The organism is Thiorhodococcus drewsii AZ1 (assembly GCF_000224065.1).
In the GTDB taxonomy this organism is placed as follows: domain Bacteria; phylum Pseudomonadota; class Gammaproteobacteria; order Chromatiales; family Chromatiaceae; genus Imhoffiella; species Imhoffiella drewsii.
On sequence record NZ_AFWT01000012.1, the window covers coordinates 57,672 to 141,049 of the forward strand.

The following is an 83,378-nucleotide window of genomic DNA, read 5'->3' on the forward strand; positions in this document are numbered from 1 at the left end:
CGATACGCATGCCGTCCGCACGCGGCTCGGCCTCGATCCCCAGCCGCGCCAAACCATCGGCCATCACCTGAATCCGATCGCTTTCCTTGACGCGAAGCTCCTCGGCACCCGTCAGCAGCGTCTCGCCCTCGGCACAGGCAGCCGCGATGAAGAGCGCGGGAAATTCGTCGATCGCCAAGGGAACCTGATCCTCGGGAATGCGAATGCCCTTGAGCGACGCCGAGCGCACCCGAATGTCGGCCACCGGCTCGCCGCCCTCGATACGCCGATCGATCAGCTCGATATCGGCACCCATCAGTCGCAGGATATTGATCACGCCGACACGTGTCGGATTGATGCCCACGGATTCGAGGGTCAGATCCGAATCCGGCGCGATACTGGCCCCAACGAGGAAAAAGGCCGCCGAGGAGATGTCCGCCGGAACCCGCAAGCGACAGCCCTGCAGACGCCCTCCGCCCGTAAGACAGACACGGGAGCCCTGAGTGCGCACGGAGTAACCGAAGGCGGTCAGCATGCGCTCGGTGTGGTCGCGGGTCGGGGCCGGCTCGGTGACGCAGGTCTCGCCGTCGGCATAGAGCCCGGCGAGTAACAGACAGGATTTGACCTGGGCACTGGCGACCGGCATGGCGTACTGCATACCGCTCAGGCTGGAGACGGGCTCGATCCCGAGTGGAGCGGTTCCGGTTTCAGTGGTCTGGATACGCGCGCCCATGGCGGCCAGCGGCTCTGTGACCCGGCGCATCGGCCGCTTGGTCAGCGAGGCGTCGCCGATCAGGGTGGTCGCGAAGGACTGCCCGGCCAACAGACCGGAGAGCAGGCGCATCGAGGTACCCGAATTGCCCAGATCCAGCGGACCGTCCGGCGCGGTCAGCCCCCGCAAACCCACGCCGCGCACCCGGACCTCGCCCTCGCGTGGTCCGTCGATCTCGACCCCCATGCGCCGAAAGGCCGCGAGGGTCGCCAAGGCATCGGCCCCTTCGAGGAAACCGGTGATGTGCGTCTCGCCCTCGGCGATCGCGGACAGCATGATGGAACGATGCGAAATGGACTTGTCGCCAGGCACGCGCAGACGTCCCTGTAACGAGCCGCCCGGCGTCACCAGAAATCGAAGATCGGATACTTGAGCCAAGTGCACTCCCACGCGCGGAGTTCGAATTCAGAAAGGTTGGGCATTCTAGTCTTGCCCATCCGAAGGGTAAACCGCCATGCTTCGCAAACGGTTTGCAGCAGCGCCCTGTCGTGGTGCCCAAAGGCGTCCGCTCAAGATCGGCACGCCTCGCGGCCATCGAACGCGCCTGCCAACTGACGGTCACCCGACCCAGTCTAGATTTGACCGTATCATCGACACGCGTTGGGTATAGAATAGCGCCCCCTCTCGCCGCCTCCACGCCACGAGATCGTCCCTGACGTCTCAGCGCGGCATCCTTGCTGGATGCCCAGGCCAGTGCCCATCGAGGCCAAATGTGGAACCAGCATGCGGCGAACGGACGAACGCCCAACCTCACGCTAGACCCGCCCCAGAGACGAGTCCCCGGAAATACATGAATATCACCGAAAAACAGAAACGCTGGCTCAAGAAGCAGGTCCATCATCTCAAGCCAGTGGTCACCGTCGGCCAGCACGGCATCAGCGAGTCGGTCCTGGCCGAGATCGAGATCGCCCTCGCCCACCACGAACTGCTCAAGATCAAGATCAACGCTGGGGATCGCGAGGATCGCGACGCGGCGATCGAGGTCATCCGGGAGCGGACCCAGGCCGATCTCATCTCCCGCATCGGCAATGTGGCAGCCTTCTACCGCCACAACCCAGAGAAACGCGATCCCATCGAGATACCGAAACTCTGATCTCAGCCGTCCAGGCCCAGTTCGCGCAGCAACCGCATCCCCAAGCGTCGGTCGTGACAACGCACGATCGCCGCTCGATCCGAGGTATGCACATCCAGTTGCAACCGCCCGCCCGCCTCGCGAACACGCGCGATCTGCTCGGCGGACGGCGGCTCCGTGCCGAACAATGAGATCACCAATCCGCCTGAAACAGGAGGCGGCGGCGCGAACGACTCGCCATCGACGAGCGCGACCCAGGCAGGAATGAACTCCGATCCATAGAGGTCGAAAAATCCGTTGGAGCCGCGCAGATGCATCTCGATGGGACGCCCGCCGATCATCTCCAGATTGCATAGCCCGGTGTAACCGGGCAGGCAGCGCCGGATCATATCCACCAGCGCCGATTCCTCATCTCCGAGTTCGACCCCAACATCCCAATAGACTGGGCGTTCGCGATCCTTGAGACGCGATGCGCGGGTATGGGCGAACCAGATCGGTTCGCCATCACGCACCAGACAATCGCTGCTCAGGTGCTCGCCGATCAGATGCTCGCACCAGAAACTGCCCGGCTCCATCGGCACCCGGTCGGCGGGAACGGAGCGGGCATTCAGCGCCATCCCGGCCAGGTTGACGACAGGCTTCACGAACAGACGCGCGTCGGGCGCGACGCCGCAATCGATCGGATCCACGCCGCAAGGCGCCGCGCGCAACCCGGCGGCCAGCGCAAGACTCAGCTTGTCGTAGACCTGACGATGCTCCGGATTCAGCCGCCAGGCCGCCGCATCGTTCACGGCCACAATGACGCGCGGCTGGGGCTCGAACAGCGCCTCTCGTCCCGACTGCACTCCGACAAATGGCATTGAGGGCCTCCTCTCAGCTCGAATCCGAAACCGACGCCACCTCGCACAGGCTTGACTTGAAGGGCGGAAAGCCGCTGATCGGATCCAGATAGCGATCGTCGATCAACTCGTTGACGTTGGCGTGATTCCACCCATGGGCGCAATGGACCACGCCCGGCTTGACCCGATCCGTGACTCGCGCGACGAAACGGACCGCACCACGCGGCGAACGCACGCTCACCCAGGCGCCATCCTGAATCCCGCGCGTACCGGCGTCCTCGGGATGGATCTCGATCAAAGGATTGGGGATGCCGGGGCGCATCCGTTCCAGATACTGGTGCTGCGAATGGGTCGCGAATTTGGTCCGCGCCCCACTGGTCAGAACCAGCGGATAGTCGCACGCGACCTCCGGGGTGGAGACGGGGCTCTCGGCTGGCTCGCGATAGACGGGCAGACCCGCGTGACCGGCGGCGCGCAGCTCCTCCGAGTCGAACTCCACCTTGCCGCTCGCGGTCGGAAAGCCGCGCAAACGATAGAGCCGCTCGGCATCCAGATACCCCTCCTCAACCAGCTCCTCAATGGCTTCCGAGTAGACGGTCACGCCGTTCGGATTGGAATAGACCTCCTCGCGAATCTCTTCCGGGATGCCCTCGGCGGCCTCGGCCCATGCTGCCTCCAGATCGCCTTGCCAGAAGCGTTCCCCCATCCCGAGCCGCACGCCCAAATCCAGGAAGATCTCGCCGTCGGGACGCGCCTCGCCTTTGGGCGGAACGACCGCACGCCGATAGCGCAGCTCGCCCTGATAGGCGCAGCCCGGATAGGCGATGAGCGCCGGGCGCTCCAGATTGGTCGCCGCCGGCAGGACGATATCCGCCTGGAGCGTCGCCGGGTTGTGGAAGAAATCGGTCGCGACGAAGAAGTCGAGCGCGCCCAGTGCCCGCTCCATACGTTTGGAGTTGGGCCACATGGCGGTATTGATGCCCATCGCAACCAGGGCGCGCACCTGCTGCGGTCGGCCTTCCAGAATGCAGTCGGGAAGCAGCATGCTCTGGCCGGCCGGCCAATAGTGTGTCCAGACCGGATAGACCTCGTCGCCGATGCGCGGCGGCAAATGATTGCGGCAATAGTCGAACAGCTCGATCGGCTTGGGCATGACCTTGTCGTTGAAGAATCGGTTGCCTCCTTCGCGATCCAGGTTGCCGGTCACCGCCGACAGCAGGATGAGCGCACGGTGGTTCTGAAAGCCGTTGCTGTGCTGCACGGTCGAGGTCGGCGACAGATTGAGCTGCGCCGGACGTGTGGTTGCGAACAGCTCAGCCGCCGCCCGGAGATCCGCCTCCTCGATCCCGCAGATCTCGGCCACGCACGCCGGATCGAACGCGCGCACATAGTCGCGAAAGGCATCCACGCCATTCGCCCATTCGTCCAGGAACGCCTGATCCTGCCAGCCGTTGGCGAAGATCAGATGATGGAATCCGAGCGCCAGCGCGCCGTCGGTGCCCGGTCGGATCTGCAGATGGATATCCGCCCGCTCGGCCAGCGGCGTACGGCGCGGGTCGACCACGATCAGCCGTCGACTCGGTCCATCCAGCCCCTGAGCAGCGGTTCGAATATTGGCGAGCGGATGGCTGTCGAAGGGTGGAATGGAGCCGCGCGGATTGGTCGACCAGACCAGATGGCAGCGCGTCTTGGAGGAAACTACGGTCGAGGTGGTCTTGACCTTGTAGCCGAAGGTGACCTTCTCCGCGACCATGGTGGCGGAAAAACAGCAACCGCTCTCGGTCAGATAATTCGGCGACCCGAAGGCATGCGCCAGACGCTGAAGCTGGGGACGCGCCTCCTTGGTGTAACCGGCGAAGAAGGCGACCGTCGGCGCACCATGCTCCGCCTTGATCGCCTGCAGTCGCGCGGCGATGGTATCGAGCGCCTCGTCCCATGAAATCCGCTCGAACGCACCGCTCCCCTTCGGTCCAACCCGCTTCAACGGATACAGCAACCGTTGCGGGTGCTCGCGGCGATCGATCTGAGCGTAACAGCGCGGACAATCCGGCCCCTTGATTCCGACCGGCTCTCCGGCACCGTCGAGCTCGACCTCGATCGGACAGTTGGCATCGCACTCATAACAGGTACTGGGTTTCGACGGCATTCCACCCCCTTTGAAATTACTCGACAGTCGCAGCGCAGAAATGCTCCGAAATCTCAAATGGAGCAAGACAGATCCGATATCAACGTAACCCCCGAGCCAGATCGATCATTCCGCGCATGACCGCGATTGAGCCACCATAGCGCGCGAACCCCACGAAAAGCAGCTCGAAAGACAGACGTCACACAGATTCGATCAATTCGTTACACACCGAAAACGCGGAATAGTTCGCAACCTGCGTGGGCCAATACTGCGATCATCTCAGGTGGAATGCCCGAACGGGGATTAAGAAGATAAAAAACTCAAGAGGATGAGTGGATGACGAAGAAAGAAATACTGACGCAGCTACGCGCGGCCAAGACGGCACATATCCAGTGGCGCTCCTATGCACAGGCGCTGATCTCGGGGCTACCGGTCGACCAGGATCATGTCCCCGTTGTACACACCACCTGCAAGTTCGGGAAATGGTATTACGGGCCAGGCCAGGTACTCAGCAGCCTGAGCGCCTACGAGGCGATCGATGTCCCGCATGAGACGTTGCATCAGCTCTACATGAAGATCTTCAATACCCTCTTCAGCGAAGACGACCGCTCGATGCTCCAGCGGCTCTTCGGCTCCAAGGGCCAACTGGACAAGAAGCGCCGACAGGAAGCCGACATCATGATGCAGAACCTGCTCGCCGTGTCGCGCACCCTGCTGGAAGCGATCGCGCTCTTAGAACAGGAGGTCATGCAGTTGTCGGACGAAGAGCTCGCGGAACTCTACTGAGCCTCACCCATTGTTCTCACGCACCCAGGTGCGTGAGAATGGCCCCGAAACGTCCCGCCCTCATCGATCAGGGCGCGCATCAAACGGGGGACGAGGCGCATGCTGAAACCAGATCTGTTCAAGCCAGACTATCGGGGTGGCGGCATCGTCAACCTCATGAGCAGCATCCTCCAGTCGCGCGGCGGGCATTCCGACTACGCACCACTGGACCTGCTTCCAGTCGAGGAACTGACCCAGCCGACCAATCTCGTCCTGCTGGTCATCGATGGACTCGGCGCCGATTGGTTGGCTCGACGCTCACCGAGCGGAATCCTCAACCAGGGGCTGCGCGGTGCCATCACCTCGGTGTTTCCGCCGACCACGGCCGCCGCCATCACGACCTTCCTCACTGGAGAGGCCCCGCTTCAGCACGGCCTGACCGGCTGGTTCACCTATCTGCGCGAACTGGGCAGCGTCATGACCGTTCTGCCTGGGACGCCCCGATATGGCGGCGTTTCCTATCGTCAGGCCGGAATCGATCCGATCCAACTGTTCGGCCACACCTCGGTCTTCGACCGCATCCAGGCGCGCGGTATCTGCGTCTCGCCCAATTTCATCGCCCGCTCCGACTTCAATCTTTCGCATGCAGGATCGGCCGAGATCCTCCCCTACCAGGATCTCCGGGACATGTTCCACCAGGCAGCACGGGCCCTCCGGTCCAAATCCCGCTGGGGCAAGCGCACGCAACCGGACTCGACCTATTGCTACCTGTATTGGCCGAAGCTGGATAGCCTCGGTCACGAGCGCGGGATGGAGAGCACAGAGACGGCGGATCACCTCGGCCAGATCGAGCAGGCGGTCGAGACATTCCTAAATGCCATCAAGGGGACGGACACCCTGGTGATGGTGACGGCAGATCACGGTCAGATCGACACCACACCAGCCGATATCCTGGACCTAGCCGATCATCTCGAGCTGGAGGATCACTTGCTGCTACCGCTCTGCGGTGAGCCCAGAGCCGCCTTCTGCTATCTGCGCGAGGGTCACGGCGCAGGCTTCACGGCCTATTGCCAGGAGCAGCTGGGAGATCGGGTCGACCTCGTGCCCAGTCGAGCGCTGGTGGAGAGTGAGCTGTTCGGGTTGGGACGCGAGCACCCGAGATTCGCGGACCGGATCGGCGACTATTGTCTACTGCCACGCGGCCAGGGCGTGATCCATCAACGCCTACCGAGCGAGCGGCCACACACGCAGATCGGCGTCCACGGCGGGCTTTCCAGGGCGGAGCTCATGGTTCCACTCTGCGTCTTCCGCACCTGATACCGGTCCACGCACTCATATCCTCACATGAGACCAAGCTGCAATCGCGCCTCGTCGCTCATGTTGTTCTGATTCCAGGGCGGATCCCAGACGAGCTCCACCTGAACCTCGCCCACGCCCTCGACCCGGGCGACGGCATCCCTGACCATCAAGGGCATCATGCCAGCCACCGGACAGGCTGGGGCGGTCAGGGTCATGTCGACCTTGACGTCGCCGTCGCCAGCGATATCGATGCGGTAGATCAACCCGAGATCGTAGATATTGATCGGGATCTCGGGGTCGTGGACCATCCGCAACGCCGCGATGATGGGCTCCCGCAGCGCCTCGGCATCCACCTGCGCGACAGCGACATCCCGATCCACATCCAGGTGCTCTGTCTCGTCAGGCTCCTCATCATTATGCCGCCCGAAACCGGCGAAACGGGCCAATCTGTTCATGTTCAACCTCTCGACAACGCTAATGGCGTAAACCTAGCGCAAGATTCAACGGATCCGCGCAACCGGATATTCTCGATGCGCATGGATCAATCCATCGGGGCAGATTCGAGCCGCTGGCCAACCTGCTCCGACACATGGTCGCGCAAGGCATCCGAACTCAACCGCTGGACGACCTCGTCGGCGAAACCAAGACACAGCATGCGTCTCGCCAAGGATGCGCCGATACCGCGCGAACGCAGATAGAAGAGCATCTCGGGCTCGATCTGCCCAACCGTCGTCCCGTGGCTGCACTTGACGTCGTCGGCGCTGATTTCGAGCTGCGGCTTGGTATCCACTTCGGACTGCTCGGAGAGCAATAGGTTGCGATTGGACATGGCCGCATCCGTCTTCTGCGCCTGTGGCGCGACGAAGACACGTCCATCGAAAACCGCCCGACCGCGACCGTAAAGAATCCCCTTGAAGGTCTCGCGGCTGCTGCAGTTGGGCAAGGAGTGCAGGACATCCAGGTGATAGTCCATCAGCTGGCGATCGCCCGCGAGATAGAGCCCCTGGAGGTCGCATTCGGCATGCTCGCCCTGAAAACGGCAATTCAGATCGGTCCGCGACCAACTGGCGCCCAGCCCGATGTTGACCCCCTGATAGTGGCTGTTGGCGGACTGGGTCAGATAGAGCCCGGTGATATGAAAGGCATTCGGACTCTCCATCTGGATGCGGTCGTGCTTGAGCAGCGCATCGCGTCCCAACGCCAGTTCGAGGACCGAATTGGTGCAGTAGATCGAATCGCCGAGGCTGACATAACGCTCGACCAGCGTCGCCTGAGCCCCATCCTCCAACACCACCAGATGACGCGGCTGCGCCACGCGAGGCTCGTCGAGTCCAACCGACAGATGGATCAGCTCGATCGGACGTTCCAAGACCACGCCACGCGCGACGAAGAGGACAAGCCCGTCATCCATCCCCGCCGTATTGAGGGCCGCGAACAATGGCTGAGAATCGGGCGGCGCCACGGCATTCAAATGTGTGCGCAGGAGATCGGGCTCATTGGCGATCAGGTCGCGCAGTCCAGCAACGCGCACCCCGGACGGCAGATCTTCGTGCGCCGACAGCTCGGGCAGATAGCGACCGTTGACCAACAGGATGCGATAGGCATCCAACCCCGGAATCAAGACCTCCTCCAGGTCGTCCGACTGCAAGGCGGTCATGTTCTCGCCGGCTCGGGCGAAGTCCTGTTCCATCAGCCCCTTGAGACTGGTATAGCGCCAGGATTCGGTCTTGGAGTTGGGAACGTCGAGCCCAGCCAGCCGCTCGCGAGCGAGCGAGCACTGGGCCTCAAGCCAATCCGGACGCCCCTCAACCGGAGGATCGCTCGGCTCGGCCAACCAACCCGCGAAGCCAGTGAACGCCTCGTCGCTCATGCCGCTTGCCCCTCCGAGTCGATCCAGCCATAGCCCTTTTCTTCGAGTTCGAGCGCCAGCTCCTTGCCACCGGAGCGGATGATCCGCCCCTTGGCCAGGACGTGGACATAATCGGGCTGGATGTAGTCGAGCAGACGCTGATAGTGCGTGACGACGATCATGGACCGCTCGGGGCTGCGCAATGCATTGACGCCATCGGCGACCACGCGCAACGCGTCGATGTCGAGACCCGAATCGGTCTCGTCGAGGATGGCCAGCCTGGGCTCCAACAGGGCCATCTGGAAGATCTCGTTGCGCTTCTTCTCGCCACCCGAGAAACCGGCGTTGACCGCACGTTTCAGCAAGGCGTCGTCCAGATCCAGGATCTTGAGCTTTTCCTTGATCAGACGCAGGAAGGACACCGCGTCCAGCTCGGGCTCGCCGCGCGCCTTGCGGAGGCTGTTGAGCGCCGCCTTGAGGAAATAGGTGTTGTTGACGCCAGGCAGTTCGACCGGATACTGGAAGGCGAGAAAGAGACCGATCTGCGCGCGTTCCTCCGGCGCCAGCGCCAGAAGATCCTGGCCCAGGAAGGTCGCCGAACCGGCGGTCACCTCGTAGCCCTCGCGACCGGACAGCACGTGAGACAGGGTGCTCTTGCCGGCACCGTTAGGCCCCATGATGGCATGCACCTCGCCAGGGGCGATCTCCAGGTCCAGCCCCTTCAGGATTTCTTTATCACCCACGTTGGCCTTGAGGCCTTTGACAGACAGCATCGTCCACTCCAAATGTTCGTTTAACCGACCGCGCCTTCGAGACTGATGCTCAAAAGCTTCTGGGCCTCGACCGCAAACTCCATCGGCAGTTCGTTGAAGACCTCCTTACAGAAGCCATTCACGATCATGGAGACGGCGTCTTCCTCGGTGAGGCCGCGTGAGCGGCAATAGAAAAGCTGATCCTCGCTGATCTTGGAGGTGGTCGCCTCGTGCTCCATCTTGGCCGAGGGATGCTTGACCTCGATGTAGGGCACCGTGTTGGCGCTGCAGCGGTCCCCGATCAGCAGCGAATCGCATTGTGTATGGTTGCGCGCGTTCTCGGCGCGCTGGCTGATGCGCACCAGACCCCGGTAGGTCTGCTGACCTTCGCCGGCCGAGATCCCCTTGGACACGATGGTCGAACTGGTGTTCTTGCCGATGTGGATCATCTTGGTCCCGGTGTCGGCCTGCTGGCGCCCCTTGGTCACGGCGACCGAATAGAACTCGCCGACCGAATCGTCGCCGCGCAGCAGACAGCTCGGATACTTCCAGGTGATGGCCGAGCCGGTCTCGACCTGGGTCCAGGAGATCTTGGAGCGTGCGCCACGGCAGTCGCCACGCTTGGTGACGAAGTTGTAGATGCCGCCCTTACCCTGCGCATCGCCGGGATACCAGTTCTGAACCGTGGAATATTTGATCTCGGCATCGTCCATCGCGATCAGTTCGACCACCGCAGCATGGAGCTGGTTCTCGTCGCGCTGCGGTGCGGTGCACCCTTCGAGATAACTGACGTAGCTGCCGGCCTCGGCCACGATCAGGGTGCGTTCGAACTGACCGGTATTGCGGGCGTTGATACGAAAATAGGTGCTCAGCTCCATGGGGCAACGCACACCCTTGGGGATATAGACGAAGGTCCCGTCGCTGAAGACGGCGGCGTTGAGACAGGCGTAATAGTTGTCCGTATGGGGCACCACCGAGCCCAGATAGGGCTTTACCAGATCCGGGTATTCGTGGACCGCCTCGGAGATGGAGCAAAAGATGACACCCGCCTCGGACAGGGTCTTGCGGAAGGTGGTCGCGATCGACACGCTGTCGAACACGGCGTCGACGGCAATGCCGGCGAGCGCCTTCTGCTCCTCGATCGGAATGCCGAGCTTCTCGTAGGTTTCGAGCAGGAGCGGATCGACCTCGTCGAGGCTCTGAGGCCCGTCCTCGGGACGCTTCGGCGCCGAGAAATAGGAGATCGACTGAAAATCGATCTTCGGATAATTCACCATCGCCCACTCGGGCTCACGCATGGTAAGCCAGTGACGATACGCCTTCAGACGCCACTCGGTCATGAACTCGGGCTCGCCTTTGCGTAACGAAATGGCGCGCACGACATCCTCGTTCAAACCGGGCGGCAAGGTATCTGACTCGATCTCGGTCGAGAACCCGTGTTCGTATTCCGACTTGACGATGTCATCGACGGCTCGGGCTGAGGTCATCGCTCCTGGCTCCATATCTTGACTGTATTGCTAGGTTTTTAATATACGCCCATGAGGATTCGATTCAACTCCCCGCGCTCGTACCTTTCCCCTCGAAAAGCGGGTCTAGCCCACATGGGGATTTCGCCCCGAACGGAAAAGATCGATTGCCGACGCATTGAGATCACCGCCCGATTATATTCCGACTTCGAACGACTGCTCAAAAAGTGACGCGCCCATCGCGCCGGAATCAAGCTCGAAAGGCCCGAACGGATCGACGGACCGGACCCCATCTCGGCGCCACGACCAGGAGGAGATCTCCGGTCGAAATCGCAACCTGGCCCATCCCCGAGCCTCGGCCAGACCTGTGGTAGAGTGCCGGCTATTTCTCTAGGAGATTCCCCAATGCCATCGTCGACCCATCCGAACCGCACCCAACCAATGTACGCCAAAGTGCTCGGGTTCTCCGCAGCATTGGCCCTGATCGCGATCACCGGCTGTCAGAGCCAACCCTCCACGCCCACCGTCAAGGACGCCGCTTCCGACTGCATCGAGCGTTGCGAACTGGCGCAAAACCAATGTGAGGCGCGTCAAAACCTACGCGAGCAGGAATGCGAAACGCACGTCCTGAGCCCAGCAGTGACGTCCGATGCTTGCCAAGGCACCTCATACGGCCGCTGCCTAGAACCCGTAACCTGCCTGGGAGCGGACATGGGCATCTGCGAAACCCAATACAACGAGTGCGCTCGAACCTGCGAGTTCGCACCCAAGCCGGAGAGCCAGGAATCCGTCGAGCCTGCGACCACCGACACGACCGCGAAAGCGGATGACGAGACCAGCAAGGAGTGAGCCCCTCGGCCAACTCACTGGCCTGGATCTATCTTGCGATCGCTGGTGCCTGCGAATGGGGTTGGCCCGTCGGCCTGAAATATGGACTCTCGCCGACCGGCCTCAGATGGAGCTGGATACTCTTCGCCATTCTCTGCATGACGGCGAGTGGGGCCTTCCTACTGCTCGCCCAAAAAACCATTCCCATGGGAACCGCCTATGCCGTCTGGACCGGCATCGGCGCCGTGGGGGCCTTTAGTCTCGGCATCCTGCTTTTTGCAGAACCAGCGACGCTCGCCCGCTTTTTCTTCGTCGGACTCATCATCGCCGGCATCGCCGGACTCAAGCTCACATCCTCGCACTGACCGAATTCGCTTCATTTTGGCAAGCGCTGGCGATTTTACGTCTAGATTTACCTGCTAAAGCGCGCGCTTCTCGCGCGGCTATACCGGTCATCGAGGAACGACCCGATGCGGCAACCCCCGGCAGGCGATTCCACAAAGACGCGCCCGATCTCGTCTCGACGCAGAGCCGTCTGCCAGGCGATGGCGGGATTGGCGCTCGAACCGATCCAAGCCATTGGCGCCCCCTTCATTCACACCAAAGGGCGGGTCAAGCTGCGTGTGCTCGGAACGCACGTCACGCTACGCGAGGCGATCAGACGTCAGGCGGAACAGGATCTCGGCATCGACCTGGTCTTCATGCCTGGGGGCAATGCCGAAATTCTGTATCAGGCATCGTCCGATCCGGACTGTTTCGATGTCTACGAGCAATGGTCGAACAGTATCAAGATCCTCTGGCGAGCCCAGAGCATCCAGGCGATCGAGACGCGACGCATCGCCCTCTGGGATGCGGCCAGCGATCTCGCCAAGACCGGCAGACTGACGCCCAATGCCCCGATTGGGCGCGGCGACGCACCCTGCAAGCTGATCAACGTCCAACCGAACGGAACACTCGGCCTGGATCCAACAGGGCGCATCAGCTTTCTTCCCTATGTGCATAACGTCGATGCCTTCGGCTACGACACGCGCATCGTACCAACCGGCATTCCCTACGAAACCGAAAGTTGGAGCTGGATGCTGAATCCTCGGTGGCGCGGGCGCGTCGCCCTTGTCAACGATCCGACGATCGGTCTGTTCGATATGGCGCTTGCCGCACAGGCAAGCGGTCTCATCGAGTTCGAAGACATCGGCGAACTCACCAAGGGCGAAATCGATCGGCTGTTCGAGATCCTGATTGCCTTGAAGCTCGCGGGCCATTTCAGCGGCTTCTGGAGCGAGGTCCCCGAGTCGATCGAGATGATGCGCAGCGGACGCGCCGCCATCGCCAGCATGTTCTCCCCCGCCATCACGGACCTCAAGGAATCCGGGATTCCAGCCGTCTATGCCGCACCCCGCGAGGGCTATAGGGCCTGGCACGGCGTCATGTGCCTATCATCGCGCTGCCAGGGACGCGCACTCGACGCCGCCTACGATTACATGAACTGGTGGCTATCCGGCTGGCCCGGGGCCTTCGTCGCGCGCATGGGCTATTACATCTCGGTTCCCGAGCCGGCCCGCGCGCAACTCACCCAAAACGAATGGGACTACTGGTACGACGGCAAGCCGGCGGCAACCGATCTTCCTGGCCCGAACGGAGAGATCGCCGTGCGCGCCGGCAGCCTGCGCAACGGCGGCTCCTATTGGCAGCGCTTCAGCAACGTCGCGGTTTGGAACACGGTGATGAACACCTACGAATACAGCCTGCCGCGCTGGTATGAGCTGCTGCTCGCATGACGGACGAAACTCGCCACCCTTTCGCTGGCCCGCTCGCCAATCTGTCCATCGGACCCCGGATAGGGCTCGGCTTCGGTTTGGTCGTAATCGCATTGATCGCCGTCACGCTCATCGACCACATGCGATTAGAGCACTCGAACGAACAATTCCGACGCTCCGAATGGCTGACCTCCCAAACCGACAAGATTCTCGATATCGAGCTGCGCATGACGGATCTACAACGACGGGTCCTCGCCTTCACCTACTCGGGCTATTCGGGGATCGTGATCCGGGTACGGAGCCTGGTGATCGAACTGCGCCAACGGATGGAAGAGGTCAACAACACCCTAGACAATCCAAAGCAGCGTCAGCTCCTGACGCGCATGCTTGAGCTCTTCGAACTCTATGCGCACAATTTCGAGCGTGCGGTCGAGGAGCGCAAACGGCATGATCGCTGGACCGACGAAGGACTCACTCCGCTGAACGCGCGGGCCGTCACCCTGATCCAAAGACTCCGAGAGACACCGACACGCGGAGATCCGGCGATCGGCACCGTGCTATCGGTCGGGCTGGAGGAACTGCTGCTCGCCCACCAGGATGCACTCGCCTTCCAGAAAAGCCCCGACTCGTTGTTGATGCAATCGGCGCTCGCCCACCTGAACGCCTTCGAGGCCCACCTGAAGCAGATTGCGCAGATCCTCCGGGATTCGGGGCAAACCCAATCGATCGAGGAACTGAGCAGTCTCGGGGAGCAATATCGCACCGCCTTCTTCGGCATGGTGCGATCGACGCGCGCCTACCTCTTCCTCATCTATGTCGTCATGGCCGGAGAGGCCGCCGAGCTCGACCGACTGGCCGACACCCTAAAGGACCTGACGCTGGCCCAAAAGTCGGAGCTGCGTCGCAAGACGGACCAGGATATCCGCACGGCCCGCAACATCACCCTCGGTCTCTCCGGATTGACCATTCTGCTGACCGCCGTGCTCTCCTGGCGTATTGCCCGAGGAATCACGCGGCCACTGATCCTCATGAGCGATACCCTCACCCGACTCTCCGAGGGGCAGATGGATGCCGAGATTCCCTATGGCGATCGTACCGATGAGATCGGCGCCATGGCCAAGGCCGCCAACATCTTTCGCGAGGAGGTCGGCAAGAAACAGCGCGCCGAGGCCGCCAACCGCGCGAAAAGCCTCTTCCTCGCCCATATGTCCCACGAGCTGCGAACGCCCCTGAACGCCATCCTGGGCTTCTCGGAACTCATCGCCCACATGCCGAGTACCCCGAACGAGCAACTCGATTATCTGCGCACCATCAATCGCAGCGGCAGCCATCTACTCGACATGATCAACGACATACTGGATATGTCCAAGATCGAAGCGGGACAGTTCGAAACCCAGGTCACCCGAGTCGACCTCTGGCAATTGCTGGACGACGTGACCTCCATGTTCGCCCTGAAGGCCGATCAGAAAGGACTCGACTTTCGGCTCGAGCGCGCAGCCGAAGTCCCAAGGGTGATTCAAACCGATGCCGCAAAGCTGCGACAGATCCTGATCAATCTTCTGGGAAACGCAATCAAGTTCACCGATCACGGCCAAGTTCGGGCAACAATCGCTGTCGAGCACTCGGAATCGGGTCCTCCGACGCTGCTCTGCGAGATCGAGGACAGCGGCAGCGGCATCCCTCCCGATCGGCTCGCGTCCATTTTCGAACCCTTCGTGCAGATCGATACCAGCGAGCGAGAGGGAACCGGACTCGGACTCGCCATCAGCAACCGATTCGCCACCCTGCTTGGCGGGAGCATCAAGGTCGAAAGCGCCGTCGGTAAAGGCTCCCGCTTCTCTTTACAGCTACCGCTCGACATCGCCAAGCAGGCCCCCCTCTCGACCCAGGCCGAATTTCTTCCCATGGCGCAGCCCGAACCGAATCAGCCCGCGTACCGCATCCTCAATGTCGAGGACAACGCCAACAACCGATTGCTTTTGGAGACACTGCTGAAGACCACGGGTCTCGATCTGCGAACGGCCACCAATGGCGCCGAGGGTGTCGAGGCATTCAGGCAATGGCATCCCGATCTGGTGCTGATGGATATCCGCATGCCGGTCATGGATGGGCTGGAGGCAACCCGCCGCATCCGCGCACTGCCTGGAGGAAAAACATGCAGGATCGTTGCGATCACCGCGAGTTCCCTAAGCGCCGAGCGAGAACAGATCCTGTCCGCCGACTTCGACGGCTTTATGAGCAAGCCCTACCGCAACCGCGACGTCCAATCGCTACTTGAACAGCACCTGGACTTGAAGTTCAAGAAGCAGGACAACAACTCGGAAAAATGCAACGCACAATCAGGATCGCCCCTAACCCTGCCGAAGGACCTACACTCACTGTTGACTGAGCCACTGATTCTCGGTGATGCGAAACGTATCGAGGCTGCTCTCGGCAACATCGAACCGAACTACCCGGCCGTTGCCGCCATGCTCCGAGAATGGGCCGCCGACTACCAATATCAAAGGATTCTGAGCTGGCTCGACGATGACAACGATTCTGGAAGAACCCACAACGGCGGCCACCATCCTGATCGTGGATGACGCACCGGAAAACCTCAACCTGCTCGGCCGCATCCTCGAAGGTGCCGATTATCGGGTTCGCCGCCAGCCGACCGGTCGAATGGGCCTTACCTCCGCCGTCACCTCCCCACCCGATCTCATCCTGCTCGACATCCGGCTGCCAGACATTGACGGCTTCGAAATCTGCGATCGACTCAAGCAGAATCCTGACACCAAGGATATCCCGATCATTTTCATCAGCGCACTGAATGACGCAGGAGACAAGGTCCGAGCCTTCTCGTCCGGTGCGGTGGACTATGTCACCAAACCCTTTCAGGCCGCTGAGGTCCTGGCGCGGGTCGCTATCCACCTGCGCCACAACGCCTTTCGACAGCAGCTCGAAATGAAAAACCGCGAGCTCGAACGGCTCGCCACCACCGATCCCCTCACCGGAATCCTGAATCGCCGCAGCTTCACCAGCTACGCGGAGCACTACCGTGCACGCGCCGACCGCTACCATCAGTCCGGCTTCGGCGTGATCCTGCTGGACATTGATAAATTCAAACGGATCAACGATGCATTCGGCCACGACATCGGCGACCGCGTTCTGGTCGAGGTGACCGAGCGCATCCGGCACGGGCTTCGCGAGGTCGACCTCTTCGCCCGCTGGGGCGGGGAAGAATTCATCATTCTATCGCCCGAGACGCCCCAAGAAGGCGCCATCCATTTGGCCGACCGTTTGCGTCGATCGATCGCGGGGGAGGAGATCGCACCAGCCGGCCAGGTCACCGCAAGTTTCGGGGTGGCCATCAGTCACGGAGGAGAGGATTTGGATGGTCTGATCCGCCGCGCGGACTTTGCCTTACTCGACGCCAAGGAGGCCGGACGCAATCAGGTTCAGAGCAGGGAATAGCGCAAGATGCCCAGTACATTAGGCGATCGGCTGGATCGCCACCCGAATGCTGAAAGCTTCGTAGACCGAGCGTCTGCTTCACGCAAGACGCGACCGAGGCAGGCACCAACCACCAAGACCGATCATGCCGGGTCTTCGGTATCCTTCGATTTGCGCTGAGGCAAGACGGTTCTGGCCGGCTCAGCATCGAGCGTCTTGAATACGCGATCTTCCGCAGCAAGCCGTTTGGAGTTGATGACCTTTTCCTGACGCGTCCGCACCGCATAGCCGAGCGCGGCGCCACCCGCCGCCGTTAGGGTCACCAGGCCAAGCGTCATGAATTGGGCCATCATCATGGCTACCCCAACACCAACGGCACCGCCCACCACGACCCCGGTCTTGAGACTCATGCCCACCGAGCTGCGCTTGCGCGCCTTCGAGGCCGCCCGCTCACTGGTCAGGCTCGCCTTCGCCCGCTGCTGCTCGGCCTTGACCCGGATCTTTTCGCGCTCCTTGGAGAAGCGCTCGCTCGCGCGTGATACGGCTCGGTTACGATCGGCGTAGACGATGGTATTGAACCAAAGCGCCACCACGAATCCGATCGCCGCCGCGATCAGGGTGAACAATGGCCACGTCGTCTTCCAGTCCGTATTGAGGGCGGTATAGACGAGGAGCACAGTCAGGCCCTGCAACAAAAAGATCCCGCTGAGAAAACGAATCAGACTGCCGATACCAAATGGAATGATGTTCATGACTAGGTTGGACCGCCTCCTCAGGCCTTGTGTCGCTCGATCGAATGGAAGAGGGTGCAGGCAACGCGTCCGGCCCGAAGCGGATCCGGCGCACCAGCGAAATGACCCAGCATGATAATCCAACGCTCCCCTGGCGTCGGCTTGTCGTCATCCTTGGCGTCCGTCTTGATCGGCAGACGCAACAGACGCTCCCGAATCAAGGCCAGACTCTTGGCGCTACCACTGAACTCAATCGGAATGGGACGATCATAGGCATCCACGACGGCGTAGAGATACTCGGGCCCGACTCCCGAGAGATCGGCGACCAACCTCGGGGCACGGGGAGACGAGGGAAGCAAACCGGGCTCCAGCGTGGCGACCAGGAAGGGCCCGCTCTCCGTATCGAGACGCGCGGCCAAGGTCTTCTGGCCATCGCGGCGCAATTCACGGCGCAGTTGGCCACGCATAAAATCGGACAGCTCGGGGGAAATCAGATCGACCAGATCTGGACCGTCGCTCCTTGGATCGACGGGAACCAGGAAGGCATGGGACTCGGCACTCGGGACGTCGAGTTCTTCCGGAGTCGTCGCCACATAGGTCTCGATCACCCGAAAGAGTTCGCGATAACGGGCGGCGTCCACGCCAGTCAACTGCGAAAACCCCTTACCGACAAGTACGAAGGTATAGATGCCGTACCCCGGCACAGCCTCTTCGAACAGCCGATTGAGCGCGACAGAGGCGTCCAATCTCCGCCCTTCACCGGTCGAGGGAAAATAGAACATCCCGTAGGCCGGTAGCCCACCCCCATCCAGACCCGCTTCCGCCTCGACCAGATTCACCTGACGCTCGCGACCGGCGGCCAATGCGCGCTCGACCTGGCGCCTGGCCGGCATCCCCAAGACGGAAACGGCGCGCTGAGCAATCGCATCCCGACTGTCCGCTCCGCCTTGAGCGGCCATCTCCTCCAGGATCTCGGCGTCCTTTCCACAGTCCCCGAGCAAAAGTGCCTCGGTCGCCGCAGCTGGATCAACCCCGGAGAAGTAGAGATCGGCCACGAGCGAACGCAAGAAATTCCGCTCCCCACCCCGTTTGACGCAAACCTCAACGACCTCCTTGCGCAAGGCGACGGGATCCAGGCTGTAAACGAATGAGTCGGGAAGCGACATTCCCGCGACCGAACGACCGACCTTCAAGCGCGCCTCGGAACCATCCGGCGTTTGGCGCCAATTGGGTTCGGGCGGCGCCTGCACCGAACCGTCGGCACGATCACCCCGGTCTGCATTCGCAGCCGTTTGTAGGCTGCTACAGCCGAACAGCCATGGCAACAGACAGATGAGAGACAACCACAGCCGCCCCGAGCGGGCGACGGCCGAGCATGATCGAAATGCAGCGTGAGGCACGAAACGCACAGTCATCGGCAGAGGACACATCAAGATCAACACATGTCGGTGACAAAGCTTCATGATAGCGGATTGCGGACGGGGAAGACGTCTGAAAGCTCGCCCACTCGGCGCGATCGAGCCATCCATTAACAACGTGTCATGATACATGCCGGAGTCGGCTCAGCTAGAATCGCCCCATGACCACACCCAATCCGACCCCTTACGCCGACCTCACACCAGACCGCGTCCTCGACGCAGTCGAGAGCCTCGGCCTCATAACCGACGGACGCCAGTTGGCCCTGAACAGTTACGAAAACCGGGTCTATCAGGTCGGCATCGAGGACGGCGGCCCGCTCATCGCCAAATTCTACCGCCCGGACCGCTGGACCGACGCTGCCATTCTCGAAGAGCATTCATTCACCGCAACCCTGGCCGAGCACGAGATCCCCGCCGTTGCGCCATCCGTCATCGACGGCCGAACGCTGCACCACTTCGAAGGGCACCGCTTCTCGCTGACCGAGCGTCGAGGCGGCCGCCACCCTGAGCTGGAAGATTCCAAGGTCCTGGAATGGATCGGGCGCCTCATCGGCCGCATCCATGCCGTTGGAGCCGTCAGTCCATTCGCCCATCGACCGACCCTCGACATCGCGCGCTTCGGCACCGAGCCGCGCGATTTCCTGCTCGACCACGACTGGATTCCGGCCGACCTGCTACCAGCTTACAGCAGCGTGGTCGATCAGGCATTGGAAGGTGTCGCCCACTGCTATGAGCGTGCCGGATCGCCCGCGCTCATCCGTCTACATGGAGACTGTCACCTCGGAAATCTGCTCTGGACCGATGCCGGCCCCCATTTCGTCGACTTCGACGACGCCCGCATGGGGCCAGCCGTTCAGGATCTCTGGATGCTCCTCTCCGGAGATCGCCAGGAGATGAGCCGCCAACTCGCCGACGTCCTGGCCGGATACGAGGACTTCTGCGAGTTCGACCACCGTGAGCTGCACCTGATCGAGGCACTGCGAACGCTGCGACTCATCCACCACTCAGCCTGGCTGGCCCGCCGCTGGCAAGATCCGGCGTTCCCCGCCGCCTTCACCTGGTTCGGCACCCAGCACTACTGGCAGGACCAGGTTCTACAGCTCCGGGAACAGATCGCGGCCATGCAGGAAGGACCACTCTGGTCCGCCTGATCTACAGGAGAGACGCCGATGCCAACCAACTGCCCCTGCGACTCGGGACGCCCTTACGCCGCGTGCTGCCGACCCTATATCGCTGGCGAAGCGCAGGCACCCACCGCCGAGGCCCTGATGCGCTCACGCTACAGCGCCTTTACGCGTAACGCGATCGACTATCTGCGTCATAGTTGGCATCCGGACACCTGCCCAAGCGATTTGACGCCGGATCCATCCGCGACATGGATCGGACTCAAGATCCTCGCGACCGAGGCCGACGGCCCGGACGACGAGACGGCCACGGTCGAGTTCGTCGCCCGCTACAAGATCGGCGGTCGCGCCTACCGCCTGCATGAGCGCAGCCGTTTCGTCCGATATCAGGGACGCTGGGTCTATCTCGACGGCACATTCAATCCGCCATCCCACTAATCGCCAAGCACACACCAGACCGGACGGACCGCACCAGGAGACCGCTCAGGGTTTCCACCGACCCCACCCGCACCACATCGACGCCGAAACAGCCCGGTGACGGGATGCGACGAAAGCGGTTAAAGTTATGGGCTTGGTCGAGTTCGCTTTATCCGGTCGCCACGCGAGAGGTAACGAGAATGCGAGATGACTACGGACGTCCTTTGCACGAGGAAATTACGGTGACGGGTTCCGCCCTTCTGGACAAGGTCAAGGAGCTAGTTCAACAGGGAAACGTTCGCCGCCTCATCATCCACCGCCCGAGCGGTAAGGTGCTGGTCGACATCCCGCTGACCGCAGGCGTGGGGATCGCGGGGGTGCTGACCCTCTTGACGCCCATGCTCGCCGCGATCGGCGCCATGGCCGCCCTGTTCGCCCAGTTCAGGGTACAGATCGAGCGCGACTCAGGAACTGTTTACGAGCACCGCGACGACACCAAGCGCCGCTAGGGTCGTTGACACAGCCCTCCCCCATCAACCACCGATTTCGCAACGAGAATCCAAGATGCAGCAAATCAAGAAAACCGCCGAATACACCCTGTTTCAAAAGAAGTCCGGCCGTTACGCGGTCAAGGACAAGAACAAGCAATGGATCAGCGGTGAGGCGAAGCAGCAGATCCTGGTCGACGAGAAGCTGATCACCCTGCCCGAACCCAAGGCCGCGCCAGAGCCGGAAACCGAGGCGAGCGAGGCCGAATAAACCGCCTCGATTCCCGTTTTACCCCGATTGGATGGGGCGTGCTCCGATCCGACCCGCGCACAATGCAAGCGTCGGTCGCGCCGCCTCCATCATCCCCTCTCCTATCAGACCGGCTTTTCTCCCACACGCGCGGTCGATAGCCGGTGCTTCACCCGCTTGATCCAGAAGGTCTCTGGCAAGAGCCACAAATAGACGAGCGCCAGGATCAGGAACTGATACCAGAGGCTGCCAAGCCAAAGTGGCGTCGTCCCCGACTCCAGCCAACTCTCGGCCATACGCTGTAGATTGAAGAAGCAGAAGTACGCCAGGAAGGCCATCATGAGCCGTCCCGAGGTGCGCTGGCGCGGCGAGATATCCACCAGAGGAATGGCCATGACGACCAGCGTGAAGATGGCCAGCGGTGCGGCGATGCGATGCTCCAACTCAACCCGATCCCCCAGCTCGGACGAGCCGATCAACTCCCGAGTGGGCGTGGTCGAACGCTTCGAAATCGGCCGACGCCGCGTATCCGTGCCCGGAACCCGAACGAGATAGTCATCGAAATCGGCGACGAGGAACGCACCCGAACCGAGATTTCCGTCGAAGCGATGACCATGGGTCAAGGAGACCAGATGGTCTCCAGTCGCATCGTCGATGCGATGCTGACCTCCATCGCTGACGACCAACCGCGAGCGATCGCCCCGGCGATCCAGAATGAAAACGTCGCTGAGAGATTTACGCCGGTCGATTTCGCCGATGTAGAGCACGACCTGCCCCTCTTCCTCGACATAGAAGCGTCCGGCTTGCAGCCCGGCAATCTGAGCCGCCTGCTCCTTCTGCTGAAGCCGTATCTGATGGATACCGTTGGAGGCCCAGGGATGCAAAACCAGCGAAAACCACGCGGTCAGCACGGCGACCGGAAGCGCAAGAATCAAGAGCGTCCGGTAGAGGCGTGGCGGACCGGAACCACCGGCATTCATCGCAATCAACTCGCTATCGCGCGACAGCCGATTGAGCGCAATCAGAACGGCGAGAAAAAAGGCGGGAGGCAAAAGGCTGGGAATATCGCGGACAAGTTCAAAACGTAGATAGCTGAAGACCGCATCCACGCCCAACCCTCCGACATTCACCTGCTCCAGGATGCGCAGGAACAACATGCTGGCGACGATGAGCACCAGCACCGAGATGATGGAAAGAAAGACCTTCGTCACCTCGCGAAGGACATATCGATCAAGGATTCCGAGCATGTTCCGCACCACCTGCCGTCAATAGCCAATTGTGTCACGTGTAAGAGGCGACTGACCATTGCCATGGGTAAGGTGCGAACAGCGGCCGACCACCGTCATGCCATCGCCATCAAACGCTCATCCCAAGATCATCGAGCAGGCACATACTTAGGATTCGAACCTACAAGCAAAGGTCCGAACAGCATGGAAAAATTCGCCGATGTGCTCGATATGGCCCAAGCCCACACGGAGCGCGAGATCGAACTGAGAGTCAACGCCATCCAACGTCACGCCAACAGCGGATTCGGCCGAGAATCCTGCATCCTGTGCGGAGAACCGATCCCCGAAAGCCGCCGCCGGCACGTCCCCAACGCCCAACGCTGCGCGTCCTGCCAAGAGGCACTCGAACGCGATCAGACACCAATCAGACGATCCGCCGCCTGACGCGCCGCGCTCCGATCGATCGAACGAGTCAGCGAAGCCAGACTTCGCTGCCTCCCCGAATCTATGCGGCCTCCAGCGCCTTGGACGCCACCTCGTAAACATCCTTCGAGAGTTCCTCGGTGTCCAGGATGCGATGCAGTTCGGCACACATGAGCGACTGACGCACCCGATCGAACCGCCGCCAGCGGATCATGGATTTAAGCAGACGCGACGCGATCTGCGGATTGAGCGGATCCAGCTCCAGGACGCGATCGGCCAAAAAGCGGTAGCCGCCGCCGTCCGGGGCATGGAATCGCACCTGATTGGCGTTGCAGAAGACACCGACCAGACTGCGTACCCGATTGGGATTGCGCAACGAAAAGTCCGGGTGCTCCATGAGATGCAGGACCTGGTTCAGCGCATCCTCGCGCGAACAACTGGCCTGAACGGCAAACCACTTGTCGATGACCAGAGACTCCCTGGACCAGCGCCGATAGAAGCTCTCCAGTGCCGCATTGCCCTCCGCACCGCCGTGATTGGCCAGCAGACGCAACGCCGCCATGACATCGGTCATGTTGTCGCCATTGGCGAACTGATCCTGGCACAGACCCAAGATCTCGGCATCCGGGGCTTGCATCAGATAGTGCAGCGCCAGGTTGCGGATCGCGCGCCGCCCCACCGCTTGCGGTGTGAAGACATAAGGGGATCCATCGCCGGTGTTGGCACGATAAACGCCGAGCAGATCCGCCCTGAGACACTCGCCGATACGTCGCTCCAACACCGCATGCGCACGGTGAATACCGTCGACATCGACCACATCCATCTGGTCGGCCAGATAGCCCTCGCTCGGCAGGGTCAACACCTCGGCGAGCAGTGCCTGATCGCCAGCGCTATCCAGCAAGGCGCTCCGGAAAGCGTCGCAGAAGCTATCCGGAACGACATGATCGGGATCCCGGACCAGCGTCAGCAGCAGCCGCTGCATTAGGGTCTGGGCCGCATCCCAGCGGTTGAAGCCATCGCTGTCGTGCGCCATCAGGAACAGCAAATCTTCATCGCACTGGTCGAAGCGCAGCTTCACCGGGGCGGGAAAGGCGCGCAGCAGCGAGGGAACCGGCTTGGCCGAGAGACCGACGAACCGGAAGTGCTCCTCCTCCTCACGCAGTTCGAGCACGCGCGTTCCGGCGCGCGGGGCCTCGGATTCGCCCTCCAGACGCAGCGGCAGGTCCTCGCCGTCGACCCCCAGCAGACCGATGGCAAGCGGCACATGCAAGGGTGACTTCTCGGGCTGACCCGGCGTCGGTGGCGTGAACTGACGCACGCTCAGGCTGTAGACGCCCGTCTCTGCGTCGAATGTACCCTCGGCCGTAAGCTCAGGCGTTCCCGCCTGCTCATACCAGCGTCGGAACTGGGTCAGATCGCGACCGCTCGCGTCCTCCATACAGCGCACGAAATCCTCCGTCGTGACGGCCTGACCGTCGTGTCGTTCGAAATAGAGATCAGTCGCCCGACGGAAGGTCTCGGGGCCAAGCAGATTGGCCTGCATCCGCACCACCTCAGCACCCTTCTGGTAGACGGTCGCGGTGTAGAAGTTGTTGATCTCGATATAGGAATCGGGGCGCACCGGATGCGCCATGGGGCCAGCGTCCTCGGAGAACTGGTGTGCCCGCAGCAGACGCACGTCGCTGATGCGCTTGACGCCGCGCGAACCGACATCGGCCGAGAACTCCTGATCGCGATAGACGGTGAAGCCTTCCTTGAGACTGAGCTGGAACCAGTCGCGACAGGTGATACGGTTGCCGGTCCAGTTGTGGAAATACTCGTGGGCGATGACGCTCTCGATGCCATCGAAATCCACATCGGTCGCCGTATCCGAGCGAGCCAGCACGAACTTGTCGTTGAAGACGTTGAGCCCCTTGTTCTCCATCGCCCCCATATTGAAGTGACTGACGGCGACGATCATGAAGATGTCCAGATCGTACTCGCGCCCGAAGCGCTCCTCGTCCCAGCGCATCGCCTTTTTGAGCGAGCGCATGGCGTGGTCGCACTTATCGACATTCTGGGGTTCGACGAAGATCTTGAGCATCACCTCGCGCCCCGAGGCCGTGGTGAACCGATCCTCGATCACACGCAGGTCGCCCGCGATCAGGGCGAACAGATAGCTCGGCTTGGGAAAGGGATCCTCCCAGCGCACCAGATGCCGACCGCCGTCGAGATCCCGCGACTCCATCGGATTGCCGTTGGAGAGCAGCACCGGGAAACGCGCCTTGTCGGCCACCAGCGTGGTCGTAAAGCGCGCCATCACATCGGGACGATCGAGGAAATAGGTGATGCGCCGAAATCCCTCGGCCTCGCACTGGGTGCAGAGCATGTCGCCGGACTGATAGAGCCCCTCGAGCGCCGTGTTGAGACTCGGATGGATACGCACCCGGGTCAGCAGACTGAAGCGGTCCGGAATCCGATGCAGGGTGAGCGAATCCTGATCCACCTCGAACTCCGAGCCGGTCAGCGAATGGCCGTCGATTTCAATCGACTCCAGATCCAGCTGTTCACCGTGCAAGACCAGGGAGCCGTCACCGCGCGTGGCGGCCGGATTACGGCGTAACTGCAAAATGGACTCGACCAAGGTCCGGTCGGGGTCCAGCTCGAAATGCAGATCGACCCGATCGATCAGAAACTCAGGTGGCTGATAGTCCTTGAGACGGACGGCATGCGGCGTATCTCGGTACATGGGAATCCTGCATTCGCAATCGAGTGAGAATTGGGCACCCGGCCCCGATCAGACGTTGGTCTTTCGGTCACGAGCCCCACTTTTCAAGGCAGCTTGACGTCACGACTCCGGCCGGCGAAGCTCGCGCACCGGATCAACGGTAATAGGATCGAAAAGACAGCATGCCTCAGGTGACCATCTATACGACCCAAATCTGCCCCTACTGTACGCGCGCCCGCAGCCTACTGAAACGCAGGGGTGTCGAGTTCGATGAGATCGCGGTCGATCAGGACCCGGCCCAGATGGCCATTATGGTCGAGCGCAGCAATCGGCACACCGTACCCCAGATCTTCATCGGCGACCATCACGTCGGCGGTTACGACGACTTGGCGCTGCTGGATGCATGCGACGAGTTGGACGAGCTTTTGGATCGATGAAGGACGCGGACAGCACCCAAGAATTACGGCTCGACAAATGGCTGTGGGCGGCGCGTTTCTTCAAGACGCGCCAACTCGCGATCGAGGCGATCAACGGCGGCAAGGTCCATCTCGACGGGCAGCGCGTCAAGCCGAGTCGCTCGGTGCGCCCTGGTAGCCAGGTCGAGATTCATAAGGTCGGCCTCTCCTGGACGGTCGAGGTCCTGGCGATCGACAAACAGCGCCGCTCGGCGAGCGAAGCGGCCAAACTCTATGTCGAGGACGAAAAAAGCCGCTTGAAGCGCGAGGAACTGGTCCGCGAACGTCGCGACCTTGCCCTCGGGCAACAGGATTCGGGCGGGCGCCCCTCGAAGCGCGACCGGCGCATGATCCGGCGCTTCACCGGCCGGGGAGAGTCCGACGCCTGAGACCTCGGATAATGCCGATGGGAGGATCGAAGCACGTCCGATCCCAGCCATAGCCCTATCTGATCACGCCAGACCGAGCCCTGATACAGCGAGGATCCGATGGACGACGACGCCTTTCGCGACACCTATCGAGCCCTCGATCAGCGCGTCTGCGCCTTCGAGAAGAGCCTCCTGACACGCCAGGCATCCTGCTCGCTGGCCGAGCGCTTCTGTATCGCGGAGCGCGAAGGCGTTCACTGCAGTTCAGAGACGGCCCAAGACAGCTGTCGCGACCTCTTGGAACGACTGCACCAGGAGGCGCGCTTTCTGACCCGCTCGACCGCACCGGCCGGATCGCGACCGCACCGACTGGTGCTTCGGGTCCAGGTCGGAGGGCTGCGCGGCATCGCGTCGGTTCTGAACGAGGACGTCTCCGAAGACCCCGCACCGAAACCGCCGTTCATCGAGGACGTGAAGGCGACGCTCGATGCCGCGCGCGCTCGATTCGGCGGACTGGATCGCCTCCCCTTCTCCATCATCATGCGTCAGATCGCCGCCTACCGCGACCGGGTGCGCCCAAGATGCTCGTCCTCGCCAGGAGACAGCACCGAATGACGACCGACACAGAAACACGCACGGCCCTGGTCACGGGGGCCAACTCGGGTCTGGGCAAGGCCATCGCACACGCACTGGCCAGCCGAGGTCTGCGCGTGGGGATGGTCGCGCGCGACCGGATCCGAGGCGAGGCGGCACTCGACGAGATCCGGACCCAGACCGGAAACGCCGACCTGCACCTCTTTCTCGCCGACCTGAGCGATCAGGCCCAGATCCGCGACCTGGCCGCCCAGGTGCTGGACCGCTTCGACCACCTCCATGTGCTGGTGAACAACGCCGGCACGGCCTTTCCTGAGCGGCGACTGAGCCCGGACGGCATCGAATGCGCCCTGGCGGTCAATCATCTGGCGCCCTTCCTGCTCACCCAGTTGCTGCTGGAGCGGCTGAAGGACAGCGCACCGGCACGCATCCTCAATGTCGGTACCCGCATCAATACCGCCATGGACTTCTCGGACCTCAACTGGGAACGGCGCCCCTATCGGCTCATGCGCGCCTACGGACAATCCAAACTCGGGAACCTGCATTACACCTTCGAATTGTCGCGTCGACTGAGCGGAACCAGGGTTGCGGTCAACTGCGTCTTCCCGGGCGTGTTCCGTTCCAACCTCGGCGGAACGGACGGCGCTCAGGGCCTCTTCTGGAAACTTGTCGACAGACTCATCGGCTGGGCGCTGCCCTCGCCGGAGGCGGCGGCGCGCCCGCTGATCGAATTGGCGCTCTCGCCCGAATGGGAGGACGTCAGCGGCGACTATCTCGCCAAGGGCCGACGTCTTCGACCGCCCGCTCAAACACTCGATCCGAACGCGAATCGGCAGCTCTGGACACTGAGCGAGCAGCTCACCGGGCTCGCGTCACCATCATCGTGATAGATTCGGCACCGTATCGCACCCGGACAGATGACAGAGGCACATCCCGTCATCTTGCTTACAATAGGCCCCCTACGAGCGAACTGGCTCGGAACTGACTTGATGAGCCATGAGGGCTCGACCCAATAGCACCTAGGAGAGGCGATGAACGCCATTTATCTACTACTGGTCGGCCTAGGCACCATGGCGCTGGGCTATTTCGTCTACTCGAAGTTCGTCGCCGAGAAGCTCTATCGGCTGGATCCGAACTTCGTGACCCCCGCGCACGAGCTGCGCGATGGCATCGATTACATCCCCACCAACAAATTCGTGCTCTGGGGACATCATTTCACCTCCGTTGCCGGAGCGGCGCCGATCGTCGGGCCGGCGATCGCGGTCTTCTGGGGCTGGCTACCGGCCTTCCTCTGGGTCACCATCGGCACCGTCTTCATGGCGGGCGTGCACGATTTCGGCGCACTATGGGCCAGCGTGCGGCACCGTGGCCAGTCGATGGGCGCGCTCACCGGCAAGGTCATTGGTCATCGTGCCAAGTCACTCTTCATGATCGTCATCTTCCTGCTGCTGCTGATGGTCAACAGCGCCTTCGCGGTGGTCATCGCCAAACTGCTGGTTCATGATCCCGCCGCCACGATCCCTGCCTGGGGGGCGATCGTGGTCGCGCTGATCATCGGACAGGCGATCTACCGCTACCGCATGGGCCTGCTGTGGCCGTCCATTATCGGCGTCGCGGTGCTCTACACCCTCATTTTCGTCGGCCAGGCCTACCCGGTCAGCCTGCCGGATCAGGTCATGGGTCTGACGCCGAACGCCCAGTGGATCCTCATCCTCTTCGCCTACGCCGCCATCGCCTCCATGCTGCCCGTCTGGGTGCTGCTACAGCCGCGCGACTACATCAACGGCCTGCAACTCTTCATCGGTCTCGGATTGCTCTACGCCGCGACGATCATCGCAGCCCCAGACGTGGTCGCGCCCATGATCAACCAGAACCTGCCCGAAGGCACCCCGCCCCTGGTGCCGCTGCTCTTCGTCACCATCGCCTGCGGGGCCATCAGCGGCTTCCACGGACTGGTCGCCTCAGGCACCAGCTCCAAGCAGCTCGACAAGGAGACGGACGCGCGCTTCGTCGGTTATTTCGGAGCCGTCGGCGAGGGCATGCTGGCCCTGGCGGCCATCATTTGCACGGTCGCCGGTTTCGCCACGATCTCCGAATGGGAGGGCGTCTACTCCAGCTTCGGCCAAGGCAGCCTGGCCGCATTCGTCAACGGCGGCGGGCGCATCCTGGCCGATGGCCTGGGCATCTCGCCGGAGCTCGGCGGAACCATTCTCTCGGTGATGGCCATCCTGTTCGCTGGCACCACCATGGACACTGGCATGCGCCTGCAGCGCTACGTGATCCAGGAGGTCGGAGAGATGACCTCGTTCAAACCGCTACAGAACGGCTACGTCGCCACCGGCGTGGCGCTGGTGACCTGTCTGGCCCTCGCCTTCGGCGCGGGCGGCGACGGGTCCGGCGGCATGATCATCTGGCCCCTGTTCGGAACCACCAACCAGCTGCTCGCCGGTCTGACACTGGCCATCCTGTCCGTAATCCTGGCGCGTCTCGGCCGCCCCATCGTCTTCACCGCGATCCCTCTGGCCTTACTGCTGGCCGTAACGGTCTACGCCTTGCTGATCCAGCTCGGCAGCTTCTGGTCCGACGGCAATTGGCTGCTGATCGGCATGGATCTGATCATCCTGGTCGCCGCCCTTTGGGTCTCCGTGGAGGCCGGACTCGCGCTCACCAAGCGCAGCGCGGACCAGCCGACATGAGCCCAACCGATCCGAACGAGGAAACACTCAAGGGCTGGCGGCGCTTCGAGGAACTCCTGCGGGAGTTCTACGTAGCGCCCTACCGGCGCACCTTCGGCCGCGCCCGGCGCGATCAGGACGACCTCTTCATGCTCATGGTCTTCGCCGAGAGTCTGGGGGTACCCAACCCGGTCGGCTGGTACACCCTGGAACTGATGCCGCTGCTCTACGAGCAGTTTCACGACTGGCACCGTCGCATGGGGCTCGAGCATTCACCGCTCGATGACATCCGATGCTGCTGAGACTCGCCGCAGAGCGCCGTCTGCTCTTCTTCGGCGGCAAGGGTGGGGTCGGCAAGACGACGACCGCCTCGGCGGTCGCCCTAGCCGAGGCCGAGCGGGGCCGTCGCGTGCTGCTGGTCTCGACCGATCCGGCCCACAACCTGGGTCACCTCTGGCAACGGCGCATAGGACCCGATGCGGTCGAGATCGCGCCCAATCTGGAGGCCATGGAGCTGGATCCGCAAGGCATTGCGGACGCCCACCTGGACCAGGTGGGCCGTTCGTTGCGGCGACTGATGCCGGCCAATCTCTCGGGCGAGGTCGACCGTCAGCTCGCGCTCGCGCGTCAGGCACCGGGGCTGCACGAAGCGGCCCTGCTCGAACGCATCGCCGATCTGGTCCATCACCACTTCCATCACGGCGATGGCGAGGGACTGCTGATCTTCGACACGGCGCCCTCCGGCCACACGGCACGGCTGCTGGCCCTGCCGGAGCTGATGTCGACCTGGACCGAGGGTCTGCTGCGCTCGCGTCAAAGCGCCAACAAGCTCGGAGACGCCTTTCGGCGTATGAACCCGGACGAGGTGGCGCGCCGCACCATCGGCAGTCCGGACCGCGACGACCAGATCCTCTCGGTGCTGGAACGACGGCGTCTGCGTTTCGCATCGCTGCGCGATCATCTGAAGGAGCAGGCGAACACCGCCTTCGTGCTCGTGCTGATGGCCGAGCGTCTACCGGTACTGGAGTCGATCGAGCTGCGCGGACAGCTGGCAGACCAGGGCATCCCGGTCGGCGCGCTGGTCGTCAATCGCCGCTCACCCCAGGACGCGGGCGAATTGCTGGAACAGCGCCGAGGTCAGGAGGCGGCCTGTCTCAAGGATCTCGCCGCTGCCCTGCCCGACCTGCCGATCGTCGAGACCCCGCTGCTCGCGACCGAACCGGTCGGGGCCGAGGCGCTGCACCAACTCGCCAGGCATTGGGGCAATGGCTCGGCTTCAGCATGAGGCCGGTCGTCGGCACCGGCCTCATGCTGGAACGCGGCTAAAATCCGGGAAGACAGGCATCCGAACAGACTATTGCTTCAACAGGCTCAAACGCCCTTGGATCGGATCCAGAACCGGTGCCAGCTTGCGCCGCATGAGACTGCCGAGCGTGGTGGAGTCGCTCAGGATGGGCCGCAGGAGACCATAGCCGACCCCGGAGAGCAGACGCATGGCGGCGATCTCTGGCGCCAGCTCTGGCAGTACGGCCAGTATATTGGCAACCAAGGGGTCGGGATCGTTCGGATCGACACAGGCGTCGGCATCGGCGATCAGCGCGGCGATGTCCATATCCGGATCGCCCTCGGGCCTCACCGCTGCAAGAAAGTCGCGCAGACAGGCGAAGGCGGCGAGTATCACCTCTTGGGTCGGCGGTTTGGCCAACACCGAGGCGGCGGTCGAAACGAGGAATTGACCAGGGGGCGCGTAGAGCCGTTGGATCAGAGCGGCAACCGGGTCCGATTCGGCCAGCCGAAGCAGGACATCCGGACAGATTTTGGCAGGGTTAGAGGCACAGGGTTCATCGGGCAAGGCGCGCATGAAGCCGACGAGATAGGCCGGTTTGCGCGCCGATCGACGCCAGAGATCGAGAATGCGTTCGCCATCGAGCAGGCCGGGCTGGAGCACCAGCCGCACCGATTCCATGATGTCCTCGTGATCGGTCTCGAACGGCAGATGCTCGACCAGATAGTCGGCGAGCAGCGGTCCCATGCGTCCCCCGACGACCAGCGGATTGGTCAGCATGCGCCGCGCGTTGGCCGCATCCTCCATCGCCCACCAAGCACGCCGCGCCAGCTCGTCATCGAGACCGGGCGCGCAGACGGCGGCGACGACCGCCTCGGGCTCGCCGAGCATCAGCAATTGCCCCAGACTGCCGTCACGCATCTGTCCCATGCGGGTCCAGCGGCTCAGATAGACGGGATAGCCGCCGGGCGAACCCAGCACATGACCCGAGATGGTCTCTCTGACCCAGCGTAGATACTGCTCGGGACGGGTCGTCGGGTTGAGCTGCAGACTCAGTTCGCCGTGCTCGGTCAGTCCCAGAACCTGCAACTTGGACGCATCGATACGGATCGCGAGCGGCTTGCTCGCAAGCAGCACGTTGAGTCTGAGACTGTCCTCGTGGCTGAGTTCCATCCGGACGTCCAGAGCGACTCGGTCCCGGAACCCCTAGGATTCTTTCGGCGGCGTGAAGTTGGCGTCGTTGGGATTGAGAAAGATGAAATGAAACTGGCCGGGTTCGATCTCGACGTAGTCCATGGTCGCCTGATCGAGCAGAGGCACCTGCTCCGGGGTCATGATGACCTCGATCCCCTCGCAGGTCATACGAATGTCGTCCTCGGTCAGTTCGTCGAAGCCCATCCGATAGTCGATGCTTCCGTCCGCCTGCTGGGCGGCGGCCAGGCGTAGAGGCATACCTTCGGTGCCGCCTTGTTTGGCGGCCTTGAGGACCTGTTCGGCGGCGGCGGCTGTGAGTTTGAACATCGCTAACCCTATCCTATTGGCTATCCGCTTGGAATCGATGGACAGTTTACCATCGGGCTCGAAATCGGGTGGCACCATGACCGACCATCCGATAGCTCGAACGATCAACCACCCAGGCAATCCCTCACGTGTGCCAGGAATCGGTCGGTCCAGCGCGTCGATCCCACCCCGCGCAGATGGCTGTAGCAGGCCAGCAGGTTGCCTTGCACGATGCCATCGTGCACCCCGTCGATCCCCACGCCGCGCAGCACCCGGTAGGCATAGCGCCAGGATGGATCCGGTTGGATCAGGGCCGAGTGATGGAATTCATGGGCGGCGATCTCGACTGATCCAGCATGCGCGCGCGGCCAAGGAAAGGCGTCGGTCTCGCTCAAGCGCATATAGCCGCGCCCCTGTGGACCGGAGCGCATCTCGATCTCGGCCTTGAGCGCGCCGACCATGGACCGTCGCTCGCCTTTCCAGTGCAACCCCTCGCACAGATACATGAGACCACCGCACTCGGCATAGACCGGGCCGCCGTCAGCGATAAATGCGGCGATGTGCTGGCGCATGGAACGGTTCTCTTCGAGCGACTGCATGTGACACTCGGGAAAGCCTCCACCGATGAAGAGCGCGTCCACCTCGGGCAGCTCGGCATCGCGAATCGGGCTGAAGGGGACCAACTCGGCGCCAGACTCGGCAAAGGCACGCAGATCGTCCGGATAATAGAAGCCGAACGCCTCATCGCGTGCGATTCCGATCCGCAGCGTCGGACCCGCCTCATGGCGCACCTGAATTGCGTGACTGGAAACGCGCGGATGGGCGCCCTCCTCGGCGACTCCGATCAGCCGATCGACATCGAGCTGATCGGCCACCCGGCTGCGGATCTTCTCGACCCAACGCTCGGCGTCGCCCGCCTCGTTGCTCGGAATGAGCCCGAGATGACGCTCGGCGATAGCGATCTCATCGTCGCGGCGGAGCAGACCGAGCACGGGCAGATCCGTGTAGCGCTCGACCACCCGAACCAGGTTCTCGCCATGACGCATGCCGCCGACCTTGTTCAGGATGACGCCAGCGATGCGAAGCTCGGGATCGAACGCCTGATAGCCCAATAGCAGTGGCGCGATTCCACGCGCCATGCCGTGACAGTTGACGACCAGGACGACAGGTGACTGGAGCTGCTTGGCCAGCTCGGCATTACTGAAAGAGCCATCCAGATGGGTGCTGTCGAAGAGTCCGACATTCCCCTCGATCACACCCAGATCAGCCGTCTCCAGCTCGCGCGCGAAGACCTCGGCGATCTCGCGCGAGGTCATGGTGTGATAGTCGAGGTTGTAGCATTGATGATCGGCGGCCTGGGTCAGCCACAGCGGATCGATATAATCCGGCCCCTTCTTGAACGGCTGAACGACCAGGCCGCGATGGCGGAATTCGCGGCAGAGCCCGATCGAGAGGGTGGTCTTTCCCGATGATTTTTGGGGTGCCGCGATATAGAGATGCGCCATGTGTCGGAAACCGAAAACGCCTGACCGGCACTCAGGCCGGCTTGGCGAAGGCGGCCTCGCCCAGGGTTTCCTCGTCGACCGGAACCACGTCGTCGGCCAGCGATTCCGGAAGGAACTGGAGGACACGCACACCGACCGCCGTGATCAGCAGCCCAACGGCTACGCCGCCGAGCCCGAGCAAGAGTTCGGGAATGGACGGCCAATAGGATGCGGCGCGCCCACCGACCCCGTCGCCGAACCCCGACTCCAGGATCGTCTGACCAGGGAACAGCGGCATGGGATAGGCCTGGCTGCCAATGATGACGACATACATGGTCGAGAGCCCGCCGACGATCACCAGCGCAGCGGCCGCCGCGACCCAATTGCAGTTCTTGCCCTTCTCCGGGTGATAGAGGATCCAAAGCGGCAGCAGACCGCCGATCAGGATACTGCCGACCCAGAAGGCGAAGGTGTAGATCCCACCGTGCAGCAACAACCAAGACTCAAAGTCGTCGTGTTTGGCCGCATAGAGATTGGTCAGGTGGTAGATCAGCATGAAATAGAGCGCGCCGGCGACGAAGAGGGCCAGCAGATTCTTGAGCCGACGCAGGATCTTGGGACCGATCACGCGCCCCTCCTCGGCGAAGGCGAACATGAGCACGAGCAGAAAAACCGCGAGTCCGTAGGCGAAGGAGAGGATGACGAACATGGGGCCAAGAATGGCCGCGCTATAGGCCTCTCGCGCCACCAGAAACCCGAAGATCGATCCGGTACCTGTGGTCAGCGCCAGACGCCAAAAGAGCGCCAGGATACCCACCGGCCGGTTGAAGGGGCCGCCCTGACGGTCCGCCATGGTCCAGAGATAGGCGATAACGATCGCCATGAATCCCGTGTAGAGAAAGATGTTCCAGGCGAAGATGGAGCTGAAGTTGTAGCTGGTGATGGCGACGATGAGTCGCTCAGGACGCCCCAGGTCGGTGACCAGAATCAGGAGTCCGCCCATCAGGAGCGCGACCGCGAGCAGCCCGGATAGCCGTCCCAGCGGTTTGTAGATCGGCTTACGGAAGACCGTCCCGATCGAGGCGATGTTGAGCGCCCCGGAAGCAGCGATGACGAGGAAGACCGCGAAGACGTGCGGCAGCCCCCAGACCACCGCGTTGTTCATGCCGGTGACCCAATGTCCCTGATGCTCCATATAGCCGAAGGACAGCGTGCCGATCCCGATCACGGAGGCGAGGATGCCGAGGATGCCCCAGAAACGCGCCGGAGGAATCCGCCATTCGCGATAAACGATTCGTTTCATCATCTCTCGTCGTCCTTACTAGACGCCCGCATAGCGCACGCCGGTATTCAGCTCAAGATCCTCGCGGATCTGACGGGTCGGAAGCGCCTTCAGCAACTGGCTGATCGGGCTTTCGGGATCCTTCAGATCGCCGAAGACGATTGCGTTGTGCCCCTCGGCCGCGCAGGCATCGGCGCAGGCGGTGGACTCCTCGCCATAGTCGCGGCGGTCGACACAGAGGTTGCAGCTCTCGACGCAGCCCTTCCCGCGCGGCACGCTGGTCAGCTGACCCTCGAGTGCTTCATGGATGAAGCTGCGCGCCTTGTAGGGACACGCCATCATGCAGTAACGGCAGCCGATGCAGAGATGGCGATCGACCATCACGATGCCGTCGGCGCGCTTGAAGGAGGCACCGGTCGGACAAACGTCGACACACGGCGGATCCTCGCAATGCTGACACATCATGGGCAGATTGGTGATGCGTCCGGTCTGATTGTCTTGCAGCTTGACCTTGCGGATCCACACCGCCTTCTGCTGATCCCACTTGGACTCGGACAGAGGCTTGGGCTTGGTCTGCAGATCCAGACCGTTTTCCCGATCGCACGCATCGATGCAGGCCGAGCAGCCCTCGGCGCACTTGGCCGTATCGATCGCCAACCCCCAGCGCACATCGCTACTCACCGACGTGGCACGGGGCGCCGCCTCGACCGCATGCAGGATGACGCCCGGAGCCACCATGGAGGCGCCGACGCCGGCCGCTGCGCCGATGAAGGTGCGCCGCTCGCGATCGACCGGTTCGAGATTCGTGCGGTTCTCGTCTTTCATCTCAGCGTTCTCCCCCGCCCGGATGGGCGTGAGCCAAGTGCCCCGGCTGCCCGACACCTGCAGCCGCATGGGCCGCCCGCGCCTCGGGACTCGATTCGGGTCGGTTGGGAACCGAGGCATGGCAGTCGAAGCAGTTCAGGTCCACGGCCGCGTAGGCGTGACAGGCGCCGCAGAACTGATCCGGGCGGTTGATTGGCTGCGGCTCATGCTCGGCGTTGTAACTGATATGGCAGTCCACGCAGCCGGCCAGGCTGTATTTGCTCCCGCGAATACCTTCGTGGACAGTCAAGGTGCGCTGATGCTTGATAAACTCGAAATGCATGCGTCGCATGCGTTCCGTCGGCTCGACGCAGGCATCCAACTCGGCGGCGCGGGAACCCTCGACCACGTAGCGTTTCACCTCGTCAGCCAGGACGACCTGGGCGACCAGCGCCCACATCAGTCCCAGGAAGAGGCTTGCCTTCAGGGCGGCTTTAGCCATCGATCCCTCCATCCGGACTATTCGCCCAGACCCATCTTGATGTAGCCCGTCGGGCAAACGTCAGCGCAGATATGGCAACCGATGCACTTGGCATAGTCGGTGGCCACATAGCGACCGGTGGTGCGGCTATCCTTCTCGACCCGGAAGACGGCGTCCTGCGGGCAGTAGATGACGCAATTGTCGCACTCGAAACACATGCCGCAGCTCATGCAGCGCTTGGCCTCGTCGATCGCCTCCGGCTCGGTCAGACCGATGACGCGCTCGTGGAAATGACCAAGCACGTCATTCTCGCTCGGCACCTCCTCCTTGCGCAGATTGCGCGAGACGAAATTGAAGTGCCCCAGGAAGAGTTCGTCGTGCGGAATGACCTCGGCACCAGAGCGATCCTCATAGTTGTGGATCGCATAGTTGGCGTCGGAGGTTCCGCGCAGATCGCCGCCCGCGGCCGCATCGAAGTGTTCCGGAGCCAGGTTGGCCTCGGTCATCTTGTCGAGCAGGTTGAAGTGATGCACGTCCACCTTGGGACGACGTCTGTGCTCCTCCTGCATCACATAGTCGTGAATCGAGTCGGCGGCGATCCAGGCCTGGCCGATGGCCGTGGTCAGCAGATGCGGACGGATGATGTCGCCAGCGACGAAGTGTCCGGCCTTGCCAGGAACCTGATAAAACTTATCCGAGTCCATGAGGCCGCGACCGTTGTCGAGTTGCTCCAGACCGGAGAGATCGCCGCCCTGGCCGATGGCCGAGACGATGAGATCGGCCTCCAGAACGCGTTCGGTGCCCTCGACCGGGGTCGGCCGACCATCGACCATGGTGCAGTCGGCAACCTTGAGCCCAATGGCGCGGCCCTCGTCGTTCTTGATCAATTCGACTGGCATGACCCCGTCGAGGATGGTCACGCCCTCGCGGGTCGCGTCATCGACCTCGTGCTCGGCGGCGGTCATCTTGTCGCGGGTGAAGAGCGAGGTCAGCGTCACCTGAGCGCCCTCGGCGGCGGCGGCCGTCGCGGCGTCATGGGCCACGTAGCCGTCGTGGATGACGGTCTCGGGCAAATCGCTCTTGTTGGTCTTGGTGATGTGCCCGAGACGTCGTGCAACCGAGACCACGTCGATCGAGGTGTCGCCGCCACCGACGCAGACCACCTTTTCGGCGGTGAACCTCATGCGGCCCTCGTTGAAGGCCTTGAGGAAGGCGACGCCGGTGACACAGTTCGGGGTGCCCTGCCATCCGGACACCGGCAGACCGCGGCCGCTCTGACAGCCGATGGACCAGAGGATGGCGTCATAGTCCTTTTCGAGTTGCTCGACGCTGACGTCGGTACCGATACGGGTCTTGAGCTTCACCTCGATGTTGCCGAGGTCGAGGATGCGCTGAATCTCGGCGTCGAGCTTGTCGCGCGGCACACGATAGCCGGGGATACCGAAACGGAACATCCCGCCGAGCCCCTCGTTGGCCTCGAAGATGGTACAGGCGTGACCCTTGCGACGCAGCTGATAGGCCGCAGCCAGACCGGCCGGACCACCACCGACGATGGCGATACGCTTACCGGTATCGGCCGGCGCAGGATCGAAGCTGTAGCCGTTGGTGATCGCGGTGTCGCCGATGAACTGCTCGACCGCATTGATACCGACGAAGTCCTCCAGTTCGTTGCGGTTGCAGCCGTCCTGACAGGGCGCCGGACAGACACGTCCCATCAATGAAGGAAAGGGATTGGCTTCGGTGGAACGTCGGAAGGCATATTCCTTCCAATCCATTCCAACCGGGGGTTTCTCCTGCTGACGGACGATGGCGAGCCAGCCACGGATGTCCTCGCCCGAGGGACAACTGCCCTGACAGGGCGGCGTCTTATGGACATAGGTCGGACACTTGTGGGAGCGGTCTTGATTGAAGATCTTGTCGGTCAGATCGTCCCAAACATCATTGCCGTCCTCGAAACGACGCCAGGTCGGCTTGGTCTGCATCTCATCGTTGGAAGTCGCCATCTTGATCACTCTCCGTACCAGTTGAACCCTGACGCGGGATCAGGGGGTTCATATCAGTCCGCGAGGCCGGTTGCAGTCCGACCACGGCTCGCCCGATGGCCCCGGTCAGGCCGCCTCGTCGTTCTCTTGTTTGTTATCGTTGTCGAGATCGTCGCCATCCAGGTCGTCGTCCTCGTCCTCCTCTGCGTCATCGGGTCCTGGCGTGAGCACGATCGCGTTCGACACCAGTTGGTGCAGGCTCAGGATCTGGTCCATTTCCATGCCGTAATAAGGCAGAACCTTGCTGAACTGGGTCTTGCAGATGGCGCAGATAGCGGCCATGTGCGTGACGCCCTTTTCCTGTATGACGTTGTTCAATGCATCCAGCCTGGGCTTGGCGCCCTTGACGCGAACCTCCATGAGGTCGTCGGTCAGGAGCCCGCCGCCACCACCGCAGCAGAAGGTGCGGTCGCGGATGGTGTCCTCGTCCATGTCGTAGAAATGGTTGCAGGTGGCCCGGATGATGGCGCGCGGGATCTCGAACTGGCCTCCGGGCATGTCGCCCATGCGCGAGGCGCGGGCCACGTTGCAGCTGTCGTGATAGGTGAGAACCTTGTCGTCGTTCTCGCTCTTGTCGAAGGTCAGCTTGCCCTGCTGGATCAGCTCGTGGGTGAACTCGCAGATGTGCTGCGGCACCGGATAGCGCGGATCCAGGAAGTCCCAGGGTCCGGCCAATGTGTTCAGGAAGCTGTAGGCGACGCGCCAGGCGTGACCGCACTCGCCGAAGACGATGCGCTTGACCTTGAGCTGGATGGCGGCCTCGCGGATGCGCTGCGCGACCCGGCGCATGTTCTCGTAGGAGCCGATGAACATGCCGAAGTTGGCCGCCTCGGAGGCGTGGGTGCTCAAGGTCCAGGATACGCCGGCCTCGTGGAAGACCTTGCCGTAGCCGATCAGGCCGTCGACGTGCGGCTCGGCGAAGAAGTCGGCCGAAGGCGTGATCAACAGGATCTCGGCGCCCTCCTCGTCGAGCGGATAGCGCACCTTGACCCCGGTATCGTCGTAGACGTCCTCCTCCAGACCCTCCAGAGTATCCGCCAACGCTGGCCCGGGAAGCCCGAGGTTGTTGCCGATCTTATAGACCTTGCCGATGATCTCGTTGCAGTACTTCTGGCCGACACCAATGCTGTCCATGATCTCGCGCGCGGCCATGGAGATCTCGGCCGTGTCGATGCCGTAGGGACAGAAGACGGAACATCGCCGACACTGCGAACACTGGTGGAAATAGCAGTACCAGTCGTCGAGAACCTCCTTGGTAAAGTCCTCGGCACCGACCAGCTTGGGAAAGAGCTTGCCGGACAGGGTGAAGTAGCGCCGATAGACCTTGCGCATCAGATCCTGACGGCCAACCGGCATGTTCTTAGGGTCGTTGGTCCCCAGGAAATAGTGACACTTGTCCGTACAGGACCCGCATTTGACGCAGGCGTCCATATAGACGCGTAGCGAGCGATATTTCCCCAGCAGCTCACCCATCTTATCGATGGCCTTGACCTGCCAGTCGTCGACCAACTCTCCGGGAAAACCAAGCTGCTCCTGGAACTCTTGCTTCGACTTGAACGTGGCACTGTGCGCCATGGCACCCGGCTGAATGGCGGGGACCTCGGTGTACTGGGTCAGCTCTGGAACTTCAAACGTTGCCTTGGCCATGGATCAACCTCATGAATGCGGTAGACGGCGACTCGGAACTCGATCGAGTCCGATCGCGACGCGTCTATTGCTGTTCCAGCTTTTTTGCCCAGGGCGCGATATGCCGTTGCTCACGCGGATTGTCGACCTGATTGCGGGTCGGACTAAAGAAGAGTCCGGGCGCATGCAAGAGCTTGCTGTAGGGAAAGATAATCATGAGCGACGCCACCAGCAGGAGATGAAGCAGCAACAGCGGATCCGCCGGCAGCGGCTTGATATCGAAACTGTAGAGACCCTGGAAGAAGGTCTTGATCTCGACCACATCGACATGGAAGACGAACTTCATCAGCAACCCGGTGCATCCGATGAGGATGAGAAGCCCCAGGATGAGATGGTCCGAAAGCGACGTGATGTATTTGACGCGGTCGACGAAGAAACGCCGTACCCATAGACCAGCCAGGCCCACGATCATGGCGAATCCGCCATAGATCCCATAGGGCTGTACGAGCTGGATGAGGAAGGGCACCGGCTCCATGAAATAACGCAGATGACGCAACGTAACCAGGAACAGGCCGAAGTGGAACATCCAGCCGAAGATCCAGGTCCATTTGTTGCCGCGAAACAGGCTCTCGAAGAGGACGACCTCTCGCATCATCCTGAAGACGACGCCGCTGCGTGTCGTCGGAGCCGGGGTCGTCGGGATCTTCAACGGCGCCGGTGTACGCGAGTACTGGACGATCTTGAAGGCCAAACCGGAGACAATGACGAAGGCCGCGAAGTAAAACAGGAAGGCGTAGAAGTTCGTCAGAAACGCCATGTTTCCGCTACCTCAGTGGATCTGTGTCGTGAACCGGCGAACCACACCGCTCGCAAGCGGATGGGATTCGCCGGAGGATCGGCTACTTAGACGCAGCCAGTCGGCTTGGGAAGGCCGGCGAATCGGCAGGCCTGCTTAGCCGGACCGTAGGGGAAGAGGCTGTACAGATACTTGCTGTTGCCCTTCTCCTTGCCGAGCTTCTTGCCGACGGCCTTGGTCAGGACGCGCACGGCCGGAGCGATCTGGTATTCCTCGTAGTATTCACGGAGGAAGTTGATGATGTCCCAGTGCTCGGGGGTCAGCTCCAGGTTGTCCTGCTTGGACATAACGGTGGCGACTTCAGGGACCCAGTCGTTGAGGTCGGCAAGATAGCCTTCTTCATCAACGGCTAACTGCTTACCTTCGACGTCGATCGTGTCTGCCATATCGATGCTCCTAATCGGTGCGATAAAAAATTACAACCAGGCCTGGACCTTGTCGTGCTCCGCGGCGAGATCCACGAAGCCCGCGTAGTCTACGACGCTGATCCCTTCGATCACGCGCTCTTCGGAAAATCCCCGCGCCTTGAGGTCGGGGCCGAGCACGTAGATCCTGAGTTTGCCGAGTGCGTCCGCGATATCGGATTGGACGTTCGTCCCCGCTAGCGCAGCATAGATGCCATCCTCGAACAGCAGGACAGCCGCATCATCGGTGGCAAACTTCAGGCAGGATTCTAGCGAATTCCGTTCGAACGGTGATTTATTAACGGTGTGCAGGATACTCATTCGGATCACTCCCCGAAGACTGAAGACCTTAGAAGCTGAAGACCACGTCTGAATCGTTCATCAGCTCGCTGACGCGCTCCGAATCCACGACCTCGACGATATTGTCGATCTCTTCCTCGGTCTCGAAATCCTCGAAGGCGATCTCGACCAGATCATCCTGGGTCAGACCGCGGGCCTCCAGCGAGGCGCGATCGACGAAGATGCGCTTGACCTCGTAGTCGCCCAGGGTGCGAAAGGTCGGGGAGAAGTTTTTCATCCCGATGCCCTTGGGATCCTGTCCCTTGGTCAGCTGATAGACACCGTCGTCCATAAACATGACACAGACGTCCTGATCGAAGGCCGCGCCGATGAGCACCACTTCCAACGCCTCCCAGGCGTAGATGGTGCCGTACGGAGCCTTACGATTCAGATACATGAATTTCTTAACGATTTCAGACATGGCAGCTCCCTCAATCGCCGAAGACGACGAGACGGTCCGACTGGATCGCCGCCTCGACCAGCTGCCCGAGTCCCGAGATGCGGAACTTGGGATGGATGTTGGTGGCATCCTTACCGTTGCGGGTGGCCTCGCCCTCGTCGACGATGCCGCGCCGCTGGGCCGCAGCCACGCAGACGACCATATCGAGGTTATGCTGTTCGGCCAGCTCCGCCCAGCGATTGACGATATGACGGTCGTCCTGAGGCGGAGTGGTCAGACGCGTCGAATTGTTGACGCCGTCGTGATAGAAGAAGACACGGAAGATCTCGTGCCCCTTCTCCAGCGCGGCCTTGGCAAACTGATAGGCCGAGTCCGATGCCTGGTGCTGGTAAGGTCCCTCATTGATCTGAAGTGCGAACTTCATGTCGACCTCGAATAGGTGTGGTGATTCAACCTGTCCCCAAGCCGCTGCTCAGAAGCGGATGTAGGACGAGCTATTGAAGCTCGCGCGCGCGCCGCGCCAGGTGTCGATGTGGTATTTGGTGAACGGCAACTCGACCTCTTCGAAGAAGCGCGGCCAGCCGATGCGCTCGATCCACTCATTGATGCGCTCCCAGTCCTTCGCGCCTTCCTTATAGGCCTTGAGGATACGCTTGACGATCGCGGTCGCCTCCGGCCAGCGCGGGGGATTGTTGGGGATGCCCGCCGCGACCAGCTTCTGGAAGGTCGGCTTGCCGCGTGCGTTGGAGTGGTTGCCGCCGACCCAGATCGCCAGCTTGGAGTGTTCGGCGTCGTTGATCTGCATGGGCGGACAGGGTGGGAAGCAGGCACCGCAGCAGATGCACTTGCGCTCGTCGACTTCCAGCGACGGCTTGCCGTTGACCATGGCCGGACGGATGGCGGCCACGGGGCAGCGTGCGACGACCGAGGGACGCTCGCAGACGTTGGCGACCAGATCGTGGTTGATCTTGGGTGGTTTGGTGTGCTGGATGTTGATGGCAATATCGCCCTGCCCGCCGCAGTTGATCTGGCAGCAGGAGGTGGTGATATGCACCCGGTTGGGCATATTGGTGTTGCGGAACTCGTCGATGAGTTCGTCCATCATCGACTTCACGACGCCCGAGGCATCGGTGCCCGGAATGTCGCAGTGCAGCCAGCCCTGGGTGTGCGAGATCATCGCCACCGAGTTCTGAGTACCGCCAACGACGAATCCAGCCTCTTCCAGCGCATCGATCAGCGGCTGAACCTTGGACTCCTCGCTCACCATGTACTCAATGTTGGAGCGCAAGGTGAAGTGGACATAACCGTCGGCGAACTGATCGCCGATATCGCACAGCTTGCGCAGCGAGAAGACATCCAGGATGCGCTGAGTGCCGGCCTTGACGGTCCAGATCTGATCGCCGCTGTAGGCGACGTGCAGCAGCACGCCCGGGCGCGGATGGTCGTGATACTTCCACTGACCGAAGTTCTTACGCATCACCGGATGCATGTACTGCCAGGGATCCGGGCAGCCCGACTCGATTGGCTCGCGCATTTCCGCCATTGCCTAATCCTCCGAATTATTCGTTTCGAACGGCTCGGTTCGAATGGTTCAGTTCAGGTAATGAGAATGATGGTCGGTCGGGCGCGGCTCAGTTACCGCCCTCGGCTTGTCGCGCGAACCATTCCTCGGCGGCCTCGTCCCAGCCATCCATACGGACATAGGAACTCTGGCGCGGGTGGCTCAGCATGTTGGGGTCCGGCTCGATACCGATACCCTCAAGGAAGTTGGCCAATCCGATACGCTCGATCATCTCGCCGCAGCGCTCGTGCTCCAGACCGTTCTCGGCCCAGAAATCGATGATCGTTTCGGCCATCTCGACCATGGACTCGTAGTCTTCCTCGGTCTCGAGCTTCTTAAAGGGGACCACGACAGTGCCCATGAGGTCGCCGATCTTGAGTGTGCGCTTACCGCCAATGAGGATGGTAACGCCCTTGTCGTCGCCGGGATGCAACGCCTTGGGCATGACATTCAGACAGTGCATACATCGCACGCAGTCGCGGTTGTTGACCTCAAGGGTATCGTCGTCGTTGAGCGACAGCGCCTTGGTCGGACAGCGCGTGATGACGTTGTCGATGTAGTACTGGCGCCCCTTATCGGCGACGTAATTCTTGACCTCGGCCTGATCGACCTTCATGTCATCGCGCCAGGTGCCCAGGACGGCGAAGTCGGAGCGCTCGATCGCGTTCTGACAGTCGTTCGGGCAGCCCGAGACCTTGAATTTGAACTTGTAGGGCAACGCGGGGCGATGTACATCGTCGACGAAGTTATTGACCAGCATCCGGTGAGCCTTCAGCTCGTTGGTGCAGGACATCTCGCAACGTGCCGATCCCACGCAAGACATGGCGGTGCGCACACAGGGGCCGGCGCCGCCCAAATCCCAGCCGTATTCGTTGACCTCATCGAAGAAGTGCTGGGTATTCTGGGTATTGGTACCGATGAACATGATGTTCCCGGTCTGACCGTGGAAGGTAATCAGACCGGAGCCGTACTTTTCCCAGCTGTCGGCCAGCTGGCGCAGCATCGCGGTGGTGTAGTGATTGCCCGCTGGCGGCTGAACGCGCAACGTATGGAATTCCTTGGATTTCGGGAAAACCTTACCGACCTCCGAAAAGCGAGGAATGATGCCGCCACCGTAGCCGAAGACGGAAACCGTACCGCCTTTCCAATAACCCTTGCGGGTCTCATAGGAGTGCTCGAGCTGACCCAAAAGGTCGTTGGTCATCTCGTTAATGCGCGCATCCGGATGCTGATCGCGCAGCCGTTTGATACCGGAGATGAAGCTCGGCCAGGGGCCGGTCTCGAGCTGGTCGAGCATCGGAGTCGTGTGCTTATCGATAGCCATTGAGCGGTCTCTCCTATCAATTAACCAGGAAAGCGAGTGGAAGGCGCGCATGCTCGCTCATGCCACGGCGGTCGAGCCGGGCAATCGATGGATGCGCACGTCACGTCTGGATTGGAGGTAGTGGTACCGACCCTATGTGTCGCGTCGTCTCCGCCTGTACCGGCAACCCCATCGGCAGTTGTTAATTTACCGATTAAAACACCATCTTGACCATTCCACGGTTGGGGGGGCCGTCCACCTTCCGGCTATCCCTTTCGGGATATGCCTTTTTTGTGTTCGCTCGACCGGCAGCCAGCGGACAACGCGTCGAGAATCTCCAGATCGCATTGAAACACGCACACAAACCGCCACGCTCGCGAAACTTTCTGACCGGGATGCTACAAGCCGCCGACAAATAAGTCAATTTCTTATAATATTATCATATTCTGATTCTTGCTATGTTTAGATAGCACGCCCTGGTTCGGCCGAACGCGGCCTGAACCAGAGCGTGCTCCGTTGTTTTCGACCGAACCTGTCAGCACATTGATTCCCGAACGCAATGCGCACAAGCCTGACCGGCAAACACAGTCCCGGCTTACCGAGCGAATGCGATGAGAATGGCATAACGAGGACAGCACCTTATTGAGGAGCCTCATCGCGATAGTGCATCATCGCGGCTTGATCCTCGTCATCGAAACGGTTTTTTGCGTGACGCCAGTGCGCCGATCGATCGAAACCGACGTAGGCTGACCGGATCGTAAAATGAGAATGCGCCCCATTTAATGGGACAACGACCGACGGGGCTAGAGGGAAAAACCATGCTCAAACTCAGCGACATTCTGGTCGCCAATCAAGATATCGAATCCTTCGACCAGCTCCTTCCATTGATTCAAGACGTGGCCCGCTCCGGCGAGCGGTTCTTTCGAATGGATGTGAAGCCCCCATATCCAGACACACCGGACAATTGGGAAGACCGCCTCGAAGCGGCCTTCAGCGGGCTTTTGCGATAACACACGGCTGCGGTCACAATCCTATGAAGCAATTCGATTTTCTCGCCCACAGCCTTCCAGATACAGCGGCCGACTCCGTCATGGACTTCAAGGGCGAGGCGGCTGCACTGGAGTCTCACCTGCAGATTCTGCTCGACCACATGCGAGACCTGGAACGCTGCGGATGCTCGCCGCATCGCCTGGCGGATCTGCGCCTACAGATCGCACGCACACTGGTCGAGCTCGAGCGCGGAGAGGAGGCATGGCCGATCGGGCGTGCCGCCTTCGACTACTTCATCGAATCCGATCAGTTCGAGATGGCGGCGGACGCCTGCGACGTGCTCTTTAACGCCAATCGACCCGAATCCATCTGCGCGCTCGGCCAGGGCATCTGGATTGCGGTGACCTGCCCCATCGACCCAGAACTCACCATCGAGCTTCTCAGTCATGTGATCGACGAAACACCCGACGATGCGGATGGAGCCGCCGTGGCCGCCGCGACGGCGCTCTTCTTGTCGGACGTGCGCGCGCACGGGCGTCAGCGCGAAGACCTCATGTTCTTCACCACACAACTGCTCGGCACGGTCGCGCGACGCCATAGCGGCATCGACTCGCCCGAGCAGCTCGATCTTTGGATGGACCGCCTGGAGCTCAAGGAACCAGAAAAATTCCTGGTTCGGCTGCGCAACGTCGTCGACGTACTCGCCCAAGACGATTGGTGGTTTGACCGCGACGCATTGCAAGCACGCCTGCCGTTCAACCAGTAGAGCCCCGCAACGGAGCGCACGACGGAACATGTTCTGGAACGAAGATGAAAGCCCCGAACAGGACTCCACGACGGACGACGCCCTGGACATCCTGTTTTCGATCGACTGCAGATCCATCCCTGTCGATCACGCCTATCTGCTCGAACAGGCCGTGCGCGGCCTCGTACCCTGGATCGCCGAGGAGCCCGGAATGGCGATCCACAGCATCCATGTCGCCGGCTCGCAAAACGGCTGGGAACGCCCCGAACACGGACGCGACGCATTGCTCATGCTCTCGCGCCGCACCAAACTGACGATCCGCGCCCCCGGCCACCGCGCCCAGGATCTGATAGAGCAACTTCAGGGAGCGCAAACGAATCTGGCAGGACACCCGCTCAAGATCGAGCGCGGAAAAATCAAACCACTGAGTCGCGAAACCACACTGTTCTCGCGTCACGTCACCTTCAGCGACGACTCCGCCACCCCCATTGATGAAGAGACGTTTCTGGAAATGGCCGCCCGCGAACTGGAGCGGATCGACATCCATATCCGAAAGGCGCTGTGCGGAAAAACCCTCAGCCTTGCCACCGAGCACGGCGCCATCCACACCCGCAGCCTCATGCTCGCCGGACTGACCCGCGAGGAATCGCTTCGGCTTCAGGCGCGGGGATTGGGGAAACATCCCTTGATGGGATGCGGAATCTTCATCCCTCACAAGGGAATCGACCCGGTCAAGAAGACGCACTGAGCCCTGCAGCGCCGTTCTGAGCGAGCAGTCGCATCAGGGATGATGACGTTTCCATCATAAAACCATAAGATTCACGTCTTCTGATACACCAATAAGGCGCCCAGCCCTGCACGGCCGCGCCATAGCGATGAAGACATGAGGAGCGAACGATGGCGATCGAGGTAAATGGCAAAACCATCCCGACCACCGAAAACGGCTACCTGGAAAACCACATGGATTGGGACGAAGACGTCGCCCGCAAGTTGGCGGAGATCGAGGGCATCGAACTGACCGACAAGCACTGGGACCTGATCAACTATCTGCGCGACCAGTACCTGAACAACAGCCAAAACCAGCCGATGGAGCGTGCCGTCCTCAAGGACATGGCCAAAATCTGGGGCAGCAAGCCAACCAGCAAGGACCTCTACCAGCTCTTCCCGCTCGCGCCCACCAAGCAGGGCACGAAGGTCGCTGGACTACCCGCCGTCATGCGCAAGGGCGGTTACTGAGAACCTCGCGAAAAGGCCGGCATCTCGCCGGCCTTTTTCGATACGTCAGTCCGCGTATCGCCGCGCGATCTGACGCAAACGCTGCACCATGGCGGCGAGACCATTGCGCCGCGACATACTCAGATGCTGATCGAGCCCCACGCTGGCGAAGAACGCCTCCGCATCGAAGTCGAGCAGGTCCCGCGCGCGTTGCCCCGAATAGATCTGCTGTAGCAAGGCAATCAGACCACGCACGATATTGGCGTCGCTGTCCGCCAGGAACTCGATGACATCCTCGCTGCCCGGCTTGAGACGCGCAGCGATATGCACCGTGCTCTGACAGCCATGAACCGTGTTTTCTGCGGTTTTAAGCGATCCGGGCATCGCCGGCAATTGATCGCCGAGATCGATGATGTGCTGATGACGCATCGGCCAGTCCGGCAGAAAGGCGAAGACCTCGGCGATTTCCTCCGCCGCAGCCCGTGGCGACTCGGCCGCTGCCTGCGGGTAGACGAGATCGGCTGACTCCAACGACTCGGCAGCCGTCGTCGAATCCGAGCCACCCTGCACCGATCGGGCCGCCTTGACGCGCTCCTCCTCGACCATTTCGATCAAGGCATCCGCCAGACGATCCACATCCTCCAGGCTGTTGTAGACGCCCACGGAGGCGCGCGCGGTCGAGGAAACGCTCAGCCGATCCATCAAGGGCTGACAACAATGGTGTCCGGTCCGAATGCAGATTCCGCGCAGATCCAAACCCGCACCGACATCGAGCGTCGCAATTGGGGGGTCGACCATCACCCAGGACAGAACACCGCTCTTACGACGCGCCGTTCCCTTGATCTCCAGCCCTGGAATGGCCTGCAAGCGCTCGGTCGCGTGGCGCAGCAACCTCTGCTCGTGCGCGCCGATGCGGTCGAGACCGATCGAACGAACCCACCCGATCGCGGCCGCCAAGCCCACGGCGCCCGAGATGTGCGGCGTCCCCGCCTCGAATTTGTTCGGCAGTGGCGCATAGGTCGTCTCGGCGAAGGTGACCCGTTCGATCATATCTCCGCCTCCCTGATAGGGCGGCATGGCATCCAGCAGGGCACGCTTTCCGTAAAGCACCCCGATCCCGGTCGGCGCATAGATTTTGTGACCGGAAAAGACGTAGAAATCGGCATCCAGCGCCTGAACGTCGGTCGCTCCATGCGCGACCCATTGAGCGCCATCGACCAGCACCAGAGCACCGACCGCATGCGCCTCACGAATCATTTCCTCGACCGGATTGATCGTTCCCAAGGCGTTGGAGACCTGATTGACCGCCACCATCCGCGTCCGAGGCGACAAGAGACGCCGATAGGCATCGAGATCGATATCCCCGGCATCGTCGATCGGAATCACCTTGATGACCGCGCCGCGCGACTGGGCAACCATCTGCCAGGGAACAATGTTGGAATGATGCTCCAGGTTCGAGATCAGAATCTCATCCCCGGGGCGCAGAAAGCTCCCACCCCAACTGGATGCGACCAGATTGATCGACTCGGTCGCCCCTCGCGTGAAGAGACACTCGGCGGGCTCGGCCGCATTCAGGAAGTCCGCCACCACCACCCTCGCCTCCTCGTACATCCGGGTAGCGGTCTGCGAGAGCTGATAGACACCGCGATGGATGTTGGCGTGATGCAGCCGATGATAATCACCGACCGCCGCAATCACCGACTCAGGCTGCTGCGTACTCGCGGCGCTATCAAGATACGTCAGCGGCTGGCCGTTGACCGACGTCCCGAGAATCGAAAACTGAGCACGAATCGCGGCCACATCGAGCGGAGCCAAGGGGGTCGGGGCGACGGAGAGAGAGGAAGTCATAACCAATCTGGATCTACTGAAATGCTGAGTGAGTCAAAAGCCCTCGTTAAGAACCCAGTATGACAGTTGGTTAAGCCCAACGAAAGCGCACCTTGGCAGACATCGATCTGTTCAACACAGCATGACAGAGGGCGTCGGGACATCGCGCAACCAGATCAAACTGGAGGAACCGACAGGGGCATGAATCACAGACACAAAAAAGGCGGCCTAGAGGCCGCCTTTTTTAGGATTTGGAGCGGGAAACGAGACTCGAACTCGCGACCCCAACCTTGGCAAGGTTGTGCTCTACCAACTGAGCTATTCCCGCAGGGACTTAACTTACTACTATAGCCAGAAGGCCAGCCAGACCGGCATTCCAACGAAATTGGAGCGGGAAACGAGACTCGAACTCGCGACCCCAACCTTGGCAAGGTTGTGCTCTACCAACTGAGCTATTCCCGCTTGAGAGCTGCGCATTTTATAGGATTCTCGACGTCCGTCAAGCCTCACGCAGATTTTTTTTCGCCCCCCTTTACCGGCACCTTGCCGGACAGGCTGGGCCAAGCCGCCATGAGATAGAGCACCATCGACCAGAGCGTCAAAATCGCCGCGATATAGACGAGCAGGATACCGAGGTCATAGACCCAGGGGCCGAAGATCGAATCTCGCAGGATCAACAGCACGATCGAGACCATCTGGGCCGTCGTCTTCACCTTACCCAGGTTCGAGACAGCCACCGCCGCGCGGGCGCCGATCTCGGCCATCCACTCGCGCAAGGCCGAGACCGTAATCTCGCGGCCGATGATGACGATCACGGGCAAGGCGAGCAGGATTCGCGGATCGGCCTGCAAGACCACCACCAGAGACACGGCGACCATCAGCTTGTCCGCAACCGGATCGAGGAAGGCGCCCAGCGGAGAGGTCTGCTCCCAGAGCCGAGCCAGATAGCCGTCGAGCCAGTCCGTGAAGGCCGCCGCCCCAAACAGCGCCGCCGCCGCATAGGGAGCCCAGGGCTCATCAATATAAAAAACGGCCACGAAGATCGGAATCAGAACGATCCGGAGCATCGTCAGAATATTCGGAAGATTCCACATTGCTCAGGACCCTGCTGAATCATGGTGAAAGGCATCGTAGATCTGTTGGGCCAGCTGTCGGCTGATCCCGTCAACACCGGCGATCTCCTCGACACCCGCCCGAACCAGGCCACGCAGACCACCGAAATGTTTCAGCAGCAGCTGACGGCGCTTGGGGCCGACACCAGAAATCTCTTCCAAAACTGAGGTCTTCCGGGCTTGAGCGCGACGCTGGCGATGGCCAGTAATCGCGAAACGATGGGCTTCGTCGCGGATCTGCTCGATCAAATGCATGGCCGGCGAATCGCTTGGCAGTATAACGGGCAAGTCCTGCCCCAACAACCAAAGCTGCTCGGTCCCCGGACGCCTGTCAGGCCCCTTGGAAACGCCAACGAGCCGCACATTCGAGACGCCCACCTCGGCGATCGCAGCCTCTGCGGCATGAAGCTGACCACGCCCACCGTCGATAAAGACGACGTCCGGCAGCGGATACTCACCCTGCCTGACACGTGTGTATCGGCGCGTCAGCGCCTGATGCATCGCCGCGTAATCGTCTCCCGGTATGATGCCCTCGATATTGAACCGACGGTAATCGGATTTGCGCGGTCCCTCTCCATCGAAGATCACGCAGGAGGCAACCGTTCGCTCGCCCTGAGTGTGACTGATATCGAAGCACTCCATGCGTCCGGGCAGCTCGTCCAGATCGAGCGCATCCATCAACGCCTCCAGACGCCGTGCGTAGCCCGCCTGACTGCCCAGGCGCGATTTGAGCGCGATCTGGGCATTACCAAGGGCCATTTCGAGCCAGCGCGCCCGCTCGCCACGCACATTGGTACGAAAATGCACCCGTCGCCCGGCGCGCTCCGAAAAGGCATCTTCCAGTAGCCCGGCATCCTCCGGCTCGACACTCAGAATGAGCTCCGAGGGGATCGCCTTCTCGGCATAGAACTGGGCGAGGAAACCCGCGAGAAGGCCTGCGGCCTCGGTGCCCTGCGGAGCCTGAGGAAAAAATGCCTTGTTGCCCAGATTGCGCCCGCCGCGAATGAAGAAGACCTGAACGCAGTTCAGCCCCGCCTCCTGGGCACACGCCACGATATCCAGATCGCCGCCCTCCCCGTTCACGTACTGACGCTCGCGAATCCGATTCAGGGTCACGATCTGGTCACGCAGTACCGCCGCACGCTCGAACTCCAAGCGCTCGGCCGCCGAATCCATCGCACCGGCCAACTCATCCAGCACCTCACTGGTCCGCCCATCCAAAAACTTGATGGTGCGCTCTACGTCCTGCGCATACTCCTCGGGCGCGATCAGACCGACACAGGGACCGCTGCAGCGCTTGATCTGATACTGCAGACAGGGACGCGAGCGATTGCGGAAGAATCCATCCTCGCATTGACGAACCGGAAACAGCTTCTGCATCAAGTGCAGCGTCTCGCGCACCGCCCAAGAACTCGGATAGGGACCGAAGAAGCGCCCAGCACCCTTGCGTGGCCCACGGTAGAAGGTCAGACGCGGAAAGTCGTCCTGCACCGTCAAGAGGATGTAGGGATAGCTCTTGTCGTCACGCAGCAGAACATTGAAACGCGGCAGCAGCGACTTGATGAGATTGCTTTCGAGCAGCAGCGCCTCACCCTCGGTGCGCGTCACCGTCACCTCGATATCGGCGATCTGGCTCACCATCAACTGGATACGCGTGCTCAGCGAACGCCCAAAATAGCTGCTGACGCGCCGTTTCAGGTTCTTCGCCTTACCGACATAGAGCACCGTTCCGCCCGCGTCGATCATCCGATAGACGCCTGGAGCGGTCGGCAATCGCTTGAGAAATGCCTTAGGGTCGGAGTCCGCCAGCCGTTCGATGCTCATGCGGTGCAATCGAGCCGCACCCACGACAGCGCTTCGACTGGCAGGCAGGCGAACGACACAAACAGGGCGGGAGTGAATAAAGGAAAAGGCATGGACCGAGAAGGAGAAGAAGCCCCAGCATGGAAACGAAACGGACCCGGAACCGAGCGCGCCATCTCAGCCTCGGGCCAAGCGTGCAGCGAGCACTCTGGGGGAAAGACTTGCACGACGCCGATATGCTTGGCGGGCCGAGAACGACGAAACGGAGAACGACGTCTACGCCATAGCCCTCCACAACGCTCCTAAGTAAACGCGCGTTGTCGCTCGTTGGCAGTTAATCATGCCCCAACCTCATAAAAATTGCTCTCTGTGGGGGCGATTTTCACGAAGAAGGTAAGCGCATCGCTTCAGCGAAGGCTCACCGGTCCCGAAGCTTTCTTCGGAATGACCGCAACGTTCGCAGGTGACGTCTACCCCCTGAATCGTACCATAATCCCCATCAAGGTCCCCATCGATGGATATAATCACACGGGACATAAAAGCAAGTCCTTTGAGACGAGGCTCAGTCCCGTTGCCTGCGCCAATGACTTGCTTTTATAATTATACTGACCGTCGGTCAATTAGTTATTCTAGAGTCACACGTCCAAGTCGCCTAAACTGACCGGTACTCTTAACTGATTGAGATCGGATGCTGAGTTAAGCAATGGAAGATGAGACGACGAGATGAGACACAAGGTGACCAAGTTAGATACCCGGGCGACCAAGACCCCTCGGACGAAGCCTGCAGAAGTTCGACTAGACGAGTTGATGAACGCGGCGGAAAGGCTATTTCTCGACAAAGGAGTCGAGTCGACGACGATTAACGAAATCGTGGAAGCCGCACAGGTAGCCAAGGGCACGTTCTATCACTATTTTTCGTCCAAAAATGAGATTCTGGAGGCGCTGGGCAAACGCTATACCGATCAATTCCTTGTCAGCCTGGAGACGGCGGTTGGCGCCTGTGCCGAGGGGGATTGGCTTGGACGGCTTCGCGCCTGGATTTACGCCAGTGTCGTAACTTACGTTGACACATTCCACATACACGACATCGTATACGCCAACCATCACCATCATGATCGTTCCAACCAGGCCAAGAACGCCATTCTCGATCAGTTGCAGGGGATCATTGAGGGAGGCACGGTTGCCGGTCTCTGGGCGCCAGAAAACCCGAGAGTGGTCGCGCTATTGATTTACTCCGGGGTGCATGGCGCAACCGATGACGTAATCGCCACTCGAGCAAATGATTGCACGGCGTTCGCACAGACAGTCACGGAAAGCTGTCTGCATATGCTGGGCGTCTTTCCGGAAAATAGCTCGGCATCCCTTAAACAATCGGGCAAAGTGCGCTGAATAGTGCAGCGACAGACGCTGCATTTCCAAGCTTTTCGATGTGCTGAACAATTTCATTCGTATTGCAGCGCAATGGCTCGCATGCCGACTGGCTCAGGCACTGCCTGAACTTCGCCACTAAATCAGTGGATTCGAGCGGATTTTCCGGCCAGCCTTTTCCATAGGCTGCCTCAATGACCTTGGGCGCGCACCCGGGTTTAGTCACAGTCAGCCGACACTGGTCGAAACGCTCCCAGTTGTCCATTCTCGCAACCTGTATGCGTTGAGCTAGGTTGACGACTGCGGGTTCGCATGCGCATTCGGCGCTGAACTCGCGTGGAGTGGCCTGCCCGCGAAGCCAGGCATTTGCTGCAATGTAACAAGCGCTGAACTGCGCGTCGATCTCAGCGGTGTGTGTCGGCACATACCGCGCGCCGCACACCATATACATAGCGGGCGACATTTCCAAACGCAAATCACAACGCTCGGGGTCCATAGTCAGCAGTTCGCCTCTTGTCGCAAGTACTGCATCGGTCAATGCCAACAGAATGCTGCAATGAGGATAGCGTTTGAAGCAAGTCACCTCCTCGCCGAGAAAGCGCACTCCCAGCTCTTCCGTCAGTTTTGATGGATCAGCGGCCCCAGGCGCGTAAAGATTGAAAAAACCGTTCTCGCCATTCAGTACTCGCCGAGGTCCGCTGATGCCTGAAGCTGCCAATTGGGCGGCTTCAATGGCATGCCGTGCCACCAGACCTTGGCTGATACGCACTGCCAAGGTTTTGTCCTGGTAGTGTTGGAAAGTACCTATGCCGAAGTCAAACGCAAGACCGACTGCATGCGCAAACTCTGCTGGCGCCAGTCGTAGGAGACGTGCAGCGATGACTGACCCGGAAAACAGACCAAGAATATTGGAATCGAAGCCTTTATAGAAAAAGCCATTCGACTGCGCAGCCTGATTGATACGCTGCGCAAAATCCTGGCCCACAGCCAGCGCCGCCAATAACTCTTGACCAGAAGCGCCACCCAACTGAGCACACGCCAGCGCAACGGGAACATCCGATGAACTCGGATGCCAGCCTGGTGAAACGACATCACAATAGTCCAACGCTCTCGAACGTACCGCGTTGACAAACGCTGCCTGAGACGCAGCCAAACGCAGACTGGAGCCAATTACGCTGGCTTGCTCACAGCCGCTCCATTGACGCGCCAGCGCCAGGGCCGCATCTGTACCTGCCGCATCGTAGCCGGCAGCAAGGCATGACAGATTGTCGAGAATACGCAAACGCTGAAAAGCCAGCACCTTCGCTGGCAGCACGGCTGCGTCCATCGTCCATGCCGCGTCTAGAAGTATGTCGAAGGGGTCGTTGATGGGCTGCATTCCAAACCGCCTGAAATGGCTTAATGAAAATTGGGTTACCTGAAGTAGATTGAAGAGTGTTTCAACTACCGCAGGCTGATACAGGACGGGCGAGCTCCCACCGTACTGCTGGCATGCGTTCGTGGATGACTAAGGCAGAGTGCATCCAGTCCTGCGTTGTGTCCGGAGTACCATGCACCACCGCTCATGAATATTCGTTCGCCATAATTCCGCAGATACACTTGCGCGCTACCATCTTGCGTGGTTATAGCCATCAAGCCCAAGGCATGTAGGCGCGCAGGGATACTGATGCCCGGTTCAGGACGGATACATCTGAATGGAGCATCCATCAGACCTGGATGATTGGTATCGTCGGCGATCGGCCCGCTATGATGAAGAATTCGTGTGCGCAAGATAGGCGTACCGGCGTTTCCCTCTATGCAATGAACTGGGGCATCGAATTTTGCGCTACCCTGGCTGCAGGAAGCCACGTCTTCGCCATCGGTCAGACGCAGCGCAGTCCAGGCAGCGGAGGTCCGGGACAAGTCAGCATGCACAGCATCATTGTCTCGGATGATCTGTATTTCCCCATCGACCAACCGCAAGCCCGCTTGCCACTCCCAAAGGTTTCCGCACAGATCCGCGATTCCCCAACGCGTGTGGTCATGTCGCCAGCTCAACGGCCCACTGCCGGTCAGCGTCGCCGGATCGCCTTGCGCATCGCCCAATTGGCCACCATCCACGCGGCAGCCGTGTTCGCTTGCCATACCGATGGAGCGGCCGGCATCCGTGTTCCCCTGAACGAGGAATCCCTGGCGCCGACACCACAACATGAGTGCAGCACGTTCGGCATTGGTACTCAGATGCCAGCCCGGTCCGCAAGAGCGCGCGGCATGATTGGCGTACTCAAAATTCATGGCAACGCCTGGCGCTACGCCAGGCAGACTGAGCAGTTCACCGGCTCTGATCACGCCTGGATAGCTTCCGTAGAAGAACTCCTTGCACACCCTGCCACTGACGATAAACGCACAATGTGGATCGAAACCGCCTATCCCGAGACTGTCGTTCGTCATCAGGGGAACCACATTCATATAGCTTGGTTGCCCTTTCGCTGTATAAAGGACCGTCTGACGTCCCTCGGACGCCCGCTCTATCTGGTCGCGCAAGGCATTGCGCACAATGATCATCACCATGCGGCATTGCTCCCGGCGCGCAGTGAGCTATCAACGATGACTTGCGTATACCCCCGCGAACAAGGCTCGACCCGAGCCTCGACACCATAGACCTGCGCCAGCAACGCAGGCGTCACCACCTCTGACGCTGGGCCCCAGGCCTGCACTGCACCCTTGTGCAAGACGACAATCTGATCGGCAAAACGCAGGGCGTGGTTAATGTCGTGAATCGCCATGACCACACACGTGGATTGCTCCCGCGCCAGCCGCCTGATCAGGTCGAGGACATCAAATTGGTTCTGTAGGTCCAGGGCACTCGTCGGCTCGTCCAGCAAGAGGACGGATGGCTCGCGAATCAAAGCCTGTGCGATGGAAACCAACTGACGCTGCCCGCCGCTGAGTTGCGCCAGCGCCCGTCCTGCCAGTGCGTCTATCTTCAGCAATTGGAGCATTCTGGTCACCGCGTCCAGTTCATCGTTATCCACGGACCATCCACTGCCCTGCTTACTTGCCAACAACACGGCCTCGAATACGAGCAACGAGGATCGCATCGAAATATCCTGGGGAACATGGGCAGGTCGGTTGCGATGACAGGCAGGCCAGGACTCGACCGACTCTCCGGCAATCTCGACCCGGCCAGGCCCAGTAATTTCACCGGCCATCCGGCGCAGCAAGGTCGATTTTCCTGCGGCATTGGAACCCAGAAGGGCCGTAACACTACCGGCCATAAATGGCCCGAAACTGAGTTCCCGAAGCACCTCGTGAGCATCGAAAGAGATGGATACACCTGAGACATTCACCGATGCTGTCATTGGTGCCTCGTTCGTAGAATCAGAGTGAAAAACAGTGGCACGCCGACCAACGAGGTGACGATACCAATGGGCAATGTCTGCCCCGCCACCAACGTCTTGCTCAATACCGAAGCAGCTGACAGCATGAACGCCCCACACAGCGCGGAAGTGGGCAGCAGGAAGCGCTGGTCTTCACCCACGAGCATGCGGGCGATATGAGGAGCTACGAGGCCGACGAATCCGATAGTGCCGACGAATGCCACGCAAACCGAGGCCAGCAGGCTGCCCAGCAAAATTCCCCGAAGTCGCAACCGTCCCACGGAAACACCCAGACTCGTCGCTCGCGCCTCTCCGAGCCGCAACGCCGTCAACGCCCAGGCCTGGCGCGCAAACATCAGTGTTACGGCCAACAACACGATGCTCATGATGGCCAGCTTGAGCCAGCTTGCACGAGAAAGGCTGCCCATCGTCCAGAACACCACGGCAGAGAGCGCTTGATCCGGCGCGATGTATTGCAATGCCTCCAGCAAGGCGGTGAATGTGAAGACCAGTGTCGTGCCGAGCAGCACGATCATCTCAGTGGTTATGCCGCGTTTCTGGCTCAACCGGTGAATGAACAACGCCGCGATCATCGAAACCAGAAAGGCATTGGCTGGAATGGCAAAAGCCACAGCGGATGCAGGCAGAATACTGACTCCCAGGATCAGACCAAGCGCGGCTCCAAAACTTGCTGCGGCAGACAAACCCAATGTGAAAGGACTGGCAAGGGGATTTCCCAGCACAGTCTGCATTTCCACGCCTGCAACCGCCAGGCTGGCACCGACGACAAGTGCGGTCAGTGCCACCGGCAATCGGATCTCCCACAGAATGACCTGAATCGGAAGGGCGGCATCAGAATCCCACAGTGCAGACAGCACTTCATACGAACTGTAATGCGCCTGCCCGATGGAAAGATCGGCGATGAAACAGACGATAGCCAGACCCCCGATGACGATGAGCAAAAACAGTCGTCGCGTGGCAAGGCTAGAGTAGAGATTACGACCCTGTTCGAGCGTAACGGCGTTATCAATGGCTGACTTGATCATGTAGAGATTCCGTCCAAGCTCAGCCAGTAGCCCTGTTGATAAGGTACAGGAAGAAAGCGAGCATGCAGTTCGCGGAAGGTGGCGTCGGGATCAATAGACGCAAACAGCTCCGGGTGCAGCCACTTGGCGACGCGCTGTAGCGCGATGAAGTAGTAAGGGTTGTCGTAGAACGGGTGCCAGATTGCATACACCTTGCGCTGCTTCACCGCCCGCAACGACCGGAAAGCGGGTCTGTTGATCAATCTGTGCAGGCGAGCCTGGCCTTCCGCCAGATCGGCACCGGGACCAAGATTGACCCAATCGCCAGCCGGTGAATAAAGTGACCAGTTGGCACCCGTCACAAGAACCACATCGGGATCCGATTCGATGACCTGTTCGGGATGTAAAGTGCCGAAGGTTCCGTGCAGGAAACGTGTACCCAGGTTCATACCGCCAGCCACCGCGACCAGTTCGCCGAAGTTTCCATCTCCATAGCTCAGGCAGCAATCGTCATACAGCCCCGCTGCGCGCTCGATCATGACGCTGGGTCTAGATTGAACTTGCGTCAGCGGGAACGTCACTCGCTCGATCTGTGTTTGCCGAAATTGCAAGAAGGCATCGGCGCGGTCTTGCTGGCCCAGCAGTTCCCCGACTATCTTGATGCTGCGTTCGGTATTGCCGAACATGCTGGTGCGAAAATCGACGAACACCACAGCAATGCCCGCCTGGGTCAAGTGATGTATCAGCCCGGATGATTCGGCGGCCGCGTGTGAGCTGAGATTGAGGATGACTACGTCAGGCGCCAGCGCGATCGCCAGTTCGGCGTCAATGGCACCGACAGCAGATCCGCGAAATGTCGGTATCTGCTCAATCTCGGGAAAGCGCCGACGATAGGCCTCGTACCCGCCAAGGTCGGCCGAACGGAAGTTATCACCCCAGCCAACGACATTGGCGAAGGGTTTACCCGGTTGCAGCAGCGCGATTACATAAGCCAATGGTCCGTCGCCCAGGACGATCCTTCGTGCAGGTAGCGGCAACACCACATGGCGTCCGGCGATGTCGATGAGCGAAGCTACAGGGTAGATTGAGGCGAAGGCATGATGTCCAACAAGCAAAGCCCCGCTAGCTAACGCCGCGCCACGCAGAAACGCGCGGCGGTTCATCTGTATCGCGCGCATATTCACCACCGATACGACAGGGTTGCGGTTACTACACGATCCTGCCCAATGAAGCAGTACATATCGGAGGTGCAACTCGCTACGTATTTCTTGTTACCAAGATTAGTGACGTTTATCGACAGCACAGCGTCATCCAATGAGGAAGACAACAGGCCCAAATCGTAGCTTGCGGCCAAGTCAACCAAGGTTGCCGCTGGCACCTTGAAGGTATTGGCCGGATTACCCCAAGTAGATCCGAGGTAGCGCACGCCCATCCCCAACTGCACGCCCTCTAGAGGGCCAGAGGCCAGTCGATAGTCCAACCATGCTGACGCGCTATGGCGTGGCGTTTGCGTCAGACTTTTGCCTTCATAGGTCGCATCCTTGACTAAGGTGTTATCCAGATAGACATAGTTGGCAAGTAGATTTAGATCATGGACGATCTCGCTTGCCGCCTGCAACTCCAAACCACGAGAGCGGACCTTGCCCGATTGGGTCCAGAATCCCAGATGCTGTGTATCGGACGTTTTCACATTAGTCTGATCGAGCTGAAATACCGAGGCGCTTAGTAAGGTGGCAGATCCAGGCGGCTGGTATTTAATGCCAAACTCGGCCTGCTTGGCTTCCGTTGGTATAAACGCACGGCCATGGAAATCATTACCCAGCACGGGATCAAAGGACGTTGCATAGCTGATATAAGGGGCCACGCCGTTGTCGAAAATATAGTTTAGGCCTGCCCGTCCACTCCATTTTTTTGTGCTCTGATGGGTCTTGGTCCACTTGGTCGAATAGCTCCGCGACTCGTCATCAAGTTTGGACCAGTCGTGACGGGCGCTAAGTGTCAATCGCCATTTATCGTAAGAAATCTGATCCTGAAGATAGAGACCAATACGGTTGAAATCCTGACGTACGTTGTAGGGCCAGTTGGTTTGGCTGTCAGTGAAATCTGGAATGGCATGAGGACGGTATTTCGTGGGATCAAAAGGGTTGAACGCAACGGGATCCATTCGATAGGAATCATTGCGGATGCGTCCCTTCGCATAATCAATGCCTCCTAGCACAAGGTGATACGTCGAGCCTAATTCGAACATCCCGGATAGGTTATTGTCGACTTGGAAAGTATGGGAGCTGGATGGAGCCAGACCATAGGTCCCTTCCAGCCACAAATTCCCGTCTCTATTCTGAAAGCCATATATTGAAGTGCGCTGAATATCCGAGTTGATGTACATGTAGCGAAGGTTGCTGTTTAGCTTCCATCCGTTGCCGAAGGTGTGTTCAAACAAGGAACTCACCGATTTTTGTTTTCGTGATGACCCCTGAAAATCCATATCGGAAAAATTCCGCCTGCGGTCAACTTCAGTAAAAGGACTTCCATTCAACCCCAACGCCACCGCAGGCAAACTGTTGTAGTTAGGTATATCAGGCTCTCGAGAGTATGTTGCTAACAGAGTCCATGACGTATTTTCGTCAGGGCGCCAGGTCAAGGCGGGGGCTAGATATACGCGTTTGTGGCGTACGTCCTCCACTTGGCCATGCGAGTCAAGCCCAGTGCCTGTGAATCTGTACAGCAGCGTGCCTTCGTCATTGAGAGAACCTGTGCTGTCGAATCCAATCTCCCGGCGATTGAAGGTCCCTCCTTGTATGAATAGTTCATGGAATGAATCCCGCTGGGGCCGGCGGCTGACCTGATTCACGACACCTCCTCCTGTGCCCTGTCCATACAAGAATGAAGATGGGCCGCGCAAAATTTCGATCCGCTCGAGCGTGAACGGATCTACTTGGGTAGACCATGTCGATACGTTGCTGATAACCCGTAGTCCATCCAGATAGTAGTCAGCGTCTATGCCGCGAATGCGCGTGATATCCAGTTGGCCACCAAACCCTCCAAAACGTTCACTGTTTGCCCCGGCCGTGTATCGCAGTGCTTGGCTAGTACTGGACGGCTGTTGCACTTCGATCTGCTGCTGAGTAATGACGGAAACCGACTGAGGGGTTTCAAGAATGGACGTTTGAGTTTTAGTGCCAATACCAGCTTCTTCCGCAACGTAGCCTCTGACAGGTCCGAAGTCCCCAGCTTGCTCTGCAGTCACGGTTATGGCTGGAAGCGTCGTTAGGCTATCGCCCCGAATGGTGGGACGCTCCATGGACACTCCGTGCGATTTGTCTTCGGCATAGGCAGGCCAGGCGTTGGCAACAGCCAGCCCTGCGAAGCTTGCCGCACAAGAGAGAGCGCGCAATCTCGGCCGGAATTGGCACGAAAGTACTTCGGCGTATCGATGACGTTTCATGCTGGTCTTTCTCTAAGAGCGATGTTGTGGAAACTCATGCTCAGAATCATAGCGATCGACCGACCGACGGTCAATAATATTGCGAAACGTTTTCATTCGCACGCCACCCTGAGGGATACGGCGTAGTCAGCCTCGTAACCACTGAAGGGATGAAACGACGCAAATCCATTGACCGACGGTCGGTCGACAGATATGCTATATCGTTATTGTGTTCAGAACGGTTAGCGCGGCGATCATGCTGGTATCAAAAAGGGCGGTGGCCGTTGCCGCCGTGTATTTAGGAACGTTCATGGCGACGCTCGCGATCAGCATCGTGAGCGTCGCCCTTCCTGCGATTCAGTCGAGCCTGGAAACTAGCCTGTCTGGTCTTCAGTGGGTGGTGGGGGCGTACACCCTCTGCCTCTCGGCGCTCATGTTGTCTGCTGGACCACTCGCAGACCGCTATGGGCGCAAGCGCACATGGCTCATTGGTGTGGCCCTCTTTACTCTGGGATCGGCCATTTGCGCGACTGCCGGCTCTCTTGCGACGCTGATCGCTGGATGCGCGCTCCAGGGCCTTGCAGGCGCACTCGTGATACCCGGCGCGCTCTCCATCTTGACCCAAGCATTTCCTGACCCGGTGGAACGTGCCCATGTCATCGGCGGCTGGTCGTCATTCAACGCGATCTCGCTAATTCTTGGGCCGATGATGGGCGGTCTGCTGGTCGATCACGCCGGCTGGCCAAGCATCTTTCTGGTCAATCTGCCCATAGGCATCGTTGCGCTCGCGCTTGGGCTTGTGGGGGTCGAAGAAAGCTCTCATCCGGACCACGCCGCCCTTGATCCTGCCGGGCAAATTCTAAGCATCGCCTTTCTTGGAGCATTGACGCTGTCGTTGATTAACGCAGGACATTCGGGTTGGGACGCTCCCGAAACCATCGTGCCGATGGTCATTTCCGCGCTGGCCTTACTTGCATTCGTCGCCGTCGAGATGCGTACCTCCCGGCCCGTTCTACCGGTTGACCTTCTCCGTCAGAAAGCCTTCGCATCGGCCAACTTCGCATCTTTCGTGCTGGGTTTCTCGGGCTACACGAGTCTGTTCCTGTTCTCTCTCTTCTTGCAGCGTGGGCAGGGCTGGACGGCCACAGAGACTGGCTGGCGTATGGCCCCTGTCTTTGCTGCAATGCTCGCTGCCTCGTCTGTCTTCGGCAAACTCACGCGGCGCTTCGGGATGAATCGCTTGATGGTCGCTGGCTATGCGCTGCTCGGCGGATCAATGCTGGTCATGGTCTCCTTCACGCCGTCGACCCCTTATTACATTGTGGCACCTGTCTTTGCGTTGCTTGGAATCGGGCTGGGATTGGCGGTGCCCTCAACCGGAGCTGCCGCGATGGGAAGCGCTCCTCGTGAGCGGACGGGAGCTGCGTCGGCAACGATGAACGCGCTACGACAAGGCGGAATGACCATCGGCATAGCCCTTCTTGGAACCCTCATGAGCGCACGGGCAGTCACTTCGCTGAAGAGCGTGCTTGCGCAATCCGGCGTTGACGATGTTGCCGTTATCGCTGCTGTCGCCGTTCAACGGCATGAGGTGCCATCGAATCTCCCTATCTCTTCTGGGGCGTTCCACGCGATGCTGGCAGACGCCTTCACGCACGGCTTCTCCCTTGCGGTTGGGTTTGCAGGAATTTTAGGACTGGTGGCGGCCGGAGTGGTTGCGCTCTCATCACGCAGGCAGTGACAGCCGGTGCTTAGCCCAAGCTGATCCTGGCCGAGTAGCAACGACGCAACAGGGACTTGATAGGAATATAAAGCAAGATCAGCGATGGCGAACAGATAACGCAAATCGCTGATTTTATTGGCGGAGAGGGAGGGATTCGAACCCCCGGACCCTTGCGAGTCAACGGTTTTCAAGACCGCCGCTTTCGACCGCTCAGCCACCTCTCCGGTTTTGGATGGATCCCGCAAAGCAACACATTTGGCGCTGCCCTAATCTGCGGGCGGACAAGGATACATCAAGCGCGGACTTTACCAAAGCCCGACATCATTTCCATCGACTGGAAACGTCGGGTATCCTTCGGAACTCGGGTTGCTGGACCAGGTCATAAAGGCCGAAAGCACCAACGCAATTAACAATACCGATAGCAAACAGGAGTGAAACTTCGATATGGCCAATCCGGGTATTTCAGTCGTCAAGACTTCAGAGTCTGCGGTCTCGACCAACAAGGTACTTAAAAACACCTACATGCTGCTGGCGGCCACCCTCGGCTTTAGTGCCCTGACCGCCATGCTGTCGCTCTTCCTCGCCGTTCCGCCCTGGACCTACATGGCATCCGTCATCATCTCGATGGTGCTCGGCATGTTCGTGCTTCCGAGAACGGCCAATTCAGCTGCCGGCATCGGGGTCATTTTCATCATCACCGGCCTGCTGGGCTTTGGACTGGGCGCCATTCTCAGCATCTATCTGGCGCTACCTAACGGCCCGCAGATCGTCGGCCTTGCCTTCGCCGGCACCGCGACCATCTTTCTGGGTCTTTCGGGGTACGCCCTGACCAGCAAGCGTGACTTCAGCTTCATGGGCGGCTTCATCTTCGCCGGCATGATGGTCGTCATGATCGCGGTTATCGCCAACATCTTCCTGCAGATGCCGGCGCTCGCCCTGGCCATCTCTTCGGCAATCATCCTGCTGATGAGCGGCTTCATCCTCTTCGATACCAGCCGCATTGCGCGCGGCGAGGAAACCAACTATATCCTCGCGACCTACGGTATCTATCTGAGCATCTTCAACATCTTCATCAGTCTGTTGCAGATCCTCGGCATCATGAGCGACGACTGAGACAGCGTCTCGTCATCCTGACCACGGAGAACCCCGGCGCATGCCGGGGTTTTCTATGAAGCCACCCAAACGGAGCTGGAGGTCTTATGGAACTCTTTCTCAAGATCACCGCCGCCATCGTGCTGGGCCTGATGCTGTTCTATCTCTGGCCGGTCTATAAACACTGGCAGGAACATGGCCCCAAGGCCCAGCGCGGAGATTGGCCAGCCGCTATCCTGCCGCTCGGAGCCGTCGTGCTACTGGTCATCGCCCTCATCATGGCCGTGCGCTAAGACGCGGAATGCCCCGTAACGGATTCTCCGTTCCTACGTCACGACAGGTCTTGGCGCGAAGTCATTCGCGCCGGTCTCCACCCAACCTTGACTGATTGCCCCACCCCGCGAAAACCAGCCAGCCCCCCAGGCTGGACAGTCCCTGATCCCACCACCCCGCACACAAGAAAAAGACGTCGATTCGTTGGCGAACTGCTCCTTGACCCGCAGACTCAGGCAACAAGGACGCCAAATAATTGGCGCGCGCTGAGAGCCGTGGACAACGCCCAAGCTCTGCTATCGACCTGAACCGGAAACAAAAAGACCGACCGTCCGACTATTGGCCTCTATCTTGCTGAGAGAGCCACGGATCTCGCGGACTCATGCCGCGAAGTGCCAACCCTTGCCCTTCAATGCACGATGCACGGGCCACGGCAACCGATTCCAGGCAGCAGAGGAAGTAAATGAAATGCTCAGCATAGTGCATGCTCGGACGGATTTTTTTCAGCGCGAGATTGGCCAACCACAACCGAATACAAAAACCGGCCCGGCTCCAGGCTTTGCTGGAGCGATACCTATCGACACCCAGTCATTCTCACAGGTGGCGCTGAGTGGCGATGTCGCCTTCTTGGGATGCGACCTGGAGATCAATCGCCGATACGGCCGGCACAACCCGGGCGCAGCCAGCTTCCTGCGCAAGAAAACGAAAGCGGCAGGCCCCTATCGAGGACTCTACGACCTTGGCTCCGTGACCTCGACCGATCCGTCGGAGGCCATGATCGAAATTGCCGACACGGCGGCAACAGTCGTGAACAGCGGCGGACTGCCCGTCATCATTGGATGCGATCACACGGCAAGCCTTGCCGGACTGCTCGGCAGCGCCCGCGACGAGCCCGAACGACCCGTTTATGTCTATTTCGACGCCCACTTCGATCTCGGACGCAATTGCGCCGAAGACGACCGGCTGCATAACGGCGGTTTTGTCGGCGACATGCTCAGACACAAATGGGCCAGATGCGCCGTGAACATCGGCGGACGCAGCATCGCGACTCAGCTGGACTACCCGGACACACCGCGTTTCGCCAGCATCCCCGCCTACACGTCCATCTCATTACTCACTCAGTGTCTTGCCCCACTCAAGGGAGAGACGATCTATGTGAGCCTCGACGCCGATGTCCTAGATCCCGCGTTTGCCCCCAACGTCGCCTGCCCTGAACCGGGAGGACTATCCGTTGAGGCCCTAAGCAGATGCTGTCGATGGCTGAACCGCAATTGCCGCGTCATCGGCGCCGACCTGATGGAAGCGCTTCCACATCAGGGAAATCGGCTTGCGGAAGACGCCTTGCTGAAATGCCTGCTGACCTTGACCGGAAAAGAACCGCTACACGAAACCCGGCACCGGATACGAACGGAAAAATCCACGCACAGCCCGGCAAGACCAGAGACGACGTCTTCGAGAAAGACGAACGTTCCGTATTGCCGCCTTGTGGAAACCAACGCTGCAACGCCTTGCGAGGAACCATCGATGAAAGATCGCACCCAGACAACCCGCCCCGCCACAGTCGTATCCTAGATCGAATCGGAGCCCGCACGCGCCTTCGTGCCGCACCCAGATTCATCCCTTACCGCGCGAGAAGAAACGCACTCGGGCTCACCTCAAGACAAACACCCGCATCGAACGCAGACATAAAAAAGGGGCCTTTCGGCCCCTTTTTCAGTGCTTAGCGATGTCGCCGAATGGCATCACTCGCCAGGCTCGACCGCCTTCATGCTGAGACGGATACGGCCCTGCTTGTCGACTTCCAGGACCTTGACGCGAACGGCATCGCCTTCGCTCAGCTTGTCGCTGACAGACTGAACGCGCTCCTCGCAGATCTGGGAGATGTGAACCAGACCGTCGCGACCAGGCAGGATGGTGACGAAGGCACCGAAATCCATCAGGCGCGCAACCTTGCCCTCGTAGACCTTACCGACCTCAACGTCCGCAGTGATGAGGCGGATACGCTTCTTGGCCTCTTCGCCTGCGGCCTTCTCGACCGAGAAGATTTTGATCACACCATCGTCGTTGATGTCGATGGTAGCGCCGGTCTCTTCGGTGATGGCGCGAATAACCGAACCACCCTTACCGATGACGTCGCGGATCTTTTCGGGGTGGATCTTGAACTCGATGATACGCGGCGCATGCTCGGACATCTCGGAGCGATGCGAGGACATCACCTTGCTCATCTCGCCGAGGATGTGCAGACGTCCTTCCTTGGCCTGAGCCAGGGCGATCTCCATGATTTCCTTGGTGATCCCCTCGATCTTGATGTCCATCTGCAGGGCGTTGATGCCCTCGGAGGTACCCGCGACCTTGAAGTCCATGTCGCCGAGATGGTCCTCGTCACCCATGATGTCGGTCAGAACGGCGAATTCCTCGGCCTCCTTGATCAGGCCCATGGCGACGCCTGCAACCGGTGCCTTGATAGGCACGCCGGCATCCATCAGCGCCAGACTGGTGCCACAGACGCTCGCCATCGAGCTGGAACCGTTCGACTCGGTGATCTCGGAGACCACACGCACCGAATAGGGGAACTCCTCAATGCTCGGCATCACGGCCAAAACGCCGCGCTTGGCCAGACGACCGTGGCCGATCTCGCGGCGCTTGGGGCTGCCGACCCGGCCCAGTTCGCCAACGCAGAAGGGCGGAAAGTTGTAATGCAGCATGAAATGCTCGCGCCGCTCGCCATCGAGCGCGTCGATGATCTGCGAGTCACGCTCGGTCCCCAGGGTGGTGATGACCATCGCCTGAGTCTCGCCACGCGTGAACAACGACGAACCGTGGGTACGCGGCAGCACACCGGCACGGATGGTGATGGGACGCACGGTCTTGTTGTCGCGTCCGTCGATACGCGGATTGCCGGCGAGAATAGAACCCCGCACAATCTTGCTTTCCAGCGCCTCGATCGCGCCCTTGACCGCCATCTCGCTCCAGGACGACTCCTCGCTGCAGAGCTGCTCCTTAGCGGCAGTGCGCGCCGCAGTCAGCGCGTTGTAACGCTCCTGCTTCTCTTTGATGCGATAGGCCGCCGCGATCTGCTCGCCGCAGGCATTCGCAACCGCATCCGCCAGTTCCGGCGAAACCACGGACGGCGTCCACTCGATCTGCGGCTTGCCAGCCTCGGCCGCCAATTCGCGGATGGCCTCAATGACCACCTGCATCTGTTCGTGACCGAACAGCACGGCACCAAGCATCACCTCTTCGGACAGACCCCGTGCCTCGGACTCGACCATGAGCACCGCCTTGTCGGTACCGGCAACGACCAGATCAAGATCGGAATCGGGATTGAGCCCGATGACGGGCGGATTCAGCAGATACTCGCCATCCTTGTAGCCCACGCGCGCGGCACCGATGGGGCCATTGAAGGGCACGCCCGCGATGGCGAGGGCCGCAGAGGCACCGATCAGGGCCGGAACCTCGGGATTAACCGCCGGGTTCAACGACTTGACCGTTGCGATAATCTGAACCTCGTTGGTAAAACCATCGGCAAACAGCGGGCGGATCGGACGGTCGATGAGACGCGCGGTCAGAATCTCGCTCTCGCTCGGACGCCCTTCGCGGCGGAAGAAGCCGCCCGGGATCCGGCCTGCAGCGTAGGTCTTCTCCTGATAGTCGACCGTCAGGGGGAAGAAGTCTCTCTCCACGCCAGGGTTCTTGTTGACGACCACTGTGACCAAGACCACGGTGTCGTCCATGTTGACCATGACAGCACCATCGGCCTGGCGAGCGATCTCGCCAGTTTCCAGCTTGACTGTCTGGTTTCCGAACTGGAACTGTTTAACGATTGGGGTGGGTATCACAGATAAATCCTCGGGATGTTTGGGCCGTCAAAGCGTCGAACCTGGTGCGCGGCAACGTTAAGGTTTGAGCGAGAGAGAAGCGAGAGATGAGTAGCGGTGCTTGCTGTCTGAACCGCCCGCAGCGAACGCGCCACGGGCGGTATGACGAACGGGGATCAGCAGGTCGCCCGATCGCCAGAGCCGAACGAACCTTAGCGGCGCAGACCCAGACGCGCAATCAGCTCACGGTAACGATCCAAATCCTTGCGCTTGAGGTAGTCGAGCAGCTTACGGCGAGAGTTGACCATGCGCACCAGTCCACGACGCGAGTGATGGTCGTGCTTGTGCTCCTTGAAGTGATCGGTCAACTGGAGGATACGCGCCGTTAACAGGGCGACCTGAACCTCTGGGGATCCGGTGTCCTTTTCGCCGCGCGCATATTCCTCGACGACCTTCTTCTTGTCCGCTGCAGTCATTGTCATTGGTTGATTCCTCGATCTATATCTATTAGGTCACACACAAAAGACCCGGATCCGACGCGGCAACGTCGACATCTCACCCCGACAATGACTTCAGGGATATCGGGCCGAATTAAAAACAGGATCGCCGAAAGCCGCCCAATCAACCCCGGCTGAGCTCCTATCAAATCAATCGCTTGGGCTGAACCTTGCCATCCTCCATGATGACGCCCACACCGATGAAGAGATTAGACGGATCATAGAGCCTGACCAACCCTTCGGTCGGCGCCTGAGGCACCAATACCGCCTGCCCTTGACGCAGATAGAAGGCCGCATCGGCCGAAAGCCGGACCGAAGACCAGTGGCCGAGCGCGGAATCCAGCGGCAGCAACAGCGAATCGATACGCTCCGGCGTCTCATCCTCGGAAAATTCGGCCACCTGCTCCATGGTCACGAAGGGCGCCGCCGATTCCGAATAGGGCCCGACTCCGGTGCGCCTCAATTGAGTCACATAGGCACCACAACCGAGTTCGCGGCCGATGTCCTCCGCGAGAGTCCGCACGTAGGTTCCTTTCGAACAATGGACATCGAGCTCGATCTCGGGCAGATCGAAGGACAGCAGTTCCAGCGCTCGGATCTCGATCTGGCGCGGCTGACGCTCGACCTCGACACCCTCGCGGGCCAGCTTGTAGAGACGCTGCCCCTGATGCTTGACCGCCGAGAACATGGGCGGAAGCTGATCGATCGTGCCGAGGAAACCGCGCAAAACCTCACGTACACGCGTCTCGTCGACCCCGTCCAGCGGACGCGTCTCGACGATCTCGCCCTCGGCATCCGCCGTCGTGGTGGTAGCGCCGAGTTTGACGCGGACGCGATAGCGCTTATCGGCATCGAGCAGAAAGGCCGAGAATTTGGTCGAATCGCCAAGACAGCAGGGTAGAAGTCCCGTAGCCAAAGGATCCAGACTTCCCGTATGCCCCGCCTTGGCGGCACGATACAGCCGCTTGATGCGCTGCAGGGCATCGTTGGAGGTCAAGCCAAGCGGCTTGTCCAGCAAAAGAATACCGGTGACATTGCGTCCAGTGTTACGACGGCGTCCCATCGAATCAATCCTCTCCATCCGCCCCGTGGGGATGAGTCAAGTGGGAATCGCCAACGGCTTTATCGATCAGTGACGAAAGGCGTTCACCATAACCGATCGACTGATCGTAGACGAAGTGCAACTGAGGAATCGCCCTCAGGCGCACCTCTTTGGTCAATGCATGACGCAAGAACCCCGCGAGACGCCCGTTGAGCAGACGCTCCTGGGCCTCGGCCTCCTGGTCATCGGGAAAACAGGTGAAGAACACCTTGGCGTGAGCCAAATCGCGGGTGACACGAACCTCGTGGACCGTGATATTGGCGAGCCGCGGATCCTTGACTTGGTCGCGAACCAAGAGCGAAAGGGAGCGCTGTAGCTCGGCCCCGATCCGCTCGGTACGATCGAATTCCCGCTCGCTCACAGTACGCGGGCCCGCTCGGTGCGCTCAAAGACCTCGATCTGGTCGCCCGGCTGAACATCGTTGTAGTTCTTGACGCCGATACCGCACTCGGTTCCGGACTTCACCTCGCTCACGTCGTCCTTGAAGCGGCGCAAGGATTCCAACGCTCCCTCGTAGACAACGACGTTGTTGCGCAACACGCGGATCGGGCTATTGCGACGGATCGAACCCTCGACAACCATGCAGCCGGCAACCGCGCCGAATTTGGACGAGCGGAACACATCGCGCACCTCGGCCAAACCGATGATCTCTTCCGTAACGATCGGACTCAGCAGACCGGAGATGGCCTTCTTCACGTCATCGATCAGCTCGTAGATGATGCTGTAGTAGCGCAGGTCGAGACCCTTATCCTCTACAACCCGACGCGCTGCGGCGTCCGCTCGGACGTTGAAGCCGAGCATGATCGCGTTGGAGGTGACAGCAAGGTTCGCGTCCGATTCTGTGAGACCGCCGACGCCCGACGAAACGATGGCGACCTTGACCTCATCGTTGGTGAGCTTGAGCAGACTATCCTTGAGCGCCTCCAGACTGCCTTGCACGTCGGCCTTGACGATGAGGTTGACCGCCTTCTGATCACCTTCCTTGAGCTGAGAGAAGAGCTGGTCGAGACTGACCCCACGCTGTTCTTCGAAACGGTTCTGACGCGAACGCTCGGAGCGGAACTCCGCGACCTCGCGGGCCCGACGTTCGTCGGCCACCACGATGACATCGTCACCAGCATTCGGCGTACCGGATAGACCCAGCACCTGGACAGGAATCGAGGGGCCGGCGCTCTCAATGGGCGCACCCGCCTCGTCGAACATGGCGCGAACGCGGCCATACTCGCCACCGCTCACGATGACATCGCCACGATGCAGGGTACCGGACTGCACCAGCACGGTTGCAACCGGGCCACGCCCCTTATCCAAGCTCGACTCGACGATGGCTCCAAAGGCAGGACCATCCACCGGTGCCTTGAGCTCAAGGACCTCCGATTGCAGCAAAATGGCATCAAGCAGTTCATCGATGCCCATGCCGGCCTTGGCGGACACCTTGACCATCATGGTGTCACCGCCCCACTCCTCGGTCAGCACATCGTGCTGAGTGAGCTCCTGCATGACCTTATCCGGATTGGCATCCGGCTTGTCCATCTTATTGATGGCGACGATCAGCGGAACGCCGGCAGCGCGGGCGTGGTGGATCGCCTCAATGGTCTGGGGCATAACGCCGTCGTCGGCCGCCACGACCAGAATGACGATATCCGTCACCTGAGCACCGCGTGCACGCATGGCCGAGAAGGCGGCGTGGCCGGGGGTGTCCAAGAAAGAGACGGTCCCCTTCTCAGTTTCAACGTGGTAGGCGCCGATATGCTGGGTAATGCCGCCAGCCTCGCCGGAAGCAACGCGAGTTCGGCGGATATAGTCGAGCAGCGAGGTCTTGCCGTGGTCGACGTGGCCCATGATGGTCACGACCGGTGGGCGCGTCTCGGACTCGAACTGCCCCTCGCGCTCATGCAGGTCATCGAGCAGCGAACCTTCGGCGTCACGGTCGTCGGCGACAACGACGGTGTGCCCCATTTCCTCGACCACGAGCGTCGCGGTATCCCGATCCAAGACCTGGTTGATGGTGACCATCATCCCCTGCTTGAAGAGCTCGCGGATAACCTGGGACGCCTTGACCGACATACGATTGGACAGCTCGGCCACCGAGATGGACTCGGGAACCTCGACCTCGCGCACGACAGGCGCGGTTGGCCGCTGAAAGGCATGCTTGTCCTGAAGCTGAGGCTTCGACCCCTTCTTCTTACGACGCAGTCCACGCCCGGAACCTCCAGCACCATCGACTTCTTCGTAATCGGAGCGAGAAGAGATGTTGGTATCGCGAACGCGCGTCGAGTCCTTGCGAGCGGACTTCTTGGCCACACGCTCCTTCTCGACAGGCTCGGCGGCCTTCTTGACGGCCTTCTTGGGCCGCGCAGGCTCTGCCGCGCGACGCGGGCTGGCCGGACTGCCTGCCGATCCGCTTTTCTTGGGCTTCGGCGCTTCATCGGTGGTCGCTTCGACCGGTTCGGGCGCGGCAGGCTCGGCAGCCTTGCGCTCGGCGGCCTCAAGCTCGGCCTTCAGCCTCGCCGCTTCCTCGGCGACGCGACGCGCCTCTTCCTCTTGGCGACGAATCTCTTCGGCTTCGCGTCGACGCAGCTCCTCTTCGCGAGCGAGGCGCTCCTGCTCCTCCTGCTCCGCGAGGCGGCGCGCTTCCTGTTCGGCACGCATGGCCTCCAGCTCGGCGCGGCGACGCGACTCGTCGAACACCGAACTCACCGATGTGGCACGCTCGCGCTGAGGACGTGAGCGGTCGCTGGATTGCCGACGCGGCCCCGAAGAGTTCGTGGACTGCGGCGACGAGTCCCCACGCTTGACATAGGTCCGCTTGCGCCTTACCTCGACGCTCACGGTCTTGTTGCTGCGCGGCGTTGGTGCCGGTCTAGCGCCAGTCGTGCCGCTGCGCGGTGTCGGGGTTGGCTGACGCAACTCGCTGACCGATTTGCGCTTCAGGGTGACCTCGTTCGGAGCCGAAGCCGCATCTTCTTCGTCCTTTCCATGACTGCGGCGCAGATAGCCGAGGAGCTTAACCTTCTCCTGCTCAGTCAGCGTCGCATCCGCGCCACTCGCGCTGATGCCCGCCTCGTTCAACTGTGTAAGGAGCCGCTCGACAGGGATACCAACCGTGGATGCGAGTTGCTTGACCGTGACTTCACTCATGGACTGATTTAAACCTCTATTCCTCTGGGGCATCCACGAACCAGGGTTCGCGTGCCTTCATGATCAAGCGCGCCGCCCGCTCTTCGTCCATACCCTCAATTTCCATGAGTTCATCGACCGACTGCTCGGCGAGGTCATCCAGGGTGGCGACACCTCGGGCTGCCAACGCGTCGACAAGATCCGCATCCACTCCTTCCATCGACAGGAGATCACCCGGCGCTTGCGGGGCGTCCTCCTCCGAGGCAATGGCGCGAGTCAATAGGACGTCACTTGCGCGCTCGCGCAACGTTTCGATCGTCTCGTCATCGAATTCTTCGATCGCCTGCATCTCTGCGAGCGGGACATAGGCCACCTCATCGACGCTGGTGAATCCTTCCTCGACCAGCACGGTCGCCAGATTCTCGTCGATGTTGAGCTGATCCATAAAGGACTGCACGGAGCGGTGGGCCTCCTGCTCACTTTTGGCGGCGGCATCCTTTTCGTTCATGACGTTGAGCTCCCAGCCACTCAATTGAGTCGCGAGCCGAACGTTCTGACCGAAGCGCCCGATGGCCTGGGCGAGATTCTCTTCCTTCACCGCCACATCCATGCTACGCGCCTCTTCGTCGATCACGATGGAGACAACGTCCGCTGGCGACATGGCATTGATAACGAACTGAGCCGGATTCTCGTCCCAGAGGATGATGTCGACGCGCTCGCCATTGAGTTCGTTGGACACCGCCTGAACACGCGATCCACGCATACCGACACAGGCGCCGACCGGATCGATACGCGGATCGGAGGTCCGCACGGCGATCTTGGCGCGCGAACCGGGATCGCGTGCCGCACCGAGGATTTGGATCAAACCCTCGCCGACCTCGGGAACCTCTAGTTTGAACAGTTCGATCAGCAGTTCAGCAGCGGTTCGGCTTACGAAGAGCTGCGGACCCTTGGACTCCGAGCGCACATCGTAGAGATAGCCGCGCAGGCGGTCGCCCGGACGAACGGATTCGCGAGGGATGACATGGTCGCGAGGGACCAATGCCTCGGCATTGTTACCGAGATCGAGCAGAATGGTCCCGCGCTCGGCCTTCTTGACGATACCGGTGACGAGCTGGCCCTTGCGCTCGGCAAAGGCAGAGACAATCTTGGCTCGTTCGGCATCGCGCACCTTCTGCACGATGACCTGCTTGGCCGTCTGAGCCGCGATACGGCCAAACAGCTCGGATTCGATTTCTTCCTCGATGAAATCACCAACCCCCAAGGTCGGTTCGAGGATGGCAGCGGCGGATTGAGTGATTTGACGCGAGGGCGCCTCCAGCACTCCCTCTTCGGGGTCCGGAACGATTTCCCAACGACGGTATGTACGATAATCCCCGGTCTTGCGGTCGATGACCACGCGAGCCTCAATCTCGCCACCGTGCTTCTTGCGCGTGGCTGAAGCCAAAGCGGCCTCGATCGCCTCGAAGATCACGGTTTCGGGGACGTCCTTCTCGTTGGAAACGGCCTCAACGACCAGTAAGATCTCTTTACTCATTCCACCTTTATCCAACTCTTAAGAACATGCGACCCGGAAGCGCCCGAGAAAGGTCGTCGGTCTCAGGACTCGGGCACCAGACGAGCGGATTCGATCACCCCGAGCGGAACCTCCCAACGACAGCCCTCAACCTCCAGTACGACCAAGCCACCCTCATAGCCTTGAAGGAGACCATCTAATTTGCGGCGTCCATCGAGCTTTTCTGCCAACCGGACCCTCACCCGAGATCCCGCGAAACGCTCGAAGTGATCAGGGAACACCAGGGGTCTGTCCATACCTGGCGAAGAGATTTCGAGATCGTACTGCCCTGGCAGGGGATCCTCGACATCCAGCACGCCGCTCAACTGATGACTTACCGCAGTGCAATCATCAAGCGTGATTCCGCGCTCGTGATCAATATAGACCCTGAGCGTCGCGCCACCAGTTCCGCGCTGAAAGAACTCCACTCCGACAAGCTCGAACCCCATGGATTCGGCGACCCCACGCGCCAGCGTGGTGAGATGACTGTCTGCAGGCTGCATTGATCCGCCCCGTAGAAACAAAAATTGGGCCATCGGCCCAACCCTTGAACCGTGCCCGGACTTAAATCGAGCCCACGGCCGCGTTTCGCGAGCGACAAAAAAACCCCGTAACGGGGCCTTAATGGACGGCGAGTGTGATAGTACTTGCTCTGCCTCCTCCTTAAGCGTGAGAAGTATATCCGACACCAGAACAGGCTGCAACACACGAACACGCAAACAAAGCCCGTCGAACGGCCATTCAGCCGCTCGCAACAGGGAACGGAAACACGACCCGATGCCATCCGAGCGACGAAGCGCTTGAGCGCTCAGCCGCTCGGACGAGGAATCATTGCGCGGGCGCGTAGACTCCTGGCGGATAGACGGCGGGACCATACCCCGGGTATCCATACCCGTAAGGGACCGGAGGCGCGTAGGTACGCATCTGCTCCCATTGCTGACGCATCCGCGCATCCGCCTCACGACGCATCGCCTCGTACCGCGCCATCATCTCGGCGCGCCGCTTGCTGGCAGCCTCCCAGCCGTAGGAGCCAGCAGGAACCGACGACGACGGCATCTGCTGACGCGGTGCATCCGCGACCGCAGGAGCCTCCTGAGCCGGAGCAGGAGCCGGCGCAGCAAACGCGGGCGCCATCGGCCTAGGCTGCGACATGAAGCCGGGGGCAGAAGCTGCGGGTGCCGCCGAGACGGGCGCCTCGACCTTCTGCTCGACGGCGGCCGACGCAGGCGCCTGCTGCTTGATCAACGAGTTCGCAAAGACCGACGACTCGGCTTCCCGAACCGGCTTACGCTCCTCGGCGACACTGGTCGCGACGACCTTCGGCTCTTCCGTCGCCGTCGACTCCTCAGCCGCTGCCGTCTCCTCGCCGGATGACGCCTCGCCCTCGTGATCGTTAGGCAGGACTTTGATCGGAACCGGACTCAACTTCGCGAGCGAGTCCATGAAAGCCGCCGCAGTGGGCTTGCCCTCCTCGCGATCGATCGAACTCAAATAGAGGTAGCCGAACGCAATGACGACCCCCCAAAGCACCAATTTCGGCAGCCATCCCAGCGATGAACGTGGGGCCGCGTTGTCCGCATTAGCCATGATGAATACTCTCCCGCAAGACCTTGCTTAAAGAATGAACTCAACCGCATCAGCGACCCATTGAGCTGGACCCGCCTAGCCGGTCAACGACCAGCCGTCAGCGCCAGCAAAACCTCCAGGATCCGCTCGGAACACAGGGCCACGTTATCCTCGATCTCCTTCATGGTAATGACGGTGCCGCTCTTACCGGCGGCCCAGTTGACGACGAAGGCGAAGCTCGCATAGCACAACCCCAACTCACGCGCCAGGGTTGCCTCCGGCATGCCGGTCATCCCGACCATGTCGCAGCCATCGCGTTCATAACGTCTTATTTCAGCGGCCGTTTCCAACCGCGGCCCCTGAGTCGCACCATAGGTGCCACCCGGAACGATACCGCAACCGACGCGACCGCAGGCATCAATCAGCGACTGCCGCAGCGACTCACAGTATGGCTCCGTGACGTCGATATGCTCGACGCCATCGGCCATCCCGTCGTAAAGCGTATGCTCACGACCGTAGGTGTAATCGACAATCTGATCCGGCACAGCCAACGCCGCTGGACCGAATCGCTCGGTGATACCGCCCACGGCGGCCAAGGCCACCACACGCTCCGCTCCACACTGCCGTAGCGCCCAAAGATTCGCGCGATAGTTGATCCGATGCGGCGGAAGGTGGTGCGAAGCCCCATGCCGAGGCAAAAACAGAACCTCCGAGTCCCCCAGCCGACCGCGCGTCACCGGGGCGGAGGTCTCGCCGAATGGCGTCTCCACCGATTGAGCATCCAGAACCGCCAGAGAAGACAGCCCGGAGAATCCGGAGCCGCCGATGATAGCCAGAAGAGACATGCACCCACCACAACCGATAAAGACGACGCAGTCTACCGGAGAGCGCATAGGATGCCAAACCCGCGCCGCGAACGGCGCCGGGGGCAATTAAAGCCGAATGGCGCCGATCAACGACCGAGCGACCCAGCCCGCTCAGACTCCTGAAACAGCCCGATCTCAACCAGCTTGGGGAGCAACACCAATTCCTCTCGCTCGATCCGTCTGACGACCATCTCGAAGATCTCTCGCGTTTCGGCCAGAAAATCCTCTGAAAAATTGAAATCGCAATTCCTCAGCCAGCGCTTGTGATAATCGTCGAACACCTTGCGAAGCGGTTTTTCGCCGCTGATGAAACCCCAGGCGATGGATTTGACCTTCGCGTCCTCGTGGATCAGCAAACGAGGGTAGAGCGTACGATCCTCGTCAGAGAGATGCGCGCGAACCTTCGTACCGAGATCACACAGGAGCTCATGGGCCGTCTTGGCGTTCGGACGGATTTTCAACATCTCGGGCGTCATGATCGCATTGAGATCATCGATCATCTGACGCAGCTCAATATGCGTATTGCGATAGGCATCCAGCGTCGTCATCGGGCATCCTCCTCCAAAAGCAGAATAATTATCAAGGGGCCGAGCGCCCGCCACCGACAGACCTAAACGTCGGCAGCAACTCGAGCGGGCCGCTGGACCAACGGCCCGCCCAGCAGCCCTCCCCGGAGGATGTAGCTCAATTACACCGGATAGTCAAAAAGCCATTAATTATATTGGAATTTTACAGAAAACCCAGACAAAGCGGACGACGTCATACATCCTGATCGGCGACCGCATAGATGCCCGAAGCATTGCGGAAATAGTTTTTGTAATCGAGGCCATATCCATAGAGATAACGATCGGGAACCCGAACCCCAACCACGTCCACGCCACACCGATGCGGCCGGATCTTCTCGACCAGAACCGCCGAATGCACGCTGGCCGCACCATCCTCATGACAGGCGCGAATGACCTGATCGACAGTGACCCCTTCATCGAGAATATCGTCAAGCACCAGCACGTGCTCGCCGCGAATCGCCTCCGACGGACGATGACGCCAGGCGAGCTCCCCACCGCTGGTGGCACCCTGATAGCGACTCGCATGGATGTAATCAAGGCGAAGCTGGAAGTTGAGCCGTGGCAGCAAAAGCCCCGCCACGATCACCGCACCGGTCATGACGCAGAGCACCAGCGGATCCTTCCCCGCCAAACGTTCCGTGAGCTCCTCGGCCATGCGATCGAGCGCCGCGTCCATCTCTTGCGCGCTCACCAGGCACTCAGCGCGACTGGCAACGGCGTCATAGTCTTTCGAATCGAGCTTCATCCAGCGTTCTCCGGATCTGTAGGGTCAGTCAGCCCGAGCGAGAGCGTTTCGAGCTCCTCCAATTCGGCAACATGGCGCAGCGCGCGCTGCCATTCGGGCTGTTCGTGTAATTGCGCCGCATCCAGCCGACTGCGGCCATGCATGCGCAGCAAACGCAGATGCGAGGCCGGATCCCGTCGATCCCCAAAGGACTCGACGATGTCGCGCGCGGCCGAGCGATTGTTGCAGATGAGCAGCATATCGCAACCCGCCTCGGCCGCAGCCCGCGCACGCTCGGGATAATCACCGCCGGCGCCCGCTGCGGCCATGTTGAGATCATCGCTGAAGATGACCCCTTGGAACCCCATGCGCTCGCGCAGGATATCTTTCAGCCAGCGGGCCGAAAAACCAGCCGGTTCCGGCGCGATTCGCGGATAGACCACATGGGCCGGCATGATCGCCTCCAGCCCTCGATCGATCAGGCGCTGGAAGGGCACCAGATCCTCCATCTCGAGGTCGGCAAAGGTCCGCTCATCCGTTGGCAGCTCCAGGTGAGAGTCCCCAATCACGCCGCCGTGCCCGGGAAAGTGCTTGCCGACCGCCGCCATCCCTGCCTGCCGGACGCCCTCGACCCAGGCCGCCGTCAATTCAGAAACCTGCTGCTCCTGCGCACCGAAACCGCGATCGCCAATGACGCGACTGATCTGACGATCCAGGTCCAGCACCGGGGCAAAACTGAAATCCACCCCGAGAGAACGCAGCTCGGCGGCCATCAACCAGCCAATCGATTCGCAAGCCCTGCGAGCCTTTGTGGGATCGGTCGCATAGAGCCGCCCGAAACGTCCAGCAGGCGGCAAGCGCGTGAAGCCCTCGCGAAACCGCTGCACGCGCCCGCCTTCCTGATCGACGCCGATCAGCAATCGAGGATCTCGGAGCGCATGGATCGCCGCGGTCAGCTCGGCAAGCTGGACGGGCGATTCGTAGTTGCGTGAGAAGAGGATGACCCCGCCAACCGAGGGATGCAGCAAGAGATCGCGATCCTCCTCGGAAAGCCGAGTTCCGGCCAGATCGACCATGATGGGACCGAGCGACATCTTCAGAACCTCCCGGCCAAAGGGGATGGAACGGACGACATGGAGAGACAGATCGAGCGACGATTCATACGACGCACTTTTACCACAGGGTCAGGCATGTCGCGAGCGCACGTCCAGCCGATCCCGTAGCGCATCCCCCAAGAGGTTCACCGAAAGCACGACGAACAGGATCGCCAGACCCGGGGCAACGACCAGATGCGGCGCGACGAGCAGATAGGAGACTCCGTCGCGCACCATGTTCCCCCAGGACGCGTCCGGGGGCTGCACCCCGAGCCCGAGGAAGGACAAGCCCGCCTCGGCGATGACGACGCCGGAAATGGCGAAGGTCGCTTCCACCATGAGCGGCGCGATCGTCAGTGGAATCAGGTGCCGCAGCAGGATCGCCCAGCCCGATCGACCGAGCGCGCGCGCCGCGGTCACATGGTCGCGGTGAACCAGAGCGAGCACCTGGGCCCTTGCCAGTCGCGCGTAACCGACCCAGCCAACGACGACCAGGGCGAAGATGACGTTGTCGATCCCTGGCCCCATGACCCCGGCTAGCGCGATCGCGAGCAGGATGCCGGGAAAGGCCATGAAGAGATCGAGGATTCGAGCCACGACAAGATCCAGCCAACCGCCGACGAATCCCGAACAGGCGCCGACCAGGGTTCCGAAAGAGGCACTCACCGCGACCACACCGAACCCCACCAACAGCGAGGTCCGAGCCCCGGACAGCAGACGGTCCAACACCGGGCGGCCCAGATCGTCGTTACCCAACAGTGAGAAGGTCCCAGGAGGCGCCAGGATGGCAGTCAAATCCACCCGATCCGGATTCAGACCGAGCAGCGGCGCACAGATCGCCAAAAGAACCCAGAACACCAGGAACAAGGCAGCCACACCTAGAGTCCAATCCGTCCGCAAACCTGATAAGCTCCGATCAACTCAGGGCCGAACGATGGCCCTGTTGGATTTCGATACCCCGCCCTGATATACCCACTAGAGCGGTATGGAATCGTCCAATACCACCCTATTGCGCATCAGGTCAACGAGGATAGCCCTAAGAATGAATGCGAAGAACCTGAATATCCTGCTTTGGATCGCCGTCACCTTCTGGCTGGTGATGTCGCTCAACAGCCTGACCTCGAGCGATCACATCGAGGCGCACAACCTGAGCTACAGCAAGTTCCTACAAGAACTCTCCGACGGCTCGATCAGGGAAGTGACCATCCAGGACCAACAGGTCAAGGGTGTTCGTAACGACGGATCGCGCTTCGAAACCTATGATCCGGGCGACCCCGGACTGGTCGGCGATCTGCTGAAGAACTCCGTTACCATTCGCGCTCAACCACCGGAAAAGCCGAGCATCTTCGTACAGCTGCTTTCCGCCTGGCTGCCCTTCCTGGTGCTGGCCGGCGTCTGGATCTGGTTTATGCGCCGTAATTCGGGCGGAGGCGGATCCGGGGGTATCTTCAATTTCGGTAAGAGCCGCGCGCGCCAGCATGCCGAAGGCGAAGTGAAGGTCACGCTGCGCGACGTCGCCGGTGTCGAAGAGGCCAAGGAAGAGGTCGGCGAGTTGGTCGACTTCCTCAAGAGCCCTCAGAAGTTCTCCAACCTCGGCGGACGTATCCCGCGCGGCGTGCTCATGGTGGGACCGCCCGGAACGGGCAAGACGCTGCTTGCGCGTGCCATCGCAGGCGAGGCAAAGGTGCCCTTCTTCAGCATCTCCGGCTCGGACTTCGTCGAGATGTTTGTCGGCGTCGGCGCCTCTCGCGTCCGCGATCTGTTCGAGCAGGCCAAGAAGAGCGCGCCCTGCATCATCTTCATCGACGAGATCGACGCGGTCGGCCGCAAGCGCGGGGCCGGTCTCGGCGGCGGACACGACGAGCGCGAGCAAACCCTCAACCAATTACTGGTCGAGATGGACGGCTTCGCGGGCAACGAAGGCATCATCGTGATCGCGGCGACCAACCGCGCCGACGTGCTCGACCCCGCACTGCTGCGTCCGGGACGCTTCGACCGCCAGGTCGTCGTCGGCCTGCCCGATCTGGCCGGACGTGCTGCCATCCTGGAGGTCCACATGCGCAAGGTGCCGATCGCCGAGGACGTCGACGCACGCACCATCGCACGCGGAACGCCTGGGTTCTCCGGCGCCGATCTCGCCAACCTGGTGAACGAGGCCGCGCTCTTCGCCGCGCGCGCCGGAAACACCGAGGTCGCGATGGGCATGTTCGAGAAGGCCAAGGACAAGATCATGATGGGAGCCGAACGCCGCAGCATCGTCATGACCGAGAACGAGAAGAAACTCACGGCCTATCACGAGGCGGGCCACGCCATCGTCGGACGACTGGTCCCCGAGCACGACCCGGTCCACAAGGTCAGCATCATCCCGCGCGGACGCGCACTGGGCGTCACCCTCTTCCTTCCGGAACGGGATCGCTACAGCATGAGCAAGCGCCAGCTGGAAAGTCAGATCTCCAGCCTGTTCGGCGGCCGCATCGCGGAGGAGATGATCTTCGGACCCGAGCAGGTCACGACCGGTGCCTCGAACGATATCGAGCGCGCGACCGACATCTCGCGCAACATGGTGACCCGCTTCGGACTGTCCGACGAACTCGGCCCCCTGGCCTATGCCGAAGACGAGGGCGAGGTCTTCCTCGGCCGCTCCGTCACTCAGCAGCGCCAGATCTCGCCCGAGACCGCTCAGGCGATCGACAAGGAGGTGCGCGGCATCATCGACCGCAACTACAAGCGCTCCAGGCAGTTACTCGAAGAGAACCTGGAAAAGCTGCACACCATGGCGGGTGCCTTGCTGAAATACGAGACCATCAGCAAGGATCAGATCGACGACATCATGGAAGGCCGTCCGATGCGCGAGCCCGAGGATGATCCTGGTCGCCCGACCACCCCCACAGCAGGGGGCGGCACGGAAAAGGGCTCAAGCAGCACCAAGCAGCCGCCAATCGCCATCGACGGTGTCTGACGCTCCGACGGCTCCTTCTCGACGCCAATAGAACAGCCCCCGCGATCGCGGGGGCTTTTTTGTGGATTCGATCGACGACGGCCCGCTCAGGACGAGCCGGATTCGACGACCATCGGGTCAGGATGCCTTGCGAAAGGCATGCTGGGCCGCGACATCGCGGAAATGGACATCCGTTCAGCAGCGTGGCATCGGCTCGTCGAAGATGGAAACCAGCTCGGATTTGTCGAACCGCTCCGACTCCTGCAGCTCCTCACCGGCGTGATATATAGCCATCGGACATGACGCTCGCACTGTCCCCTTGATTTGAGCCCTGTATTTCCGTGCTAAGGGACCGTCCACTAACTATTTCCCGATTTATTCGGCCTGATGGTGTAGTTTAGATT

At 60.7% G+C, this 83,378-nt stretch carries 78 protein-coding genes and 3 tRNA genes (1 of these 81 only partly in view); 30 read left to right on the plus strand and 51 right to left on the minus strand.

Annotation, left to right across the window (positions count from 1 at the left end; translation table 11 throughout):
- Window positions 1–1,129, minus strand: partial view of a 3-phosphoshikimate 1-carboxyvinyltransferase gene (gene aroA, locus THIDRDRAFT_RS09925; protein WP_007040705.1) — the 5' portion only. It extends 212 nt beyond the left edge of the window; only the first 1,129 of its 1,341 coding nucleotides appear in the window; the start codon lies at window positions 1,127–1,129; the stop codon falls past the left edge of the window.
- 412 nt (window positions 1,130–1,541) lie between these two features.
- Between aroA and yhbY the strand changes: the two genes are divergently transcribed.
- Window positions 1,542–1,844, plus strand: a complete 303-nt coding sequence (yhbY, locus tag THIDRDRAFT_RS09930; RefSeq protein WP_007040706.1) for a ribosome assembly RNA-binding protein YhbY — start codon at window positions 1,542–1,544, stop codon at window positions 1,842–1,844.
- A gap of 2 nt (window positions 1,845–1,846) precedes the next feature.
- On the opposite strand, the gene THIDRDRAFT_RS09935 is transcribed toward yhbY, so the two are convergent.
- Together THIDRDRAFT_RS09935 and THIDRDRAFT_RS09940 are read right to left on the minus strand one after the other, a co-directional pair.
- Window positions 1,847–2,683: a hypothetical protein gene (locus THIDRDRAFT_RS09935; RefSeq protein WP_007040707.1), complete on the minus strand. Its 837-nt coding sequence runs from the start codon at window positions 2,681–2,683 to the stop codon at window positions 1,847–1,849.
- Between the two features lie 13 nt (window positions 2,684–2,696).
- Window positions 2,697–4,808 carry a molybdopterin-containing oxidoreductase family protein gene (locus THIDRDRAFT_RS09940; RefSeq protein WP_007040708.1) on the minus strand — a complete coding sequence of 704 codons (2,112 nt, stop codon included), beginning with the start codon at window positions 4,806–4,808 and terminating at the stop codon, window positions 2,697–2,699.
- 315 nt (window positions 4,809–5,123) lie between these two features.
- On the opposite strand from THIDRDRAFT_RS09940, the gene THIDRDRAFT_RS09945 reads away from it, so the two are divergent.
- Window positions 5,124–5,573: a CZB domain-containing protein gene (locus THIDRDRAFT_RS09945; protein WP_007040709.1), complete on the plus strand. Its 450-nt coding sequence runs from the start codon at window positions 5,124–5,126 to the stop codon at window positions 5,571–5,573.
- 99 nt (window positions 5,574–5,672) lie between these two features.
- Window positions 5,673–6,869: an alkaline phosphatase family protein gene (locus tag THIDRDRAFT_RS09950; protein WP_007040710.1), complete on the plus strand. Its 1,197-nt coding sequence runs from the start codon at window positions 5,673–5,675 to the stop codon at window positions 6,867–6,869.
- Window positions 6,870–6,892: 23 nt separating this feature from the next.
- Here THIDRDRAFT_RS09950 and THIDRDRAFT_RS09955 read toward each other — a convergent pair whose 3' ends face one another.
- The 4 genes from THIDRDRAFT_RS09955 to sufB form a co-directional block, all read right to left on the minus strand.
- Window positions 6,893–7,306, minus strand: coding sequence for an SUF system Fe-S cluster assembly protein (locus THIDRDRAFT_RS09955; protein WP_007040711.1), 414 nt, complete (start codon window positions 7,304–7,306; stop codon window positions 6,893–6,895).
- Between the two features lie 86 nt (window positions 7,307–7,392).
- Window positions 7,393–8,721, minus strand: coding sequence for a Fe-S cluster assembly protein SufD (sufD, locus tag THIDRDRAFT_RS09960; protein ID WP_007040712.1), 1,329 nt, complete (start codon window positions 8,719–8,721; stop codon window positions 7,393–7,395).
- Window positions 8,718–9,473, minus strand: coding sequence for a Fe-S cluster assembly ATPase SufC (sufC, locus tag THIDRDRAFT_RS09965; RefSeq protein WP_007040713.1), 756 nt, complete (start codon window positions 9,471–9,473; stop codon window positions 8,718–8,720). The genes sufD and sufC overlap by 4 nt, the downstream gene beginning before the upstream one ends.
- 20 nt (window positions 9,474–9,493) lie before the next feature.
- The gene (sufB, locus tag THIDRDRAFT_RS09970; RefSeq protein WP_007040714.1) at window positions 9,494–10,939 is read right to left on the minus strand and encodes a Fe-S cluster assembly protein SufB; all 1,446 of its coding nucleotides are present in this window, start codon (window positions 10,937–10,939) and stop codon (window positions 9,494–9,496) included.
- Window positions 10,940–11,323: 384 nt separating this feature from the next.
- Here sufB and THIDRDRAFT_RS09975 point away from each other — a divergent pair, with 384 nt between their 5' ends.
- The 5 genes from THIDRDRAFT_RS09975 to THIDRDRAFT_RS09995 all read left to right on the plus strand — a co-directional run bounded on the left by THIDRDRAFT_RS09975 (window position 11,324) and on the right by THIDRDRAFT_RS09995 (window position 16,953).
- Window positions 11,324–11,767 carry a hypothetical protein gene (locus tag THIDRDRAFT_RS09975; RefSeq protein WP_007040715.1) on the plus strand — a complete coding sequence of 148 codons (444 nt, stop codon included), beginning with the start codon at window positions 11,324–11,326 and terminating at the stop codon, window positions 11,765–11,767.
- A 17-nt stretch (window positions 11,768–11,784) separates the two neighbouring features.
- On the plus strand, window positions 11,785–12,111 hold the full coding sequence (locus THIDRDRAFT_RS09980) for a DMT family transporter (protein WP_040844534.1): 327 nt from the start codon (window positions 11,785–11,787) through the stop codon (window positions 12,109–12,111).
- A gap of 180 nt (window positions 12,112–12,291) precedes the next feature.
- Complete coding sequence (locus THIDRDRAFT_RS09985) at window positions 12,292–13,521, plus strand: ABC transporter substrate-binding protein (RefSeq protein WP_139058696.1); 1,230 nt, start codon at window positions 12,292–12,294, stop codon at window positions 13,519–13,521.
- Complete coding sequence (locus THIDRDRAFT_RS09990; RefSeq protein WP_007040718.1) at window positions 13,518–16,082, plus strand: ATP-binding protein; 2,565 nt, start codon at window positions 13,518–13,520, stop codon at window positions 16,080–16,082. Before THIDRDRAFT_RS09985 ends, THIDRDRAFT_RS09990 begins: the two co-directional genes overlap by 4 nt.
- The gene (locus tag THIDRDRAFT_RS09995) at window positions 16,027–16,953 is read left to right on the plus strand and encodes a diguanylate cyclase (protein WP_007040719.1); all 927 of its coding nucleotides are present in this window, start codon (window positions 16,027–16,029) and stop codon (window positions 16,951–16,953) included. The genes THIDRDRAFT_RS09990 and THIDRDRAFT_RS09995 overlap by 56 nt, the downstream gene beginning before the upstream one ends.
- A gap of 122 nt (window positions 16,954–17,075) precedes the next feature.
- Here the strand turns inward: THIDRDRAFT_RS09995 and THIDRDRAFT_RS10000 are convergent, their stop codons facing one another.
- Together THIDRDRAFT_RS10000 and THIDRDRAFT_RS10005 are read right to left on the minus strand one after the other, a co-directional pair.
- The gene (locus THIDRDRAFT_RS10000; RefSeq protein WP_007040720.1) at window positions 17,076–17,684 is read right to left on the minus strand and encodes a hypothetical protein; all 609 of its coding nucleotides are present in this window, start codon (window positions 17,682–17,684) and stop codon (window positions 17,076–17,078) included.
- Between the two features lie 20 nt (window positions 17,685–17,704).
- Window positions 17,705–19,006 carry a hypothetical protein gene (locus THIDRDRAFT_RS10005; RefSeq protein ID WP_040844512.1) on the minus strand — a complete coding sequence of 434 codons (1,302 nt, stop codon included), beginning with the start codon at window positions 19,004–19,006 and terminating at the stop codon, window positions 17,705–17,707.
- A gap of 236 nt (window positions 19,007–19,242) precedes the next feature.
- Here THIDRDRAFT_RS10005 and THIDRDRAFT_RS10010 point away from each other — a divergent pair, with 236 nt between their 5' ends.
- From THIDRDRAFT_RS10010 to THIDRDRAFT_RS10025, 4 genes are all read left to right on the plus strand, one after another.
- Window positions 19,243–20,232 (plus strand): serine/threonine protein kinase, encoded by a 990-nt coding sequence (locus THIDRDRAFT_RS10010; RefSeq protein ID WP_007040722.1) that lies wholly within the window; start codon window positions 19,243–19,245, stop codon window positions 20,230–20,232.
- An 18-nt stretch (window positions 20,233–20,250) separates the two neighbouring features.
- Window positions 20,251–20,643, plus strand: coding sequence for a YchJ family protein (locus THIDRDRAFT_RS10015; RefSeq protein ID WP_007040723.1), 393 nt, complete (start codon window positions 20,251–20,253; stop codon window positions 20,641–20,643).
- A gap of 179 nt (window positions 20,644–20,822) precedes the next feature.
- Window positions 20,823–21,131, plus strand: a complete 309-nt coding sequence (locus THIDRDRAFT_RS10020) for a DUF4342 domain-containing protein (protein WP_007040724.1) — start codon at window positions 20,823–20,825, stop codon at window positions 21,129–21,131.
- 55 nt (window positions 21,132–21,186) lie between these two features.
- Complete coding sequence (locus THIDRDRAFT_RS10025) at window positions 21,187–21,381, plus strand: hypothetical protein (protein ID WP_007040725.1); 195 nt, start codon at window positions 21,187–21,189, stop codon at window positions 21,379–21,381.
- 104 nt (window positions 21,382–21,485) lie between these two features.
- Here THIDRDRAFT_RS10025 and lptF read toward each other — a convergent pair whose 3' ends face one another.
- Window positions 21,486–22,607 (minus strand): LPS export ABC transporter permease LptF, encoded by a 1,122-nt coding sequence (lptF, locus tag THIDRDRAFT_RS10030; RefSeq protein ID WP_007040726.1) that lies wholly within the window; start codon window positions 22,605–22,607, stop codon window positions 21,486–21,488.
- A gap of 183 nt (window positions 22,608–22,790) precedes the next feature.
- Between lptF and THIDRDRAFT_RS10035 the strand changes: the two genes are divergently transcribed.
- A complete protein-coding gene (locus THIDRDRAFT_RS10035) occupies window positions 22,791–23,030 on the plus strand; it encodes a TraR/DksA C4-type zinc finger protein (RefSeq protein WP_007040727.1) in 240 nt (79 codons plus the stop codon).
- A gap of 61 nt (window positions 23,031–23,091) precedes the next feature.
- On the opposite strand, the gene pepN is transcribed toward THIDRDRAFT_RS10035, so the two are convergent.
- On the minus strand, window positions 23,092–25,737 hold the full coding sequence (pepN, locus tag THIDRDRAFT_RS10040; RefSeq protein ID WP_007040728.1) for an aminopeptidase N: 2,646 nt from the start codon (window positions 25,735–25,737) through the stop codon (window positions 23,092–23,094).
- 161 nt (window positions 25,738–25,898) lie between these two features.
- On the opposite strand from pepN, the gene grxC reads away from it, so the two are divergent.
- The 7 genes from grxC to THIDRDRAFT_RS10075 all read left to right on the plus strand — a co-directional run bounded on the left by grxC (window position 25,899) and on the right by THIDRDRAFT_RS10075 (window position 31,093).
- Entirely contained in the window at window positions 25,899–26,153 is a 255-nt protein-coding gene (grxC, locus tag THIDRDRAFT_RS10045) for a glutaredoxin 3 (protein WP_007040729.1), read from the plus strand.
- Window positions 26,150–26,560, plus strand: a complete 411-nt coding sequence (locus THIDRDRAFT_RS10050) for an RNA-binding S4 domain-containing protein (protein WP_007040730.1) — start codon at window positions 26,150–26,152, stop codon at window positions 26,558–26,560. The genes grxC and THIDRDRAFT_RS10050 overlap by 4 nt, the downstream gene beginning before the upstream one ends.
- Before the next feature lie 99 nt (window positions 26,561–26,659).
- A complete protein-coding gene (locus THIDRDRAFT_RS10055) occupies window positions 26,660–27,154 on the plus strand; it encodes a hypothetical protein (RefSeq protein ID WP_007040731.1) in 495 nt (164 codons plus the stop codon).
- The gene (locus THIDRDRAFT_RS10060) at window positions 27,151–28,020 is read left to right on the plus strand and encodes an SDR family NAD(P)-dependent oxidoreductase (RefSeq protein WP_007040732.1); all 870 of its coding nucleotides are present in this window, start codon (window positions 27,151–27,153) and stop codon (window positions 28,018–28,020) included. The genes THIDRDRAFT_RS10055 and THIDRDRAFT_RS10060 overlap by 4 nt, the downstream gene beginning before the upstream one ends.
- Window positions 28,021–28,164: 144 nt before the next feature.
- On the plus strand, window positions 28,165–29,829 hold the full coding sequence (locus THIDRDRAFT_RS10065; RefSeq protein ID WP_007040733.1) for a carbon starvation CstA family protein: 1,665 nt from the start codon (window positions 28,165–28,167) through the stop codon (window positions 29,827–29,829).
- Entirely contained in the window at window positions 29,826–30,110 is a 285-nt protein-coding gene (locus THIDRDRAFT_RS10070) for a cory-CC-star protein (RefSeq protein ID WP_007040734.1), read from the plus strand. Before THIDRDRAFT_RS10065 ends, THIDRDRAFT_RS10070 begins: the two co-directional genes overlap by 4 nt.
- A complete protein-coding gene (locus THIDRDRAFT_RS10075; RefSeq protein ID WP_007040735.1) occupies window positions 30,101–31,093 on the plus strand; it encodes an ArsA family ATPase in 993 nt (330 codons plus the stop codon). Before THIDRDRAFT_RS10070 ends, THIDRDRAFT_RS10075 begins: the two co-directional genes overlap by 10 nt.
- Before the next feature lie 69 nt (window positions 31,094–31,162).
- Here THIDRDRAFT_RS10075 and THIDRDRAFT_RS10080 read toward each other — a convergent pair whose 3' ends face one another.
- The 15 genes from THIDRDRAFT_RS10080 to dsrA all read right to left on the minus strand — a co-directional run bounded on the left by THIDRDRAFT_RS10080 (window position 31,163) and on the right by dsrA (window position 45,196).
- On the minus strand, window positions 31,163–32,266 hold the full coding sequence (locus tag THIDRDRAFT_RS10080) for a hypothetical protein (RefSeq protein WP_007040736.1): 1,104 nt from the start codon (window positions 32,264–32,266) through the stop codon (window positions 31,163–31,165).
- Window positions 32,267–32,299: 33 nt separating this feature from the next.
- Window positions 32,300–32,614, minus strand: a complete 315-nt coding sequence (locus THIDRDRAFT_RS10085; RefSeq protein ID WP_040844513.1) for a HesB/IscA family protein — start codon at window positions 32,612–32,614, stop codon at window positions 32,300–32,302.
- Window positions 32,615–32,718: 104 nt separating this feature from the next.
- Window positions 32,719–34,098, minus strand: coding sequence for a cobyrinic acid a,c-diamide synthase CobB (locus THIDRDRAFT_RS10090; RefSeq protein WP_007040738.1), 1,380 nt, complete (start codon window positions 34,096–34,098; stop codon window positions 32,719–32,721).
- 31 nt (window positions 34,099–34,129) lie between these two features.
- Window positions 34,130–35,380 (minus strand): NrfD/PsrC family molybdoenzyme membrane anchor subunit, encoded by a 1,251-nt coding sequence (nrfD, locus tag THIDRDRAFT_RS10095; protein WP_040844515.1) that lies wholly within the window; start codon window positions 35,378–35,380, stop codon window positions 34,130–34,132.
- Between the two features lie 18 nt (window positions 35,381–35,398).
- The gene (gene dsrO, locus THIDRDRAFT_RS10100; RefSeq protein ID WP_007040740.1) at window positions 35,399–36,184 is read right to left on the minus strand and encodes a sulfate reduction electron transfer complex DsrMKJOP subunit DsrO; all 786 of its coding nucleotides are present in this window, start codon (window positions 36,182–36,184) and stop codon (window positions 35,399–35,401) included.
- Between the two features lies 1 nt (window position 36,185).
- A complete protein-coding gene (locus tag THIDRDRAFT_RS10105; RefSeq protein ID WP_007040741.1) occupies window positions 36,186–36,665 on the minus strand; it encodes a hypothetical protein in 480 nt (159 codons plus the stop codon).
- Window positions 36,666–36,682: 17 nt separating this feature from the next.
- Window positions 36,683–38,647, minus strand: a complete 1,965-nt coding sequence (locus tag THIDRDRAFT_RS10110) for an NAD(P)-binding protein (protein WP_007040742.1) — start codon at window positions 38,645–38,647, stop codon at window positions 36,683–36,685.
- 105 nt (window positions 38,648–38,752) lie between these two features.
- Window positions 38,753–40,333: a sulfate reduction electron transfer complex DsrMKJOP subunit DsrK gene (gene dsrK, locus THIDRDRAFT_RS10115; protein ID WP_007040743.1), complete on the minus strand. Its 1,581-nt coding sequence runs from the start codon at window positions 40,331–40,333 to the stop codon at window positions 38,753–38,755.
- Between the two features lie 64 nt (window positions 40,334–40,397).
- The gene (locus THIDRDRAFT_RS10120) at window positions 40,398–41,129 is read right to left on the minus strand and encodes a respiratory nitrate reductase subunit gamma (protein WP_007040744.1); all 732 of its coding nucleotides are present in this window, start codon (window positions 41,127–41,129) and stop codon (window positions 40,398–40,400) included.
- An 86-nt stretch (window positions 41,130–41,215) separates the two neighbouring features.
- Window positions 41,216–41,554: a TusE/DsrC/DsvC family sulfur relay protein gene (locus THIDRDRAFT_RS10125; protein ID WP_007040745.1), complete on the minus strand. Its 339-nt coding sequence runs from the start codon at window positions 41,552–41,554 to the stop codon at window positions 41,216–41,218.
- 30 nt (window positions 41,555–41,584) lie between these two features.
- Complete coding sequence (gene tusB / locus THIDRDRAFT_RS10130; protein WP_007040746.1) at window positions 41,585–41,893, minus strand: sulfurtransferase complex subunit TusB; 309 nt, start codon at window positions 41,891–41,893, stop codon at window positions 41,585–41,587.
- Between the two features lie 28 nt (window positions 41,894–41,921).
- The gene (tusC, locus tag THIDRDRAFT_RS10135) at window positions 41,922–42,332 is read right to left on the minus strand and encodes a sulfurtransferase complex subunit TusC (protein ID WP_007040747.1); all 411 of its coding nucleotides are present in this window, start codon (window positions 42,330–42,332) and stop codon (window positions 41,922–41,924) included.
- A gap of 10 nt (window positions 42,333–42,342) precedes the next feature.
- Window positions 42,343–42,735, minus strand: coding sequence for a sulfurtransferase complex subunit TusD (tusD, locus tag THIDRDRAFT_RS10140; protein WP_007040748.1), 393 nt, complete (start codon window positions 42,733–42,735; stop codon window positions 42,343–42,345).
- A gap of 48 nt (window positions 42,736–42,783) precedes the next feature.
- Window positions 42,784–43,854: a dissimilatory-type sulfite reductase subunit beta gene (dsrB, locus tag THIDRDRAFT_RS10145; RefSeq protein ID WP_007040749.1), complete on the minus strand. Its 1,071-nt coding sequence runs from the start codon at window positions 43,852–43,854 to the stop codon at window positions 42,784–42,786.
- Window positions 43,855–43,942: 88 nt separating this feature from the next.
- A complete protein-coding gene (gene dsrA / locus THIDRDRAFT_RS10150) occupies window positions 43,943–45,196 on the minus strand; it encodes a dissimilatory-type sulfite reductase subunit alpha (RefSeq protein ID WP_007040750.1) in 1,254 nt (417 codons plus the stop codon).
- A gap of 797 nt (window positions 45,197–45,993) precedes the next feature.
- Between dsrA and THIDRDRAFT_RS10155 the strand changes: the two genes are divergently transcribed.
- The 4 genes from THIDRDRAFT_RS10155 (at window position 45,994) to THIDRDRAFT_RS10170 (ending at window position 48,146) form a co-directional block, all read left to right on the plus strand.
- Window positions 45,994–46,185, plus strand: a complete 192-nt coding sequence (locus tag THIDRDRAFT_RS10155) for a hypothetical protein (protein ID WP_007040751.1) — start codon at window positions 45,994–45,996, stop codon at window positions 46,183–46,185.
- Window positions 46,186–46,208: 23 nt separating this feature from the next.
- Entirely contained in the window at window positions 46,209–46,931 is a 723-nt protein-coding gene (locus tag THIDRDRAFT_RS10160) for a hypothetical protein (RefSeq protein ID WP_007040752.1), read from the plus strand.
- Between the two features lie 28 nt (window positions 46,932–46,959).
- Window positions 46,960–47,658, plus strand: coding sequence for a type I-MYXAN CRISPR-associated protein Cas6/Cmx6 (gene cas6 / locus THIDRDRAFT_RS10165; RefSeq protein WP_007040753.1), 699 nt, complete (start codon window positions 46,960–46,962; stop codon window positions 47,656–47,658).
- Window positions 47,659–47,807: 149 nt separating this feature from the next.
- Window positions 47,808–48,146, plus strand: a complete 339-nt coding sequence (locus THIDRDRAFT_RS10170) for a TusE/DsrC/DsvC family sulfur relay protein (RefSeq protein ID WP_007040754.1) — start codon at window positions 47,808–47,810, stop codon at window positions 48,144–48,146.
- Window positions 48,147–48,191: 45 nt separating this feature from the next.
- Here THIDRDRAFT_RS10170 and THIDRDRAFT_RS10175 read toward each other — a convergent pair whose 3' ends face one another.
- The 5 genes from THIDRDRAFT_RS10175 to uvrC all read right to left on the minus strand — a co-directional run bounded on the left by THIDRDRAFT_RS10175 (window position 48,192) and on the right by uvrC (window position 52,888).
- Window positions 48,192–49,973 carry a SufS family cysteine desulfurase gene (locus THIDRDRAFT_RS10175; protein WP_007040755.1) on the minus strand — a complete coding sequence of 594 codons (1,782 nt, stop codon included), beginning with the start codon at window positions 49,971–49,973 and terminating at the stop codon, window positions 48,192–48,194.
- A 231-nt stretch (window positions 49,974–50,204) separates the two neighbouring features.
- Window positions 50,205–50,280: transfer RNA gene (locus THIDRDRAFT_RS10180), tRNA-Gly, on the minus strand.
- Between the two features lie 58 nt (window positions 50,281–50,338).
- A tRNA-Gly gene (locus THIDRDRAFT_RS10185) sits at window positions 50,339–50,414 on the minus strand.
- Window positions 50,415–50,458: 44 nt separating this feature from the next.
- The gene (pgsA, locus tag THIDRDRAFT_RS10190) at window positions 50,459–51,046 is read right to left on the minus strand and encodes a CDP-diacylglycerol--glycerol-3-phosphate 3-phosphatidyltransferase (RefSeq protein ID WP_007040756.1); all 588 of its coding nucleotides are present in this window, start codon (window positions 51,044–51,046) and stop codon (window positions 50,459–50,461) included.
- A gap of 3 nt (window positions 51,047–51,049) precedes the next feature.
- Window positions 51,050–52,888 carry an excinuclease ABC subunit UvrC gene (gene uvrC / locus THIDRDRAFT_RS10195; protein WP_007040757.1) on the minus strand — a complete coding sequence of 613 codons (1,839 nt, stop codon included), beginning with the start codon at window positions 52,886–52,888 and terminating at the stop codon, window positions 51,050–51,052.
- A 714-nt stretch (window positions 52,889–53,602) separates the two neighbouring features.
- Between uvrC and THIDRDRAFT_RS10200 the strand changes: the two genes are divergently transcribed.
- The gene (locus THIDRDRAFT_RS10200; protein ID WP_216725625.1) at window positions 53,603–54,256 is read left to right on the plus strand and encodes a TetR/AcrR family transcriptional regulator; all 654 of its coding nucleotides are present in this window, start codon (window positions 53,603–53,605) and stop codon (window positions 54,254–54,256) included.
- Here the strand turns inward: THIDRDRAFT_RS10200 and THIDRDRAFT_RS10205 are convergent.
- The 6 genes from THIDRDRAFT_RS10205 to THIDRDRAFT_RS10230 all read right to left on the minus strand — a co-directional run bounded on the left by THIDRDRAFT_RS10205 (window position 54,231) and on the right by THIDRDRAFT_RS10230 (window position 62,064).
- Complete coding sequence (locus THIDRDRAFT_RS10205) at window positions 54,231–55,613, minus strand: MmgE/PrpD family protein (protein WP_007040759.1); 1,383 nt, start codon at window positions 55,611–55,613, stop codon at window positions 54,231–54,233. The genes THIDRDRAFT_RS10200 and THIDRDRAFT_RS10205 overlap by 26 nt on opposite strands.
- A 65-nt stretch (window positions 55,614–55,678) precedes the next feature.
- Window positions 55,679–56,785 carry a hypothetical protein gene (locus THIDRDRAFT_RS10210; RefSeq protein WP_007040760.1) on the minus strand — a complete coding sequence of 369 codons (1,107 nt, stop codon included), beginning with the start codon at window positions 56,783–56,785 and terminating at the stop codon, window positions 55,679–55,681.
- A complete protein-coding gene (locus THIDRDRAFT_RS10215; RefSeq protein ID WP_040844518.1) occupies window positions 56,779–57,576 on the minus strand; it encodes an ABC transporter ATP-binding protein in 798 nt (265 codons plus the stop codon). Before THIDRDRAFT_RS10215 ends, THIDRDRAFT_RS10210 begins: the two co-directional genes overlap by 7 nt.
- Window positions 57,573–58,640, minus strand: coding sequence for a FecCD family ABC transporter permease (locus THIDRDRAFT_RS10220; RefSeq protein ID WP_007040762.1), 1,068 nt, complete (start codon window positions 58,638–58,640; stop codon window positions 57,573–57,575). The genes THIDRDRAFT_RS10215 and THIDRDRAFT_RS10220 overlap by 4 nt, the downstream gene beginning before the upstream one ends.
- Window positions 58,637–59,797, minus strand: coding sequence for an ABC transporter substrate-binding protein (locus THIDRDRAFT_RS10225; protein ID WP_007040763.1), 1,161 nt, complete (start codon window positions 59,795–59,797; stop codon window positions 58,637–58,639). The genes THIDRDRAFT_RS10220 and THIDRDRAFT_RS10225 overlap by 4 nt, the downstream gene beginning before the upstream one ends.
- 2 nt (window positions 59,798–59,799) lie before the next feature.
- Window positions 59,800–62,064: a TonB-dependent siderophore receptor gene (locus THIDRDRAFT_RS10230; protein ID WP_216725626.1), complete on the minus strand. Its 2,265-nt coding sequence runs from the start codon at window positions 62,062–62,064 to the stop codon at window positions 59,800–59,802.
- A gap of 235 nt (window positions 62,065–62,299) precedes the next feature.
- Here THIDRDRAFT_RS10230 and THIDRDRAFT_RS10235 point away from each other — a divergent pair, with 235 nt between their 5' ends.
- Window positions 62,300–63,784: a DHA2 family efflux MFS transporter permease subunit gene (locus THIDRDRAFT_RS10235; RefSeq protein ID WP_040844544.1), complete on the plus strand. Its 1,485-nt coding sequence runs from the start codon at window positions 62,300–62,302 to the stop codon at window positions 63,782–63,784.
- 118 nt (window positions 63,785–63,902) lie between these two features.
- On the opposite strand, the gene THIDRDRAFT_RS10240 is transcribed toward THIDRDRAFT_RS10235, so the two are convergent.
- Window positions 63,903–63,990, minus strand: a tRNA-Ser gene (locus THIDRDRAFT_RS10240).
- Window positions 63,991–64,210: 220 nt separating this feature from the next.
- Between THIDRDRAFT_RS10240 and THIDRDRAFT_RS10245 the strand changes: the two genes are divergently transcribed.
- From THIDRDRAFT_RS10245 to THIDRDRAFT_RS10255, 3 genes are all read left to right on the plus strand, one after another.
- Complete coding sequence (locus THIDRDRAFT_RS10245; protein ID WP_007040766.1) at window positions 64,211–64,879, plus strand: Bax inhibitor-1/YccA family protein; 669 nt, start codon at window positions 64,211–64,213, stop codon at window positions 64,877–64,879.
- 86 nt (window positions 64,880–64,965) lie between these two features.
- Window positions 64,966–65,151 carry a hypothetical protein gene (locus THIDRDRAFT_RS10250; RefSeq protein WP_007040767.1) on the plus strand — a complete coding sequence of 62 codons (186 nt, stop codon included), beginning with the start codon at window positions 64,966–64,968 and terminating at the stop codon, window positions 65,149–65,151.
- Between the two features lie 382 nt (window positions 65,152–65,533).
- Window positions 65,534–66,703, plus strand: coding sequence for an arginase family protein (locus THIDRDRAFT_RS10255; protein WP_139058697.1), 1,170 nt, complete (start codon window positions 65,534–65,536; stop codon window positions 66,701–66,703).
- A gap of 170 nt (window positions 66,704–66,873) precedes the next feature.
- On the opposite strand, the gene pnp is transcribed toward THIDRDRAFT_RS10255, so the two are convergent.
- From pnp to THIDRDRAFT_RS10320, 13 genes are all read right to left on the minus strand, one after another.
- On the minus strand, window positions 66,874–68,970 hold the full coding sequence (gene pnp / locus THIDRDRAFT_RS10260; protein WP_007040769.1) for a polyribonucleotide nucleotidyltransferase: 2,097 nt from the start codon (window positions 68,968–68,970) through the stop codon (window positions 66,874–66,876).
- A 191-nt stretch (window positions 68,971–69,161) separates the two neighbouring features.
- A complete protein-coding gene (gene rpsO, locus THIDRDRAFT_RS10265; RefSeq protein ID WP_007040770.1) occupies window positions 69,162–69,431 on the minus strand; it encodes a 30S ribosomal protein S15 in 270 nt (89 codons plus the stop codon).
- Window positions 69,432–69,591: 160 nt separating this feature from the next.
- On the minus strand, window positions 69,592–70,509 hold the full coding sequence (truB, locus tag THIDRDRAFT_RS10270) for a tRNA pseudouridine(55) synthase TruB (protein ID WP_007040771.1): 918 nt from the start codon (window positions 70,507–70,509) through the stop codon (window positions 69,592–69,594).
- Window positions 70,510–70,513: 4 nt separating this feature from the next.
- On the minus strand, window positions 70,514–70,909 hold the full coding sequence (gene rbfA / locus THIDRDRAFT_RS10275) for a 30S ribosome-binding factor RbfA (protein WP_007040772.1): 396 nt from the start codon (window positions 70,907–70,909) through the stop codon (window positions 70,514–70,516).
- On the minus strand, window positions 70,906–73,686 hold the full coding sequence (infB, locus tag THIDRDRAFT_RS10280) for a translation initiation factor IF-2 (protein ID WP_007040773.1): 2,781 nt from the start codon (window positions 73,684–73,686) through the stop codon (window positions 70,906–70,908). Before infB ends, rbfA begins: the two co-directional genes overlap by 4 nt.
- Window positions 73,687–73,702: 16 nt before the next feature.
- The gene (nusA, locus tag THIDRDRAFT_RS10285; protein ID WP_007040774.1) at window positions 73,703–75,202 is read right to left on the minus strand and encodes a transcription termination factor NusA; all 1,500 of its coding nucleotides are present in this window, start codon (window positions 75,200–75,202) and stop codon (window positions 73,703–73,705) included.
- A gap of 62 nt (window positions 75,203–75,264) precedes the next feature.
- Window positions 75,265–75,723: a ribosome maturation factor RimP gene (gene rimP, locus THIDRDRAFT_RS10290; RefSeq protein ID WP_040844523.1), complete on the minus strand. Its 459-nt coding sequence runs from the start codon at window positions 75,721–75,723 to the stop codon at window positions 75,265–75,267.
- Between the two features lie 325 nt (window positions 75,724–76,048).
- The gene (locus tag THIDRDRAFT_RS10295) at window positions 76,049–76,807 is read right to left on the minus strand and encodes a hypothetical protein (RefSeq protein ID WP_007040776.1); all 759 of its coding nucleotides are present in this window, start codon (window positions 76,805–76,807) and stop codon (window positions 76,049–76,051) included.
- Between the two features lie 83 nt (window positions 76,808–76,890).
- Window positions 76,891–77,631: an S-methyl-5'-thioinosine phosphorylase gene (locus tag THIDRDRAFT_RS10300; protein WP_007040777.1), complete on the minus strand. Its 741-nt coding sequence runs from the start codon at window positions 77,629–77,631 to the stop codon at window positions 76,891–76,893.
- A gap of 107 nt (window positions 77,632–77,738) precedes the next feature.
- Window positions 77,739–78,200 (minus strand): hemerythrin domain-containing protein, encoded by a 462-nt coding sequence (locus THIDRDRAFT_RS10305; protein ID WP_007040778.1) that lies wholly within the window; start codon window positions 78,198–78,200, stop codon window positions 77,739–77,741.
- Between the two features lie 211 nt (window positions 78,201–78,411).
- Window positions 78,412–78,963: a hypoxanthine-guanine phosphoribosyltransferase gene (locus tag THIDRDRAFT_RS10310; protein WP_007040779.1), complete on the minus strand. Its 552-nt coding sequence runs from the start codon at window positions 78,961–78,963 to the stop codon at window positions 78,412–78,414.
- The gene (nagZ, locus tag THIDRDRAFT_RS10315) at window positions 78,960–80,036 is read right to left on the minus strand and encodes a beta-N-acetylhexosaminidase (RefSeq protein WP_007040780.1); all 1,077 of its coding nucleotides are present in this window, start codon (window positions 80,034–80,036) and stop codon (window positions 78,960–78,962) included. Before nagZ ends, THIDRDRAFT_RS10310 begins: the two co-directional genes overlap by 4 nt.
- 90 nt (window positions 80,037–80,126) lie before the next feature.
- Complete coding sequence (locus THIDRDRAFT_RS10320) at window positions 80,127–80,912, minus strand: ABC transporter permease (RefSeq protein WP_245535817.1); 786 nt, start codon at window positions 80,910–80,912, stop codon at window positions 80,127–80,129.
- A gap of 166 nt (window positions 80,913–81,078) precedes the next feature.
- Here THIDRDRAFT_RS10320 and ftsH point away from each other — a divergent pair, with 166 nt between their 5' ends.
- Complete coding sequence (gene ftsH / locus THIDRDRAFT_RS10325; protein ID WP_007040782.1) at window positions 81,079–82,995, plus strand: ATP-dependent zinc metalloprotease FtsH; 1,917 nt, start codon at window positions 81,079–81,081, stop codon at window positions 82,993–82,995.
- The last annotated feature ends 383 nt before the right edge of the window (window positions 82,996–83,378 follow it).

Excerpts from the sequence above, each read along its gene's own strand:
- THIDRDRAFT_RS10055 (WP_007040731.1), top strand. The coding sequence starts at position 26,660 with ATGGACGACGACGCCTTTCGCGACACCTATCGAGCCCTCGATCAGCGC.
- THIDRDRAFT_RS09990 (WP_007040718.1), top strand. The coding sequence starts at position 13,518 with ATGACGGACGAAACTCGCCACCCTTTCGCTGGCCCGCTCGCCAATCTG.
- lptF (WP_007040726.1), bottom strand. The coding sequence starts at position 22,607 with ATGCTCGGAATCCTTGATCGATATGTCCTTCGCGAGGTGACGAAGGTC.
- rimP (WP_040844523.1), bottom strand. The coding sequence starts at position 75,723 with ATGCAGCCTGCAGACAGTCATCTCACCACGCTGGCGCGTGGGGTCGCC.
- THIDRDRAFT_RS10205 (WP_007040759.1), bottom strand. The coding sequence starts at position 55,613 with ATGCAGCCCATCAACGACCCCTTCGACATACTTCTAGACGCGGCATGG.
- THIDRDRAFT_RS10050 (WP_007040730.1), top strand. The coding sequence starts at position 26,150 with ATGAAGGACGCGGACAGCACCCAAGAATTACGGCTCGACAAATGGCTG.
- THIDRDRAFT_RS10000 (WP_007040720.1), bottom strand. The coding sequence starts at position 17,684 with ATGAACATCATTCCATTTGGTATCGGCAGTCTGATTCGTTTTCTCAGC.
- THIDRDRAFT_RS10015 (WP_007040723.1), top strand. The coding sequence starts at position 20,251 with ATGCCAACCAACTGCCCCTGCGACTCGGGACGCCCTTACGCCGCGTGC.
- dsrK (WP_007040743.1), bottom strand. The coding sequence starts at position 40,333 with ATGGCCAAGGCAACGTTTGAAGTTCCAGAGCTGACCCAGTACACCGAG.
- THIDRDRAFT_RS10090 (WP_007040738.1), bottom strand. The coding sequence starts at position 34,098 with ATGGCGCATCTCTATATCGCGGCACCCCAAAAATCATCGGGAAAGACC.
- tusD (WP_007040748.1), bottom strand. The coding sequence starts at position 42,735 with ATGAAGTTCGCACTTCAGATCAATGAGGGACCTTACCAGCACCAGGCA.
- THIDRDRAFT_RS09950 (WP_007040710.1), top strand. The coding sequence starts at position 5,673 with ATGCTGAAACCAGATCTGTTCAAGCCAGACTATCGGGGTGGCGGCATC.
- THIDRDRAFT_RS10120 (WP_007040744.1), bottom strand. The coding sequence starts at position 41,129 with ATGGCGTTTCTGACGAACTTCTACGCCTTCCTGTTTTACTTCGCGGCC.
- THIDRDRAFT_RS10250 (WP_007040767.1), top strand. The coding sequence starts at position 64,966 with ATGGAACTCTTTCTCAAGATCACCGCCGCCATCGTGCTGGGCCTGATG.
- tusB (WP_007040746.1), bottom strand. The coding sequence starts at position 41,893 with ATGAGTATCCTGCACACCGTTAATAAATCACCGTTCGAACGGAATTCG.
- THIDRDRAFT_RS10065 (WP_007040733.1), top strand. The coding sequence starts at position 28,165 with ATGAACGCCATTTATCTACTACTGGTCGGCCTAGGCACCATGGCGCTG.
- THIDRDRAFT_RS10230 (WP_216725626.1), bottom strand. The coding sequence starts at position 62,064 with ATGAAACGTCATCGATACGCCGAAGTACTTTCGTGCCAATTCCGGCCG.
- THIDRDRAFT_RS10110 (WP_007040742.1), bottom strand. The coding sequence starts at position 38,647 with ATGGCGACTTCCAACGATGAGATGCAGACCAAGCCGACCTGGCGTCGT.
- grxC (WP_007040729.1), top strand. The coding sequence starts at position 25,899 with ATGCCTCAGGTGACCATCTATACGACCCAAATCTGCCCCTACTGTACG.
- THIDRDRAFT_RS09935 (WP_007040707.1), bottom strand. The coding sequence starts at position 2,683 with ATGCCATTTGTCGGAGTGCAGTCGGGACGAGAGGCGCTGTTCGAGCCC.
- nusA (WP_007040774.1), bottom strand. The coding sequence starts at position 75,202 with ATGAGTAAAGAGATCTTACTGGTCGTTGAGGCCGTTTCCAACGAGAAG.
- THIDRDRAFT_RS10010 (WP_007040722.1), top strand. The coding sequence starts at position 19,243 with ATGACCACACCCAATCCGACCCCTTACGCCGACCTCACACCAGACCGC.
- THIDRDRAFT_RS10245 (WP_007040766.1), top strand. The coding sequence starts at position 64,211 with ATGGCCAATCCGGGTATTTCAGTCGTCAAGACTTCAGAGTCTGCGGTC.
- THIDRDRAFT_RS10075 (WP_007040735.1), top strand. The coding sequence starts at position 30,101 with ATGCTGCTGAGACTCGCCGCAGAGCGCCGTCTGCTCTTCTTCGGCGGC.
- sufB (WP_007040714.1), bottom strand. The coding sequence starts at position 10,939 with ATGACCTCAGCCCGAGCCGTCGATGACATCGTCAAGTCGGAATACGAA.
- THIDRDRAFT_RS10160 (WP_007040752.1), top strand. The coding sequence starts at position 46,209 with ATGAAGCAATTCGATTTTCTCGCCCACAGCCTTCCAGATACAGCGGCC.
- THIDRDRAFT_RS10070 (WP_007040734.1), top strand. The coding sequence starts at position 29,826 with ATGAGCCCAACCGATCCGAACGAGGAAACACTCAAGGGCTGGCGGCGC.
- THIDRDRAFT_RS10295 (WP_007040776.1), bottom strand. The coding sequence starts at position 76,807 with ATGGCTAATGCGGACAACGCGGCCCCACGTTCATCGCTGGGATGGCTG.
- THIDRDRAFT_RS09995 (WP_007040719.1), top strand. The coding sequence starts at position 16,027 with ATGACAACGATTCTGGAAGAACCCACAACGGCGGCCACCATCCTGATC.
- THIDRDRAFT_RS09985 (WP_139058696.1), top strand. The coding sequence starts at position 12,292 with ATGGCGGGATTGGCGCTCGAACCGATCCAAGCCATTGGCGCCCCCTTC.
- THIDRDRAFT_RS10025 (WP_007040725.1), top strand. The coding sequence starts at position 21,187 with ATGCAGCAAATCAAGAAAACCGCCGAATACACCCTGTTTCAAAAGAAG.
- THIDRDRAFT_RS10300 (WP_007040777.1), bottom strand. The coding sequence starts at position 77,631 with ATGTCTCTTCTGGCTATCATCGGCGGCTCCGGATTCTCCGGGCTGTCT.
- THIDRDRAFT_RS10080 (WP_007040736.1), bottom strand. The coding sequence starts at position 32,266 with ATGGAACTCAGCCACGAGGACAGTCTCAGACTCAACGTGCTGCTTGCG.
- uvrC (WP_007040757.1), bottom strand. The coding sequence starts at position 52,888 with ATGAGCATCGAACGGCTGGCGGACTCCGACCCTAAGGCATTTCTCAAG.
- THIDRDRAFT_RS09955 (WP_007040711.1), bottom strand. The coding sequence starts at position 7,306 with ATGAACAGATTGGCCCGTTTCGCCGGTTTCGGGCGGCATAATGATGAG.
- THIDRDRAFT_RS10220 (WP_007040762.1), bottom strand. The coding sequence starts at position 58,640 with ATGATCAAGTCAGCCATTGATAACGCCGTTACGCTCGAACAGGGTCGT.
- cas6 (WP_007040753.1), top strand. The coding sequence starts at position 46,960 with ATGTTCTGGAACGAAGATGAAAGCCCCGAACAGGACTCCACGACGGAC.
- THIDRDRAFT_RS10125 (WP_007040745.1), bottom strand. The coding sequence starts at position 41,554 with ATGGCAGACACGATCGACGTCGAAGGTAAGCAGTTAGCCGTTGATGAA.
- nrfD (WP_040844515.1), bottom strand. The coding sequence starts at position 35,380 with ATGAAACGAATCGTTTATCGCGAATGGCGGATTCCTCCGGCGCGTTTC.
- sufD (WP_007040712.1), bottom strand. The coding sequence starts at position 8,721 with ATGAGCGACGAGGCGTTCACTGGCTTCGCGGGTTGGTTGGCCGAGCCG.
- tusC (WP_007040747.1), bottom strand. The coding sequence starts at position 42,332 with ATGTCTGAAATCGTTAAGAAATTCATGTATCTGAATCGTAAGGCTCCG.
- THIDRDRAFT_RS09975 (WP_007040715.1), top strand. The coding sequence starts at position 11,324 with ATGCCATCGTCGACCCATCCGAACCGCACCCAACCAATGTACGCCAAA.
- sufC (WP_007040713.1), bottom strand. The coding sequence starts at position 9,473 with ATGCTGTCTGTCAAAGGCCTCAAGGCCAACGTGGGTGATAAAGAAATC.
- THIDRDRAFT_RS09945 (WP_007040709.1), top strand. The coding sequence starts at position 5,124 with ATGACGAAGAAAGAAATACTGACGCAGCTACGCGCGGCCAAGACGGCA.
- THIDRDRAFT_RS10085 (WP_040844513.1), bottom strand. The coding sequence starts at position 32,614 with ATGTTCAAACTCACAGCCGCCGCCGCCGAACAGGTCCTCAAGGCCGCC.
- pgsA (WP_007040756.1), bottom strand. The coding sequence starts at position 51,046 with ATGTGGAATCTTCCGAATATTCTGACGATGCTCCGGATCGTTCTGATT.
- rpsO (WP_007040770.1), bottom strand. The coding sequence starts at position 69,431 with ATGACAATGACTGCAGCGGACAAGAAGAAGGTCGTCGAGGAATATGCG.
- infB (WP_007040773.1), bottom strand. The coding sequence starts at position 73,686 with ATGAGTGAAGTCACGGTCAAGCAACTCGCATCCACGGTTGGTATCCCT.
- THIDRDRAFT_RS09940 (WP_007040708.1), bottom strand. The coding sequence starts at position 4,808 with ATGCCGTCGAAACCCAGTACCTGTTATGAGTGCGATGCCAACTGTCCG.
- THIDRDRAFT_RS10155 (WP_007040751.1), top strand. The coding sequence starts at position 45,994 with ATGCTCAAACTCAGCGACATTCTGGTCGCCAATCAAGATATCGAATCC.
- dsrB (WP_007040749.1), bottom strand. The coding sequence starts at position 43,854 with ATGGCGGAAATGCGCGAGCCAATCGAGTCGGGCTGCCCGGATCCCTGG.
- THIDRDRAFT_RS10310 (WP_007040779.1), bottom strand. The coding sequence starts at position 78,963 with ATGAAGCTCGATTCGAAAGACTATGACGCCGTTGCCAGTCGCGCTGAG.
- truB (WP_007040771.1), bottom strand. The coding sequence starts at position 70,509 with ATGGGACGCCGTCGTAACACTGGACGCAATGTCACCGGTATTCTTTTG.
- THIDRDRAFT_RS10060 (WP_007040732.1), top strand. The coding sequence starts at position 27,151 with ATGACGACCGACACAGAAACACGCACGGCCCTGGTCACGGGGGCCAAC.
- dsrA (WP_007040750.1), bottom strand. The coding sequence starts at position 45,196 with ATGGCTATCGATAAGCACACGACTCCGATGCTCGACCAGCTCGAGACC.
- THIDRDRAFT_RS10235 (WP_040844544.1), top strand. The coding sequence starts at position 62,300 with ATGCTGGTATCAAAAAGGGCGGTGGCCGTTGCCGCCGTGTATTTAGGA.
- THIDRDRAFT_RS10175 (WP_007040755.1), bottom strand. The coding sequence starts at position 49,973 with ATGACTTCCTCTCTCTCCGTCGCCCCGACCCCCTTGGCTCCGCTCGAT.
- nagZ (WP_007040780.1), bottom strand. The coding sequence starts at position 80,036 with ATGTCGCTCGGTCCCATCATGGTCGATCTGGCCGGAACTCGGCTTTCC.
- ftsH (WP_007040782.1), top strand. The coding sequence starts at position 81,079 with ATGAATGCGAAGAACCTGAATATCCTGCTTTGGATCGCCGTCACCTTC.
- pepN (WP_007040728.1), bottom strand. The coding sequence starts at position 25,737 with ATGTACCGAGATACGCCGCATGCCGTCCGTCTCAAGGACTATCAGCCA.
- THIDRDRAFT_RS10170 (WP_007040754.1), top strand. The coding sequence starts at position 47,808 with ATGGCGATCGAGGTAAATGGCAAAACCATCCCGACCACCGAAAACGGC.
- THIDRDRAFT_RS10225 (WP_007040763.1), bottom strand. The coding sequence starts at position 59,797 with ATGCGCGCGATACAGATGAACCGCCGCGCGTTTCTGCGTGGCGCGGCG.
- THIDRDRAFT_RS10305 (WP_007040778.1), bottom strand. The coding sequence starts at position 78,200 with ATGACGACGCTGGATGCCTATCGCAATACGCATATTGAGCTGCGTCAG.
- dsrO (WP_007040740.1), bottom strand. The coding sequence starts at position 36,184 with ATGAAAGACGAGAACCGCACGAATCTCGAACCGGTCGATCGCGAGCGG.
- THIDRDRAFT_RS10210 (WP_007040760.1), bottom strand. The coding sequence starts at position 56,785 with ATGGTGATGATCATTGTGCGCAATGCCTTGCGCGACCAGATAGAGCGG.
- THIDRDRAFT_RS10035 (WP_007040727.1), top strand. The coding sequence starts at position 22,791 with ATGGAAAAATTCGCCGATGTGCTCGATATGGCCCAAGCCCACACGGAG.
- THIDRDRAFT_RS10215 (WP_040844518.1), bottom strand. The coding sequence starts at position 57,576 with ATGACAGCATCGGTGAATGTCTCAGGTGTATCCATCTCTTTCGATGCT.
- THIDRDRAFT_RS10105 (WP_007040741.1), bottom strand. The coding sequence starts at position 36,665 with ATGGCTAAAGCCGCCCTGAAGGCAAGCCTCTTCCTGGGACTGATGTGG.
- THIDRDRAFT_RS10020 (WP_007040724.1), top strand. The coding sequence starts at position 20,823 with ATGCGAGATGACTACGGACGTCCTTTGCACGAGGAAATTACGGTGACG.
- yhbY (WP_007040706.1), top strand. The coding sequence starts at position 1,542 with ATGAATATCACCGAAAAACAGAAACGCTGGCTCAAGAAGCAGGTCCAT.